Raw genomic sequence first — 112,862 nt, 5'->3', positions numbered from 1 at the left:
ACCAGCAGACCCTCGCAGGAGGAGGTGATGGTAACAGCAGTGGAGAAGTCGGCATCGTAGCCCTGATCGACCATCATGGGGATCATGATGGAGCCGATGGAAGCGGTATCTGCAGATGCAGAACCGGAAATACCGCCGAAGAAGTAGGAAGCAACGATGTTGACCATTGCCATGCCGCCGCGCATCCAGCCCACGCAGGCATCAGCCAGAGCGATCAGCTTTTCAGAAATGCCGCCGGAGCCCATGAGCACACCCATGGTGATGAAGAACGGCACGGCCATCAGGCTGAAGGAAGAGATGCCCTTGACCATCAGACGGCAGACATCGGTCAGTGCCTGACCCTGCACCATCATGCACAGCACGCTGGAAAGACCAACGGCGTATGCAATGGGGAAACGCAGGAAGATCATTACAAAGAAGCTGACAAGAAGGACAATGATTGCCAGTGTCTGAACTGTCATATTACACTTCCTCCTTTACAAAAATGCTCTTGATGTGGTTGTACAGTGCCTCGATCTCGAAGATGATCATGGCAACACCGGCCAGCGGCACCGGGAAGTACATCCAGAAGCGGCTCAGCCAGGGCATGGACACGTAGAAGCCGCGGCCGCCCAGAGTGGTGGCATAGTTCCAGCCGACCACCATCATGATGACACCCAGAATGCACACGGCAAGATCGGCCAGAATATCCAGCACCTTGACGGCGATTTTGGGCAGATACACGTCAAACGCAGTCATGCGGATATGGGCACCGCGGCGGATGGCCAGAGCAGCACTCAGCACGGCCATGTAGCTCATGCAGGTCAGCACAACTTCTTCCGACCATGCCGGGTCCGGGATGAACGAGACGTAACGACCGATGACCGACATGGTAGTGATGAGGATATCTGCGATCAGCAGCAGCTTGCAGATAAACAGAACCACTTTGTAGGTGATGTCGTACGCCGGCTTGATCTTATCCAAAGTGGTAAAGATTTTCGGCATATGAATTCCTCCATATAAAAAACCCGGCAGGTCTGCGGGCGTATCCCGTAGTCCCCCGCCGGGCTATGTACTATCTCAGAACAGGAAAGGCTTTTTCAATTATGCCTTCATGTCCAGCAGCTGCTGATACAGCTCAGCCTGATCGGAGGTGTTCTCGCTGATGACCTTCTGGCAAGCTTCCTGCCAGGGTGCCTTATCGGGAACATCCACGACATTGCAGCCGGAGCTCTTCAGCTCATCCAGAACCTTGTTCTCAGCGGTCTCGGACAGGTCTGCGTTGAAGGCCTGCGTATCAGCACCGGCCTCCATGATGGCAGCCTGCTGGTTCTCGGTCAGCTTGCCCCATGCGTTATCGGTGATAACAGCCTGAATAGCGCCCAGAGTGTGGCCGTCCAGGATCAGGTTGTTGGCAACCTCGGGGAATGCATTGGACTTGTAGTTTGCGATGGGCTGCTCAGCACCATCCACAACGCCGGTCTGCAGTGCGCTGTACAGCTCACCGAAGGAAACGACGGTGGGGTTAGCGCCCAGACCCTCGACCATGCCGTTCATAACGGGGTCGTTGGACACGCGCAGCTTCAGGCCCTTGAAATCATCGATGCCGGAGACCGGGTTGACCGTGAAGAAGTGACGGAAGCCCTCTTCGCCGTAGAAGACACCACGAACGGGCAGGCCCAGCTCCTGAGGCTCGTTCAGGAACTCAGGTGCCAGATCGCTGTTGGCGAAGTTCCAGAAGTGTGCGCGGTTCTCGAAGGTGAAGGGGATGGACAGCAGCTTGGACTTGTTGCAGCCGTAGCTGGTCAGTGCGAAAGCGGAGATACGGCTCATATCGATGGAGGTAGAACCGCCCAGAATTGCATCCAGAACGTCGTTCTCAGAACCCAGAACGCCGGAAGCCTGCACGTCGATGACGACGGAGCCGCCGGTCAGCTCCTCGACCTTCTCCTTGAAGTGGGTAGCGGTCTGACCAACGATGGTATCCAGCGGGTTGACCTCGGCGTAGACCAGAGTCACCTTGGGATCGTTTGCAGCAGCAGTAGCATCACCAGCAGCAGAAGCTGCGGTGGAAGAAGCTGCGGTAGAGGTGGAAGCAGCAGAATTGCTGGAGCCACCACATGCGGTCAGAGCCAGAGCAGCGGCGGAAACACCGGCTGCTGCCAGAAAGCTGCGACGAGTGATCTTTTTCATAAGTAAATCCTCCTTAAATCTCCCGAACGGCCCGGTCTGCACAGGACCCGCATACCGTTCATTTACTGTACACACTTTAGCAAATTTTTTTAAACGAAACAAGGGCTTTCAAAAAATGTCCTGCTTTTTGAAAGAATGTCAGAATTTCTTTTGTGAAAAATGCCAAGTGCTTTACTTTTTGTTTGTGCACCTTCGCCTAACAGATGGATACATTTCTGTATTCCAGATAGAAGCAAAGCGCTGGATGCCCTTCCCTTTGGGGTTCAGAGCACACAGCGCTTTGCCGGTTCTTTATTCTGTTTTCCTGATTTCTTTGCCCATCTTTTCCGGGCTTTGCTGTAGGGCTTATGCCTGCCGGATGCGGGCGATCAATTCGCCCTGCTGGGCGAACCGATCATACATCGGCTGCACAGCAGCACGGAACCTTGCCTTTTCTTCTTCGTCCAGCTCTGTCACCTCAATGCCTGCTGCACGCAGATCACTTTCCGATTCCGCCTCCTGCTGCGCCCAGAGCCTGCGCTCCACCTTGGCGCTCTCCCGGGCACACAGGCGGATGATCTCCGGGTAGCGCTCGTCCAGTGCGGCCAGCTTTTCCATCACAGCAGGGCTTGCCAGCTGCACCTCCGGCACGCGGGTGTGCTCATCCTTTAAAAAGTAAGGTGCCACCTCGTAGTGACCCATGGCTTCGTAGCTGGGCCAGTTGTTCTCTGCGCCATCGATCTCACCGTTGTGCAGGGCGGCATACACCTTGCTGTACACTACCTTTACCGGCTTTGCGCCGAGGTCGGTGATCATTTCGCTCATCATGTCCGATTCCTGCACGCGGATGGTCATGCCCTGCAGATCTGCAAGGCATGTCACCTTCTGCCGGGTGTAGATGCTGCGCACACCGGCATCAAACCAGGAAAGGCCCGTCAGCTCCAGCGACTCCAGCGTGGAGAGGAACTCGTCGCCGATGGTCCCATCCAGCACGCGCCACATCTGGTCGGCGTCGGTGTAAAGGTACGGCAGCTGCAAAACGCTCAGCGCCGGTTCATACTCAGCCAGCTGGCTGAGGGACACGCGGGAGAAGTCAATGCCGCCAAACTGCATCTGCTGGATCACGCTCTGCTCCGCGCCCAGCTCTCCCCCGCTGTACACCAGCACTTTCACGCGGCCATCGGTGCGCTGGGCCACAAGATCCGCAAAGGCCAGCGCTGCCTGCGTAGTAGGATAATCCTCCGGCTGGTTCTCCGCATAGCGTAGGATCAGTTCCGCCCCCTGCTCGTCCTGCACCGGCTGATGGCCGCAGCCCGCCACCGGCAGTGCCAGCACGGCTGCGCCAAACAGGGCGGTCAGCATCTGACGGCGGGTCACAGGCGGGCCTCCCGTGCAGCCTTGGCCGCTTCCCTGCGGTACTGGGTGGGGGTCATGCCGGTGCGTTTTTTAAAGGTGCGGGCAAAATAGCTGGAATCCTCGTAGCCCACCATGGAAGCTACCTCTGCTGCCGAACGGAACGGGTCGGTGAGCAGCTCCTTGGCAGCGTTGATCCGCAGTTCGGTCAGGCAGTCCAGAAAGTTCATCTTCTGATACTTCTTGAACTGTGCCGAGAGATACGCCGGGCTGATATGCAGGATCTCGCTCACACTGTCCAGCGAGAGGTCGAACATATAGTTATCCTCCATATACTTGCGCACATGGGCCATGACCAGTGCATTGCGGTCGTTCTCCCCTGCTTCGGCGGCTTCGCTCTCCGGGTCAGCTTCCGGCTCCGGTTCCACCGGAGCCAGCTCTGCAAGGCGGCGGCCCGCCTCGATCTGACGGATGGCCTTACGGATGGAAGCTTCCACTTCGTCCGGGTTCACCGGCTTGAGCAGATAATCGCAGGCACCCAGATGCATGGCCTCGTGGGCGTACTGGAACAGACTGTAGGCTGTAACAAAGATCACCTTGCACTCCGGGCGCTGTTCCAGCACGGCGCGGGCTGCATCCAGACCGTTCATACCGGGCATCTCAATGTCCATCAGGATCAGGTCTGCGCTCCACAGCACCGCCGTATCCGCTGCCTTGCGGCCGTTCTCGGCAGTCTCGATGGTCACTTCGTGCTCAAAGCGGCGGGCCACGATGTCCGCCAGCGTTTCCCGTTCCAGTGCTTCATCATCCGCGATCAACAGACGAATCATTCCTCAAACTCCTCCTCATTCTCTACCAATGGCAGATACAGCACCACCGCCGTACCGCGTCCCGGATGGGACCGTATCACAAAGCGGCTGTTCCGATCCAGCAGACGCAGGCGGGCCGCAACATTATAAATGCCGATATGCTCCCAGCGCTCACCGGGCTGACTGAGCGCCCCGCGCAGCTGTCGTAATTGATCCAGCTGGATGCCCACGCCGTTATCCACCACGCGGATGCACAGCAGTCCCTTCTCCCGCAGAGGGTTCACGCGGATGCGCACCACACCGCCCTCCTCTTTGGGGCAGATGCCGTGCTTGAAGGCATTTTCCACGATGGGCTGTAAAATAAAGGACGGAACCATGGTCTCGGTAAGATCCAGCGAATCGGAAATGCGCCACTCCATACGCACCCGCTCACCAAAGCGGACGTGGTAGATGGAGTAATATTCATCCACGATGCGCACCTCACGGGAGAGCGGCACCTGTTCATCGTTGCTCATCAGGCTGTAGCGCAGCAGATGCGAAAGCGCCATGATGAGCGCCTGCGTACGGTAGGCCGTCTCGGTGCCGGCGGTCTGCTGGATCACATTCAGGGTGTTGAACAGAAAGTGCGGGTCGATCTGGCTGCGCAGCTGCTGCAGCCGGCTGCGCTCCATGCGGTTCTGCAGCTCCAGTGCTTCGGTCTTCTGGCGGTGCAGCTCCCGCTCGATCTCGTTTTTCTCCTGCAGGGTGGTCACCTGCTGGGCCATGGAGTGCTTCATGATGTTGAAGGACTCGGCCAGCTGAGCGATCTCCGGCTGCTTGGGCAGCGGGATGTCCGGGGTGTCGAACTCACTTTTGCCAATGGCGCGGGAGGCAGCGATCATCTGCTGCACCGGCGTGAGCAGACGCATGACCATCAAACCGGTAACGCAGCCCAGCGCCACGCACAGCGCCACCACCACCGTCTGCAGCATGGTGATGCGCTCGTTCAGGGCCGAGATGGTGGTGTAGGTGGTCTGGGAATCCTGAATGGCGGTTTCCAGCAATTGCAGGGTGTACTGGCTCAGGTAATCGCCGCAGGGCACCACCTTTGCATAATACAGCTGGGAAGCTGCGGCATCGTTGCCGCTGAGCAGGTCGTTTTCCAGCTCATCCAGCAGGCCGGTGTAGGTCTGATAGACCGTATCCACTGCGCTGTAGAGCACCCGCTGCTCATCGCTGACGCTTTCCAGACTGTTCAGGCTGGTACCGATGCGCCAGAGCCATGCGTTGCAGGTGGAAGATGCCGACTGCAGCCGGTCAATGATCTCCTCCGGCTCGCTGTTCTCCCAGCGGTAGTTCTCCAGCACGGAAATAGAGCTTTCCACACCGCCCTGAAAGCGGCTGATGGCGTTGAAGCAGCCCATCTGCGCGTCCTGTACTGCCTGCACTGCTCTGGACTGGTAGCCATTGAGCGTGAGCTGCATGGCAAAGGCCGCAAAAAATGCTGCCAGACACAAGCCCATGCGCTGCTTGAGGGTGATCTGCCGCTTGCGGTGCTGCAAAGCCTGCCGCCTCCTTTCGTTTGGTAACGATTTATTGTACCACGCTTTGGGCCGGATTGGCAAGGTTTGCATGTTTTTCTCTTGCCTAAACCGCGCAATTGTGGTACGATGCCTGTAAATACAAAGGAGGCGACTTTATGTCCCAGACCATCTCCGTTTCCACCACCATGGGTGAGCAGGGCTTCCGCGATTTTGCCGTGTTCGATGCATTCCATCACCGCAAAGCATGGCTGCGTCCCGCTGTTTTTGCCGCCATCATGCTGGCTTTTGCCGCCGTCTGCCTTTCGCAGCTGGGCAAGCGCCCGGGTGCCGGGCTGCTGGCTGCTGTGCTTGCCATTGTGGGCATCGGCCTGCCGGTGAGCTACTTTTACTCGTTCTTCCGCAGCGTTTCCCGGCAGATCAAACAGATGCACCTGCCGCGTGCCTTCTACCGTGTGGAGCTGGCCGACACCGGCATTGCTGTGTGGATGTACGGCCAGCAGGACAAGCCCGAACCCACCAGCCGCCACGCATGGGACAGCTTTTACTGCGCCTACCGCACGGACAATGCGGTGTACCTCTACGTAGAAAAAGAGAAAGCTTACTTACTGAACGACCGCATGGAAGTGGTGTGGAAGTTTTTGACCGGCATCCTGCCCAAAGAAAAGCTGCACGACTGCAGAAAAGGTTAAGCCCAAAAAATATGCACACGCAAAAAAGAACTGCTGACATTTCGTTCAGCAGTTCTTTTCTTTTATAAAGACCCACGCTGCGGCAAAGCAAAGCGCAGCGCGGGTGCGAAGATAGCTTATGTTATTGCGTCAGCCGATCAGCGGGCAAGCGTATACTTGTGCAGGGTCTTGCGCACAGCGCCGGGGCCTGCAAACAGCTCCTTGGCCATTGCCTCGATCTTCTCGCCCAGACCAACGGCATACAGATCCACGCCGAACACGTCAACACGGCTGTACAGCTTCTTCAGGCAGCTGAAGTCCTGCTCGCCTTCCTTGACCTCCAGCGGAGCCACAATGGCCTGCAGCTCAGCCAGCAGCGGATCGGCGGAAGGCTCAAAGGCCTGACCGTTGTCATCGATGCCCTTCAGGTAGCGGGCGTAGCCTGCCAGCACCAGCGGGATCAGGATCAGGTTGCTCTTGTCCAGACCGCGTGCCTCGTAGGCCTTGATGGTCTCACCAAAGCGGATGGCCAGCTTCTGGGAGGTATCGGTAGCGATACGCTGGGGAGCATCCGGCATGAAGGGGTTGGGCAGGCGGCGGTTGATGACAGCGCCGATGAACTCGTAGGGGTTCAGCACGCCGGGATCAACGACCACAGGCATTGCCTCGATATAGCCGATCTTCTGGATGAAGGCACGCAGGTCTTCATCGGCCATCTCGGCGGAGATGAGGGTGTAACCCAGCATGCAGCCATAGATGGACATAGCAGTGTGCAGCGGGTTCAGGCAGGTGCACACCTTCATCTTCTCGATCTTGTCCACGGTCTCGCGGTCGCAGTACAGCACACCGCCCAGCTCCAGCGGAGGACGGCCATTGGTGTAGTGATCCTCGATGCACAGGTACTGGGTCTCTTCGGCGTTGACGAAGGGAGCGGTAAAGGTGTGCTTCTCGGTGACGATGGTGTAGTTGTCCTCAAAGCCGTCGTCGGCCAGCATCTGCTGGACCTTGGCATCCGGGCGCGGGGTGATCTTGTCGATCATGCTCCACGGGAAGGTGATCTTGGTCTCGTCCTGCACATAGGCCAGGAACTCGGCGGGCACCAGACCCTGCTCCACCCACTTGGCAGCATAGGCGTGGACAGCGTTCTTGACCTTATCGCCGTTGTGGGAGCAGTTATCCATGCTCTGGACGGTCAGGGGCAGCTTGCCGGCCTTGAAGCGCTCGTACAGCAGAGCAGTGACCTTGCCCATGGCCAGCACGGGGGTCAGGCCGCGCTCCAGATCAGCAGGAGCAACGCCGTAGCCCTTCTCAGTGATGGTGAAGGAGATCATCTGCAGGCTGGGGTTCTGGAAGATCTCCACCAGACGTGCCCAGTCCTCGCCGAAGGAGTAGTCAGCCTTCAGGCTCTCGGTAACGGAAGCCACCACCTTCTTCTCGATCTCGCCTGTGGACTTCAGGCAGACCAGCAGGCTCATATTGTCGTAGGGACGATAAGCCTTGTCGATGATCTCGTAGTCAAAGCTCTCGGCCACGATGACACCGCGGTCATACTTGCCGGTGTTCAGCGCATCGTTCAGGATGGCAGCCGGGAATGCACGGAAGATATTGCCTGCGCCGAAGTGCACCCAGGTGGGTTCGGCGTGGGTCTTGGCCTTGACAGCCTCGATATCGAATTTGGGCAGCTCATAGCCCTTCTCTGCCCACTCGGCGGACAGATTGCCGTTTTTGATCTCAGACAGCTTCATATTTATCAGCCCTTCTTTTTCTCTTCATCCAGACGATCCAGCAGATCCCAGACACCCAGCATGTACTGAACGCCCAGAGCACGGTCATACTTGCCGTAACCGGGGCGGCAGTTGCCGGGGCCTTCCTCCCACAGCTGACGGCCGTGGTCGGGACGGATGTAGCCCTCAAAGCCGCAGTCATGGTAAGCACGCAGCACCTCGATGATGCCGGTCTCGCCGCAGCAGTCGCGGTGAGCAGCCTCGGAGAAGTCGCCGTTGGGGAAGTGGTGGATGTTGCGGATGTGACCAAAGGCAATGCGGTCGCAGTGCTTGCGCACGATCTCGGCACAGTTGTTGTTGGGGTTTGCGTTCAGGCTGCCGGTGCACAGGGTCAGGCAGTTGTACGGATCATCCACCATGCTCAGGAAGCGGTCGATGCTCTGGGCATCCACCAGCAGACGGGGCAGGCCGAAGATATCCCAAGGGGGATCATCCTGATGGATAGCCATTTTGATGCCGCACTCATGGCAGGTGGGCATCAGTGCTTCCAGGAAGTACTTCAGGTTTTCCCACAGCTTTTCCTTGGTGACAGGGGCGTAAGCCTTGAACAGCTCGTCCAGCTTTGCCATGCGCTCCGGCTCCCAGCCGGGGAAGGTCATGTTATACTTCTCAGTGAAGGACATGATGTACTCAGCCATAGCCTTGTAATCGCCCTTGATCTTGTCCTTCTCATAGAACAGTGCAGTGGAGCCGTCGCCCACGGGGTGGAACAGATCGGTACGGGTCCAGTCGAACACCGGCATGAAGTTGTAGCAGATGACCTTGACACCGAACTTGGACAGATTGCGGATGCACTGCTTGTAGTTCTCGATGTACTTGTCGCGGGTGGGCAGGCCGATCTTGATGTCATCGTGGACGTTGACCGACTCGACCACGTCCATGTCGAAGCCGTAAGCGTGGATCTGATCGGCTACCTTCTGGATCTCGTCGATCTCCCAGATCTCGCCGGGCATCTTGTCGTGCAACGCCCAGACGATGCTGGTCACGCCGGGGATCTGCTTGATGTCGCTCAGGCTGATGGGATCGTTGCCCTCGCCATACCAGCGCCAACCCATTTTCATAGGCATAGGAAAATCCTCCTGTTTTATATTTTCTGCTTTGCATTTTCCGCGCAGCCGTGTGCCGCGCTCTTGTACTTATATTCTAGTATATCAGTTGCGTTTTTTCAATGGTCGCTTTGCCGGTTTTTAATGTTTCTTCTTGTATACTTTAGACAAAAAGAACAAAAATCCGTCGGACATCACCCGCCCGACGGATTTTCACACGATTCAAAATGCCGGTTTCAGCGTTTCAGCTTCTGCCGGATGGACGGAGCCAGCACATCCTTGAAATATTCAAAGGTGTCCAATTCCAGAATGGCAGAGCCTGTCAGATAAATGCCCAGACCAACCACCACCTGAATGATCACCGTCAGCAGATCCGGCAGGTGCAGGAAAATGACCAGATACATGCACAGGCCCGCGCCCGCTGCCAGCAGCAGGGTCGGCAGGATATCGCGCATCTGTTCCAGATAGCCATAGCCGATCAGCTTTTTGTTGAGCTGTGCATCCAGGATCTGGGTCACAATATTCGTGATCAGCATACCATATGCAATGGCCTCGACGCTGACACGGAATGTTGCCAGCAGAAGAAGGATGCACACCCCTTCGTTCAAAAGCTGACATTTCAGGTAAAGATCGCTGCGGCCCACCGCCTTGGCTGCATTCAGGTTTGCCGTGATGATCGGCCAGCACACATACCCCAGACAGAACACCCTGAGGAACAGCACACAGGGCAGCCACTTCTCGGTGAGGATCAGGCGCACCAGCGGTTCGGCACAGAACGCAGTGCTCATCATCACCGGCGCAATAATATAGGTACAGGTCTTGATGGAGCGGCGGGTCATGTTCTTGACCTGCGCACGGTCATCCTGCAGTGAGGACATGACCGGGAACAAAACGCTCTCAATGGAAGTATCCACGCTTGACGCGATATTATAAGTCAGGTTATCGCCCTGATTGTAATACGCCAGATCCGCCGAGGTGTACATCTTGCCGATGATCAGGCTGCGCAGGTTGTTGTAGATGACGCTGCTCAGCGACGAGGCCAGCAACTTCCAGCCATAAGAGAGCAGCCCTTTCAGGTGCTGCCACGAAAACTCCATCTTAGGCCGCCAGGAGGACAGCTTCCACAACACCAGCGTGTCCACCGTGATATTGGATACCTGCTGCACCACCAGCGCCCAGACTCCAAAACCCATATAGGCAAGGCCCAGGCCCAGGACCGTGGATACGATCGCGCCCGCAAAGGCGGAATAGAAAAAATACTGGAACTTCATGTTCCGGGTCACATGCGCCTGCTGGATCGTTTTGATGCCGCAGACCGCCACTGTCAGGCTGATGCCGCGAAAGATCGGGGTCATGCTGGGGTCATTGTAGAAAGCAGCCAGATACGGCGCCGCCACGAACATTCCCCCATACAGCACAAAGCTGATCACAATGCTGAAAAAGAACGCCGACGAGTAATCCAGCTCGTCCACTTTCTTCTTCTGCACCAGCGCGGTGCCAATGCCGCAGTCCAGCAGGACATACATGATATTGTTGAACACCGTCACCAGTGCCACCTTGCCGTAATCATCGGGTGTAAGGATGCGCGCCAGAAGGATGGACACCACCGCTGAGATCAGCTGCACACCGCACCGCTCTGCAAAGCGCCAGAAAAAACCGTTTACAATAACATTTTCTTTTTTCTCGTTCATTCCTGCGTCCACTCAAATTCCTTTCAAAAAACCGGTCGGTCTGCACCCTGCGCAGAAATGCATTTCCGCCGTATCCTTATCATCTTCTTCCCTGCTGCCAAAACAACTGAGCAGAGATAGTTAGTTTTATAATATCACACCCATCCATGCATTTCAACCAACATATTCTTAAGAAATGACGGCCCAAAAATTTCATTTAAAAAGAGAAAAAGCGCTTGACTATCTGCCGGGAACGTGGTAATATATTCAAGCAGTCCGCATCACGGTCTTTCACCTCAGAGATTTCAGGGCTGCGAAAACAATACGGTATGCGAGGGTGGCGGAACTGGCAGACGCGCACGTTTGAGGTGCGTGTGGTTTATCCTTGGGGGTTCGAGTCCCCTCCCTCGCACCAAAAACCAGTACACATTGTGTGCTGGTTTTTCTTTTTGTGCGAGGGAGGGGACCTCGAACAGGGCGGCGGCATTTATGCCGCAAGCAATCAGCCCAGTGCAACAACGACGACCGCAGCCTGCGGCTGAAACAGGGAGGAGTTGTTGGAGCCGCGTTCTGATTTTTCAAAGCCCTGCCAAGGGGCTGCGGGAAAATCAGCTAACGCAACCCGTTGCTGTTGCTTAGCCTGCGGGTCCCAATCAATAGGAATGTCTATCAGGGGTGTACCCATTTTGTACCGGTTTCTTTTTGTGCGAGGGAGCAGACCTCGAACAACACTATTTATTATATAAAAGAAAGCGCGATGAATTCTGAGAACTCATCGCGCTTTTTCTCTTATGCGGGTAGTGGGGGTCGAACCCACACGCCTTGCGGCACAGGAACCTAAATCCTGCGCGTCTGCCAATTCCACCATACCCGCGTATTCTTCTATTCTGCAGCTGCGGCCAAACCGCCTTAATATAGTATCAGTTCCGGCGGCAAAAGTCAATCACTGCATTGATATTTCCGCACTTCACAGCGCATACTATCGCCGGACGATCGTATCATTTTCCATGGCGGAAAGGGGCTTTTTGCCGATGCGCAGATCAAAACTACGCCGCGCTGGCAGCATTGCGGCAACTTATCTTCTGGTGGCCGCGCTGGCGGTGCTGGGCTGGCTGTGGCACAGTCTGCCTGCTGAAATTTTGCTGGAACCCGGCCAGACCCTTACCCTGCCCCGTTTTGCCTATGTGCAGCCGCTGCGCACCGCTGGCTCCCGCAACGCGGCCAGCACGCAGGCTGCGGGCAGCTATCAGGCCACTTTGTCCATTGGCGGGTGGCTGCCCGTCAAGACTGTGCGCGCTCTGGTGGAAACACGTCCGGTGGTAACAGTGTGCGGTACGCCTTTCGGCGTTAAGATGTTCTCCGAGGGCGCGCTCATTGTGGGCTTTTCCGACCTGAACACCCCGGACGGCACCGCGAACCCCGCCAAGAAGGCCGGGCTGCGGCTGGGCGACCGGGTGGTGCGCATGGACGACACCCTGACCGAGACGAACGATGCCGTGCACGATGCTCTGGAAACGGCCGCAGGCGCGCCGGTGCAGGTGGTCTACATCCGCAATGGTGAGCAATTCCAGACCCGGCTGACCCCCGTGTGGGACAGCACCGCCGGGCAGTGGCGCGCCGGGATGTGGGTGCGGGATTCTTCCGCCGGGGTAGGCACCATGACCTTTGTGGACAATGCCGCCGGGGTGTTTGCCGGGCTTGGCCACCCCATCAGCGACAGCGACACCGGTGAGAGCGTGGCCCTGCGCAGCGGCGAGATCGTCCCCTGCCAGATCGTGGGGTGTACCAGCGGCACCGTGGGCAGCCCCGGTGAGCTGAAGGGCCGCTTTCTGAGCACCCATGCGCTTGGCAGCATCTGCATCAACAGCAAGACCGGGGTCTATGGCAGAACACGGGCTGCATTTTCCGGCCCGGAGCTGGAGATGGCTTTTGCGCAGGAGGTGGTGCCGGGCGATGCCGAGATCTGGACGACTGTGGACGGCGAGGTGCCCAAGGCATACCGCATCCGCATTGAAAAGGTAAACGACGCAGACCCCCACCGCAACATGATCCTGCGCGTGACCGACCGGCAGCTGCTTGCCAAAACCGGCGGCATCGTGCAGGGCATGAGCGGCAGTCCCATCCTGCAGAACGGCAGACTGGTGGGTGCAGTGACCCATGTGCTGGTAAACGACCCCACGCGGGGCTACGGCATTTTTGCTCAGACCATGCTCAAGCAGGCCCGCGCTGTTGAAAAAACAGACGATGCTGCGCAGCCATAAAGCTGATCTGCAAAAAAATTTGCGCATTTCGATTTTCTTTGCCAAAATTTACCAATATAAACCGTTGAAAGTTCTGGAAAATTATGGTAAAATCCATGGTGTTAAGGGAACTGCACACATTGGAGGAAACAACCATGGACAAAGTTAGATTTTTGATGTCGGATACTGGTGCCCCGTTCACTGCCGCCTGCCGCGAAGCGCTGGAGCAGAAGGGCGTGGACGTGACCGTTGTGGAAAAGGACGGCAACAAGGTCCTGCAGAAAATGCTCACCGTGCGCCCGCAGGTGGTCCTGCTGGATGCTTTTATGCCCGGTCTGGATGCCCTTGCGGTAAAGCAGCGCTACAATGCCGCCGGTGAGCGGCACACCTCCTTCTTCGTGACCGGTGCCTTCCAGAGCGAAGAGATGGTACAGGAGCTGCTGGACGAAGGCTTTGCCTACTACTTTGTAAAACCCTTTGATGAGACCGTGCTTGCCGCACGGGTGCTCAAGGCGGCACTTGGCCCGGAAAAGCACATCCTGCACACCAGCGTGGACAGCGATGAGCTGACCGTTACCGAGATCCTGCATCAGATCGGCGTTCCTGCCCACATCAAGGGCTACCAGTTCCTGCGGGATGCCATCCTGCTCACCATGAACGAGCCGGAATATATCAACGCCGTGACCAAGCGCCTCTACCCGGAAATCGCCAAGAAAAACGGCACCACCGCCAGCCGTGTGGAGCGCGCCATCCGCCACGCCATCGAGGTGGCATGGGACCGGGGAGACGTGGACACCCTCAACAGCTACTTCGGCTACACCATCCATAACCTGCGGGGAAAACCAACGAACTCGGAGTTCATTGCGATGATAGCCGATAAGATGCGGCTGGATAAACGGCAGAGAGTGGGCTGATTTTTTTCATAGAATCCGCCGTCGTTCATATTCTGATAAGAGCAAACCAAACAGACAAAGGAGGTTTTGCTCTTGAAGCTTGCAGAATATCTCGCACGGCGCAGGCGGGCCAGAGTTGCGGCTGTGATGCTGTTCGCCTTCATTATGGGGTTTGTATCTGCTGCGCCGCCGGTCGTCACCGGATGTCAGGCGCAGGATCTTACCCCGGCACCGGACACTTCGATGCTCTCCCCCGCCGTTTCGGCTCTGGCACAGGAGCAGCAGGAACCTGCTGCCCAGCCGCTGCCGGAAAAGTGGGTCTGCCTGACCTTTGACGACGGCCCCAGCAAGACCACACCGGATGTGCTCAGCGCGCTGAACGCGGCCGGAGTGCACGCCACATTTTTTGTGGTGGCTACCGGTTACAACGAGAAGTATCTGCCCCTGCTCACCGAAGCGGTCAGCGCCGGGCACCAGATCGCGCTGCACTCTGCTTCCCACGAGTACAGCGATATCTACCGCAGCAGCGACGCTTATTGGGAGGACATTGCCCTTTTAAAGGAGCGCATTGCGCCCTATGTGGATGCCGAGAGCATCCGGTATCTACGGTTTCCGGGCGGCAGCACCAACACCGTCAGTCGGCGCTACGGCGGCAAAGGCCTGATGAAGCAGCTGAAAGCCGAAGTAGAGCAGAAAGGCTGGCATTGGGTGGACTGGAACGTGTGCGCCGAGGATGCCGTGGGCGGGCACCCAAGCGCGGGCACCATCTACCGCAATGTGGTGCACGAGACCGGGCAGCAGACGAACTGCATCGTATTGATGCACGATTCTTCCTCCACACACACCACTGCCGAAGCACTGCCGGACATTATCCGGTGGTATGCAGACAACGGCTACACCTTTCTGACGGTGGCCGAAGCTCTGCCGCTAAGCTGAGCAGACTGGCCCAGTTACAGCCGGTGTTCAAAGCCGCGGCCAAGCAGGACCCCTGCCGCTGCCAGTGCTGCCAGCCAGAGCCAGTCCGCTCCGCCGGTCGCCACCCAGCCTGCCGCCAGAATGGCGGCAAAGGTGAACGCTGCGGGCAGAAGGATGCGCAGGACCTGCAGCTGTCGCTCCCGCCGGGACGGCAGCCCGGTGTTCAGCTGTTCCGGAGATGCAGCATCACAGCAGATCTCATCGCGGTACTTGCCCGGGTTGCGGTAGGCTTTGTATAGGATCCCATCCAGCGAAAATTCCGGGTACATTCCCTCTTTGCTCAGGCTGAACTGCATCCCGTGTTCCTCTGCATACGCCTGCAAGGCCGCTGTGAACTCCTGCGGGGTGTTGATGCTGCCCTCCGGAATAAAGGAAAAATGCCTCTGGTGCTGCACCTGTGCCAGCGTGCGGTAATCCTGCAGCCAGCCAGAACAGAACGCACCCTGTACGGCAGGCTTTTCCATCCGGGTCAGGCAGGCATCCACATCCAGCGTTTCTGCCTGCGGCCGCTGCCGGGCAAGGTCGGCACAAAACTGCATGGCTGCCGCCAGATGCGCGGCCTGCTGCTCCAGCACGGTCTGCTGGGCTTGCAGCGCCTGCTGCAGGGGCTGTTCCCCGCGCAGCACCGCCTTGATGGTGGGCAGCGGCACATCCAGCATGCGCAGCATTCGGATGAGCTTGAGGGTGCGGACATCCCCGGCGGTGTAATCGCGGTAGTCATTGCCCTGTCTGCGTGCCGGTGTAAGAAGCCCTTCTTTTTCGTAAAAGCGGATGTTCGGGGCGGACACGCCGCTTTGCTCTGAAGCCTGTTTGATGTTCATCTGCTTCACCTCCGCCCTTACATTACACCTTAAAGACGGTTGAAGGTCAAGCTTTTTGCGCCAAAAATAAAATATCCGCAGTATTTCCGCTGGTCTTTGCAAACCGGGAAGCGCTGCGGATATTTTTTCAGGCACAGAACTTACTGCTCAGCCTGGCAGAACAGCGAGAAGGTGCGGTAAGCCATGTACAGGTCGGTCTTATGGATGACCTCGAAGGGCGAGTGCATGGACAGCACCGGCACGCCGATGTCCAGCACCGGGATGCCGCGGTTGGCCACGTACTTGGCAATGGTGCCGCCGCCGCCCAGATCCAGACGGCCCAGCTCACCGATCTGCCATGCCACGCCGTTGGCATCCAGCAGGCGGGTGATATCCCCTACCAGCTCAGCGGAAGCATCGCTGGCAGAGCTCTTGCCGCGGCTGCCGGTATACTTGAAGAAGGCCACGCCGCGGCCTGCGTAAGTACCGTTCTGCGGCTCGAAGGCATTTGCCCAGGAGGGGTCGTAGGCGGCGGTCACATCGGCGGAGAGACACACGCTGTTCTGGAAGGCAAGGATGTCGTCCTGACCGGCGGCGCGGCACAGCAGCTGCATAAAGTGGAACACATACATGCTCTGCATGCCGGTCACACCGTCGGAGCCGATCTCTTCCTTATCGGTCAGCACGCAGACGGTGGTGTGCACAGGATCTTTCGTCTCGATCTCGGCCATAAGGGCGGGGTATGCGTCCACACGGTCATCGTGACCGTAGCCGCCCACCATGGAGCGGTCAAAGCCCACGTCCCGGGCCTTATGGGCGGGCACCACCTCGATCTCAGCGCGGGTGAAGTCCCGCTCGGTGATGCCGTACTTTTCGTGCAGCAGCATCAGGGTGTTCAGCTTGACGGCCTCCTTGATGTCGGCATCCTCCACAGCGTCGGAGCCGATGAGCACGTTCAGCTCCTCGGCCTTGATGCCCTCGCTGAGCTTGCGGTCGTTCTGCTCGGCACCCAGATGGGGCAGCAGATCGGTGATGCAGAACACAGGGTCATTCTCGTCCTCACCCACTGCAAAGGACACGCTGGAGCCATCGGCACGGGTGAACACGCCGTGGATGGCCAGCGGCATGGTGCCCCACTGGTACTTGCGGATGCCGCCGTAATAGTGGGTCTTGAAGTAGCTGAGGTGGTTTGCTTCGTACAGCGGGTTCGGGCGCAGGTCCAGACGGGGGCTGTCGATGTGGGCGATCACCAGACGGAAGCCCTCCTCAAAAGATTTCCGGCCGATGGTAGCGGCCACCACCGCCTTGTGCTCCTGCACAAAGTAGATCTTCTGGCCGGGGGCATAGGTCTTTTTCGGCTCAAACTTTTCGTAACCGGCCTCCAGCAGCAGCTTTTCGCTGGCGGCGGCAGCTTCGCGCTCGGTCTTGGCAGCGTTCAGGAAGGCTTTGTAGCCTTCGGCAAAGGCTGCAGCCTTCTCCTTCACGTCGGCGCTCTTGTCGGCGGCGTACTCCGGCTTGTAAAGCAGCTGTTCGGCAGCCTGCTTTGCGGTAAGTTTCTCGCTCATGTTCCTTATCTCCTCTCAGCTTTCTGCATAGATACGCTGATACCGCGCATAGCAGGAAGTGATCTTTTTTACGTAGTGGTTCATCTGGTTATAGGGAAAGCCCTGCAGCGTTTCGCCGTCTGCGGAGTGCTCTTCCATCTGTAAAAGAGCATCTACCGTGCCCCACCCGCTGTGATAAGCGGCAGCGGCAGTGGCAACATCGCCGTTGTAGCGCTCCATGCACAGGTGCAGGTAATAGCATCCGAACCGGATGCTGGTCTCCGGGTCGTAGAGATTTGCAAAGAGCAGTCCTTCGTCCGGTGCGATCTTGCTGCGCAGCCAGATAAAGGTCTCCTCGGTCATCTGCATCAGGCCCCGGGCATCCACAGTGGAGGTGGCCTGCGGGTCAAAGCCGCTTTCGGTGCGGATGAAGGCATCCACCAGAAGCGGGTCAAGGCCGTAAGTCTCCGCCCACTGGTCCACCAGCACTTCGTACTTGCGGGGGTATAAAAGCCGTTCTGCCCTGCCCCACAAGTTGGGCACCAGCACAAACAGCAGGATCAGCGCCATGCCCAGCAGGAACAGCCTGCGGCTGCGCATTTTTTTGCGGCGGCGTGCCTTCTGGGCGCGGAGAGCGCGGCGGATGCGGGCCGTCTCCGGGTCGTACTGCGGTGCAGGATCTTGTTCGTTATATCGTTTGTTCAAAGTTCTTTTCCCGCACCTCCTTCTGCCAGAAGCTTTGTGCAGAGCTGCTCTGCCGCAGCCTGCAGATGTGCAAGGCTGGAATCGTTGCGCAGCACATAGTCTGCCTGCGCGGTGAGGGTGCTTTCCGGTGTCTGGGCGTTCAGGCGGCGGGCGGCCATCTCAGCCGAGATGCCGTCCCGGGCCACGATGCGGGCCACACTGGTCTCAAACGGTGCCGTGACCACGCACAGGCGGTCACACTCGGCCTGCGCCGCAGTCCCCACGATGACCGCGCCATCCAGCACGAACAGCGGTGCACCGGCATCCTGCGCTGCCTGCTTTGCCGCACGGATGCGGCGCACGATCTCCGGGTGGGTCAGGCTGTCCAGCGCCGCCTTGCCTTCCGGGGTGGCAAAAGCGCGGTCAGCCAGCAGGCGGCGGTCCAATGTGCCGTCTGCTTTTAAAATGTCTGCGCCGAACCTCTGGGCCAGCCGGGGCAGCAGCGGCGAGCCGGGCAGTAAAATCTCGCGGCTGATCTGGTCGGCATCGGCCAGCGGAACACCGTGGGCCGAAAACACCGCCGTGACCGTGGATTTGCCGCAGCCGCTGCGGCCCGTGATGCCAAGCGCGATCATAGCTTGATCACCCGGAAGGCCGCAGCGCGGATCAGGCGGTTGTACACCGCCATGGAAAGGCCGTCCTTCTGCGGGCAGCGGGCGTAGACCACGGCATCGCCCTGCTCATCCAGCGCGCGCAGGCAGCGGAAGATGTGCTTTGCCTGATCGGCACCGTCGCCCTCGCGTCCATACTCCACGCAGGGCACACCCAGCTTTTCCGCCTCGCCGGTAAAGCACAGGCAGCTGGGATTCTGCTCGGCGTGGGCATCCACATAGGCTTTGAACTGCTCAAAGGTGCCGTCCAGCAAGGTCACATCCGCCTTGGGTGCGTAGTGCTTGTACTTCATGCCGGGGCTGCGCACCACAGCACCCTCCGGCAGCTTTTCGAGGATGGCTTTGGACACTTCCACCTCTTCGCCGAGGGCACGCTCGAGGTCCTCCAGCGTGATGTGGCCCGGGCGGAACAGGGTGGGCTTTTCGCCCACCACCGACACCACAGTGCTTTCTACGCCCACGTCGCACTCGCCGCCGTCCAAAATCAGCGGCAGGCGGCCGTCCATATCGGTGAACACATCCTGCGCGTTGGTGGGGCTGGGCTTGCCGGAAAGATTGGCGCTGGGGGCGGCAAAGGCGCAGCCGCTCTTTTCAATGACGGCGCGGGCCACCGGGTGGCTGGGCATCCGGATGCCCACGGTGTCCAGACCGGCACAGCACTCCGCTGCCACCTCCGGGCCGCGGGGCATGATGATGGTGAGCGGGCCGGGGCAGAACGCAGCCATCAGCAGCTGGGCGCGCTCCGGCACCTCGCTGACAAGGCCGGGCAGCATTTCCGGTCCGGTGACGTGGACGATCAGGGGATTGTCCTGCGGGCGGCCCTTGGCCACAAAGATCTTCTTCACAGCCTCGCCGTTGCGGGCATCGGCAGCAATGCCGTAAACCGTCTCGGTGGGCAGGGCCACCAGCTCACCGTTCTGCAGCAGGGCAGCGGCTTTTTCAATGCTCTTTTCGTCCGATGCGGGCAAAATTTCAGTTTTCATTTCCATACGGATCATCGTTCTTTCTATCTGTAAAGTATTTATGCTTTTCAGCATTTATCGACAGGATATCGTTTCATTTCCAAAACCGCATTTCAGCCCTGCTCGTTGAGCTTTTGCAGCTTTTCGGCCTGTTCGCGGGTGGCCAGTGCGTCGATCACCTCGTCCAGATTGCCGTCCATGATCTTGGAAAGATTGTGCACGGTCAGGCCGATGCGGTGGTCGGTGCAGCGGTCCTGCGGGAAGTTGTAGGTGCGGATCTTTTCGCTGCGGTCGCCGGTGCCCACCTGCCCCTGACGGCTGGCGTTGATGGCATCCTGCTGCTGTTTCTGCTTCTGGGCCAGCAGGCGGCTGCGCAGGATCTCCAGCGCCTTGTCCTTGTTCTGGAACTGGCTGCGCTCGTTCTGGCATTCTACCACCATGCCGGTGGGGAGATGTGTCACACGGATGGCGCTGGAGGTTTTGTTGATGTGCTGACCGCCCGCGCCGGAGGAGCGGAAGGTGTCGATACGCAGATCCTTCATGTCCAGCGCAAAGTCCACCTCTTCGGCCTGCGGCATCACAGCTACCGTGGCCGTGGAGGTGTGGATGCGGCCCTGCGTCTCGGTCTCCGGCACGCGCTGCACACGGTGCACACCGCTCTCGTACTTGAGGCGGTTGTAGGCCCCGGCACCGTCCACCGAAAAGATGGCTTCCTTCACGCCGCCAAGCTCCGTCTCGTTGAGGTTGAGCATTTCCAGCTGCCAGCCCCTGCTTTGCACATACATGGTGTACATGCGCAGCAGGCTGTGGGCAAACAGGGCAGCTTCCTCCCCTCCTGCGCCGCCGCGGATCTCCACAATGACATTTTTGCCATCGTTCACATCCTTGGGCAGCAGCAAAATTTTGAGATTATTTTCCAGCTTTGCCACATCTTGACTTTTTTCGCTGATTTCCTGCTGTATCATCTGCTTGAAGTCCGGGTCAAGTGCGCCCGGTTCTTCCAGCAGAGCTTTGGCCTGTGCCAGATGATCCTGTGCGGTCTGCCACGCGCGGTAGGCCTGCACCACAGGTTCTGCATCGTGGTACTCCCGCATCAGCCTGCGGAAAAGCGCAGGGTCTGCGGCGGTATCCGGCTGGTTCAGGCGGATGGAAAGCTCTTCAAAGCGGTGGCAGACAGCATCCATCTGGGTAAACATGTTCGGCATAATTCCGGCAGTTCTCCTTACAAACTCAGATTCATGTTCGTGCAGCCGAACGGCTCCGGGGCCTTTCCGCCCCGGATGCGTGCTGCGCCGGGCGCTAGGCCTGCCCGGGTTTTACCACCTTTTTGATGTTCTTTTCAATTTTAGCACGCGGCAGCATCACCTCGCGCCCACAGCCGGTACACCGGATCTTAAAATCCATGCCGACGCGCAGTACCTCGAAGCTGGACGCTCCGCAGGGGTGCTTTTTGCGGGTGAGGATGGTATCGCCTACAGCAATGTCCATAGCTCTGCTTCTCCCTTCTGCCTGCCCAAAACAGCAGGCGGTGTGTGCGCAAAGCCCGGCGTGCCGGTTTGCTGCGCATACAGATATAGTATAATGCAAAGCCGCACAAAATGCAAATATCCGCCCATACGGATGCATAAGTTTTAACAGAAAGGCCGCTGCCGTTCCAAGCACGGCCTAAAAAGCAGAGAAAGAGGAATGAAAGATGATGCAAGCTTACCGTACCGAAGGCAACTACCGTTCTGCTGCGCGCCTGTCCCCCGCTGAACTGCGCGCCGCCATGGCAAACCGCGAGATCCTGCAGGCCACTGCTCTGGCCTTTGATACCCAGCGCCAGCTGCGGTTCGAGATCGGCGGGGTGAGAGCCGTGATGCCCTTTGCCCAGTGCGCCGATGGTGCCGCAAACGGCACCGTGCGGGACATTGCGGTGCTGACGAGGGTGGGCCGCCCCACCTGCTTTGTGATCGAAGCGCTGGACACCGACGAGAACGGTCAGCCCTTCTACCGGCTCTCCCGCGCGCTGGCGCAGCAGATGTGCAAGGCCGACTATCTGGACACCCTGCAGCCCGGCGATATCCTGCCCTGTACCGTGACCCATATCGAGCCGTTTGGCGCGTTCTGTGATGTGGGCTGCGGCATCAGTGCCCTGCTGCCCATCGACTGCATGTCGGTGAGCCGCATCTCCTCCCCCGCCGACCGGGTGAGCGTGGGCCAGCAGATCTTGTGCGCCGTCAAGAACCGGGATGTACAGGGCCGCTTTGTGCTGACCATCCGGGAACTGCTGGGCACATGGGAGGAAAATGCGGCCGGGTTCACCGTGGGTGAGACCGTGGTGGGCATCGTGCGCAGCGTGGAGGAATACGGCACCTTTATCGAGATCGCGCCCAACCTCGCGGGCCTTGCCGAGAGCTGCACCGACCTTGTGCCCGGGCAGGCGGTGAGCGTCTACATCAAAAACATCCTGCCGGAAAAAATGAAGATCAAGCTGGTGATCGTAAACCACGCCCTGAGCCAGCGCCACCGGTTCGAGCTGAAGTATTTCATCACCGAGGGCCATCTGGACCACTGGGTGTACTCCACGCCGGAAAGCCCCAAGCGCATTGAGACAGATTTTGCCGCTGCGGCTTGCAATCCGGCGTGAAAGCCTTTATACTATAAAAGAAAAGGAATGCAAGGGGGATGTATGGAACGATGGCCGCCAATGATGCTTTTACTGCCGGTGTACGTCCCGGCGGGTTGACCAGCAGCACCGAGATCCGGCTGCTGCTGTGCTATCTGGTCAAAAATGCCGGACCCATTACCCGGCAGGAGATTGAAAACGCCCTGATGGAAGAAGCGCTGGTGAACTATTTCGAGATCGGCTCGTGTCTGGACGATATCACCAGGCAGCAGCTCGTCACCCTGACAAAGGGCAGCTACACCATTACCGAGAAGGGCCGCAAAGTGGCGCAGGAGCTTGCCTACGACCTGCCCCGCAGTGTGCGGGAGCGCGCTGTGGCCGCTGTGCTGCGCTGCCAGACATGGGCACGCAAGGAAGCCAAGTACAGTGCCAGCATTACCGAAAAAGAGGACGGCCACTGCACCATCCGCTGCACGGTGAAAGGGCTGGACAGTGAGCTGTTCTGTCTGGACCTCGGCACACCGGACCGGCTGACCGCCGAGCTGGTAAAAAAACAGTTCATCCTCAAGGGCAACGAGATCTACCAAATGCTCATCAATAAGCTGACCGAAGAAGAAAAGTGAACAAATAAAGAGGGAGGCACCCGCGCGGCGCTTCCCTCTTCTGTTTTGTAGCGGTCAGATCAGAATGCAGATCAGCCCGGTGCAGCCCTCATTGATGACCCGTTCCAGCGTTTCCTGCAGGCGGGTGCGGGCCTCCTGCGGCATGTGCAGCAGCTTGTTCTGCAACCCTTCGTTCACCAGCTCGTGCAGGCTCTTGCCAAAGATGTTGGACTCCCACAGCTTTTCCGGGTCGTCCTCAAAGCCGGCCAGCAGGCTGCGGGCAAGGTCCTCGCTCTGCTTTTCGGTGCCCACGATGGGGCTGATCTCGGTGTGGATGGTGGCCTTCATCATCTGGATGGAGGGCGCGCAGGCTTCCAGCCGCACGCCGTAGTTCGTGCCCTGCCGCACGATCTGGGGCTGTTCCAGTTTCAGCTCGCTGACCGTGGGCATCACGATGCCGTAGCCGGTGGCTTCCACCTGCTCAAGGGCGCTGCGCACCTTCTCGTACTCCCGTTTGGCCTTTGCCAGCTCCATGATGCAGGGCATCAGGCCCGCTTCGTCGCCAATGGCAAGGCCGGTCTGCTCGCTCAGCACCTGATAGAAAATTTCCGGCTTCAGCTCCACCGTGATGCGCACACTGCCGTTTGCAAGGTCGATGCCGCTGATGGCCGAGCGCTGCACCGCGTCACATTCCAGCGCAGGTGCGTCTGTTCCGGAGGGTACATCCTTCATGCGGGAGACCTTTGCCGCCAGCTGCATGGCCGCATCGTACACCTGCGTTTGCAGCCAGTGGCCGTTTTCCAGCATCGTGACCCAGCGCGGCAGGGCAAAATCCAGCTCCTGCACCGGGAACTCGTACAGCACCTGCCGCAGGATGCTGCCGAGTACCTCCGCGTCCAGATCCACGCAGCTCACCGGCAGCACGGTGTGGTCGTAGTCCCGTGCCATGCCCTCGGCCAGCTGCTTCGTCTCCGGCGCATCCGGGTGGGTGCTGTTGAGCAGGATGATGTAGGGCTTGCCCAGCGCATCCAGTTCTTCCACGATGCGCTTCTCGGTTCTGGCATAGCCCTCCCGCGGGATGTCGCTCACAGAGCCGTCGGTGGTGACCACGATGCCGATGGTGGAATGTTCGCAGATCACCTTGCGGGTGCCGGTCTCGGCGGCAAGGTCGAAGGGCACCTCGTGGTCGAACCACGGGCTTTTGACCATGCGGGGCTTGTCGTTCTCCTCGTGGCCCATAGCCCCCTCCACCATGTAACCCACGCAGTCGATGAGCCGCACCCGGCACTCGCCGCCGCCCTCCAACTGCAGGGGCACGGCTGTTTCCGGGATGAATTTTGGTTCCGTGGTCATGATGGTGCGGCCCGCTGCCGACTGGGGCAGCTCGTCCCGGGCACGCTCCCGCGCAGCCGCCGGGCCGATGGCGGGCAGCACCAGCTGTTCCATGAAACGCTTGATAAAGGTGGATTTGCCGCTGCGCACCGGGCCAACCACCCCAATGTAGATATCTCCGCCGGTGCGTGCGCCGATCTCGCGGCAGATGCTCTTCTGTTCCTGATTTGCCAAATTGCTCTCCCCTTCCCGTTTGCGCTGTGCACCGGACAGGATTCCGGTCCGCTTGTTGTAATCGTATGAAACAGGACGGGGCATTATGCCGGAACGATTTTGAATGCCCTCCGCTCTTCTCTGGGCATATTCAGCGGAAAATTTATTTTATAATTGCAATTCAGGAAAATCTGCGGATTTTCCTGAATTGCTTTTTCACAGATGGGGTCGTAGAGGGAAACAGCATTTACAGCGCCGCTTTCTGCGAAAGCGCGGCGCTGTAGAATAGGCTTTTTCGTTTGCTTTCAGCATGCTGAACCCTCTCAGGCTCACATTCGTTCGCCAGCTCCCCCGAAGGGGGAGCTTTTTGCAGTAACGGCGCAGTTTCCAGATAAAATGCAAGCCTTGCGGATGCGTCAGAAGCTCCCCCTTTCGGGGGAGCTGGCAAATCCGAAGGATTTGACTGAGAGGGTGAGTCCACCATTTTAAATCGTCCAACAAAAAGAGAGCTGCCACGCAAAATGCACAGCAGCTCTCGGTATGATCTCTATAAAATTACGGGGTCAGACGGTTGGGGCCGCGGAACAGGAACTCGGCGTCCTTGATGGTCAGGCCGCACAGCAGCATGGTCAGGCGGTCGATGCCCAGACCGAAACCGCCGTGGGGCGGGCAGCCGTACTGGAAGAACTCCAGATAGAACTTGACATCATCGGCCAGACCCTTTTCCTCGGCCTGCTTCTTCAGCACCTCGTAGCGGTGCTCGCGCTGGGCACCGGTGGTGATCTCAACACCACGCCAGATCAGGTCGTAGCCCTGGGGCACGCCGTTCTCGTCGCGCATGTGGTAGAACGCACGCTTCTCGGCGGAATAATCGGTGATGAAGAGGAACTCGTGGCCGTAGTGCTTCTTCACCCACTCATAGCTCAGGCGCTCGGCCTCCGTGGTCAGGTCGCCCTTCTCGCTCTCATCGACGGTGTAGCCGAACTCTTCTTCCAGACCCTTGTACAGGTCAGCCAGCTTGACCACCGGGAACGGAGTGGTGGGAACGATCACTTCCTGCCCGAACATCTCCTTGATCTGGTCGCCGTAGTTGTCCTTAACAGCCTGCAGACCGGCAGTCAGCAGCTCTTCTTCCATCTTCATCACGTCTTTATAGGAAGTAATGTAGCTGAACTCCAGGTCGAAGCCGGAGAACTCGGTGGAGTGCTTGTTGGTGTAGCTCTTCTCGGCGCGGAACACAGGGCCGGTCTCGAAGATGCGCTCAAAGCCTGCAGCCATGGCCATCTGCTTGTAGAACTGAGGGCTCTGTGCCAGATAGGCGTTGCGGTCAAAGTAGTCCACCTTGAACACCTCAGAGCCGCTCTCGCTGGCAGCAGCGATCAGCTTCGGGGTGTGGATCTCGATGAAGTTACGGTCCAGCAGGAACTTGCGCATGGCGTTCACAAAGCAGCTCTGTGCCTTGAACATGAGCTGGTTCTCGTCGGTGCGCAGGTCGATCCAGCGGTAATCAATGCGCTGGTCGATGCTGGAGCGCTCCACAGCCTTCTTTTTCTTGGTGGCTGCGATCTCCTTGCGGACGATGGGCAGAGCGTTGGCGATGCTCTCGATCTCGATGCTCTCGGGGATCATCTCCACGCCGCCCATCTTGACGTAGTCGTTCTCCACCACCTTGCCGGTGACAGTGATGACGGAATCCGGGGTGAGCTGATCGATGGTATCCACCAGATCGGGGTGATCTTCCTTTTCCACCGTGATCTGCAGCTTGCCGGTAATATCCTTCAGCACGATAAAGGCCATATACTTGCTGTTGCGCAGGTTCTCGATAAAGCCCTGCACCTTGACCGTGCCGCCGATGGCCTTTTGAGCCTCGTTGATATAGGTGCGTTCCATAATACAGGAATCCTCCTTTGACGTCTTGTGTACTGTTTTATTATACGCTTTTCCGGGGATAAATCAAGAGATATGGCGATTTAGAATGGCCTCCGCTTCGCTCTGGCCATCTTCTGCGGAAGAATTATTTTTATTTTGTGTTTGTCGCGGCCTGCGGGCCGCTCCAAGCACCTTTTCACAAATCAGGACAAATCAGCAAAAAATGCAGTTTCTGGTCACAGCCCCTCCGTGAAAAAACAGTTCTGGAAAATCCGCAGATTTTCCAGAACTGCAAACATAAAATCTTTTTCCGCTGAAAATATTCGGGTTGCGGCACGCGGCGGCTATTCTTAATGGTTCTCTTTGCCTGTTTCTTCGTGCAGAGTGCCGGTGCCGCCCTCCACCACGCCGTCGTGCTTAAGCACCGCGGCAATGGTGCCAAAGAAGCATTTCACATCCAGCCCAAAGCTCAGATGCTCCACATACCAGCCGTCCAGCTTGGCCTTCTCGGCAATTTCCAGCTCGTCGCGGCCATGGATCTGTGCCCAGCCGGTCAGGCCCGGGCGCACATCGTTTGCATGGTACTTGTCGCGCTCTGCCAGCAGATCATACTGGTTCCACAAAGCAGGCCGCGGGCCGATGACCGCCATATCACCCACAAAGATATTCCACAGCTGGGGCAGCTCGTCCAGACTGGTCTTGCGCAGGAAATCACCCATGCGGGTGATATACTGGTCCGGGTCGTGCAGCAGATGGGTGGGCATATCGTGGGGCGTGTCGATGCGCATGGTGCGGAACTTTAAAATGTAAAAGTGCTTTTTGCCAATGCCCACACGCTTCTGTTTAAAGAACACCGGGCCGGGCGAGTCCAGCTTGATGGCGACGGCCAGAATGAGAAAAAGCCAGGACAGGCAGATCATGCCGCACAGCGACAGCACCACCGCCAGCAGGCGCTTGATTCCATTGCGATACATGGGTTTCCTCCATTTTCCGATTCAAAGTAGCAGTTCCAGTATAACAGTATGGGCCGGAATTTGCAATTGCATCCGCCGCCTGCCGCCGATATTTTTATGCTTTGGCTGCGTTCTGCCGGTTTTGTGGCAAAAAAGTGCCGGTTTTGTCTCTTGTTTTGCAGCGTGGCCCGGGGTAAGATAAAGAAAATGAGAAGTCCACTCCCCCAGTCTCGCTTTCGCTCGACAGCCCCCTCGGAGATGGGGCCTTTGGCAAAACCTCTCACTTTGGGAGAGGTGGCACGCCGAAAGGCGTGACGGAGAGGGCAAGGATGCTACAAGGAGGTTCCCTATGATCCAGCGTTTCCGTTTTGGCCTGCCCCTGCCCACCGACAGTGTGGTGCAGGAGATCCCAGTTTCCGCCGGGCCGGTGCCCTTCCTCACAGCCGAAGAAGACGGCTGGGCCTACCGGATGGCTCCGGATGCCATCGTGTACGGTCTGGGCGAAATGCCCCGCGGCATCAACAAGCGCGGCTGGCACTACGTGACCAACAACACCGATGAAGCCCGCCACAGCGAGGATAAGCTTTCCTACTATGGTGCGCACAATTTTCTGCTCATTGACGGCGGCGCAGGCCGTGAATGCTTTGGTGTGTTCATCGATTTCCCGGGCAAAGTGCGTTACGATATCGGCTACACCGAATACGATGCCCTGCACTTTGCCACCGAAGAGCCGGACTATGAGCTTTACATCATTACCGGCGACGACCTGAACGCTATCAGCCGCCAGTTCCGACAGCTCATCGGCCGCAGCTATATCCCGCCCAAGTGGGCCTTTGGTCTGGCACAGAGCCGCTTTGGCTACAAGACCGCTGAGGACGTGCGGGAGGTGGCCCGCCAGTACAAAGAGAACGATCTGCCGCTGGACATGATCTGCATGGACATCGATTACATGCAGGACTACGCAGATTTTACCGTAAACAAGCAGCGCTTCCCGGACCTTGCCGCCCTGAGCGCCGAACTGAAGGCACAGGGCATCCGGCTGGTGCCCATCATCGATGCGGGTGTGCGCATCGACCCGAAGAACCCCGTCTGTGCCGAGGGCCTTGCAAACGGTTACTTCTGCACCAAAGCCGACGGCACCCCCTTTGTGGCGGCGGTGTGGCCCGGCAAGGCTTACTTTGCGGACTTCCTGCGCCCGGAGGTGCGGGAGTGGTTCGGCCGGCAGTACAAGGCACTGACCGACTGCGGCATCGAGGGCTTCTGGAACGATATGAACGAGCCTGCGCTGTTTTACTCACCCGAGCGGCTCAAGGCTTTCTTTGAGAGCATGGATGAACTGAGCCGGAAGGACAACATCGTGCAGGATGAATTCTTTGGCAAGGTGGTAGGCGGCGCGCTGGGCCTGATGAACGCCCCGGAGGACTACGCCAGCTTCTACCACGATGTGGACGGCCAGCGGGTGCGCCATGACAGGGTGCACAACCTCTACGGCGGCAATATGACCCGTGCGGCAGGCGAAGCCTTTGCCCGCCTGCGGCCCGGCAGACTCACGCTGCTCTACAGCCGTTCCAGTTTCATCGGCAGCCACCGCTACGGCGGCATCTGGCTGGGTGACAACGCTTCCACATGGGCACAGCTTCTGGCCAATATCCAGATGATACCCAACGTGCAGCTGTGCGGCTTTCTTTATACCGGTGCCGACCTGTGCGGTTTTTCCTACGATACTACGCCTGATCTGGCTCTGCGCTGGCTGGAGTTCGGCCTGTTCACGCCGCTGATGCGCAACCACGCCACCGACGGTTCCCGGATGCAGGAATACTACCGCTTTGCGGATATGCTGCCTGCCCTGCGGAAGATGCTCCGGCTGCGGTATGCCCTGCTGCCCTACCTTTACAGTACCTTCATGAAGGCGGCATTGGAAAATACCAGTTACTTCCGGCCCTTGGGCTTTGATTTTCCTGCTGACCCGGATGCCCGCGAGGTGCAGGACCAGCTGCTGCTGGGCGAGGGTGTGATGGTAGCGCCTGTCTACACCCAGAACGCCAGCGGACGGCATGTCTACCTGCCGGAAGCAATGAAGCTCTACCGCATCCGCAGTGTGGACGACTACGACACCGAGCTTCTGCCCGCCGGGCACCACTACGTCCGCTGCGCATTGGACGAAGTGCTGCTGTTCATCCGCCCGGGCCATGCGGTGCCGGTGGCAAGACCCGCCAGCTGCACCGCCCAGCTGGACAATACCAGCCTGACCCTGTGGGCCTGCCCGGACGAAAATGGCAGCGCCCGCTGCCGGATGTACACCGATGACGGCGAGACGAGCGATTTTGCCGCACCGGAGCACTGGAAGACGTTGGAAGCGTAAGCTTATTTTATCAGAAGACCGCTGCCCGACAGGACGGCGGTTTTTTTGTAGGATCTCACTTTTATCAGCTGCAAATTTTACGTTGAATTTCACAGCAGAATTTGTTATACTACAGATGAAGGGAGTTGATCTTATGCCGAACATCAAACCTATTTCTGACCTGCGGAATTACAACGAAGTCCTTCGCGATGTGGAAGCAGGATCGCCGGTTTTTCTTACCAAAAACGGCCGTGGAAAGTATGCCATTCTGGACATGGAAGATTATGAGAAAACGCAGGCTACCATCCGACTTATGAATGAAATTGCAAAAGGACGGTGCTCTGGTGAGACGGAAAAGCTTTACACTCCGGAAGAAATGAGGGCGCATTTCCGCGCAAGAGCCAATGGAAAATAACCTCATTTATACAACTCGTTCCCGTCAGGACCTGGACGACATCTGGGATTATATCTCGTTCGACTTGCAAAATCTGCCTTCTGCAGAGCGCATTCTGAACCGCATCATGGATGCTGCTGAACAATTAAAGCTGTTCCCGGAAAGCGGTGCATTGCTTTCTTCCGTAGCTCCGCTGGATCATGAACTTTATTTGGATGAGCGCTTTCTCGTCAGCGGAAAGTATCTGATTTTTTATCATGCTTTTCGGAACGATATTTATATTGACCGCGTCCTCTACGGCGGGCGGGATTATCTGCGGGTTTTGTTCCGGGACGCTTTGCAGGAAGAATAAACTCTTCTGCCGTGCTTCAAGAAATGTTTTTGATCGTTTTATAAGCGGCACCGCCGGGAATTTGCATTTTTTCGGCGGTGCCACTTGTATTTTTCTGCGCCGCGCGTTATAATATGCCTTCGGTTCCCTTTATTTACGAAAAATTTGCATTTCAGATGCTGTCCTCCTAAGCAGTATGCAATGCTTCGGAAAACGGCTTCTCCGCGTAAACGATAAAAAGGAGGCACTCTTCTCATGGCTCAGACAAGCCGCACCGCTGACCTTACCAGCGGCCCGATGCTCCAAAAGATCATCCTGTTCTCCATCCCGCTGGCAGCTTCCAGCATTCTGCAGCTGCTGTTCAACGCTGCGGACGTAGTGGTCGTGGGCCGCTTTGCGGGCAGCACCGCACTGGCCGCCGTCGGCTCCAACGGCTCCCTCATCAACCTGCTGGTGAACCTGTTCGTAGGGCTTTCGCTGGGCGCAAACGTGGTGGCGGCCCGCTGCTTTGGTGCAAAGGATGACCACGGCGTACAGGACACGGTGCAGACCTCGGTGACGCTGGGCCTTGTCAGCGGCGTGCTGCTGGCTGTGGTGGGGTTCTTTGCAGCCCGGGGGCTGCTGGAGCTGATGAGCTGCCCGGAGGATGTGATCGACCTTTCTGCGCTGTACCTTAAAATTTATTTCATCGGGATGCCCATGACCATGCTGTACAACTTCAGCAGTGCGCTGCTGCGCGCCGTGGGCGACACCAAGCGCCCGCTGTACTGTCTGGCAGCAGCCGGCATCATCAACGTGGTGCTGAACCTTGTGTTCGTCATTGGCTTTTCCATGAGCGTGGCAGGCGTGGCGCTGGCTACCATCATCAGTCAGACCGTCTCTGCCTGCATGGTGACGCGGATGCTGATGAAGGAAGAGGGCGCTCTGCATCTGGATCTGCATCATCTGGGCTTCCACATAGGTGCCTTGAAGCAGATTTTGCTCATCGGCCTGCCTGCCGGTCTGCAGAGCACCGTGTTCAGCCTGTCCAACGTGGTCATCCAGTCGGCCATCAACTCCTTTGGTTCCACGGTGGTGGCAGGCAGTTCGGCCTCCGCCAATCTGGAGGGCTTCGTCTATACCGCCATGAACGCCTTTTCGCAGGCAGCGGTGACCTTTACCAGCCAGAACATGGGCGCACGCAAGTACCAGAACCTGAACCGTGTTGTCCTCAACTGCCTGCTGTGCGCCATCGTGACCGGCGTGGTGCTGGGCGGCGGTGCGGTGCTGGCAGGCACCCAGCTGCTGCACTTCTACTCCTCGGATGCGGCGGTGATCGCCGCCGGATATGAGCGCCTGCGGGTGATCTGCGGCACCTACCTGCTGTGCGGCATCATGGATACGCTGGCCAGCAGCCTGCGCGGCCTTGGCTACAGCGTGCTGCCCATGGTGGTGAGCCTTGTGGGCAGCTGCCTGCTGCGGCTGGTGTGGATCGCCACCATCTTCCAGCTGAACCGCACACCGTTCATGCTGTACATCAGCTACCCCATCAGCTGGGTGCTGACGGCTGCCGTGCATCTGGCCTGCCTGCTGGTGGTGCGGCACAAGATGAAAAACAGGCTTAAACTTTCTATCGACTGAAGAACAGGGCTGCATCCATTTGGGAACGCAGCCCTGTTTTTTTACAAGTCTTTTGCCAGCAGGTAGCGGTCGTGGCCGCCGTACATTTCCCGCCGGGAGACGATGGCAAAACCGGACGCAAGGGCGTTGTGCAGGCTGTACTGGTTCTGCGGGCTGACGGTAGCACCGATGTGGGTGATTTTTTTCGGGAAAAGCGGCAGCGCTGCTTCCAGCATGAGCCGTTGCAGGCCGTTGCCGCGAAAGTCTGCGTGGACGATGGCGCTGTCCGCATTGGCCCAGTGCTCCCACTCGGTGCGCGGCACATCCATGAAGGCCGCATAGTTGTGTGCGCTGCGCCCGCAGAAGCGCACGATGAGATACCCGCCAAGGCGGCTGCCCTGCCATGCGCCGATGCACAGGTCCTTGCGGACATAGGCCGTGATGTTTTCCAGCGTGTCCGGCACGAACTGCTCCGGGTCCGGCATGGCGGCGCGCACCTCGTTCTGCAAGGCGTACACCGCCGGGGCCTGCTCCGGCGTGCAGCGGCGCAGCTGCATGGGCACCGGCGGCTGCACCGGCTGGCCGCAGATCTTGTGCAGAAAAACTTCCATCTTGCGTTTCCCTCCAAAATAAAATCATACTTTTTCGCTGTTTCCAGTATAAATGCCGCTTTTATAAATGTCAATTTATGTTATAATAAAGTATAAAGGGGTTTGCGGCGTATGGCGTGGTCACAAAGGTGCCGTGCGGCGCAGGCTTCAAGTCCCGGCGGGGAGCATCCCCTGCCCGTGAACGGAGGAACCGAACCATGAAGGAATCTGCACTTACCTCTTCCAACCGATTGGGCGGTGCTGTGATCAGCGACCGCATCGTTGCCAGTCTGCTGGAAGAGCTGCGCACCGGGCGCTATGCCCGGGCCGACCGTCTGCCCGCCGAGGTAGATCTTGCCGCTGAGCTGGGCGTGAGCCGCACCGTCATCCGCGATGCTTTGAGCGAGATGGAGCGCGCAGGCTATGTGGAACGCGTGCGCGGCATTGGCACGGTGGTGAACCGCGCTGTGCTGAGCCTGCGCAGCCGGCTGGACCAGAAGCTGGAATACTACCCGCTGATCCGCAGCTTTGGCAGCTACCCCCACGCCGACGGCATTCAGGTATTTCCCATCCGTGCCGGTGAAGAGCTGGCCCGCGATCTGGAAATTGAGCCGGGCGACGACGTGATCTGCATTAAAAAGCGCATTCTGGCCGATACCACCCCGGTGATCTACTCCATCGACTACCTGCCCAGAGCACTGTTCGGTGCCAGAGACTACACCCGCATCGACCTGACCGGCGGCGTGTTCGATATTCTGGAACGGGAGTGCCACCAGCAGATTTCCTCCAACGTCGCCCACCTGAAGGCAAGCTGCGGCGACGATGCCATCCGCTCCGCCATGCGCCTTGCTCCGGGCGAGGCCATGCTGCTGCTGGACGAAGTGTGTTTCAATCGTTTGTGCCGCCCGGTGATGCGTTCGCTGAGCTACTACACAAACTTCTTTGATTTTTCCATTTTACGCAAGCTGCTCTAAACCAAAAAACTGACGGAGGTATGCACCCATGCGACATCTGATCGACCCGTTGGATTTTACCCAACAGGAAATCTCCACGCTGCTTGATCTGGCCGACCGCATCCATGACGACCCGGCCGCGTATCAGGAGGTGGCCCGGCATAAAAAGCTGGCTACCCTGTTCTACGAGCCTTCCACCCGCACCCGCCTCTCCTTTGAGGCAGCCATGCTGAACCTTGGCGGCCATGTGCTGGGCTTTCCCAGTGAGAACGTGTCCAGCGCAAGCAAGGGCGAAAGCGTTGCCGACACCATCCGCGTGGTGTCCTGCTATGCGGACATCGTGGCCATGCGCCACCCCAAAGAGGGCGCACCGCTGCGCGCTTCCCGCTACTCCCGCATCCCGGTGATCAACGCGGGCGACGGCGGCCACCAGCACCCCACCCAGACCCTGACGGACCTCATGACCATCCGCCGCCGCATGGGACGGCTGGATGACCTGACCATCGGCCTGTGCGGCGACCTGAAATTCGGCCGCACCGTGCACTCCCTCATCAAGACCATGGCCCGCTGCAAGAACATCCGGTTCGTGCTTATCAGCCCGGAAGAGCTGCGCGTGCCGGACTACATCGTGAAGGACGTGCTGGAGGCCAACGGCATCCCCTACCAGGAGACCCGCAGTCTGGAGGAATCCATGTCGGAGCTGGACATCCTGTACATGACCCGCGTGCAGAAGGAGCGCTTCTTCAACGAGGAGGACTACATCCGCCTGAAGAACAGCTACATCCTCACCAAGGAAAAGATGAGCCTTGCAAAGCCGGATATGGCTGTGCTGCATCCCCTGCCCCGCGTCAACGAGATCGCACTGGACGTGGACGACGATCCCCGCGCCGCCTACTTTGAGCAGGTGCAGAACGGCGTGTATGTGCGTATGGCACTGATCATGACCCTGCTGGGCCTGCGCGACCCCAAGGCACCTAAGGAGGAGAACTGATATGCTGAACATCGATGAAATTCAGAACGGAATCGTGATCGACCACATCAAGGCAGGCACTGCCATTGGCCTGATGGACCTGCTGGGCATTGCGGGCAACCGCACCGCCAGCGTGGCGCTGATCCAGAATGCACGCAGCAGCAAGACCGCCAGCGGCCGCAAGGACATCATCAAGGTGGAGGGCGATGCTTCCTGGCTGAACCTGGATGTGCTGGCCTACCTTGACCCGGGCATCAGCGTGACCATCATTGAAAACGGCAAGGCCGTGCGCAAGGAAAAGCCGATGCCCCCCAAGCGCCTTGTGAACATTGTAAAATGCCGCAACCCCCGCTGCATCTCCTCCATTGAGGAAGAGTGCGACCAGATCTTTGAGCTGAGCTCCAACGGCAAGTACCGCTGCATCTACTGCGAGCAGGAGCTGCAGGTAAAGCCGGAATAACGACACAGAAAAAGAGCTGCTGTATCAGGCAATTTTGCCGTACAGCAGCTCTTTTTTTGCAATAAAAAATCTGACGGAACTCTCACCGGCGCAAATGTCCTGTGCGGCAGATGCTCCATTCCCACAAGCAGCACCTGCCGGACAGAAATGCGACGTACCGAGTGACTTTATCAGCAGCAAACCCCAAAGTTCGCCGTTGAAAGCCCCGCCAGATGAGCTGCGCAGCGCATGAGGACTGCACAGCGAAGAGCAAAGGGAAAACAGAGCAGCTTAACACGCACCGCTGCCCGGATCACTGCACAGGGGGCAAAGCTTCACCAGGTTTTCCTTTGGCCGCAAATCCGCCCTGCCCCGGCAGGAGGTCACCTTTACTGGCCTTAGTATAGCATTGTTGCGTGCCTGTTGCACAGAACATGTCATAAATTGTCGGTGCTCATGTCATGAACTGCGCACGGGATGGCGCAGGTAAACCGGAACCACCGGTCGCGGCAGCTCACGGTGTACTCGGCACCGTACTTGCGCAGCACGTCCTGCACATTGGCAAGGCCCATGCCGTGGCCGCTCTCCTTTTTGGTGGTGCCGGGCAGCTTGCCCTCCTCCAGCAGCAGGTCTTCCTGCACGCGGTTGCGCACCGAGATCAGGTATTCTTCCGGCGTTTTGCGGATGCGCACATGCACCTCCGGCGGCAGGGCCTGCGCTGCGGCGCGGGTGGCGTTGTCCAGAAGGTTGGAGAGCACGATGACCATATCCATGCTGTCGAAGGGCATCCGCTTGAGATCGCACAGGTCAAAGTAAATGTTCACGCCAACTTTTGCCGCTTCTTCGTATTTTTTGCTCAGAATGGAATCCAGCAGCGGGTTGTGGGTATCCATGATGGTGGTGCCCGCCGCCACCGTTTTGCTCACGCTGGCAATGTAGGCCTGTGCGCCTTTCAGATCTCCCTGATCCAGCAGGGCGGTAAGGGCTGTCATGTGGTTGGTGAACTCGTGGGTCAGGCGGCGCTGTTCCGTGTAGGAATCCAGCAGGGCTTCGGCACGCTGCTGTTCCAACTGAGCACGGTAGCGGGAGTTCTGCCGCTGCACCACCTGATCGTTGAACATCTGCACGATGGCGATATGCACCAGCACCGCCACGCTCATGCCAAAGGTGAGCAGCATGGTCATCCGGGTAGCGGGCTGCTGGGTCCCTGTGACCATCAGCACGATGTTCAGCACCACAGCCACCCCGGGGAAAAAGGACATCACCAGCGCCTGCAGCGGCTGCAGAGCACACTTCTGGTTCCAGCTGTACAGGGAATGCGCAACTGCTGCACCCACGATAAGGTTCGCGGCGCACAGCGCGATCAGGCAGCCGGGGTGCTGCCATGCTTCGCCGGTGCGCACTCCGGTGAACCAGGAGTAGGTATAGTTGACCGTGTTCTCCACCAGCAGGCACATGGTGCCGTTGATCAGGCAGGCGGTGAGCTTATCGGCAAAGGTTCCGCCAAACAGCTGCGCCGTAACAAAAAGATACAGCACATTGAGCAGGACGCTCTGCACATTGAAAAATGACATTCCTGTTGCGAGTGACAGGCCCAGCTGCCCCATACACAGCAGCTCTGCCCACAGAACCGGCCAGCGCAGTTTTCCCCTGCCCAGATAGGCCCACTCCACCAGAATAAAGGCGTTCCCCTGGACCAGACACACCAGATGCCCCAGCATCATTTCCGCAAATGCATCACTCATCCACATACTGCCCCTTCCATTCCAGATATGCGTTCTGGATGGCCGCATAGCCTGCGCGGCTCACGCTCAGCTCCACCCCGTTTTTCAGCAGGGCGCGGTAACTGCGGATGCTGCGCACATATTTCATGTTCACCACATCGCTGCGGCTCACCTGCAAAAAGCCGTTCTCGTAGAGCATGGGCGGCAGGTCGGCGATCTTGCCGTAGTAGGTGCAGATGGGCCGGCGGGCAATGTCGCCGTAGACGTTGATCTGGCGCAGGTCGCTTTCCAGATAATAGATCTGATCCAGCGGAATTTCCGTTTCGGTGCGGTTGTGGTGCACCGTCAGGGTCTTGCGCTGGTCGGTCAGGGCGGCAAGCAGGTCGTCCAGACACTTGGGCAGGGTGCGCGCAATGTCCCGCTTGAGCAGGTAGCGGTAGGCGTTCACCGTGTAGCCTTCCAGCGCAAATTCCAGATAGGCCGAAACATACACCAGCATCAGGCCGGGGCACTTCTGCTTGAGCTGACGGCCCAGCACCATGCCGTTTGCGCCGGGCATGTCCACGTCCAGAAACGCCAGCTGATACAGCTCCAGCCTCGGCGTTGCAAGCACCTCGGCTGCGCTGGTGCAGACGGCGGTGTGCACCTGCACGCTGCGGGCGGTAAAGTAGACGGTGACATATTCTGCCATGCGCGCGCCGAACGCCGCATCGTCGTCACAGATCAGGATATGCATGGAAGGTTCCTTTCTGCCGCAAAAGGCCCCTCTTGCAGTAAGAGGGGCCAAAGAACTCCTTCCGTCACGGCTTGCGCCGTGCCACCTCCCTCCCAGAGGGAGGCTTTGGCATGGCGGCAAACTTTTCCTCTTCGCCAGAGGCTCCCTCCATGAGACAGACTCCCCCGGTCGGGGGAGGTGGCACGAAGTGCCAGAAGGGGAACAGCTGTCGAGCGAATGCGAGACTGAAGGAGTGTTTTATTTACGCAAAAAATTTATCGTAGATGCCAAAGGCAAAGATGAACAGCACGATCACCGGCAGCACGCAGGTCAGGTAACCGCGCATCCAGTCGTGCATCTTGAGGCCCTTGCCGGTGTTGACTTCCTTTTTATAATTGTCCCAGCCCCAGCCGTACTTGGTAACGCAGAACAGCAGATACACCAAGCTGCCCAGCGGCAGGAACAGGTTGCTCACGAGGAAGTCCTCCAGATCCAGCACAGCGCCGCCGAACACGGCAAAGCCGTCCCATGCCCACACGTTGTAGCCCAGTACGCAGGGCAGCGAAAGCAGAGTGATGAGCACGAAGTTCACCAGACTGGATTTCTTGCGGCTGCAGCCGGTCAGCTCCATGCCGCAGCAGATGATGTTCTCGAACACGGCCAGCACGGTGGAAAGCGCTGCAAAGGCCATGAACAGGAAGAACAGGGAGCCCCACAACCGGCCCATGGCCATGTTGGCAAAGATGTTGGGCAGGGTAATGAAGATCAGGCTGGGGCCGCTGGTCTGGTCCACACCGTAGGTGAAGCAGGCCGGGAAGATGATGAGACCGGCGGTGATGGCCACGAAGGTATCCAGCACCACGATGCGGGCGGACTCGCCCAGCAGGGAGTGCTCCTTGCCGATGTAGCTGCCAAAGATGGACATTGCGCCAATGCCAAGGCTCAGGGTGAAGAAGGCCTGATTCATGGCGGACACCAGCGTGTTGACCACGCCCACCTCTTTCATGCGCCCGAAGTCGGGCACGAGGAAGAAGCTCAGGCCTTCCTTTGCGCCGGGCATGAACAGGCTGTTGACGGCCAGCACCACCATGATCACCAGCAGGGCGATCATCATGACCTTGGTCACGCGCTCAAGGCCGTTCTGCAGACCCTTGGCGCATACAAAGATGCCCAGTGCCACCACGAACACCATCCAGAAGGTCATCACGCCGGGGTCTGCCAGCATTTCGGTAAACTTGCCGGCCACCTGATCGGCGTTCAGGCCTGCCAGCTTACCGGTGGCGGTCATGTAGAAATAGTGCAGCATCCAGCCTGCCACGGTGGTGTAGAACATCATGAGCAGATAGCAGCCAATGAGGGTGAGGTAGCCGTGGATGTGCCACTTCTGGCCCGGCTTTTCCAGTGCCTGATAGGCCCGCACCGGGCTTTTGCGGGAAGCGCGGCCCACTGCAAACTCCATGGTCATGATGGGCAGGCCCAGAATGATGAGGAAGATCAGGTAGAACAGCACGAACGCGCCGCCGCCGCCCTGACCGGCAATATAAGGGAACTTCCACACGTTGCCAATGCCGATGGCACAGCCCGCTGAAAGCAGAATGAAGCCCAGCCTGGACTTCAGTTTTTCTCTTTCCATGATTCCAAACTCCTTGTTTTCCATTCTGCTCTGCCCTGCCCTTTGCGGGGCCGGGCGAAGCGTTGCTTTTGTATTATAGCACAAATTTGGTCGAAGAACAGGGGCGCTTCAGTGAGATGAACTTTTGTTGTCAAAAGTATTCTTTGTCTTTCCCGCGTGCACAGCCCGTCCTGCCGCAGGGTCGTACCGCAATTTTCGTTGCAGGTGCGTCTGTTTTCGGTGTATTTGCGGCGGGCTGAAATTTTTCTCACCTGAAAGGTGAAGAGCTGACAGTTATTCACTTATATAAAAATGCCTTGCATAACAGCCGAGAACCATCTCTTGACAAACCAACAAAAAGAAACTATACTACAAATAGAGAAGGTGCTGTCCGCAATGGTCAGCTCCCTCCGGCTAATTGGTCAATAAGAAGAATGACCGCTCACCGTTTGGAGACTGGGGCGGTCATTTCTTATTGTTATGGATCTCTTTGAAGATTGCCCATGCGATCTGAAATGTAATTCCAACTGTGCCGCCAACAATGACGAACAGCTGCAGAACATCGTTCAACACCATGATGCATCCCCCCTTCCGCATTTGCGAACGGGGGAACAAACAATAAGCTTTTACGTCCCCCGGACGCTTGCCGGAGGAAAGCATGACCACCTGCGCTTGCAGACAGCACCTAATCACCGCCTTTTCGGGCGGCATCTTTATGATATCATAAAAAATAACATTTTACAATAAAGAAAGCACCCGCTGTACAGGTGCTTTCTTTTCGTTTATATAGGTATATAGGCTTACTTCCGCTTTTTGGGGGCAGCACCCTTGCCCACCGGGCCGCGGGGGCGGCGCGCGGCAGCCTTGGACTGCACTGCGGCGCTGCGGGTCTGGGCGCGGCCCTTGGCGGCAGCGGCACGCAGACCGTTGATCTCTGCCTTGGTCAGCTCACGGTAGGTGCCGGGCTTGAGCATTCCCAGCTTCACCACGCCCTCGGCGTTGCGCTTCAGGCGCACCACCTCAAGGCCCACGGTCTCGCACATGCGGCGGATCTCGCGGTTCTTGCCCTCTTTCAGGGTCATTTCCATCACGGTGCGGCCCGGCTCGTCGGTGACAACATTGATGGCGCAGGGCATGGTCTTGGTGCCGTCGTCCAGCACAACGCCGCTGCTCAGCTTCAGGATCTGGCTTTCATCGGCGCGGGGCTGCACGGTGACGCGGTACAGCTTGGAGATGCCGCCCGACGGATGGGTGACGGCCTGCGCAAACGCGCCGTCGTTGGTCATGAGCAGCAGGCCCTCGCTGTCCTTATCCAGACGGCCCACCGGGTACAGGCGGGCGGGGATATCGCTCACCAGCTCCATCACGGTCTTGCGGCCCAGCTCGTCGCTGGCGGTGGTCACATAGCCGCGGGGCTTGTACAGGGCCAGATAGTACATCTGCTGATCCTTACGGATATAGATGCGCTCGTCGTCCACGTGCAGCACGTCGCGGTTGGGGTCCATCTTGTCGCCCACCTTGACGGGGTGGCCGTTGACCTTCACGCGGCCCTCGGCAATGATCTGTTCTGCCGCACGGCGGGAGCACAGACCCTGTTCAGCCATGATCTTTTGAATACGTTCTTCTGCCATAATAAAACTCCTTGTGCGCCTCCCGGCGCTCAAAACGCGCACCTCTCCCCTGTTTTGGGGTGCGGGTGCGCCTGTATCAAAACTGTGAGTTGGAAGCTCACAGTTACGGCGATAGTAGTTAGCAGGCCAGCAGGGAGCTTTCTCCGCGAACAGCGACGGGTTGCGGCACCCAGCAGCCGCTTCGCTATCGCTTGCGTCTTGCTGGCCGCGGCCCCAACGGCAACTCCCTGTTTCCGCCGCTGGCGGCGGTCGTTGCCGTTGCAGGACTCCAGTCCCGCCCCAACGCTTGCGCGCCAGGGCCCCACCCCCAGGACATTCGCTGGAGAAACTCCCTGCCGTCCTGCCGGGATCGGCACCGGATACTCCGACAAGATGCGCGAAGCCATGTCTAAAGTGCAGGCTGCGACTAAAATCGACAGAAAAGCCCGTCGGGAAGTGCGAGGGCTTCTTTCGCTGGTGGTCTGGCGAGCGCAGGCGGGACGGAGTGTCCGGTGCCAAGCCCTCCACTTACTGCTCCGCAGGAGCAGCAGGCTCTTCCTTCTTTTCGTCCTTCTTGATGAGGGCGGCAACCTTGTCCACCAGCTCCGGCAGCATGGTCAGGGCACGGTTGATGGTGTCGGCGTTGTCCGACAGCTGGATGGTGCGCACGCAGCCGTCCTTTACCACGAGGAAGGCCACCGGCTGGATGTTCACACCCGCACCGGAGCCGCCGCCAAACAGGTCCTTGTTGGCGGCGTTCTTGCCGTCAAAGTCGGTGCCGCCGGAGGCAAAGCCAAAGCTCACCTTGGAAACCGGCAGGATGGTGGTGCCGTCCTCGGTGATGATGGGCTTGCCAATGATGGTGTTGGAGTCCACCATCTGGTGGATCTTCTCCATGGTAATGTTCATCAGGCCCTGAATGGGATGCTCAGCCATAAAACAGCTCTCCTTTATCGGTTTGATTCGGGCAAAGGCCCGTTGTCTGCAGATCCGGATACACGTATAGTGTACCACATTATAGGAAGATGTCCAATACTTTTTTGCGCCAGAACTCGTACAGCACCCGCACCGCCGCAAGGACAATGAACAGTGCCTGCGCGCTCACCCGGCAGAACACCCGGTCCTCCACGGTGGGCTGCCCGCTGCCAAAGTCCGGCAGGATGCGCAGCTCATCGAACTGCAGCCAGAGAAAGCGGTCCAGCACGCCCAGCACCGGGTACAGCCACGCCTGCAGCTTGCCGTAGCTGCAGGCAGCGGCGGCGGGGTCCTCCCCGCGCACACCAAGGCGCACCTGTATTTTTGTGATGCGCAGCGCACCGAACACAGCTTTGGTCAAAGTGCCCGCACCTTTGAGCATGGTGCAGAGGATCTCCAGCGTGATCTTTGCTTTTTTGCGCGGCTGGGCGGGCTTGTTCGCCTTGGCGGCAGCGGCGGCGGCCTTTTTGCGGGCCTTCTCCTCTGCCTTTTTCCGCTTGCGCTCGGCCCGCCATGCGGCAAACTTTGCCTTGACCTTGCCAAAGCCCCTGGGCGGCTCCGGGTTTTCCGGTGCAGGCGGCGGCTCCGGCTTCGGGTACTGGAACACCGGGAAGGTGATGCCCAGTGCGCCGGCTCTTACGGTGAGCACGCCGTGCTCCCAGCACAGGTCTGCGCAGAAGGGACACAGCAGCAACAGCACCAGTAAGATCAGCACCACCAGCAGCAGAATGCCGATCACCCGGAGGATGAACAGCAGCACTGCGCCCAGCGCGGCGAGGAATGCTCCCATGCGTTACCCCTCACTTTCCGTCGGTGATGCGTTTGTTTCCGTTTCCTGCCCATGCACCGGCGGCAGGTCGGCCAGAGAAGAAAGGCCGAACACCCGCAAAAAGGTGTCGGTGGTGCGGAAGCTCACCGGCCTGCCCGGCAGGTCAAGGCGTCCGGCTTCCTCAATGAGGCCCTTTTCCAGCAGGCCCGACACGCTGGACGAGGAATCCACGCCGCGCACCTGCTCGATGAAGGCGCGGGACACCGGCTGGTTGTAGGCGATCACGGTCAGGGTCTCCATGGCGGCGGGGCCAAGGGGCACTGCGCGGCGGCTGTCCAGCAGGCGGCGGATGCAGTCGGCCCACTCGGTCTTGGTGGCAAGCTGCCAGCGGGTGTTCAGGTGCAGCAGGCACAGGCCGCTGTCCTCCCGGGCGTAGCGCTCCCGCAGGGCTTCCAGCGCGGCTTCCACGCTGAGCTGCGGCAGCTGCACCGCCTGGGCCAGCTTGTCGGCACCAATGGGGTCGCCGCTGGCAAACAGCATGGCTTCCACGGCTGCACGGATCTGTTTCTGGTTCATTCCTTCTCCTTATCACGTTGGATGCGGCCCCGCTGCATGGTCAGCCGGCCCTCGTCGTCCAGCTTTACACGGCCACCGCGCACCAGCTCCAGCAAGGCCAGAAAGGTGGCCACGTTGGTGCTGCGGGTCTGCTGGCGGCTGAACAGCTGGCTCATTTTTGCCGCTGTGCCGGCAATCAGGTGCCGCAGAATGTACACCACCCGGCTCGTCACCGACACCATGGGCGCTGTGACCAGCGGCTCGAACTGCTGCTGGGTAGGCTCCCGGCGCAACTTGGTGCGGCCGGAAAGAACGGCCCAGTAATCCGCCAGCACCTGCGGCGCATGGTGCAGGTCGTAGGTGTTATCGAACTCCATCTCCATGGGCGGACGCACAAAAACCGGCGCAGCTTCGGCCTTTTGGCGCAAAAGCGCAGCCATGCGGCGGCACTGGTCGTACTCGATCAGCTGGCCGGTGAACTCCTGCTTGAGCCGCTCGCCCTCTTCGCTGCGGGGCAAAAGCAGGTAGCTTTTCATCTCCACCAGCCGCGCGGCCATCTCGATGAAGGCGCTGGCGGCTTCCGGGTCCGGGTCGGCCCGCGCCACCGTGGCGGTGTACTGGTCGATCAGCTCCAGAATGGGGATGTTGTGCAGGTCCATCTTATGTTTGGCCACAAGCGCCAGCAATAATTCCAGCGGGCCGTCAAAATCTTCCAGATGGAAGGTCAGTTCTTCTGCCACGCTCACACCACCGTCCCAAGGCCGGCATAGTAGATGGAATACGCGATCTTATCAATGTAGCCGGTGCCCTTGCCCAGCAGCTCCCACACAATGTTGTTCAGGTAGTACAGGGGGGTATCCAGTGCGCCGAACCACACTGCCGCCAGCAGGGCGATCATGATATAGCGCTCGTACTTCATCAGGCCAAAGTAGATGCGCCGGGGCAGCAGCACCAGCAGGATGCGGCTGCCGTCCAGCGGCGGCACCGGGATCAAGTTGAACACGGCAAGGCTCACGTTCATCAGCACAAGGTACTGCAGGAACATGGCAATGTAGATGGTGGCATCGTTCACCGGTGCCCAGTAGTACATGAGCTTCCACACCACCATGCCCACATAGGCAAGGAGGATGTTTGCCGCAGGGCCAGCCAGCGCGGTGAGGGCCATGCCCCACTTGGGGTTTTTGAAATTGCGGGGGTCGGTGGAGACGGGCTTTGCCCAGCCCACGCCCGCAAACACCATGCACAGCGTGCCCAGCAGGTCAAAGTGGGCAAAGGGATTCATGGAGAGCCGCCCCTGCCGCTTTGCGGTGTCGTCGCCCAGCAGCCATGCTGCCAGCGCGTGGCCGCACTCGTGGAAGGGGATGGCCACCAGCGCCACCAGCGCGCGGATGAGATAATAGATGCCCTGAGAGGTCATTCGATATTCCTGCCTTTTTTCAGTATACCATATATAATACTATTTTTTGAGGTTTTAGACAAGGGGTGTCCAGACGATTTAAAATGATCTCCGCTTCGCTCTGATCATTTCATCGGAATTTTATTTTTAATTCGTGATTTGTCTACGAGTTGCGGCACCCAGCATTCGTTTTGTGCCTTGAACGGCACTCACGTCTTGCTGGCCGCTGCCCCAACAGCTTCTCCCTGTTTCCGCCACTGGCGGCGGTCGTCGCCGTTGCAGCCTGCGGGCTGCTCCAAATCACATTTTCACACAAGGGGTCGTAACAAAAAACAGCATCTGAGTGCATCGGGGCAGTTTTCCAAAAAACCGCAATATTTTTTGAAAAAAGGCTTGCATTTTGCCCGGTAATCTGCTACAATAGTCAAGCTGATTATTTTGATTCCTTACTTCACTGCAGGAGGTGCAAGTACCATGGCTAAATGTGAATGCTGCGGCAAGGGTGTTGCCTTTGGTATCAAGGTTTCTCACTCTCATCGTCGTTCCAACCGTACCTGGAAGCCGAATGTCCGTCGTGTCAAGGCGGTCGTTGAGGGTTCTCCCAAGTACGTCTACGCATGCTCCCGTTGCCTGCGCGCTGGCAAAGTTACCCGCGCTGTCTAATTTGGTGTATGTGGCCGGTCACTTTGTCGAGTGGCCGGCTTTTTTTGTTGCTGTAAGGAGGCAAAACACATGGCTCTGCCCAACGATCCCATCATGCTGCTGAGCGTGGTGAACCTGAAGCTGCGTGATTTTTACAAAAACCTCGATGCTCTGTGCGAAGATCTGGATGCCGACAAGGCAGATCTGTGCGCAAAGCTCAAAGCTGTGGGCTACGAGTACGATGCCCAGCGCAACCAGTTCGTGTGATATTTCCAGAGAAAGCTTTCTTTTGATCGCCAACGACCGGCACCAACGTGCAGCGACTGCGCCCGGGCCGGTGAATATAGAAACAAGGAGTGCTTGATTTATGATCCAGGGTACCTATTACAAAGAGTGGAGCAGCGTGCTGAACCGCGAGATGGAGTTCAAGGTATACGGCAGCGCCGGTGTGCCGGTGCTGGCCCTGCCTGCCCGCGGCGGCCGCTTTTATGATTGGGAGAACAACGGCATGCCCGATGCCATTGCCCCGCTGCTGAACGAGGGCAAGGTGCAGCTGTTCTGCGCCGACAGCATTGACGGCGAGGCCGTACTGAACGGCGACATCCCGGTGCGCCGCCGCGCCGAGATGGAGGAAAAGTACTTCGTCTACCTTACCGCCGAGCTGGCTCCCCGGGTGCTGGCCCTGAACGGTGCCGCAAAGGATGCCAAGCTGTGGTGTGTGGGCATCGACCTTGGCGCTGTGCACGCCGTCAACTGCCGCCTGCGCCGTCCCAAGCTCTTTGCCGGTGCCATCGGCCTTTCCGGCATCTACGATCTGGCCCGCTTCTGGGGCAGTGAAGCCGACGATCTGGTGCTGCGCTGCTCTCCCCTGCAGTATCTGGCCGAGAACGGCATCGCCGACAAGCTGGCTCTGGCCAAGGCCGAGGAGAACAGCCTGATGCTCTGCGCCGGTCAGGGTGCCTACGAGGACGATGCCAAAGCCGACACGCAGGCGCTGGCCGATGTGCTGGCCGCACAGGGCCTGCCCGCCCACCTCGAGGTCTGGGGCGGCGATGTCTCCCACGAGTGGTACTGGTGGGGCAAGATGCTGGGCCTGTTTGTGCCGCGGATTCTGGAGAAGTAAAAGTGATTTGATAGAGGGAAGGCATTTGCAGTGCCTTCCCTCTTTTTGTTTGTATTTTTCAATTCCCTACTTGATTTATCGGGTTTGCTGTGCTATACTCATGCTGTAAGAAGTATACCCCCTATGGGTAAAGGAGATATTTTATGGACAACGAGAAAAAGCCCTGCTGCTGTTGCGGCACGCCCGCTCAGCCCGAAGCTGCCACGGCTCCGGCCGTTGACGCATCCGCTGTGCCCACCGAAAGCGTCACCCCCTCCTGCTGCCGCCACAAGGACCGCACCCCTGAGGAACACAAGGCCCTGCTGAACCGGCTCAGCCGCATCGAGGGGCAGGTGCGCGGCATCCGCGGCATGCTGGAAAAGGATGCCTACTGCGTGGACATCCTTGTGCAGGTGGCGGCGGCGAACTCGGCGCTGAACAGCTTTTCCAAGGAGCTGCTGGCCCAGCACATCTCCACCTGCGTGGCGGACGACCTGCGCGCGGGCAGCGAGGCAAAGCTGGACGAGCTGGTGAATCTGCTGCCCAAGCTCATGAAATAAGAAGCCCTTTCCCGTGCATACTCAACGTAGGAGTGATATTTTATGGAACAATACAACGTTACCGGCATGAGCTGCGCAGCCTGCTCCGCCCGGGTGGAGAAGGCCGTGAGCAAGGTGCCCGGCGTTGCCAGCTGTTCGGTGAGCCTGCTGACCAACTCCATGGGCGTGGAGGGCACCGCCAGCTCTGCCGAGATCATCAAGGCCGTGCAGGATGCCGGTTACGGTGCCAGCCCCAAGCGTGCGGGCGCGGCGGCTGCCAGCTCCACCAGCGCCGACCTTGACGCGCTGGCCGACCACGAGACCCCCAAGCTCAAGCGGCGGCTCATTGCGTCGCTGGGCTTTCTGCTGGTGCTGATGTACTTCTCCATGGGCCACATGATGTGGGGCTGGCCCCTGCCCCGCTGGTTCGACGGCAACCACATCGCCATGGGCCTTGTGCAGCTGCTACTGGCGGGCATCGTCATGGTCATCAACCAGAAGTTCTTCATCAACGGCTTCAAGGGCCTCCTCCACGGCTCACCCAACATGGACACGCTGGTGGCCATGGGTTCCATGGCAAGCTTTGTGTGGAGCACCTACGCCCTGTTCGCCATGACCCGCGCGCAGATGGACGGCAACAGCGAGCTGGTCATGCATTATATGATGGAGTTCTACTTCGAGTCCGCTGCCATGATCTTGACCCTCATCACGGTGGGCAAGATGCTGGAGGCCCGCTCCAAGGGCAAGACCACCGACGCGCTCAAGAGCCTGATGAAGCTTGCCCCCAAGACCGCCACCCTGCTGCGGGACGGTGCCGAAGTGACCGTGCCCATCGAGCAGGTGCAGAAGGGGGATATTTTTGTGGTGCGCCCGGGCGAGAACATCCCCGTGGACGGCATCGTGCTGGAAGGCACCAGCGCCGTGAACGAGAGCGCCCTGACCGGCGAGAGCATCCCCGTGGACAAGGCTGCGGGCGACAAGGTGAGCGCTGCCACCACCAACCAGTCCGGTTTCCTGCAGTGCCGGGCCACCCGCGTGGGCGAGGACACCACCCTTGCCCAGATCATCCGGATGGTCAGCGATGCCGCCGCCACCAAGGCTCCCATTGCAAAAATCGCCGATACGGTGTCCGGTTTCTTCGTGCCTGCGGTCATTACCATTGCGGTGGTCACCACCATCGTGTGGCTGCTGCTGGGCCGGGAGCTGGGCTATGCGCTGGCCCGCGGCATCTCCGTGCTGGTCATCAGCTGCCCCTGTGCGCTGGGTCTGGCAACGCCGGTGGCCATCATGGTGGGCAACGGTCTGGGTGCAAAGAACGGCATCCTGTTCAAGACCGCCGCTTCGCTGGAAGCTGCAGGCCGCACCCAGATCGTGGCGCTGGATAAGACCGGCACCATCACCAGCGGTGAACCAAAAGTGACCGACATTCTGCCCGCCGAGGGCGTTTCCGAGGCGGAGCTGCTCACCCTTGCCGCCGCACTGGAGCGCAAGAGCGAGCACCCGCTGGCAAAGGCCGTGCTGGCCTGCACCGACGCGCAGAAGCTCACCGCCCCCGAGGTATCCGGCTTTGCCGCCCTGCCGGGCAACGGTCTGGCCGCAAAGCTGGACGGCGTGGAGATCTTTGGCGGCAATGCGTCCTTTATCGGCACCAAAGTCACCGTGCCTGCACAGCTGCAGGAGAAGGCCGCAGCCCTTTCCGCACAGGGCAAAACGCCCCTGTTCTTCGGCGGAGCAGGCCGTCTGTTGGGCATCATCGCGGTGGCCGATACTATCAAGGAGGACAGCCCCCGCGCCATCCGGGAGCTGCAGGCCATGGGCATCCGCGTGGTCATGCTCACCGGTGACAACCAGCGCACCGCTGCTGCCATTGGCAGGCAGGCCGGTGTGGACGAGGTGATCGCAGGCGTGCTGCCCGACGGCAAGGAAGCGGTCATTCGCCAGCTGCAGGCATCCGGCAAGGTGGCCATGGTGGGCGACGGCATCAACGATGCCCCGGCCCTGACCCGTGCCGACACCGGCATCGCCATCGGCGCAGGCACCGACGTTGCCATCGACGCGGCGGACGTGGTGCTGATGAACTCCAAGCTGTCGGACGTGCCCGCCGCCGTCCGCCTGAGCCGCGCTGCCCTGCGCAACATCCACGAAAACCTGTTCTGGGCGTTCATCTACAACATCATCGGCATCCCGCTGGCCGCAGGCGTGTTCATCCCCTTCGGCCTGACGCTGAACCCCATGTTCGGTGCTGCTGCCATGAGCCTTTCCAGCTTCTGCGTGGTAAGCAACGCCCTGCGCCTGAACCTGTTCGACGTGCACAGCACAAAGCACGATCGTGCGGCAAAAAATGCTGCTTCCCTGCCCGCTGTCTCCGCACAGCCCGCAGCGGTTGCAAATAAAGAGAGTACCAAGGAGGATACTGCTATGAAAAAGACCCTGAAGGTGGAAGGCATGATGTGCGGCCACTGCGAAGCCCGCGTGAAGAAGGCTCTGGAAGCCCTGCCCGAGGTGGACGAGGCCGTGGTGAGCCACGAGGCCGGCACCGCCATCGTCACCCTGAACGCCGAGGTTGCCGACGACGTGCTGAAGAAGGCCGTTGAGGATCAGGACTATCCTGTGACCGGCATCCAGTAAACCGCCGCTGAATACTCCCCATCAAATGGAAAGGCCGCTGCATGTGAACGCAGCGGCCTTTTGCATTGGGTTATGCTGTTTTCTTCACAGGAACGCTGTTTTCGTACAGCTCATGCGGGGCGATATCCTGCCCCTCTTCCCACTCGATGCCAATACCGCCCGGCAGCAGATGCACGGTAGCAAAGTAACGCTCATCCTGCAGCCTGCCGTACCACGAGCCGGTGGCATAAGGGGCTGCATCGAACAGCTTTACCTCACCCGTCTCATAATAAAGGCAGAGCTTCAGCGGTTTTACGGGTTCCACCTTTGTCAGCTTCGGCTGTAACATCCAGAATCACTCCTTACTTCAGCGGGTCGATGCGGAAGAATTGTTCACCATTGCTCAGCAGCTTCCAGTTGGCTTCCAGATCCTCATGATGGATCACGATCCATGCCTCCAGCAGTTTCAGCTTGTTCTTCGGAAAGCTGCCTTCCAGAACCGTACCGTCCAGCGCAACCACGATCTCTTCACCGGAATATTCTGCGTGGATATGCGGCATATTATGCTTTCCACCCTGTTCGCGGTACATTCTGACAATGATGCCGTAAAAAATGCTCAGTACCGGCAATTGCACCACTTCCCTTCTCAGTGTCATTTTAACATACAGCAATCAGGTTTTCAAGGCGCATCAACGGCCTTTTTATCGTGTTTACAGGCTTTTAAAATTGATTCAGAATATCATGGTGTCCAATGTCCAACAGCAGAATGATCGTATCACCGTCGTACTGCCAGATGACCCGCACATCCATGTTTACGCTGAACTCGAACAAGTCTACCGTGCCTTGAATACGCTTTGTGCGCAGCGACGGATACAGCGGGTCCATTTCCAGAATTTCCAGCTTCTTTTTCAGCTGCGCCCGCTCCGCTGCGTTCAAACGCTTCAGGTTCTTTATGAATCGTTTGGTGTAGGTGATCTTGTAATTCATTCGTCCGCACCGTCCAGCGCTTCAAACAGTGCGTCCACCGTGTCGAACACCGGCTGCTCCCCTGCCGCAATTTTGGCCTTTGCTTCGTTGATCTCGCTGCGCAGCTCGTCCAGATACTTTTTGGGGTAAACGGCTACCGGCATCAGCTCGATCACGCCATCCTTCTCCACGATCTCCAGCTTGTCGCCCTCACGCAGGCCCATCTTCATTACAATATCCTTTGGAATGGTGATCTGGGATTTTGTCCTCAATTCCGTCAGCATCCTTCATCCTCCTTTGTGCGATTTTCTTACTTTCTCACTTTTATTATACTCTGCTTTTTTCAAAAAGCAACCATGCACCATAAAATTTTACAAAGCGTCGTTTCTGTGGGTTCTTATTGTATTTCGTCAGAAAGGCCGTTTTGTCAAGAGAAGGTGCCCGCCTTCTCTTTTTCTTTCCCCATTTTCCTGTGCATTTTCACCCCGGAAGCTGTGGCTTTTTGCGCAAAAACTATTTGTTGACACGTTGTTTTTTCAGAGTTATACTTATAGCAACAACATTTGGTTTTGCTTCCAGTTATAAACCACAGCGAAAGGAGAAATGTATTTTGGGAGTATCCATTCAGGACCGCACAGACTTTCTGAACATGCTGGACGCCTGCAGGACCGAGCAGCAGCTGTTCAGCCGCCTGACCTTTGCGGTAATGTTCCACCAGACCGACCCGGCTGCACGGGAAGACCTGCTGGACGACGTGCGCGGCGCAGCCTGCAGCATGCAGCTGCCCGCCGTCAATTACAAGATCGATCAATGGCTCAACACCTGCAAGCAGGCGTGGCAGGCCGACCCCGCAGCCTTTATGGCAGCCGTGAACGCGGACGCAAAGCAGCGCAAGCTTGCGCTGGAGGGCAGCGCGGCGCAGCCCGGCCTGCTGGCCGATGTGCCCATGCAGAGCGTGGCGTGGCTGGTGCCGCAGCTGCTGCCGCTGGGCGAAGTGTCGCTGCTGGGTGCCGACGGCGGCACCGGCAAGGGCATCTGGCAGGCACAGCTCATTGCCTATGTGACGGCGGGCAAGACCTCCGGCTTTTTTCCGCTGCCGCCGCAGCAGACCGGCAAGGTGCTGCTGCTTGCGGGCGAGGACGACCCCGGCAAGGTGCTCAAGGCCCGTCTGCTGGCGGCCGGGGCCGACATGAACCGGGTGCTGGTGCTGACCGCCGACGACTACTTTGGCAAGACCGGCCAGCCCCTTACCCTCAAGGATCAGGCACTGGCGGATTTTGCCGCCAAGGCCGGGCCGCTGCTGCTCATCGTGGACCCGCTGCAGAGCTTTCTGCCCTCCGATGTGGAGATGGCAAGCCGCAACCAGATGCGCGGTGCCCTGCTGCCGCTGCGCGCCATTGCCGCAAAGCAGGGCTGCGCGGTGCTCATCGTGATGCACTCCAACAAAAAGCAGGGCGTTTCCGGCCGCGCACGTCTGGCCGACAGCTCGGATATCTGGGACATGGCCCGCAGCGTGCTGATGATGGGCCGCGCCAAGAACGACGGCAAAATTTATCTCAGCCACGAGAAAAACAGCTACGCCCGCCCCCAGCAGACGGTGCTGCTGCACATCGACGATGTGGAGGTGGAGGGCGTAAAGACCGCGCGGGCCGTGTTTGACGGCTACACCGACAAGAAGGATGCCGACTTCATTGAGGAGCGGCGGGTGCGCACGGCGGAGACCCGGCAGGACACCCGCAGCGCCATCCTGAACGTTCTGTCCGAGAGCCGCCTTGGGTCGATGCCCAGCAACGAGCTGCGCGCCGCCGTCCTGCGGGAGATCGGGTGCAGTGACAGTACATACAACCGTGTGTACAGTGACCTCACGAAGTCCAGCCAAATCGCAAAGCAAGCGATACGTGGAAAAGATGGCAGGAATCGCTGGTATACCTGCTACTGTGGAGAAACATCTGACAAAGTTCCATTTTAAATACTTATCTACGTTATAAATTTGATGTTTGTCAGCTTGACAAAGTTCGGATATTTGACAAAGTTGGAACTTTCTCAGAACAATGGAACTTTCTCAGAACAATGGAACTTTCTCAGAACAATGGAACTTTCTCACCTTGACAAAGTTACTTTTCAATCGTTGTATCGTTTAAAAGTTCAAACTTACTCAGATAACGCTCCTACAGTAGCACCTGATAAAGTTCCCTGAAACCGCAGGCTGCGTGCTGGCAGCTTTCTCCGCGAACAGCCCGGAACCCACGGTTCCGCCCCTGTGCTTACGCACGGGGCCCCACTTCCCGGACATTCGCTGGAGAAACTCCCAGCCCACAGCCCAGCCCGCACCTTAACTCCTCGCCAGCTCCTCCACCGTGATGCAGCACACGGCAAAGGCCAGCAGGGCGCAGTCCAGCGGGACACGGCGCAGCACCACCACCCGTTCGGTCAGGGTGGTAAAGGTCTGCACGGCCTGCACCGGCACGGTGCTGCCCAGCCAGAACAGCGCCACCGAAAGCGGCAGATGCACCGCCCGCGCTGCCAGCAAAGGCCGCAGCGAGATCTCGGCCGGGCAGATGGTGCGCACCTGCAAAAGCACCGACACCCCCTGCACACTGAGCGCCGCACAGCACAGCGTGCTGGCCCACAGCCCGGTGCGGGCGGCCTGATCGCAGCCGGAACACACTTCCAGCAGCATGGCGGGCAGCGCCGCCCACGGCTGTGGCAGCAATGCCCCGCACCCTGCCGCCAGCAGCCGGAAGTACAGCACAAAGCCGCAGAGCTTCAGGTAGGTCACTGCCGCCTGCGCGATCACCGCGTCCAGTGCGGGCAGCGGAATGGTTTCCCCCTGCGCGGGTGGAGCCTGCCCGGCCCCGCCCTGCATCCGGCACAGCAGTGCCGCCGTGAGGTATCCCGCCAGCAACTGGGCCGCAAACAGCCGCACCCCCACCGCGCGGCTGCCCAGCATCTGCTGCCCTACCGTGAGGATGACAAAGGACGGCCCGCTGCACACACAGGCGGGCAGCAGCGCCGAGGCCTGCCGGGAGGTGAGCTGACCGGTGCGCACGGCTTCGGACGCAGCCACCGCCGCCGGTGCAAAGCCCCCCAAGGCCCCAATGAGCAGCACGCCGCCCGCACCCTTTGCCCGGATGCCCATGAGCCGCGCCGCAGGCCGGAACACAAAGCCCAGCCACTGCCCGGCCCCGCAGCCTGCCGCCAGCGCCGATACGATGAGGAACGGAAACAGCGATACCAGCAGCGGCCCGCCGCACAGCCGCAGCCCCGCCTGCAGGGCATCGGCACAGCGCTGCGGCGCGGCAAACACCAGAAACGCCGTGTACCCTGCCAGCGCCAGCAGCACGCCCCGCCGGAAATTCCAGCTTCGATTCATAACTCAGCCCTCCGCATCCATATATATGTAGCAGCGCGCCGCGGGCAGAACTGCGGGATGGGAGGGAATGGGATGTGTGCCAAGCGCAAAAAGCGGCTTTTGCTGCAAAGCTGGCTGGCCCTGCTGTTCCGTCAGCCGCCGCAGGGCTTTTACCACGCCCCTGCCGTCTACCTGAGCGGGGGCCGCATGGAGGTGGAGCACTTTTGCCGCATCCTGACCTACAGCCCCGACCGGCTGTGCCTGCAGATGCCCCATGGCCGGTTGACCATCTACGGCGACGGGCTGAAGATCGTCACCCTTACCGCCAGCCGCCTGACCCTGCGGGGGCGGTTCGTGCGCACGGACTTTGCGGATGACTAGGAGGTGCCCATGGAACCGGTAAGCCTTTGGGCCGCGGTGGAGTTCACCGCATGCAATGGCAGCACCGAAGCCCTGCTTACCGCTGCCGCCCGGGCCGGGCTGCATCCCTACGGGGTAACGGCCCTGCCGGGAGGGTTTGGCGGGCGGTGCGCCGCGTGGCAGTACCCGCGCCTTGCCGCGCTGGCCCGCAAGCACCGGGTGCGGCTGCGCATCCGCCGGAAGCTGGGGCTGTATTTCTGCCTGCGCCCCTTGCTGCGCCGGGCCGGGCTTTGGGCGGGGCTGACGGTGTTTGTGCCGCTGCTGCTCTTTGCACAGCAGTTCGTCTGGTATGCGGACACCTCTTCCCTCACCACCGGACAGGCTGCGCGGGCCTGCGCCGTCCTGCGGGAAGCGGGCCTGCAGCCCGGTGCGGCTGTGACCGAGGCAAAGCTCACCGCCGGGGAGTACGCCCTTTTGCACAGCGGCGAGTTCTCCTGGGCCAGCCTGAATTTTGCCAAAGGGCGGCTGGTGGTGGAAGCCGCCGCGGCCAGGCCCAAGCCGGACATTGCCGCCGGAACGCTGCATGGCATCCGGGCAAAATGCAGCGGCACTGTTCTGCGCACGAACCTTACCAGCGGCACCATGCTGGTGCAGCCGGGCCAGCAGGTGGAAGCCGGGCAGGGCCTCATTGGCACAGCCCGCGCCGAGCGGGACGGCACCCTGATCTTTGCGCCCGCCGCCGGAACGGTGATTGCGCAGTTTGAGTGGAGCGACACCCGCACCGTGCCCTTGGAAGAGACGGTGCAGCAGTACACCGGCGCGTGCACCCGCGCATACCGGGTGACAGCGTTCGGGCACACCTTTCCCCTGCCCGCCGCGCCTGCGCCGGAACATGCGGCGGTGATCCTCCGGCACTTTCAGCCGGAGGTGCCGCTGCTGGGCCTTGCCCTGCCCTGCTCTGTGGAGGAGACCTGCCGCTATGTGCAGCAGCCGGAAACGCTGCACCGCACCGAAGCGCAGGCCGCCGCGCTGGCCCGGCTGCAGAGCCTGCAGACGCTGTACGCCGCATGGCCGGACGCGGAGCGCATCGCCCGCAAAGAGGACTGCACCGTGAACGGCAATGTACTGGACTATACCGTCACCTACACCGTGGCAGCGGACATCTGCGGGTGAAAGGATTCCCGTTGTAATTCGCCAAAAAGTATGTTAAACTAAAAATACCGCCTGAAAAGGCGGTGATTAGGTGCTGTCTGCAAGCGCAGGTGGTCATGCTTCCCTCCGGCAAGCGTCCGGGGGACGTAAAAGCTTATTGTTTGTTCCCCCGTTCGCAAATGCGGAAGGGGGGATGCATCATGGTGTTGAACGATGTTCTGCAGCTGTTCGTCATTGTTGGCGGCACAGTTGGAATTACATTTCAGATCGCATGGGCAATCTTCAAAGAGATCCATAACAATAAGAAATGACCGCCCCAGACTCCCAAACCTGAGCGGTCATTCTTATTGACTCCTTAGCCGAAGGGAAGCTGACCATTGCGGACAGCGCCTTTTCTATTTGCAGTATAGTTGTTTTTTAGCGGTTTGTCAAGTCCCCTGCTCTGCAGCGGCACGTTCCGCTGCCTGCGCGTCGTACTCGGCAAGCAGGTCGTTGAGGTCGTACTGGTACTTGCTGTGGCAGAAGTGGCACACCACCTCGCAGGCGGGGTCCTCGTCGCGCATCCTCACCAGCTCCTTGCGGCCAAGGCTGAACAGCATTTCCTTGGTGCGCTCGGCGCTGCAGTCGCACTGGTAGTGCACATCGCGCTCGTCCAGCACGTTGGGGCCAAAGCCCGCCAGCGCCAGCTGCATCATGTCCTCGGGGGTCTTGCCTTCGTGCAGCAGGGTGGTGACGGACGGCATGGCCGCGATGTTCTTTTCCAGCTGATCGATCTCCGCATCGGTGGCACCGGGCAGCAACTGCACCATAAAGCCGCCTGCGCACAGGATGGACAGGTCCTTGTCCACCAGCACGCCCAGCGCCATGACGGTGGGCACCTGCTCGCTGTAGGCGTAGTAGGCGGTCAGGTCCTCGGCGATCTCGCCGGAGACCAGCGGCACCTGCCCCACGGTAGGCTCCTTTTGCAGGCTGTTATCCCGGATGACGGTGAGCACACCGTCTTTGCCCACAGCGCCGCCCACATCCAGGTGGCCGTTCGGCTTTGCGGGCAGCTCTACCAAGGGGTGATCGATGCAGCCCTTCACGTTGCCGGTGCCGTCGGTGCAGGCAATGACCACGCCCGCCGGGCCGCCGCCGGACACACGCAGGGTGATCTGGTCACGGTCGTCCTTGAGCATGGAGCCCATCAGGGCCGCGCCGGTGAGCAGACGGCCCAGTGCCGCGCTGCAGGTGGCGCTGGTGGTGTGCAGCTTTTCAGCCTTGCGGACGATCTGGGTGGAATCCACGCCGCAGAACACGACCCCGCCGTTCTCCGACAGGCCGCGGATCAGATTTGCCATAAAGTTATCCCTCCAATTGTGTATACTGCTTGACTGCGCAGAAGAAATAGCGCTGGCTGTCCTCGGTCAGCGGGCCGAAGGTCTCGCCGTCGCAGACGCGTTCCAGCGCAAAGCCGTGCTTTTCCAGCGCGGTGCGGATGGTGTCAAGGTCATAGGTGTACTCGCAGAACTGCTCGTGGAAGTGCTCGCCGGTCTCGTGGTAGTCGATGTCCACGGTGATCTCCACGCGGCGGTTGGCGGCATCGTAGTGGTTGCGCCACACACAGGCGGCATCCTCTTCCTCAAAGGTGAACGCGTTGTCGCCCAGCACGTTCCGGTGCTTGTAGGGCGTGTTCATATCGAACAGGAACACCCCGCCCTTCTCCATGAAAAAGCCCGCGTTGGCAATGGCGGTGTCCAGATCCGGGATGTGGTTGAAGGTGTCAAAGGTGGACACCGCGCCCCGGATGGTGCCGTACAGATCCAGCTTTAACAGGTCCTGCCGGAGCAGCAGCAGCCTGCCGGAAAGGCCCAGCTGTTCGGCCTTATCGCGCACAACGCAGAGCATCTCCTCGGACTGGTCAATGCCGATCATATCATAGCCCGCCTGCGTGAGCATCAACGTCAGCTCACCGGTGCCGCAGCCAAGGTCGGCAAGGATGCCGTCCTGGATGCCGTGCTCCTTGAGCTTTGCATGGATGTGGGCATACAGGGCATCGTAATCGGCCTCGCCGTTGAATTCATCGTAGAAATAGGCAAATTCGTTGTAGGCCATGGTTTACTCCGCTTCCTGTTCCCCGGCCACAGCGGCATTGAGCACCGCCTGCAGCTCCGGGATGCCGTAGCCGTTCTCGCCGCTGGTCAGCACCACCTTCTGGCAGCCATAGGGGCGGCAGAGGTTCTCAAAGTCTTCCAGCGTCTTGGCCAGCTGGCTCTTTTTGAGCTTGTCGGCCTTGGTCAGGGCCACCACGTAGGGGATCTGGTGATAGTGCAGGTAGCGCAGCATCTGCTCATCGTCGGCGCTGGGGGCGTGGCGGCAGTCCAGCAGCTGCACCAGCAGGGTGTGGTGGCGGGGTGCTTCAAAGTAGCTGTTGATGAGGTCGTCCCAGCGCTCACGGTCGGCGTTGCTCACCTTGGCGTAGCCGTAGCCGGGCAGGTCCACAAAGTAGCAGTCGTCCACCGAATAAAAATTGATGGTGGCCGTTTTGCCCGGCGTACTGGACACGCGGGCAAGGTTTTTGCGGCTGCACAGCTTATTGATGAGGCTGGATTTGCCCACGTTGGACCGCCCCGAAAAGCTCAGCTCCGGGCGGTCGCTCTCGGGCAGCTGGCTGGAAATGCCGTAGCTGGCAATGAAATCAGCTTTGTTGTAATTCATGGAGCTTTCCTTTCTTGTGGTACGTCAAACCCTCTCAGTCTCGTCACTTCGTTCCTCGCCAGCTCCCCCGAAGGGGGAGCTCTTTCATCTGGTGGAAAACATCCCTTAAGCTCCCCCCTTCGGGGGAGCTGGCACGGCGCAAGCCGTGACTGAGAGGGTTTCTATTGTTCTCAGCACACCGCGCCGGGCTGGGGCTTTTCTGCGGTGGGCGGCACGATGGCGGCGTCTGCCGCCTTTTTCTTTGCATGGGTGCGGCTGGGAGCCTTGGCCTTCTTTGCGTTCTGGGGCTTGAGCAGGGCCGCGTTCAGCACCTGTGTCAGGCTCTGCATGGGCAGGAAGGTGAGGTTCTTCTTCACCTCGTCGTCCACCTCATACAGGTCGGGTTCGTTGTCCTTGGGGATGAGCACCGTTTTCATGCCCTCGCGGTAGGCCGCCATGCTCTTTTCCCGCAGACCGCCGATGGGCAGCACGTTGCCGTGCAGGGTGATCTCGCCGGTCATGGCCACATCACCGCGCACCGGGATGCCGGACAGGCAGGACACCAGCGCCGTGGTCAGGGTGACACCGGCAGAAGGGCCGTCCTTGGGCACTGCGCCCTCCGGGGCGTGGATGTGCAGGTCACACTTCTTGAGCTTTTCCGGGTCGATGCCGTACTCGGCGGCGTGCACGCGCACCCACGTAACGGCCAGCTGAGCGCTCTCCTTCATCACGTCGCCCAGCGAACCGGTGACGGTGATCTTGCCGCTGCCGTTGTCCATCACCTGCACCTCGATGGGCAGGGTCTCGCCGCCCACGCTGGTCCATGCCAGACCGTTGGCGATGCCCACCGCGTTGGTGCGGTTGAGGAAGTCGGGCTTGACAAAGCGGGGGCCAAGCAGCTGTTCCAGCATGGTGCCGGTAACGGAGACGCTTTCCACCTCGCCTGCGGCGATCTTGCGGGCGCACTTGCGCAGCACGCTGGTGATGGTGCGTTCCAGATTGCGCACACCGGCCTCGCGGGTGTAGCCGTCGATGATGCCGTACAGCGCGCTCTGGCTCAGCGTGACCTTGCCGGTCAGGCCGCAGGCCTTGAGCTGCTTGGGCAGCAGGTGCTTGCGGGCAATGTTGTATTTTTCCACGCGGGTGTAGCTGGGCAGCTCGATCACGTCCATGCGGTCACGCAGCGGGCCGGGGATGCTGCCCAGATCGTTGGCGGTGGTGATAAAGAGCACATGGCTCAAATCGAACGGGATATCGATGAAATGATCGTTGAAGGTGCTGTTCTGCTCCGGGTCCAGCGCTTCCAGCAGGGCTGCGGCCGGGTCGCCGCGGAAGTCGCCTGCCAGCTTGTCGATCTCGTCCAGCAGCATGAGGGGGTTCGCGCTCTTGGCAGAGATCATGGCAGTGATGATCTTGCCGGGCATCGCGCCGATGTAGGTGCGGCGGTGGCCGCGGATCTCGGCTTCATCCCGCACGCCGCCAAGGCTGATGCGCACATACTTGCGGCCCAGACTTTCGGCGATGGAGCGTGCAATACTGGTCTTGCCCACGCCCGGAGGGCCTACAAGGCAGATGATCTGTGCCTTCACGTCCGGTGCCAGCTTGCGCACGGCCAGCGTTTCCAGAATGCGGTCCTTCACCTTTTTCAGGCCGTAGTGGTCGCGGTCCAGAATCTGCTGTGCGCGGCTGATATCAAGGTCGTCCACCGTAAAGGTGTTCCACGGCAGGTCAAGGCAGGTGTCCAGATAGGTGCGGATGACCGTTGCCTCCTGATTGGAGCCCTGCATCTTGGCAAGGCGGTCCACCTCCTTGAGCAGCTTCTTCTCGCTGTCCTCGGCAAGGTGCAGCCCGGTGATCCTGCGGCGGTACTCGTCGGCCTCGGCGTGGGTGTCATCGCCCTCGCCCAGCTCGTCGCTGATGATGTGCAGCTGTTCGTGCAGGTAGTAATCGCGCTGGTTCTTGTCCATGGACTCGTTGACCTTTTCCGCGATCTCCTTTTCAATTTTCATCACCTGACACTCACGGCGCAGCATCTCGATGAGCTTTTTCAGCCGTCCGTTCAGGGTGCCCTCGTCCATCACAGCCTGCTTGTCCTCGTAGCGGAACAGCAGGTTTGCGGGCATGTACTCGCTGAGGAAGGCGGGGTCGTCGCTGGAAACGATGGCAAACACCACGTCCTTGCCAAGGCGCGGGTTCATGCCAAGGTACTCGTCAAACCCGGCCTTGAGGGCGCGCAGCAGCGCTTCGGTCTCCACGGCATCGTCAGCCTTGCCTGCGCGCACCGGGGCCGGGCGCACCTCCGAAAGCAGAAAATCGCCGCTGGCATCCAGTGCACTGAGCTTTGCGCGGTACTTGCCCTCCACCAGGACCTTTACAAGGTCCCCGGAGACGCGCAGCACCTGCTTGACCTCGGCCACCACGCCGTAGCTGAACAGGTCTGCCTGCTGCGGCTCGGTGGTGTCCATGGACTTCTGTGCCACCAGAAACACGTTGGAATTATTTGCCATTGCCCACTCCACGGCGGCAATGCTCTTTTCGCGGCCCACCTCAAAGTGGACGAGATTGTTGGGGAACACCACCAGCCCGCGCAGGGCGATGGTGGGCAGATGCAGCTTTTTGCGCTCCACCTTGATGGTAACTTTTTCACTCATAGTGCAAACACCTCCCGGCTGCCGCGCACTTTCCCACGGCGGCAGCGCTGTATGCAAGAGATTTTATCTTTAAAATAGCAGGTTGTTTCCTTATTATACTGATTTCCGGCCAAAATGCAACTGTGCTGCATGGACGGTTGGTTATTCTCCCCGCTTTTCCTGCGTGGAGAAGCCCATTTTGCCAAGAGCCGGCAGCAGGGCCTTGAGGGTGATGGAGGTCAGTGCGCCCATCACAAGGCCCAGCACCAGCATGACCGGCGCATAGTAGAACGAGAGCGACGACGAGATGATCACGCCTGCACCCAGCAGCTGGCCGATGTTGTGGGCCAGTGCGCCGCATACGGAAAGGATGAACCAGGTGGGCCGCACCGGCAGCAGATAGTACAGCACCCACATCACCAAAAGTGACAGCAAGCCGCCGCACAGCGAGAGAAAGCCCGCCGTGAAGCCGGACACCAGAAACACGAACAGTGCCTTGAGCACGTCCAGCACCAGCGCCTGCTTTGGCCCCATGAAAAACAGCGCGTACATCACCACGATGTTGGCAAGGCCCAGCTTCATGCCCGGCAAAAGGCCCGGGATGGTGAGCGTGCCCTCAATGAACGAAAGCGCCATGGCCAGCGCAAACAGCAGGCCGGAAAGGGCGATGCGGCGCGTTTTTTCGTAACTGCGTCTGTTTTGGGGCATGCTGCACCCTCCTTTACTCTTCGGTCTGCTGGCTCTGCTCGTAGCTTTCCTGCTCTTCCATGGCAGCTTCCCACGCGGCAAACAGCTCTTCCTGATGGAAGCGCAGGTCGCTCAGCTCGTCGCTCTTCTGGCGCAGCAGGTCGGGGTCGTTGTACACCTCCGGGGAGTTGATCTCGTTGTCCAGCTCCACTTCGCGTGCACCGCAGGCTTCCATCTCGTCCTCGCAGGCCTTGATCTTGGCGCGCAGCTCGGCGCGGCGGCGGCGCTGCTCCCTGCCGTAGCCGGTCTTGGCCGGTTCGGCGGCCTTCTGCACGGCAGGGGCCGGGGCGTTGCGGCCCATCAGGGCGTCGTAGCTGGGGTAGAGGGTGGCCTTGCCGTCCTCAAGGTAGAGGATAGGACAGGCCAGACTGTTCATCAGGTGGCGGTCATGGGTGACCAGCAGCAGCGTGCCGGTGTAGGCCATGAGGGCCTCGGTAAGGTTTTCGCGGGTGTAGATGTCCAGATGGTTGGTGGGCTCGTCCAGAAACAGCAGATTGGGCCGTTCCAGCACGATCTCCGCAAAGCGCAGGCGTGCCAGCTCGCCGCCGGAAAGCGCCTCGCAGGGCTTGAACACCGTCTCCCCCCGGAAGCCCAGCTTTGCCAGATGGCTGCGCACCTCCAGCTCGGTCATGCGGGGGTACTTGTTCCAGATCACATCGATGACCCGGCCCTGCCCCAGACGGTTCTGCTGCTGGGCAAAGATGCTGGGCCGTGCGCCGGTGCCCAGCCGCACCATGCCGCCGGAGGGGCGGCGCTTGCCGTCCAGCACCTGCATCAGGGTGGACTTGCCCGCGCCGTTGGGGCCTGCGATCACCAGCCGCTGGCCGCGGCACACCGTGTAGGTAAAGGGTTCCAGCAGGGTGCGCTCCCCTATTTTGATGGTCAGGTTCTTGAGCAGCACCAGCTCGTTCCACGGTTCTACGTCATATTCAAACCGGAACTTGAGCTGGTTGGTCTCGTCCTTGGGCGCTTCGGTGATCTCCAGCTTTTCCAGCTGCTTGCGGCGGCTCTGGGCCATTTTGGTGGTGGAAGCGCGCACAAGGTTGCGGTCCACGTAGTCCTGCAGCTTTTCGGCCAGTGCCACATCTGCATCGTGCTGCTTCTGGCGCAGGGCGTCGGCGGCTTCCTTCTGGGGCAGGTAGGCCGAGAAGTTGCCCTTGTAGGTGGTCATGGTCTGGAAGGAGACCTCCCAGATCTTCGTACACACGTTATCGAGGAAGTAGCGGTCGTGGCTGACCACCAGCACCGCACCGGAATAGCTTTTGAGGTAGTTTTCCAGCCATTCCATGGTGGCAAAGTCCAGATGGTTGGTGGGCTCGTCCAGAATGAGCACGTCCGGCTTTTCCAGCAGCAGCTTTGCCAGCCGCAGCCTCGTCAGCTCGCCGCCGGAGAGCACCGCAATGTTCTTCTGCCATGTATCCTGCGCAAAGCCCATGCCGGACAGCACCTTTTTGATGTTCACATCCATGTTGTAGCCGTCGGCGGCATCCACGATGTTCTGCAGCTGGTCGTGCCGGGCCAGCAGCTCCGTGTCGTCCGGCTGCGCGGCCATTTTGCGTTCCAGCACCTGCATCTGGGCCATGGCATCCAGCACAGGGGCAAAGGTGGAGCGCATCTCGCCGTAGAGATCCAGCGTGGCATCCAGCTTTGCGTTCTGTTCCAGATAGCCCAGCGTCACGCCGTGGGTCACGCTGAACTCACCTTCGTAGTCCTGGTACTCGCCGGTCAAAATCTTGAGCAGGGTGGTCTTGCCCGCGCCGTTCTGGCCCACGATGCCGATGCGGTCCTCCCGCTCGACACTGGCGGTCACATCGTGCAGCACGATCTTTTCGCCAAAGCTCTTGCCTAGTTTTTCCAAATGTATCAGCATAGTTTTATGATCCCGTTCTCCATCCGCTTATTGGCTCAGCACTGGTGGCGGCGGTTCTTCAGGCCCACATTGGCCAGCTCTTCCTGCTCCATCACCAGCGGGTACAGCTCTTTCAGGTCTGCGATCTCGTAGGTGGGCACCACCTTGCCGGGGTTCTCGGCGTGGCTGGGGTTATACCAGCAGGTGTCAAGGCCCGCATTCACGCCGCCCTGAATGTCGCTGCTCAGGCCGTCGCCCACCACCAGCACATGCTCGCGGTTCTCCACGCCAAGGGCGCGCAGGGCCGCATCAAAAATTCTGCGGTTCGGCTTTTCGCTGTCCATCTTCTCGGAGACGAACACGTCCTCCATAAAGTTCAGCACACCGCTCTCGGCCAGACGGCGGATCTGCACCTTCTGGAAGCCGTTGGTCACAACGGCCAGCGTTGCCACCTCGGAAAGCTCCCGCAGCACATCCAGCACTTCCGGCCCCATCAGGTCCGGGTGGGTGGAGAGCTGTTCCAGATAGAAGCGGTTCATCTCGGCTCCGTCACCGGCGGCATCAATGGCCTTGAGAAAGCGGGTGAACCGCTCCGCCATGAGCTTTTCCCGCTTGATCTGGCCTTTTTCCAGCTGCCGCCACAGCTCCGAGTTGATGGTGCGGTAGGTCTGCACCGTTTCTGCGTCCGGCTCAATGCCGTAGTTCACCAGCGTTTCGGCCAGTGCCTTGCTTTCGGCTGCGTCAAAGTTCAGCAGGGTGTTGTCTGCATCGAACAGCACGCAATAATATTTTGCCATAAACCTTCCCTCTTTTCCTTCTGCCATGGCCTCAGCTGCCATGCGCTCAACAACAGGCAGAAGCCAGCCCTGCCGTAAACAGAGCTGGCTTCACATCATTCTGTTACAATTTCGTACGGTGGTACGTCCGTCTGCTCCGGGTCGTTGTCCGGGCAGGTGGTTTTGACATCACAGGGGGTGGCAGCACACTTTGCCATTTCCTCTTCCAGCGCGCCGTTGTCCACGTTCTCCCAGTCGGTGCCGTAATCGTCCACGCTGCCGTCGGTCACGTTCTCTTCCCCGGGCAGCGCCGGGATGCGGGGTTCCTCGTAATACATGCAAACGCCTCCCTTCCTGCCAGCCTATGCGGCACGGCAGGCCGGGGTGACAGCCTCAGGACGCGGAGTCCGTGGATGCGGACTGCTCGTTGGCGGCTTCCTTGCTGGCATTGGATTCCGAAGCCGCATGGGAGCTGCCAGAGCTGCTCTCGCTGCTGGAGCTGCTATGGGAAGCCGAGCTGCTCTCACCAGAGCCCGCGTGGGACGAGCTGGTGCTGTGGGAAGAGCTGGCTGTTCCGTTGGAAGCAGAAGCCGAGCCTGCCGGGGAAGCCGTGCTCTCACTGCTGGAAGAGCTGTGAGACGAGCTGTCGGAAGAGCTGTGAGACGAGCTGCCGGAGGTGGATGTAGCCCCGGAGGATGCCCCGGAGGTGGTGCCGGACGATGCACCGGAAGAACTGGTGCTGCCGGAAGAACTGCTGCCCGACGTGCTGCCGGAGCTGTGAGACGAGCTGCCGGAGCTTACGCCGCTGACCGTCACATTCAGGACGTTGCTGGTAACGGTGCAGCCGTTGTAGCTTGCCACTGCGTACACCTTAAAGGTCGCATTGAGCATGGAGGGGTCGATCTCCACCTTGACGGTGGTCTTGCCCGCCGCCTGCGGCACTTCCGCACCGTTGGCGTACCAGCGGATGCTGTCGGCAGTGAGGTGCTTGCCGCCCAGCTTTGCGGTAAAGGTGTAGGAATCGCCCAGCACGGCCTTGCCGGTGCTGCTGATATGCACGGAAGCCGCTGCAAACACGGCGGTCACGTCCACGTTCTGCTTGAAGTTCGTATCGGTGCGGGTCTTCTGGGTCACGCCGTCGCTCCACTTGACGAACACATAGCCGTCCTGCGGCACAGCCGTCACGCTGATGGACTGGGCGGCGCTGGTCACTTCATAGGAGAGGGATGTCTTGCCGCTGTCGCTGCCGCTGGAAAGGGTGCCGCCGGTCTTGTCCACCCGGTAGCTGGCCTGATACAGCACACCCTGCTCTTCGGAAGAGCCTGCAGCCTCCGAGCTGCTGGGTGCTGTCACCGCAGAGCTGGGGTTCGGGGTATACTCGGCGCGGGTGGGGATGTTAGCGGTGTCGGGCCGACGGTCGTCGGTCTGGTAAGCGTGGGTGCGCAGATAGCTCAGCATGGCCTTCAGGCCCACGGGCTTCAGGTGGATATCGCCGGTCTGGTAGTAATCCTCGCGGCCATAGCCGTTGGCATCCTTCAGCGCTTCGGCGCTGTTGAGGAACTTCAGGCCCATTTGCTCACACATGGACAGCAGGGCCATGTTGAAGTCGTCGATCTTGGTCTGGTCCATGTGGGGGTAGTTTGCGTGGTTCGCGGGCACCGGCGGCACCGTGTTCACGATGATGTCGGTGTAGGGGTAGCTTTCCTGAATGGCCTGCACCAGCGCGGTGTAGTTCTTGATGAACTCGTCCACGCTCATGCCGGTATCATTGGTGCCCAGCATGATGACCACGCGGCGGGGCTTCATTTTGGCCACGGCCTGCGCGATGGTGTAGGTGCTGCTGTCCTTTTTAAAGGTAACGATGCCCTCGTTCAGGGCGGCATGGGTGCCAATGCCCTCCTTGGCGCAGAACTGCTGCAGGCTGATCAGGCCGTTGGCGTACAGGCGCACCGTGTTGGAATCGCCGAGGAACAGCGTTTCCTTCTGGTAGCTCTCGCCCGCGTCGGCGGTCTCCGGCAGCAGGGCGGCAGAGGTCTCGCTGATCTGGTAGTGATCCGAGATATCCTCTTCGCCCGGCACCAGCACCTCGCTGGAGGGCTGTTCCCCCGGGGCCGCAGGGGTCTTGCCGCGCTTGAGCAGCGTCATGGTAATGGCAATGGTCAGAATGGCTGCCAGCGCGCACACACTGCACACCAGCACAGCCTGCTTCTGCATAGGAGTAAGCGATTGCTTTTCCGGTCGTGTATTTCTCATATCTCTCACCATTCACTTAGTTTCCGGCACAGGGCCTTCCGGTCATGCCTGTCCGTTCAGGATCTGGTCTGCAAGGTTGGCGCAGCTTTCGGCCAGCAGCACCGGGTGGAAGGGTTCCAGCTCTTCCCTGCTGCCGTAGCCGTACAGCGCACCGGCGGCATCCAGCCCGCAGTCCGCAGCGCCGCGCATGTCGTCGTTGCGGTCGCCCACCATCAGCACCCGCCTGCCCTGCATCATGGGCTGGGCCAGCACATGGCGCACCACGTCGGTCTTGGTGTCGCGGCTCTCGTCCATGGACGCGCCGCCGATAAAATCAAAATAGCCTGCAAGGCCCTTTTCTTCCAGAATGGGCGTAACGACCTGCGTGGGCTTGGAGGTAGCGGTGCACAGCACAAGGCCCGCGTCCTTCAGGCGCTGCAGCATCTCGGCTGCACCGGGGTAGGCGGCGCACTCGTGGCTGCCCTTGACGGCGTAGCTGTCGCGGTACAGGTCGGTGGCCTTTTCAATGAGGGCCGGGTCGGTAAAGTGCTCACCAAAGCTCTTGCGCAGCGGTGGGCCAAGGTAGCGGCGTAGGTTCACATTCGTGGTGTCCACGCCCATCCTGGCAAAGACTTCTTTTAATGTATTTATGATACCGGGAGCGGAATCGATCAGGGTCCCGTCCACATCAAACAGGATCGCATCGTAGTTCAGCAATTTGTAAATTTCCTCACTTTCATGGTGATACATTGTATAGTATAGCACAGAATCCCGTTATCAGCAATTCCAACAAATGGTTTTTACAAAAATTATGCATTCAAGCAGAGAAAAGGCCCGCCCGGCATCCGGACAGGCCTTTCAGCATCTTCTTACTTCGCTGCGGCATCCACAGGCGGATAGTACAGGTTGTTGGAGACGAACTCCAGCTTATCCTTGAGCACCAGCTCCAGGTTTGCCACGGCGTGCACCATGTTGGTGGCCGAATCGTTCACTTCCAGCAGCTTGCACAGGTCCAGACCGTCCAGTTTCATGGCGGCATCCATCTTCCGGCTCTCGGCGCACAGGATGTGGCTCAGGGCATTTTCCTGCAGAGCAATGCTCTCCACAAGGTCAACGACCGCCTGCTCCAGCGTCACCTTGGGCAGGCAGGGGCAGGGGCAGCGGGTGGTATCGATACAGTTCTCAGCAGACATGATAAAACCTTCCTTTCGTTCGTCCGGTCAGGGGCGGTGTACGCCTCATTCTATGTCTGCCGGGTACGCCGGTGTTACTCCTGCTTTTTAGGGTTCTGGATGCCGCGCACCTTTTCAATGGTCTCGCGGTAGCCGCCGGAGCCGTACTGGATGCAGCGGTTGATGCGGCTGATGGTGGCCGTGCTGATCTCCACCGCCTTCACGATCTGATCGTAGGTTCTGCCGTCCAGCAGCATCTTTGCCGCTTCCAGCCGCTGCGCCATATCCGAGATCTCCTTTACAGTGCACAGGTCTTCAAAGAAGTTGTAGCACTCCTCCCGCGTTTCCAGACTGAGGATGGCATCAAACAGTGCATCGGTGGTCTGGTTTCTTCTGGAATTTTTATCTGCCATGAATGTTCTCCTTGCCGCCGCAGCGGACTGTCCGGTTTTGGGAGCGTTCCCTCTTTTAAATGTTCCGGAAATGTTCAGGTTCTTTCTTGCATCATCACTTTAGCACATCAAAGTGTGAAAGTCAAGCCCTTGGCGTGAACTCTTTTCATTCGTTGACGTGTATAGTTTTCTTCGTTTCACGCATGAACAAAAATCACCTAAAAATTATTGCAGAACGCTTTCCTGAATTAGTGTATCCTCCGAACTTGTTCCAATGATATTGACAATTTGTGAATTCCGCACTAAAATACGGACAATCATTCGGCAAATGCGATGAACAGGACATGATTCTTTGCAGCACCCTCTCCCAGAGAGCCGCCCATCTGATGCAAGGGCAGCAGTCAGGAGCAAAGCGTTCTCCCCTGCGAGCAGCCTGTGTGAACAAAGGCGCTGACCCCGCTTTCCAGTAATGCATGGCCGTTTTGCCCACGTTACGGGGCTGCGTATGTATGTACGCTGGGAGTGGCTGCCCTGTGCAGCAAACGAAGTGGTATCGCGGAGTATTCCATACACGATGTGCAGTGTATGTGAAGGCCTTCGTCTTCGATGGTTCGTCCCAAATGGAACGAACGCAGGAAGACGGGGCCTTTTTTACACCCTGCCGCCCCCATGCCGCTGACATTTGCCGGATGCCAAGAAAGGAAAGAGGTAAAAACAATGAATACGCTGGTCATCGTATTGATCGCAGCCGTGTGTCTGTTTGGCGCTTATATGCTTTACGGCCGCTGGCTGGCAAACAAGTGGGGCATCGACCCCTCTGCCAAGACCCCGGCAGTTGTCCATGAGGACGGCCGGGACTACGTTCCCACCGACGGCTGGACCGTGTTTGCACACCAGTTCAGCTCCATTGCCGGTGCAGGCCCTGTTACCGGTGCGATCCAGGCTGCTGCTTTCGGCTGGCTGCCGGTGCTGCTGTGGGTGCTGCTGGGCGGCATCTTCTTCGGTGCCGTCACCGACTTCGGCGCTCTGTATGCTTCCGTTAAGAACGACGGCAAGAGCATGGGCATGCTGATCGAAAAGTACATCGGCAAGACCGGCCGCAAGCTGTTCCTGCTGTTCTGCTGGCTGTTCTGCGGCATCGTCATTGCTGCCTTTGCCGACATGGTGGCCGGCACCTTTAATGCCTACGGTGCTGACGGTGCTCTGGTGGAGGCTGCCCAGACCAACGGTGCTGCCGGCATGGTCTCCATCATGTTCATGGTGTTCGCCGTGGTCTTTGGCCTGCTGCAGAAGAACCTGCACTTCACCGGCTGGAAAGAGAATGTGATCAGCATCGTATTCATCGTGCTGTCCTTTGTGGTGGGTGCAAACTTCCCCATCATTCTGGGCAAGGCTGCATGGAGCTACATCACCTTTGTGTACATCTTCTTTGCCGCTGTCCTGCCCATGTGGCTGCTGAAGCAGCCCCGTGACCACATGACCACCTTTATGTTCGTGGCCATGATCGTGGGCGCTGTTCTGGGCCTGATCGTCAACCATCCCGTCATGAACCTGCCGGTGTTCACCGGCTTTACCAACGCCAAGCTGGGCACCATGTTCCCCATCCTGTTCGTTACCGTTGCCTGCGGCGCTGTTTCCGGTTTCCACAGTCTGGTGTCTTCCGGCACCTCCTCCAAGACCGTTACCAATGAGAAGGATATGCTGAAGGTCGGCTATGGTGCCATGGTGCTGGAAAGCCTGCTGGCTGTCATCGCCCTGTGTGTTGCCGGTGCTTCTGCTGCCGCAGACGGCACCCCCGCAGACGGCACTCCGTTCCAGGTCTTCAGCCGCGGCGTTGCCAGCTTCTTCGTGGGCTTTGGCCTGGACCAGCACTTTGCCTCTGTGTTTATGACCATGTGCGTTTCCGCACTGGCCCTGACCAGTCTGGATGCTGTGGCCCGTATCGGCCGCATGAGCTTCCAGGAGCTGTTCAGCGTGGACGACATGGAGCATGCTGAGGGCTGGCGCAAGCTGCTGTGCAACGTTTACTTCTCCACCTTCCTGACTCTGGCTTTCGGCTTCCTGCTGACCAAGATCGGCTACGCCAACATCTGGCCCCTGTTCGGTTCTGCAAACCAGCTGCTGAGCGCTCTGGTTCTGGCCACCCTGTGCGTGTTCCTGAAGGTCACCGGCCGCAGCAACAAGATGATCTTCCCTCCGCTGATCATCATGCTGTGCGTCACCTTCACCGCTCTGGTGCAGCGCCTGATCGCCATGGTCAAGGCCATCAGCAATGCCGCTGCTGTCACCATCCCCGCTGGCGAGACCACTTGGGGTGCTGTGTTCATTGCAAACGGCCTGCAGCTGATCCTGGCCGTGCTGCTGATCGTTCTGGGCCTGAACATCGTGTTCCACTCCTTCAAGGCCTATAAGAATGCTGAGCACAACAGCGAAGCAAAGGTCTGATCTCTCAGGTTTGAGCATCGCTTAACAGAATAGGCAAAATGCCGCTGATGGTTTTGATTCCGTCAGCGGCATTTTTATTCTTTATGATTCGTGTTTGTGGCGTCCTGCGGGCCGCTCCAAACACTTTTTCACCAGAAAAGTCCCATCGAAAAAATACATTTTTGACAGTAAATGCCCTGTATCATCACGGCCCCTCTTGTGAAAAGCGAAGCCCGGAAAATCCGCAGATTTTCCGGGCTTCTTTCATAACAAATAATTTTTCCGCTAAAAATAGCCATAGCGCACGCGGCGGCTATTCTAAATCAAAAATTCGTTTCTTCCCACGTTTGAAGGACCGCCATCTGCACTGGGGTGTGGAACCAGTGTTCCCCGCCCTCCATGATCGTCAGATGCGCCCCGCTTTCCTGACGGAAGCGCTCGATCATGGTGCGGCTGGTCAGGGCATCCCTGTCACCATACAGCACCTGCGTGCGGCCATGCCAGTGCAGCGGATGTTCCCGCACCCAGCACAGATACGGCCATGAGAGGGTCTCCCCAAGATCCGTGGGGATCTCCCCTGCCCGCTGCAGCTGTTCCTCGGTCACATGGGCACATTGCATCATATTCGTGATGAGAGCTTCCATATCCACCACCGGAGAGACCAGCAGGGCCTGTTCCGGCGCGTCTCCCTGCAGCGCCTGCATGGCAAGCCACGCGCCGATGCTCACGCCATACAGCCGGATATGCGCCCACACCGGCTTCATACGGGCGTATACGGCTTCTATCTCCGGCACAGCCACCCACGGCAGAAGCCGCTCAGGGCTGTTTTTCCGTGCGCCATGCTCGGGCAGGTCGATAGCCAGCACCTGCCAGCCCGCTTCACAGGCTGTAGCGGCAAAACGTTCTGCCTCTTCCTTGCAGCCGTTCTTGCCGTGGAGATAGAGGTAAACATTCCGGCTCCGGCTGCCGTACAGAATGGCAGGGATGCCCGCAAGAGTCATGGTTTGTTTTTTCATAAGGGATTCTCCTTATCCGATCATGCTCTCCATTCGGAGAGACGTTTTGTTTACACTGCGCATTGCTTTTCGTCCTCCCTTCTTTCCGTTTTCTCTATGATAGCACATCCGCCCGCCAAACACAAACAAAAAGGAGCCGCAGCGCCCTGTTACGGGTACTGCAGCTCCCAATTCAACTTTGGAAGTTAAATTACTTCACCATGCTTGCAACTTCAGCAGCGAAGTCGTCAGCACGCTTCTCCAGGCCTTCGCCCTTCTGGAAGCGGGTGAACTTGACGATCTTGATGTCGCCGCCCAGATCCTTAGCGACCTTAGCGGTGTACTGAGCAACGGTCAGGTCGCTGTCCTTGACGAACTCCTGATCGACCAGGCAGTTCTCCTTGAAGAACTTCTTGATCTTGCCCTCGATCATCTTCTGCTTCACAGCCTCGGGCTTGTTAGCGGTCTTGGGATCGCCAGCCATCTGAGCCAGCATGATCTCCTTCTCCTTGGCCACGACCTCAGCGGGGACAGAAGCCTCATCGACATAGCCGGGGTTAGCAGCTGCAACCTGCATGGCGATGTCCTTGCCGTAGGTAACGAACTCGTCCTTAGCCTCGATGCCGTTGGTGGTCTCGAAGTTGACCAGAATGCCGTGGGTGCCGCCGCCGTGGACGTATGCAGAGCAAACGCCCTCGTAACGAACGAAACGGCGAACCTTGATGTTCTCCTTGATGACCAGGATCAGGTTCTTCAGAGCCTCGTCCACGGTCTCGCCGTTCTCGGTCTTGCAAGCCATCAGAGCCTCAACATCAGCAGGGTTCTGCTTCATGATGACCTGAGTAGCCTCCTTGACGAAAGCAACGAACTTGTCGTTCTTGGCAACGAAGTCGGTCTCAGCGTTGACCTCGATGACAACACCCACCTTGCACTGGGGGCAGTAGTCAGCGTAGACCATACCCTCAGCAGCAGTGCGGCTTGCCTTCTTGGCAGCGGTAGCCAGACCACGCTCACGCAGGATCTCGATTGCCTTCTCGAAGTTGCCGTCAGCCTCAGTCAGAGCCTTCTTGCACTCCATCATGCCGCAGTCGGTCTGCTTGCGCAGTTCCATAACGTCCTTTGCAGAAATAGCCATTTTCGTATTCTCCCTTACACGTTATTTTGTTGTTTGTGGGATGGGAAATCAGGCGTTTGCTGCATCCTCAGCGGGAGCGGCCTCCTGGTTGCCCTGCTTGCCTTCCAGCGCAGCGTCAGCCATAGCGCCAGCGATCAGCTTGACAGCACGGATTGCATCGTCGTTGCCGGGGATCACGTAATCGATCTCGTCGGGGTTGCAGTTGGTATCAACGATAGCCACGATGGGGATGTTCAGCTTGCGGGCCTCAGCAACAGCGATGCGCTCCTTGTGAGGATCAACGATGAACATAGCCTTCGGCAGGGTCTTCATGTTCTTGACACCGCCCAGGTACTTGTCCAGCTTCTCCATCTCCAGCTCCAGCTTGGCAACTTCCTTCTTGGGCAGCAGCTCGAAGGTGCCGTTCTCCTTCATCTTAGCCAGCTGATCCATACGGTCGATGCGCTTGCGGATGGTGCGGAAGTTGGTCAGCATACCGCCCAGCCAGCGAGCATTGACATAGTGCATGCCGCAGCGCAGAGCCTCGTCACGGATGGACTCCTGAGCCTGCTTCTTGGTGCCGACGAACAGGATGTCGCCGCCCTCAGCTGCAACTTCCTTCACGTAGTTGTAAGCCTCGTCCAGCTTCTTCACGGTCTTCTGCAGATCGATGATATAGATGCCGTTGCGCTCGGTGAAGATGTACTTTGCCATCTTGGGGTTCCAGCGGCGGGTCTGGTGACCGAAGTGCACACCTGCTTCGAGAAGCTGCTTCATAGAAACGACTGCCATAGTAAAAATACCTCCAGATATTGTTTTGCCTCCGCACACCGTGATCCCGGGCCGTATCGGACGGTTCGGGACTGCCCTCCACCCATTTGGGCACAAAAGGGCATAGTGATGCGTGTGTAATGCTTTGTTATAATATCACAAACAGACGCCGGTTGCAAGAGTTTTTCTCTGTTTTTTACAAAGAAATCGTCTGTTTTTCGCTCATTTGCCTGTGTCCACACCGCTCAGGCCCGCAAGGCCCATGCGCTGCAGGGCGTATCCCCTGCCGAACATCAGGTCGTACTGCAAAAGCCAGTGCTCTGCGCTCCACCGCTGCTGGAACTCGGTAGGCTCCTGCGTGGTGGTGCCGTCCAGATTCATGGTGGTTCCGCGGGTATTGGTGCGGCTGGCCACGCGCAGCTGACGGTTCAGGAACTGGAAGTAGAGCGGCTCTTCCAGACCGTAAATGTCCATCATCACCGGCGAGATATCGTAAGCGGCAATGGTGCCAAGGTCCACCTGCTGCTGGCTGTAGTTGGACCACATCAGCAGCGTGGTCTGGTGCAGGCGGGGGTCTGCGCTGGAATCGCTGGCATAGCCGGTAGTGGTGTAGACATCGTAATTGGAATCGATGGGGTTATAGTGGTCGCCCCAGAACACCAGAATGACCGGCTCGTCCACCTGCGAGAAGTATTCGGTCAGTTTGCCCATCATGGCATCTGCATCCCGGATGCCGGTAGCAAAATCTTCCAGCGCGCCCACGGTGCTGGGCTTGAGGCCCGCTGGGTGGGACAGCACCTTCACCCGCTCGTCGTCCGGGTAGTTGTCCTTGTTATAATTGGTATGGTTCTGCATGGTGACAGCGTGCAGGAAGATGGGCTTGTCCGAGCTGGACTTCATGCTCTCGTACTGCTGGATGATCTGGTCGGCCATGGAATCATCGGTGACAAGGCCGCTGGTCCAGTAGTGCTTGCGCACCTTGGTCACGTCATGCATATCCTCAAGGCTGATAAAATCGTCAAAGCCGAGGTTGGGGTAAGCCTTGTCGCGGCTCCAGTATTTTGCCCAGAAGCAGTGCACGGCTGCGGTCTGGTAGCCCTTGAGCTTGAGGTAATTGGGCATGGCGAACATGGGCTTGGTCACATGCTGCTGGTAGGGCTTGCTGCCGCTGGGCAGGAAGGATACCGAGTAGCCGGTAAGGGCTTCAAACTCCACATCGCAGGTGCCGCCGCCAAAGCTGGGGCTGTAGGCCCGGCCATAGGCGCTGGTCTGCTGCAAGGCGTGCAGGTTCTTGGAGACATCGGTATCAAAGGTGATGCCGTACTGTTCCAGCTCCGAGACATCCCAGTAGGACTCGTCCATCACATAGATGATGGTGGGCTGCTTCACCTGCTCGTCCTTGGGGGTCACGGCGCTGTAGCTGGTGGAGTACAGCGGGCTGGTGGCAAACTTCTGGCTCTCGTCCGCATTGTCCAGCAGGGCATCCACCGCTTCCTGCGAGTATTCCTCGGGCTTCGAGATCTCCAGATTGGTGAGGTTGGTCATAAAGCCGGTGATCACGCCGTAGTAGCGGTAGTAGCGGTCCTGCATCCATGCATCCGGCGTAATGCCCAGCACCTGCGTGACAGCGGGCTGCAGGTACACGCCGAACACCAGCAGGCAGAGGGCCGCTGCGGTGGCGGCACTGCCCGCCAGCCGGGGCAGCCAGCGCTGTTTGTGACGGCCGCGGTACAGGAAAAAGCTGCCCGCCATCAGCACCAGCACCACGATGATGGTCACGACCATGCTGGGCTGGATCTTGAGGCCCGCAGCGGATGCCACACCGGCAGCCTCCGACACCTGTGTCAGATCCCATGGCAGGAACGGCTCGCCGCGCAGCTGCAGGGTGTAAAAGTTCACCGCGCAGGGCGCACAGCCCAGCACCGCCATGCCCAGCGTGGACAGCGGCGGGCAGCGGAACACCCAGTCCAGCAGCAGCCACACCAGAAACAGCAGCAGCCACGCCAGCAGATAAGCCCCGATGTGCGGGAAGATAAAACTTGCAAAAACGTCTGCGCTCAGGCTCCCGCGGGCGATCCCCTCGCCCAGCAGCAGCACGATCAGCGATGCCGCCAGCGGGAATACCATCCGCAGCGCCAAAAGCGGTTTGGGAGTTTTCATAATTCCTATTCCTTTCCTCATCCTTGAAACCTCAGATCATACGCAAAAGCACATTTCTTTACGCTTTTTGCACAAAGCTTCTGCGATTATTATAGTCACTTCCACAAAAAAGTCCACCCTGTTTTTGCAAAAAATTTACAAACCCAGCTTCACGCGCAGCTTTTGCCACCATTTGAGCTGTTCCGGCTGCGGCGGCGTTTGCGGCAAGGCCGTGTGCACCAGCACCGCATCCGTGCCAATGGTCTCGATCTCCTGCCATGGAATGGTCAGGCTATCGTCCCGGCCAAGCAGTCCGAACAGCCTTGGCCGCCCCAGCAGGATCAGGCTCTGCAGCCGGGCGGTGGCAGGGTCAAAGGTCAGGTCGTCGGCCCGGCCAAGGCAGACCCCCTGCTCCAGCTGCACCACCTCTTTTTCACACAGTTCCCGGATGGTCAATGCCCTTCTCCCCTTTCTGCCACAGCTTATGCAGCCGCCGGGCACATCATGCAAAAAGCAGTGGAAACCGCATGGCAGATTGTGGTATACTGTGGGCAGAGCATTCCATGAGAAACAGAGGAAATTTTAAATGTATAAAAGCATCGTGTTTGATCTGGGCGGTGTCATGGTGGATTTTGCCCCCCGCGCCTATCTGGTAGACCGCATTTGCAATGAAGAGATCGAAGAGCAGGTGTACGACCTGACCTTTGGCAGCGAGGAGTGGAAGCAGCTGGATGCGGGGCTTGTCTCCCGCTTTGACGGCAATCAGGCCATGCTGCGCAACGCCAAGGCCGCCGGGCGCGAGTTTGAGGTGCAGGGCGTGCTGGACGACTGGCTGCACATCCTGCGCCCGCGCCGCCGGATGCAGGAGCTGGTGCGCCGCCTGAAGAACCATGGCTACAGCGTGTACTATCTCAGCAACATCCCGGAGGACGTGCTGGCCCTGCTCAAGGAGCGCGGCGTGCTGGACCGCTTTGACGGCGGCGTAGCCTCCTGCGAGGTGCACATCAACAAGCCCGACCCCCGCATCTATCAGGCCCTGCTGGATCAATACGGCCTGAAGGCCAGCGAGTGCGTGTTCATCGACGACAATCTGGCCAATGTGCAGGCCGCATTCGCGCTGGGCTTCGTGGGCATCCGGATGAAGGAGAGCGTGGGCACCCTGATCCGCAGCCTTGCCACCTGCAATGTGGCCCTGCGCTGACCTCCGTGACCCAAAACAGCTCCTGCCGGAAATGCTCTGGCAGGAGCTGTTTTGCTGCTTTGGGAATTACTTTTTCTCGTAGCTCTGGCAGTAGTGCGGGGTCTCCACCTGCTGCGTATCGCAGGTGCACTGCTCGGTCACTTTGATCTGAGGCAGGTCGCACTTGCAGCCGCTCACATTGTGGCTGCACTCGCAGACATCACAGGTAACGCCGATGTTTTCCATATTTATCACCTCTCTGTCCACAGTATGGCCTGCGGGCAGGGTATTTATTCTGGAAAATTCAGCCAGCCTTTTTCGCTTCGTGCTTCTGATCCAAATTCTTCGGGGGATCCTGCATGGGACGGGGCCTCCTGCTGCCTTATTTTTTTCTACGGTCCGACCGCATTGCAGCGCGGCGCACCGCACGGCGCAAAAATGCAAAGCCTACCGTAACACCAATTGCTGCAGCCACTGCCATATACACCGCCTTCTGAAACCAAAGCGGCAGGAGCGCAGACCTTTCCGTCTGCTGTCCCCTGTTTACCATGCAGCCAGATCTGCACCCAGCTTGCGGCATGCAGCCTGAACATCATCGTCCGGGGCCTCATTGCAGATCAGGCCCTCACCGTTCAGCACCTGTGCACCGTCGCCCTGAGCACGCTCCACCCAGTCACGCATCCACTGGCCGTCACCCCAGCCGTAGGAGCCGAACAGGGCGATCTTCTTGCCGTTCAGAGAACCCTCCAGATCAGAGAACATCGGCTCGAACTCGCTCTCCTCCAGCTGCTCAGCACCCATTGCGGGGCAGCCAAAAGCCACTGCATCAAACTCAGCCAGCTTTGCGGCGTTCATCTCGCTGCAGGGCACGATGGTGCCGTTTGCACCCTCTGCCACACAGTTTGCCATGGTCTCAGTGTTGCCGGTTGCGCTCCAGAATACGACTGCTACTTTGCTCATAAAGATCGTCCTCTCTCAAATCAATATTAGTTAGATATATCTAACTTTATGTTCCATGAAAATGCGTCCAACCACGCAGACGCATCCCCATTCGGTTAGTATCTTCTAACCATCGATAGAATACCACAGCTTCCCGGCTGTGTCAAGCCTTTTATGCAAAAAGAACTGCCGCGGCCGAAAGTACGCCGTAGATCACCGGCTGGTGCAGCAGATACAGCAAAAGCGAGTGCCGCCCCATCCAGCCCAGTGCCGGGCAGACCGAACGGCGCAGCGGTTCCATCCGCGCCCGGCCCACCACGCCGTGCAGAAAGTACCCTGCCCAGAACAAAAACAGCCACGGCAGCAGGGCAAAATAATCGGTGGAATAAAAATCGAAGGGCAGAAAGCCGAAAAACGCTGTAAAGTAATTCGCGTACCATGCATCCGGCAGCGCAAGGCGCAGCCCGCCGAAGCCGAGCCAACGCTCGTCCAGATGATAAGTCAGTGCAAACAGCACCGCCGAAACCGCCAGCCCTGCGGCGGGCGGGATCTTTTTCAGCAGCGGTTCCAGCACACCGGTGAGCAGCATGGCGCTGCCCAGAAAGGTCAGCACACCGAACACCACCCGGTCCTCCGGCATGAAGACCAGCGTCACCACCGTGACCAGTGCCCCGGCAGCAAACACCTGTGCGCCGCGCTTCAGGGTGCGGTGTCCCAGCGGCACGCAGAAGCCGGACAGCAGGATGAACACCCAGCAGATGCTCTGCTGCCACAGCCGCCCCGGCCAGCCGATATACCAGTCCATCCAGATGCCGAACAGGAACATCATGTCCCAGCAGGCATGGTACAGCATCATGCTGACCAGATCCAGCCCGCGCAGCTCGTCCAGCAGGGCGTAGCGGCCCGCCGGGGCCTTTTGCCGGGTGGTGTGTCCGTTTTTCATTTCCCCGTCTCCCCTTTCGCACTTCATTTAACACGAGATAAATTATAACCCGCCGCCGCTGTGCCTGTCAACGGAACCGTTCCGTAGGTTGAACAAAAAAACCGCTGCACAGCGGCAAAGCCATGCAGCGGTCAGAATGGATAACCGGGGAAACCTTATCAGACTTCGGTGTTGAAGTAGCGCTTCAGCAGGCCCTCAAAGCCGCGGCCGTGACGGGCCTCGTCCTTTGCCATCTCGTGAACGGTGTCGTGGATGGCATCCAGATTCAGGGCCTTTGCCTTCTTGGCCAGATCCATCTTGCCTGCACATGCGCCGCACTCGGCCTCGGCACGCATCATCAGGTTCTTCTTGGTGCTGTCGGTAACAACTTCGCCCAGCAGCTCTGCAAAGCGGGATGCGTGGTCTGCTTCCTCGTAGGCATAGCGCTTGTAAGCCTCAGCGATCTCGGGGTAGCCCTCGCGCTCAGCCACACGAGCCATTGCCAGATACATGCCGACCTCGCTGCACTCACCCTCAAAGTTTGCGCGCAGGCCGTCCACGATCTCCTGAGGCACGCCCTCAGCCTTGCCGATGCCCACAACATGCTCGGTCACGTAGGTGTTGCCGGTCTTCTCCACAAAAGCGGAAGCAGGAGCCTTGCAGACGGGGCACTGTGCCGGGATCTCGCCTTCAGCAATATAACCACAAACGGTGCAAACGTACTTCTTCATAAGAATAGACCTCCATCATTCTTTTTATATCAGTTAGAAAACAGGCTGGGCGGTGTTGGTACTCACCGGCCCTTGTCATGGCTCTATTATAGCGAATAATTCCTAGTTAGTCAAGGATAATTTTAAGAATAATTCCTATTTATTTTGCCTTACAGATAAATTCCGGCAGGGTCACTAAAAACCATCCTCAAAAACTGTGTGCTTTGCCCTGTGCACCTTAAAAACAGCAAAGCCGCCCTGCACACACAGGACGGCTTCTGCCTTGTTCTTCCTTCTTCTATGGGAGATCAGACCTGCAGGTTGCTGCTGGTAGCGGCTTCGGAGCCGTCGGCAGCATCAAACTCGTAGTCGTTGCCGGGCAGGACAGCGTTCAGCAGGATGCCTGCGATCGCAGCCACAGCCAGACCGGACAGGTTGATGGTGACACCTGCAACGGCAAAGCTGACACCGCCCACAGAGTTGAAGCCCAGTGCGCACACCAGAATGACAGCGGCCACGATCAGGTTGCGGCTGTTGGTAAAGTCCACGCGGTTCTCCACCACATTGCGCACACCGATGGCGGAGATCATGCCATACAGCACAAAGCTGATGCCGCCGATGATGCCGGTGGGGATAGTGTTGATGACAGCCTCAAACTTGGGGCTGAAGCTCAGGATGATGGCCAGGACAGCCGCAATGCGGATGACCAGCGGATCGTAGATCTTGCTCAGAGCCAGCACGCCGGTGTTCTCGCCGTAGGTGGTATTGGCCGGGCCGCCCAGCAGGCCGGCCATGGTGGTTGCAAGGCCGTCGCCCAGCAGGGTGCGGTTCAGGCCGGGGTCGTTGATATAGTTGTGGCCCACGGTTGCGCTGATGGCGGCGATATCGCCCACATGCTCCATCATGGTTGCCAGTGCAATGGGGATGATGGTGAACAGTGCGCTGATGAACTCCGGGCTGCCGTCGATGGCAAACAGGCCCATGGCCTCCTTGTGCAGAGGGATGCCCACCCATGCAGCCTCAGAAATGCGCTGGAAGTCCACTGCACCGGTCACCAGTGCCACTGCGTAGGACACCAGAACACCGATGAGGATGGGCAGGATCTTGACCATGCCTTTGCCCCAGATGTTGCACACGATCACGACACCCAGTGCCACAAAGGCCAGCAGCCAGTTGGACTGGCAGTTGTTGATAGCAGAGGGGGCCAGGATCAGGCCGATAGAAATGATAATGGGGCCAGTGACCACCGGCGGGAAGAACCGCATGATGCGGCGGATGCCGAAGGTGGAGATCAGCACGCTGGCCACCAGATACACCAGACCGGAAAATGCGACGGCGGCGCAGGCGTAGGGCAGCATCTTGGTGTTGGCAACGGTCAGGTTGCCGTCTGCATCTGCCAGCATGGGGGCCACGATGGAGAAGCCGCCCAGATACGCAAAGGAGGAGCCGAGGAATGCAGGCACCTTCTTTTTGGTAATGAGGTGGAACAGCAGGGTGCCCAGACCTGCGCACAGCAGGGTGGTGGAAACGCTCAGGCCGGTGAGCAGCGGCACCAGCACCGTTGCGCCGAACATGGCAAACATGTGCTGCACGCCCAGAATGAACATGCGGCCTGCGCCCAGCTGGCGCGCGTCGTAAATGCCTTTGGAGTAATCGATCTTTTCGCTCATGAAGTTTTTCTGCCTCCTACAGAACTCGCAGCCCCAAAAAAAGAGGCACCGCCGTCAGCAAAACGGCAATGCCCCTGAAATTTGGGAACAATGATCCCGCCCGGAAATGAGAAGTGCAATACAGCGCAGTCGATGATTCTTGTGCAGCATGGTGCGCTCCCCCTTTCATTCAGGCTCTTTCCAAACCGCCGCCAAAAGCCCCGCAAAAGGCCGCAGCGGGCAGTCCTTCCAGAGATTATAGCAGACTTTTTGCCGCCGCGCAACTATTTTGCTTAATTCTCCTGTATTTCCAGCCCGGAAGTTTGCGCCGCTTCTCTTGCAATCCGGCCCAAAGCGCACTATAATATAACCTACCATTGCAATCTGTATTATAAGAGAATTATCAGGAGAGTTTATGATCTATCTGGATTATTCCGCCAATACCCCGGTAGACGAAGCGGTTTTACAGCGCTTTTGCGAGGTGGAGCGCAATTGCCCGGGCAATGCCAATTCCCGCCACGCAGCAGGCACTGCCGCAAAGGCTGCCATCGATGCCGCCACCCAGAGCATTGCCCGCAGTCTGAATGTGCAGCCCGCCGAGATCATCTATACATCCGGTGCCAGCGAGGCCAACAACTTTGCCATCAAGAGCATCGCCCGGCTGGAGCGCCACCATGGCAGACACATCATTTCCACCCCGCTGGAGCACTCCTCGGTGAGCGGCAGCCTGACCGCCCTGCAGGAGCAGGGATACGAGATCGACCTTGTGGACATCCGGCAGGACGGCACGGTGGACCTTGCCCACCTGAAAGAACTGCTGCGCCCGGACACCATTCTGGTGGCCGTCACTGCCGTGGACAGTGAGCTGGGCGTGGTGCAGCCGGTGGCCGAGATCGCGGAAATGTTGAAGGACTGCCCCCACTGCCACTTCCATGTGGATGCCACACAGGCCGTGGGCAAGCTGCCGGTCAGCTTTGAAGGCATCGACACCATGAGCCTGACCGCCCACAAGTTCTACGGGCTGAACGGCATCGGTGTGCTGGTCAAGCGGCGCGGCCTTGCGCTGGAGCCGCTCATCCATGGCGGCGAGAGCACCACCCTCTACCGCAGCGGCACCCCTACAGTAGCGCTGGCCTGTTCGCTGGCGCTGGCACTGGAAAAGGCAGTGAGCGAGCTGCCCGCCCGGGTGGAGCACATCCGCGCCCTGAACGCCCGCCTGCGCACCGGGCTTGCCCAATACCCCAAGGTGCGCATCAACAGCCCGGACACTGCCGTGCCGCAGATTTTAAACCTGAGCGTACAGAACGTGAAGGGCACCGTGTTCCAGCGGGAGCTGGATGCCCAGGGCGTATGCGTCTCGGTCAAATCGGCCTGCTCTTCGGACGGCCTGCCCTCCCGCGCCGTGTTTGCCGTGAGCCATGACCGGCGCAACGCGCTGTCCTCGTGGCGCATCAGCCTGAGCCACCTGACCACGGAACAGGAGATCACTGATTTTATGCAGGCGTTCGATGCCTGTTACAACGCCCTGACGCAATAAAAAGGAGTATTATGAAGCAAGATCCCCCCGCCGACCAGCAGCGAGGGGATCTTTTTTACTGTTTTTGAATGCCGAACAGTCTGCGCAGAATGCCGCGCAGCGCCTTGGGGCTTCGGATCACAACTACCTGCATATGCTCCCCGCCTTTCCGTTTTCTGGCCCATCCTATGCAGGCAGGGGCCGGAATGTTCCGGCAAGGGCAGCAGCGCTCAGTCTGCGATGGTCTCCACCACCACCAGCGCACCGCTGCGGGTGGAGATGGTGATGCAGTCCGACCCGGCAGCGTACTCGTTGCTGACGCCCAGCGGGTAGCTGGCGGTCAGTTCCGCATCGGTCAGCTCATAGTAGGAGCCGCGCTCGCACACGCCCTGCGCCCTGCCCTCCATCGGGAAGGCCGAGAAGAAGAAGTACTTCTCCTTCGGGTAGCGGCGGGTCTCGCCGGGCATCACGTAGGTGATGCGGCTGCGCTCATCCAGCAGGGTGGTGCGCACACCGCGCTGTTCCAGCCCAAGGCCGGTGCACAGGTTTGCAAGGGTGTGTTCCACCCGTCTGCCGCCAAGGCCGCCCAGCAGCAGCACCTCGTCAAAGCCCTTTTCCGAGACCAGCTTTGCGGCATACTCGGTGTCGGTATCGTCCTTCACATGGGGCAGCACGATGATATCGTCGTCCTGCTGTTCCGGGCAGGGGGCGGTGTCAAAGTCGCCCACGATGATGTTGGGTCTACGCCCCAGAGGTGCGCAGTTGCGGTAGCCTGCATCACAGGCAATGATAAAGTCGTCCGGCCGCAGGGCCTCTGCCAGCTCCGGAGAAACCGGGCAGGCCGAAATGATCACACAGCGTGACATGAATCTCTTCCTTATCCTTTATACTTTCGGGCGCTGCCAATCCTTCACGTCCTTAACTTCCTCGTACATGGCGCAGTAGCTGTCGTACCGGGTCTGGGAGAGTCTGCCCTCGGCCAGTGCGGCGCGCACGGCACAGCCTTTTTCGCTGCGGTGGGAGCAGCCGGTGAACTGGCACTGGCCCAGATAAGGCCCGAACTCCGGGAACGCATGCTCCAGATTTTCCTTGGGGATGAACCCGGCGCGGTTTGCTTCCAGACTGGCAAAGCCCGGCGTATCCGCAATGCGCCCGCCAAAGGCTTCAAAGATCGTCACCTCACGGGTGGTGTGGCGGCCGCGGCCCAGCTTCTGGCTGATGGCACTGGTCTCGCGCTCTGCTTCCGGCAGCAGATGGTTCAAAAGGGTGGATTTTCCCACGCCGGAGTTGCCGCAGAACGCACACAGCCTGCCGCTGATCCACTGCTTCACCTCGTCCAGCCCGCCGCCGGTCTTGTAATCGATGCGGATGAACGGCAGGGTCGATTTTTCGTAGGCCTTACGCAGGAATTCCGCCTCGGCCAAGTCGCCCTTGGTGCACACGATCACCGGCTGCACGCCCTTGTCCACCGCAATGGCGGCAAGCTTATCCAGCACCAGCGTGCTGGGCGTGGGCTGGGTGGTGCTGGCCACAAGGAACAGCACATCCAGATTTGCCATCGGAGGCCGCACGAACACATTTTTGCGCGGTGCGATCTCGGCAATGACGGCTGCACCGTTCTCGGTCTCCAGCGTCACCTCATCGCCCGCCACCGGCGTGATCTTCTGTTTGCGGAAAATGCCGCGGGGCTTGCATTCCACAATGCCCTCCGGCGTTTTTACATAGTAAAAGCCGCCGATGCCCTTTGTGATATATCCCTTCATGCACGCCTCCGTCAGCTCAGCAGCGAGGACCACCAGTCGGTCAGCGGTTTCTGCGAAGGGTCGCCGCTGCCCGCTGTGCCCTGTTCGGTGCCGGTCTCGGTGCTGGAAGAAGAGGAGCTGCTGCCAAACAGGCCGCTCCACCAGTCGCCGCCGGTGGTGCTGTCGCTGGGTGCTTCCGGTTCCGGTGCAGGCTCCGGCCCTGCGCTTACCACAATGTTCACGCGGCCGTTCAGCTTTGTGGTAGAGCCTGCCGCCGGGTTCTGACTGATGACAGTACCCACCGGCTGGTCGCTGTACTGCTCGGTCTGGCTGCCAAGGCCCAGATGGTTCTGCACCAGCAGGGTGCGGGCATCAGCGGTGCTCATGCCGGTCAGCGAGGGCACCTTGGTGGTGGTTGCCACCTGCGGGCGGCTGATATACATCACCACAGTGCTGCCTGCAGCCACCTGACTGCCCGCCGCCGGGTCGGTGCGGATCACCGCGCCGGATGCCACAGAGGTATCCACAGCCTGCGTTACCAGCACCGAGACACCCAGCTCCTTGAGCTGCTGCTCTGCATCGGCCTGCACATAGTTGGTCAGGTCCGGCACGGTAACGTACTGGGTGCCAAGGCTCACAGTCAGGGTCACATTCTGGCCCTCGCGCACCGTGCGGCCGGACACCGGCGACTGCTTATAGATATAGCCCGCCGCATAGTTACTGTTGTACTCCTGCTCCCAGGTAACGCTGATCTGGCCGGAGACCACCTGCTCGGTGGCAGCAGCCTCGTCCTGCGTCATGCCGATATAATCGCCCAGCGTGATATCGGCCTTGTTGTTCATCAGGTTGGAGGAATCGTTCAGGATCATCCAGCACAGCGCAAGGCACGCCAGTGCAAATGCAATGGTAATGCCGAACAGTGCCGGCAGGAAGATGGTGCGCTTTTTCTGGCGCGGTGCGGCCTTTTTGCCGCGGGGCGCAGGCTTTTCGGCCTGACGGTTTGCACGGTTCTGGTTCATGGTACGTTTCACCACCTTTTCGGGAGCATCTTCTGTAATATACTTGTACTCGAACATCACGGAGGGGTTGTGCACGTAGGTGTCCAGCGCATCCAGCATTTCGCGGGCGGATGCGTAGCGGTTCTGCGGCAGCTTTGCCATGGCCTTTTCGGTGATCTCCACCAGTGCATTCGGCACCTCCGGCGCGATCTCGTGCAAAGACTTCGGCTGATCGGAGATCTGCTTGATGGCAACTTCCACCATGTCGTCTGCATCAAAGGGCAGATGACCGCTGAGCATCTCGTACATCATCACGCCCACCGAGTAGATATCGCTGGTGCAGTCGGTCTCATCGCCCTTGGCCTGCTCCGGGCTGATATAGTGCACGCTGCCCATGGCCTTGCCGCTCAGCAGCTGGTTCTCGGCACGGGAGATGCGCGCAATGCCAAAATCCATCATGCGCAGCTGGCCGTTGTCCAAAAGCATGATGTTCTGGGGCTTGATGTCCCGGTGCACCACACCGTTGGCGTGGGCATGTTCCAGCGCCTTTAAGATCTGGGAGATGAAATGCACGGTCTCCCGGTTGGTCAGCCTGCCGCCGCGCTGGTTAAGGTACTCGCGCAATGTCATGCCGTCCACATATTCCATCACGATATACTGCAGATCATCATTCACCGATACATCGTACACTTTTACGATGTTGGGGTGGTTCAGCAGCGAGATGGCCTTGGATTCATTTTTAAAGCGGCGCACAAGGTCCGGGTCGTGCATATACTCCTGCCGCAGCACCTTTACCGCCACCACGGTACCGGCAGGCACCGGGCCGTTGTGCCCCAGCATGACCGCCTTGTAGACGTTTGCCATGCCGCCGGAACCGATCAGCTCCCGCACCTCATACAGGCCGTCCAGCTTTTTGCCGATCAGGTTGTCCATCAGCGCACCTCCTCCACACACAGCAGCAGCGCGGTGATGTTATCCGGGCCGCCGTTCTCGTTGGCCGTGCGGATCAGAAGGTCCGGCAGGTCGTAGAACCTGCCGGTGCGCAGCAGCTGTTCCAGCTGTTCTCTGGGCACGGCATTGGTCAGGCCGTCCGAGCACAGCAGCAGGATATCCCCTTTCTGCAGCGGTGCGGTGGTGAACTCCGAGTCCAGCCGGTAGTCCACGCCCAGCGCCTTGGTGATGATGTTCTTCTGAGGGTGGTGCTCGGCTTCCTCCACAGTAATGGTGCCGCAGTCCACCAGCTCCTGCACATAGGAGTGGTCGTGGGTGAGCTGGGCAAGCCTGCCGTCCCGGTACAGGTACGCCCGCGAGTCGCCTGCATGACACAGGAACACCTTGCCGCCGCGCACCAGTGCGCACACAGCCGTGGTGCCCATGCCCGCCAGCGATTCCTCACGCAGGGCCTTCTGGAACACAAAGCGGTTGGCGCTGAGCAGGCTCTTTTTCAAAAAGGTCTCCTCTTCGCCGGGCAGGCACTTGGAAGCATACTGCTCCTGAAAGCAGCGCTCGATCACATCGCACGCGCTCTGGCTGGCTTCCCTGCCGCCGCGTGCACCGCCCATGCCGTCGCATACCAGCAGCCATGCGGCATCGCCGGGCAGTTCTCCTGCGCGATAATCGTCCTGATTATCCTGCCGGACCCTGCCGACATCCGTTTTTCCTGCAAGTTTCATAGGCTTCTCCCTTTAATATTTACGCTTTCCCGTTCATTTCGTCACGGCGCAGCTGGCCGCATGCGGCGCTGATCTCGCTGCCAAGGCGGCGGCGCACCGTAGCGTTCACGCCAAGGCTCTCCAGCTTCTGCTGGAATCGGTGCACGTTGGCTGCATCGGTGGCCGAGTACGGGCTGCCGTCCACCGGGTTGATGGGGATCAGGTTCACATGGGCACCCATGCCCCGGATCAGGTTTGCCAGCTGTCTGGCGCAGGCATCGGAATCATTGACACCGCGCACCATGGAATATTCAAAGCTCACGCGGCGGCCGGTGGTGTCCTGATAGCGGCGCACGGCCTGCATCAGCACTTCCACGGGATAGGCATCGTTCACCGGCATCATGCCGCTGCGAATTTCATTGTTGGGTGCGTGCAGCGACACCGAGAGGGTCAGCTGCAGCTTTTTCTCGGCCAGCTGGTCGATCTTGGGCACCAGACCGCAGGTAGAAAGGCTGATGTTGCGCATCCCGATGTTCACGCCCTCGGGCGAGGTGATGTTCTCCAGAAACTTCATCACTTCGTCAAAGTTATCCAGCGGTTCGCCAATGCCCATGAGCACGATGTGGGAAATGCGCTCCCCGATATCCTTCTGGGCGGTGTAGATCTCAGAGCAGATCTCGCCTGCTTCCAGATCGCGCACGCGGCCCGCCTGGGTGGACGCGCAGAAGCGGCAGCCCATGCGGCAGCCCACCTGCGTGGACACACACACCGTGTTGCCGTAGTGGTAGCGCATCACGACGGTCTCGATGCAGTTGCCGTCCGCCATGCGCAGCAGATATTTTACCGTGCCGTCCTTTGCTTCCTGCCTGCGCTCGATCTTGGGCGCGGCAATGTAGAAGCTTTCTTCCAGCTTTGCCAGCAGGGTCTTGGGCTGGTCGGTCATGGCAGAAAACTCGGTGACCAGCTTCTGGTGCACCCAGTGGAAGATCTGCTTTGCCCGGAAGCCCGGCTGACCCATCGCTTTCAGTTCGGCGGTCAGCTCTGCCAGCGTAAAGGAAGAGATACAGCGTTTTTGTTCCATTGTGTTCTCCTATTGTTTTTTACGAACAAGCCACCTGTTTCATTGCAGCTTTTCCCCGTTTTTCTGCATGGCACACAGGAAAAAACCGTCCATGCCGGTACGGGTGGGCACCGAAAGCGCGCCGTGCTCCCCTGCCGTCATCCCGGCGGGCAGCGCTGCGGCAGGCTCCACCACCGTAAACTCCGGGTGGCGGGCCAGAAATGACGCGATCTGCTGCTGGTTTTCTGCCGGGTCGATGGTGCAGGTGGAGTACACCAGCCTGCCGCCCGCTTTCAGCAGCTGTGCCGCCGTATCGAGGATGGCCGACTGCGTGGCCAATAATTCAGCTTCGCGGGCCGGTTCCAGCTTTTTGTAGCGCAGATCCGGCTTTTTTGCCAGAATGCCAAGGCCGCTGCAGGGCACATCCGCTAAAATGCGGTCGGCCTGCGGCAGGGCCGGGTTCACCTTTGTGGCATCGTTGCACAGGGCTTCCACATTGGTCAGTCCCATGCGCTGCACTGCCGTGCGGATCAGGCCCACGCGGTTCTCGGCGGCATCGCAGCTGTAAAGCCTGCCGGTGCTGTGCATCTGCTCGGCCAGCAGGATGGTCTTGCCGCCGGGCGCGGCGCACAGGTCGATGACTGTTTCTCCGGGCTGTGCGTCCACGCAGAGCGCCGCCAGCTGGCTGGCCTGCCCTTCCACATGGAAGTACCCCTGCCGGAACAGCTCATTTTCCGCCGGGCTGCCCTCGAACCGGGCCAGCACACTGCCGGGCACAATGCCCCGCTTTGCTTCCTTTGCGCCGGAAGCCAGCAGCTTTGCACAAAGCTCATCGGCACTGCCTTTCAGCGGGTTCGCCCGCAGGCTGGTCATGCCGCCGTCGGCCTTGTAGGTAAGGATACCCAGTGCTTCGTCCGGGTAGTTTTTGTGCAGAAATTCCGCCACATCCCGCCCGGCAGATCCAAGCACCATGAGCCGCTCCACTTCGTTTTTGAAGCTTGCGGTGCTCAGGTCGTAGCTGCACGCCTTGCGCAGCACGGCGTTGACCAGACCGGATGCGCTGGATTTTTTGAAGGCACGGGTCAGCTTGACGGCTTCGTTCACCGCAGCGGACACCGGCACCTGCATATAGCGGGCCTGCGCCAGCGCCGCGCGCAATATTTCGCGCACCGGTGCATCCAGCTTGGCAAGGCCCTTGGGCAGGAACTGGCACAGGATGTAGTCCAGCGTGCCCCGGTGTTCCAGCACCGTGTAAAAGATGGCGCTGGCAAAAGCTTTATCGCGGCCTTCCAGCTGCTGGCGCTTGAGTTCGGCATCCAGAACAAGGTTGGAAAACCCATCCTGCTCCTGCCGCACCAGCGCTGCCACTGCCGCCGCGCGGGGATTCGCCGCCATCAGAGGATATCCCCCGTTTTCAGGCGCTGACCGGCCGCAAAGGCGGTGCCGTCCATGGGCTTTTTGCCTTCCGGCACCACATTCAGCAGCTGGACGGCCCCCTCACCGCAAGCCACCGTGAGCGGCTTTGTGGCCAGCACGGTGCCGGGCGCTTCGCCGTGAGCTTCCACGGCACGGCACTCCATCACCTTGAGCTTTTTGCCGCCGGAGGTGACGAACCATGCACCGGGCCACGGGTTCATGCCGCGCACCCAGTTGTGGATGTGGGCAGCCGATTCGGTCAGGCGGAACTCTGCCATCTCCTTGTTCAGCATAGGCGCAAGGCAGGCGTTCTCATGATCCTGCGGCTGGGGTTTCAGCGTTCCGGCGGCGATGGCGGGCACCACCTCGCACAGCACCCGTGCACCCACGGCAGTCACGCGGTCAAACAGCTGGCCGCTGGTCTCCTCCGGGTCAATGGCGATCTTCTCGCAGCAGAGCACATCGCCGGTGTCAAGGCCCTCGTCCATCTGCATGATGGAAACGCCGGTCTCGGCATCGCCGTTCAGCACGGCCCACTGCACCGGGGCGCTGCCGCGGTACTTGGGCAGCAGGGAGACATGCAGGTTGATGCAGCCGTACTTCGGCGCTTCCAGCACAGACTTCGGCAGGATGCAGCCGTAAGCCACCACCACGATCAGTTCCGGGGCCAGTGCGCGGATGTTCTCGTCCTCGCTGCCGTCCCGCAGGGTGCGTGGCTGGAACACCGGCGTGCCGTGGGCAAGGGCCACTTCCTTGACCGGGGGTGCGGTAAGCACCTGCTTGCGGCCAACCGGCTTGTCCCGCCGGGTGTACACCGCGCAGATATCATGCCCGGCGGCATACAGGGCTTTGAGGCACTCTGCGGCAATATCCGGCGTGCCCATGAACAAAATGCGCATTACTTGTTTCCTTTCGCTTCGCGGGCAGCTTTTTTGCCCTCTTCGGTATCCTCATAGAAATACTCGCTGGACTGCATGATGGTAATGCCGTCCAGATGGTCGTTCTCGTGCTGGATGCAGCGGCCCAGCAGATCCTCAGCTTCCAGCTCGAACCACTCACCGTGGCGGTCCTGTGCGCGCACCTTGACCGCGGCGGGGCGGGTCACAGCGCCGTTGTGGCCCGGGAAGGACAGACAGCCCTCGTAGGCGGTCTCCTCTTCCTCGGATACGGCCAGGATCTCCGGGTTCACAAAGTCGATGAACTTATATTCGTAATCTTCGGGGATCTCCTCGGGCGCGTCGGTGGTGTCCCACACCACGAACAGACGGCGCAGCATGCCCACCTGCGGGCCGGCCAGACCCACGCCGTCGGCGGCGATCATGGTCTCGTGCATGTCGTCCAGCAGGGTAGCCAGACGGTCATCAAAGGTGGTGACGGGGCGGCAGACCTTGTTCAGGATGGGATCGCCCTCTTTTACAATGTTACGGATTGCCATTTATGGTACCTCCAAATCAGATGTCACCGTCCGAGTGCAGGTCCACCGCAACGGTGGCCTTGGACGGAAGTTTTTCCTGTTCGTATCTTTCCAGTGTGCTGCGCACGAGGTCGCGGAAGCGGCGGTCATTGCGGCACTTGATGGTAAGTTTGTAGCGGTAGGTGTCGTTGATTTTTTCAATACTGCCGGGCGTGGGGCCAAGCACCCGCAGCGGCAGGTCCGGCTGTTTTGCCGCCTGCTGGCCCAGCAGGGTCGCAAAGCGCGCCGCCGCCCGTGCCACCTCGATCTCCTTTGCGCCTGCAAAGCCAATGACGCACAGCCCGCAGAAGGGCGGGTACAGGCCCAGCTTGCGGTAGGCGATCTCCTGCTCAAAAAAGGCATCGTAGTCCTGCGCGGCGGCAAGGTTCAGCACCGGGTTATCGGGGTCGGTGGTCTGGATGATGGCAAAGCCGGGGTCTCTGGCCCGTCCGCTGCGGCCCACCACCTGTGTGATGAGGCTGAACACGTTCTCATACGCGCGGAAGCCCTGCGCAAACAGCAGCGAGTCGATGCCCAGCACGCCCACAAGGGTCACATTCTCAAAATCCAGTCCCTTGGCCACCATCTGGGTACCCACCATGATGTCATATTCGTGGTTCGCAAACCTTGCCAGCAGCTTTTCGTGGGCATCCTTTGCGGCAGTGGAATCCTGATCCATGCGCAGCACCCGCGCATCCGGGAACAGCTTTGCCAGCTCTTCCTCGGCTTTCTGGGTGCCGAAGCCCCGGTACTGCAGCTTGCCGCCGCAGGCGGGGCAGACAGTGGGCGGTTCCATCTGGCTGCCGCAGTAGTGGCACAATACCTTGTGCGCCGCTTTGTGGTACACCATCGGCACGCTGCACTTTGTGCACTTGAGCACCTCGCGGCAGTCCTCGCACTGGGCCATGGTCTGGTAGCCCCGGCGGTTCAGCAGCAAAATGGTCTGCTTGCCTGCATCCAGATTGCGGCGGATGGCATCTTCCAGCGACAGACTGATCTCCCGCGGGTTGCCTGCCGCCAGCTCTGCGCGCATATCCACGATCTGCACCGTGGGCAGCGGGTTGCCGCCGTAGCGCTGGGTCAGCCGCACCAGCTGGGTGCGGCCATGCTGGGCCGCGTAAAAGCTCTCGGTGCTGGGGGTGGCGCTTGCCAGCAGAAGCAATGCACCGTTTTCCGCCGCGCGCTGCCGGGCCACCTCGTGGGCAGAATAGCGGGGCGCGGATTCCGAGCGGTAGGTGTGCTCCTGCTCCTCATCGATGATGATGAGCCCGATGTTTTCCAGCGGCGAAAAGATCGCACTGCGGGTACCCACCACGATGTCTGCGCCGCCGTCCTGAATCATCTGCCACTGCAAAAGGCGTTCGGTGTGGTTGAGGGCAGAGTGCTGCACCGCCACCCGGCGGCCAAACTGACTCTTGAGCCGCAGGATCATCTGCGGGGTCAGGCTGATCTCCGGCACCAGCACCAGCGCACGCCTGCCCTGCTCCAGACAGCGGGCAATGAGCTTTAAAAACACCAGCGTTTTGCCGCTGCCGGTCACGCCGTAGAGCAGCGCCGAGTGGGGTGCATCGTCTTCCAGCTTTGGCAGCAGAGCATCGTAAGCCGCCTGCTGCTCCTGCGTGAGGGTGATCGGCTCGTTTTTCAGCGGAATGGACGAATACAGGTCGATGGATTTATTCACCTTGCTGCATTCCAGCACGCCTTTGGCGCACAGGTTATCCAGCACGGCACGGCTGATGCCCTTGTCTTCCAGTTCGTTCAGGGTGCGCGGCCCACCGCCCAGCAGCGCCACTGCCGCCAATTGCTTGGCTGTCGGCTTCGGCTTTGGCGGCAGCCCGCCCACAAGGCGGTAGGAGTTCTCGGTGTGGCGGGTGAGCTGCTTTTGCAGCACCGGCGTTACGCCGTCCGCCGCCACGGCAGGCTTGTACTGTGCACCATAGGGAATGACCGCCTTGACCGCTTCGTAATAGGTGCAGAAGGTGCGCTCCTTCAAAAAGTGCACCAGCCGCAGCAGTTCCGGGGTCAGGCAGGCGGATGCCGGGGCCACGTCGAAAAGATATTTCAGCTTCGCGCTTTCCGGTTCGGCATCGCAGGCCAGCACCACGCCCATGCGGGCGCGGCTGCCGCGGCCAAAGGGCACCAGCACCATGCTGCCAAGTTTTACCGCATTCTGCTGATCCGGCATGACGGCATAGGTATAAAGCTTATCAAAGTGGAAGGTCGCATTGCTGACGGCAACGCCTACCGTTTTGGGCATTCGTCCAGCTCCTTCAAAATGTTATTCTGCGGCACCAATGCGCTGGCAGATGGCCTGATACAGTGCATCGGCGCAGGTATCGACCTGGTCGTTGACCAGCTTCAGGGTGAATTTATCCTGCTGGGCCAGCTCCTGCCGGGCGGTGGCAAGACGTTCCTGAATGCTGTCCTCGGTCTCGGTGCCGCGGCCCCGCAGACGGCGCTCCAGCTCCTCCACCGACGGCGGCAGCAGGAACACGGTGGTCGCGCCCGGGAACATGCGGCGGATGTTCGCTGCGCCGTGCACATCGATGACCAGAACGACCACCTTCCGGGCTGCAAGGCGCTTGTCCACCTCTTCGCGCAGGGTACCGTAGTAGTTGCCGTTGTAGAAGTTGTGCTCCACCACCTGATCGTTCTCGATCAGCTGCTGGAACTGCTCCCGGGTGCGGTAATAATAATCCACGCCCTCCTGCTCACCGGGACGCGGTGCGCGGGTGGTGGCGGAAACAGTCTTTTCGATCTCCGGGTGTGCTTCGCGCAGTGCCTTCACCACGCTGTCCTTGCCGGTACCGGCCGCGCCGGAGACCACAAACAAATATTTATCGTTCGCCATGGGTCTGTTCCTCCTCTGCTGGTGTTTTGCCCTCCTGTCCTGCCGCACGGTTGGCCACCGTTTCCGGCTGAAGCGCCGAGAGCACCACATGATCGGAGTCCATGATAAGCACTGCACGGGTGCTGCGGCCATAGGATGCATCGATCAGCATTCCGCGCTCCCGCGCTTCCTTTACAAGGCGCTTGACCGGGGCGGAGTCCGGGCTGACCACTGCCACCACACGGCCTGCACTGACCATATTGCCAAACCCGATGTTGATGAGCTTCATAAACCCCTCCGAATTTTCTGTATCACTCCAGATTCTGGATCTGTTCGCGGATCTTTTCGATCTCCGCCTTCATATCCACCACGATGCGGGTGATATCCAGATCCTGACACTTGGAGCCGATGGTATTGGTCTCGCGGTTCAGCTCCTGCGTCAAAAAGTCCAGCTTGCGGCCCACCGGCTCGTCCAGCTTGAGGATATCGCGGTACTGCGCAATGTGGCTGCGCAGGCGCACCGTCTCTTCATCCACAGCGGTCTTATCGCCAAAAATAGCGGCCTCGGTCAGCACGCGGGCATCGTCGATATCGCGGTCCTCCAGAATGACCTTGAGCTTCTCGTACAGGCGGTTGGTGTAGGCTTCCACGCGGCCTGCGCTCAAAGTCTCCACCCTGCCCACGCACTCCTCGAGGAAGTTCAGACGGTTTTCCACGTCTGCCTTCATCTTGGCACCCTCGGCGGCGCGCATCTCCACAAAGCGGTCCAGCGCCTGTGCGGTAACGGCAGAAACATCTTCCCACAGCTGTTCCTCGTCCACATCCGCGTGGCGGGTGGTGAGCACATCCGGGAAGCGGGTCAGCACGCCCGCAGAGATATCGTTCTTGACACCCAGCTGTTCCGAAATATCCCGCATGGCCTGCTGGTAGCTGCGTGCCAGCTCCATGTTGACGGCCACCACCGTATCGGCAGCGTCCACATTCTGCACGGTCATGCTCAGCTCCACCTTGCCGCGGGAAATGCGCTCGTTGAGCTGCTTTTTCAGGCGGCTGTCCAGATAGCTGCAGGTGCGCGGGATGCGCGAAGAATACTCAAAGTAGCGGGAATTCACGCTGCGCAGCTCCACCGTGATCTCACGGCCATTGCGCACAGCAGTCCCCCGGCCAAAGCCGGTCATGCTTAAGATCATAACGCTCTCCTGTTCTTACATTTTCAGTGTTTCAGCTTACAAGTTTCGGTATACGTATCCGCCTTTGGGTACACAAACCCATGTTACGATACATATAGTTTCATTTTACTATTCTTCGGCCCAAAATTCAAGGTGCACTGTTGCGTGCCGCCGCCAAAACCGGCCGCAATACACGGTGCAAAGCAAAAAAGCTCTGATACAAAATCTTCCGATCCTGTATCAGAGCCTGTTTCAGTTGGTTTTATATACGCAGGTCACGCTGTTCTGCAGCAGATTTGCGTTCAGCAGTGCGCGCTCCACCCAGTGGATATTGTCCGCAATGGTATCGCGGGAGACACCGTATTCTGCCGCAATGTTCTCCATGCTGCGGTACTCGCGGCGGTAGAGCAAAGTCAGCACCAGCTTATCCTGCATTGTGATCTTGGTAAAATGCGGCCTGCGCCGGTGCTCCTTGCAATAAGCCGCATTCAGTGCTTCCAGCATCTGGGCAAATTCCTTCCGGGTGATGCCGAAGGTAAATTCATAATCCTGCTCTGTAAATTCCGCAAGGCGCTGTGCCGTGATGCTTCTCATGCAGATCACCTCTTCTTTTTCCGGGGATGCCCGGGTGTCGGCTGCATCCATTTTGATTCATTATAAAATGGATGGATTTTCATGTCAATGAGCCGCCGCCCATTTTTGGGGCCAGATCCGGTGCAAAACACAAAAAGGAGCCTCCCGCCGCAAAAGCGAGAAGCTCCTGAATCCGTTATGAAAGATCAGACGGGATGAGACTGATTGGTGTAGTCCACATGGTCGCCGTCCACGCCCTGCTTCTTGGCATTGCGCTTTTCAAAGAACTTGGGTGCCACCTGCGGGAACATTGCGTAGGTCAGCACATCCTCTTCCTGCGTTGCCCACTTGGCAGCCTCTGCCTTCAGCTTGTCCATCTCAGGAGCCAGAGTATCAGCAAAGCGGCAGGTAATGGGCTGCTCGTCGCCCAGGATCTTCTTGGTGAACTCGGGCTTGATGGGAGCGGGAGTCTTGCCGTAATCACCGTGGACCAGACCCTTGAACTCCTTGGTGACCATCTTGTAGCGCTCGCCCAGGATCACGTTGAACACAGCCTGCGTACCAACGATCTGGCTGGTGGGGGTGACCAGCGGCGGATAGCCTGCATCCTCGCGGACGCGGGGGATCTCTGCCAGCACTTCGTCCAGCTTATCTTCCTTGCCGGCATCCTTCAGCTGTTTGAGCATGTTGGAGAACATGCCGCCCGGCACCTGATACAGCAGGGTGTTTGCATCCACGCCGAGGCTCTTCGGGCTGATCTGGCCGTTGGCAATGTACTTCTCGCGCAGCTTTGCAAAGTATGCGCGCACAACGTTCAGCTGCTTCAGATCCAGACCGGTGTCGTAATCGGTGCCCTGCAGGGCAGCGACCAGACTCTCGGTGGGCATGTGGCTGGTGCCCAGGCTCAGGGGGCTCATGGCGGTATCGATGATGTCGGCACCTGCCTCGATGCCCTTCAGGATGGACATGGAAGCCAGACCTGCGGTGTAGTGGCTGTGGATGTCAACAGGGATGCTGACGGTCTCCTTCAGCTTTTTCACCAGATCGTAGCAGGTATAGGGGGTCAGCAGACCGGCCATATCCTTGATGCAGATGGAGTTTGCGCCCATCTCCTCCAGGGTCTTGGCGTAGGCTGCAAAGTACTCGTTGTTGTGCACGGGGCTGAGGGTGTAGCTGATGCAGCCCTGCACATGAGCGCCTTCCTTGTTGGCTGCCTTGATGGCGGTCTGCAGGTTGCGCGGATCGTTCAGTGCATCGAAAATACGGATCACGTCGATGCCGTTTGCAACAGACTTCTGCACAAAGTACTCAACGGCATCGTCTGCGTAGGGGCGGTAGCCCAGCATGTTCTGGCCGCGGAACAGCATCTGCAGCTTCTGGTGGGGCAGTTCCTTGCGCAGGATGCGCAGGCGCTCCCACGGGTCTTCGTCCAGAAAGCGGATGCAGCTGTCGAACGTAGCGCCGCCCCAGCACTCCACGGAGAAGTAGTTGATCTTATCCATTTCCGGCAGGATGGGACGCATCTCATCCATGGTCATGCGGGTGGCCAGCAGAGACTGGTGGGCATCGCGCAGGACGACCTCAGTAACCTTGATCGGCTTTTTGGCCATGATTGTCACCTCTCCCTTAGTTCATGGAAACCAGAACGTCACCGGAGTTGACGGTGTCGCCCTTGTTGACGTTGATGGAAGCCACAGTGCCATCCTGCGGAGCAACGATCTCGTTCTCCATCTTCATGGCCTCCAGGATCACCAGCACGTCGCCAGCCTTCACGGATGCACCGGCCTTGACCTTGACATCCAGAATGTTGCCGGGCATGGGAGCCTTGACGGCAACGGCACCAGCAGCGCCTGCAGCAGCCTTGGGAGCAGCAGCGGGAGCCGGAGCAGCCTTAGGAGCAGCGGGTGCGGCAGGAGCTGCAGCAGCAACCGGAGCAGCACCAGCGGCAGTCTCCTCCACGGAGACGCTGTAAGCAACGCCATTGACGGTAATATTGTAGTACTTCATGGAAGGATCCTCCAAATCAAAATCGTATCAAAAAGATTTATACAGACGATTACAGAGCCATGTTGCCGTGCTTCTTGGGCAGGCGGGCAGCACGCTTGGTGCTCAGCAGTTCCAGTGCGGCAACAACGCTTGCACGCACATTGGCTGCATCGCAGGTCAGGTCAGCAGCGCCGCAGGCAACTGCATTTGCTGCGCTGCACACCTCGGCGGTGTAAGCAGCAGCCTTTGCGTTGGTGGCTGCAATGATGTTGTCGGAAGCATCGATCTCTTCCTTGTACAGGACGCTGACCGCTGCGCTGGGTTCCAGTGCGCTGACGGTGCAGCCAGCCACGGCAATGCGCAGATCGGCAGCAGCCAGAGCGGTGTAAACAGGGCCGACGGCCTTGCCAGCCAGCACAGCCACCTTTGCGGTGGTAGCGTCGGCATAGGTAGCAGCCAGACGGGCAGCCTCACGGATGCCGCCTGCAATGTCGTCGGTCGCGCTGGGCACAAAGCCCTCGGTATCCACAATGGTGATCACCGGCACGCTGAAGGCATCGCACAGACGCACAAAGCGGGAAGCCTTGGCCACGCAGTTGTGGCACAGGGTCTTGCCGGTGGCCACAACGCCCACGGCGTTGCCGCCCACGGTGGCAAATGCGGTGTAAACAGACTTGCCAAAGCCTGCATACAGCTCCACAGCGCTGTCCTTATCGACCACGGCAGCAGCAGCCTTTGCAGGCTCTGCACCGGCAGCCAGAGCAGCAGTGGGCTGCTCGAACTCAAAGATCGCAGGGCCGGTCAGGTTGTTGGCCGGCAGCAGGCCCACGATGTGAGCAGCCTTCTCGGCAGCTTCCTCAGCAGTGGGTGCCACAATGGCGGCCACGCCAGCCTTTGCAGCGGCGGCTGCGGTGCCGGCATCGGCCACCTTGTCGCCCTTGGCAGCAGAGGTGAACGGAGCGGTGAAGAACAGCTCTGCGCCCTCAGCCATGATGCAGACATCTGCATTGGCAGCGCTCAGTGCGCTGGTGCCGCCGCAGACACCCAGAACAACAGCCACCTGCGGGATCACGCCGGAAACCTTTGCGATCTGCGCATTCAGCTTTGCGCTGGCGGTCAGCACGTCCAGACCCTCAGCCAGCTTTGCGCCGACGGAGTTATAGAAGGTGACGACCGGGCAGCCAGTCTGAGCTGCCATCTCCAGAACTTTGATGTTCTTTTCAACATCCTTTACGGTAACAGCTTCGCCGTTCTGGTAAACAGCGTAAGCCTGCTGACCTGCCGCATAGCCGCAGGCAGCGCTCACTGCACCGTCAGCAAACAGTGCAGTGTATTCCCCGTCATCAAAAAACTTGGCGAGGATTTCTCCCTTATTGATCTTTGAAGCCATGGTAAGACCTCCTGGTTGTCTGTGTGAGCTTTCAAAATTAGTTTTATTATACTGAATTTTCCATAAAAATGCAAGAGATTCTATAAAAGTCCATGCGAATCAACATCTGTCGCGCAGAGTTCTACAATTTTTTAACGAGTCATCGTTCCTCCGCTTTCTCGCCTTTTTTCGGGCATTTTGCACCGCACACTCAGCTGCCAAAAAATCTCTTTTAATTTTGTGGATTCTGTCTGCCCCTGCTGCATTTTATTTTATAAGAAGTTATGTTACACTATATTTAATATGTAAATTTTTTTCGCAGAACAGCCCGCCGGGAAGCTTCGGGGCGGGTCATTTTGCAGAATATAAAAGGAAGGCCATGTCAAATTGAAAGATCTGTTCACTTCACTCCGCGCCTCCAACGAAACCTACAACTCCATGAAGCACTCCGCCCGGGCTATCATCCGCCGCGCCGAGATCCCCCTGCTCGCGGTCATCGTCCTGTATAAGGCTGCAACGAACCTGCTGTTCGTCCCCCTGATGCAGCAGCTCTGGTCGCTCACGCTGCGGTTCGCACCCATGCACTACCTGAGCAACAACAATGCTTCCGATATCTTTTCCTCCCCTGCGATCATCCTGTGCATCACGCTCATTGCCATCCTGACCGCGTTCTGGGCGCTGTATGAGTTTTCCGTCCTGCTGCATGGGCTGGATCTTGCCCGCAAGGGCGAAACGATCCGCCTGCCTGCCCTGCTGCGCACCTCTCTTGCAGATATCCGCCACGCATTCCTGCCGCAGAACTGGCTCGTTCTGGTCTACAGTGCCGTGCTGATCCCGTTCACCAATTTTTTCCTCGCCTGTAACTATATCACGCAGCTTGCCGTGCCGGAATACATCATAGGTGTCATCCGGGCAAACAGCCGGTATTACCTGCTCTATCTGGCTGCCGGTGCTGCCCTGCTGTTCCTCTGTGTCAGCTGGGTGCTGGTGCTGCCGCTGTTCGTGCTGGAGCGCAAAAGCCTGTGGCAGTCGGTAAAGGAAAGCTTTTGCTGCATCCGCAGGCGCGTCTTCCGTGCTTTTCTTTTGCTGCTGCGCTGGAACCTCTCGGTCGTCCTGCGTTCCCTGCTGCTGACGGCAGCGGTTGCCGTGCCGCTGTACGGCATCATCATTGCGGTCGGGCTGCAGAGCACACAAGCCATGTTTGCACTGTCCCGCGCGGCGCTGGCCATTGAGATGCCGTTCTTCCAGTTCCTGATCGACTGCGCCATCACCATGGCGCAGTGCACGATCCTCGCCATGCTGCACTGCCGCCTGCGGGAGTCTCTCCCCTCTGAGCCGGAGCCGGTCCAGAGCGGAAAGCATCACCGTTCCACCGGCAGGCTGCTTTTGGGTGCATCGGTTGCGGGTGCTACTCTGCTCACCTTTGCGCTGGCATTCTGTTACCTTGCCCTGCCCAGAGACGACGAGCTGCTCTCCATGCTGGGCGGCGTTGCGCCGGTAGTCACCGCGCACCGCGGCTACTCCGCTGCCGCACCGGAAAACACCCTGCCCGCTTTCCAGCTGGCCATCGATCAGGGCTGCGAGTGGGCCGAGCTGGATGTGCAGATGACCAGGGACGGCGTGGTCATGGTGACCCACGATACCAGCCTGCGCCGCTGCACCGGCCGCAACGAGAACATCTACGACCTGACCTATAACGAGGTTCGTAAGCTGGATGCCGGGCGCTGGTTCGGCCAGAAGTACACTGGTGCCAAAGTTCCCACACTGGAAGAAGTGCTGGACCTGTGCAAAGGTAAGATCCAGCTGAACATTGAGATCAAGCCCAATGCCGCCACCCCGGAGCTGGAAGCGGAAACCATCCGCATCATCCGCGAAAAAGGCTTTGCGCAGGACTGCACCATCACCTCGCAGAGTTATGAGACCCTCTGCAAGGTCAAGGAGCTGGCACCGGAGATCCGGACCGGCTATATCCTTGCACTGGGCGTGGGCAGTTATTACGATCTGCCTGCCGCAGATTTCTTCAGCGTACAGTCCACCTTTATCACCTCCGGTATGGTGCAGCAGATCCATAAGCGCAGCAAGACGATCTCCGCATGGACCGTCAACCGCGAAGAGGATGCCAGCGAACTGCTGAGCATCGGCGTGGACGACCTGATCACCGATAAGCCGGATATGATCCAGCAGCTGCTGAGCGAGGATGCCGACCTTGACAACAGCCTCGTCCTCCTGCGCGACTTCATCCGTGACCTGTTCGCTCCGTCCGATGTCGATGAACCCACTCCTGAGGAAGAGACCATCGAAGAAGCCATCGAGGACCCGGACGAATTGCTGGATGCATCGTAATCGCGGCAAACATCAAGTATTCTGTTAAACTACCCGTACACACATAAAAAGCCCCCTGCCAGTTCATCACCGGCAGGGGGCTTGCAAGTTTACCTGATCCAGTTTTATCAAGTAAGATCATTCCAATTCGGTAAGCTTGGATCTTTACAAAGCAATTTATTTCATAAATCGGTACTGTGAACAAATCACTTACATTCCTTCTTCATAGCAGAATAACCGATGAGAACGGTCCACACATAGGCACAGGTCTTGGGGATCATCAGCATACCGATCATGGGGACGGTATTGGCCCAAAGAACAACGGGAATGTAGAACCCGAAGCTCAGCACGATGGTCATCCACATCCAGCGAAAAGCCGCGTCGTTATGCTCCTTGGCGCTGCGGTAGAACAGCACGATGATCAGCAGGCCCATCAGTGCAAAAGGAATGTTACGGTAAATGCCCCAGGACAGCGGGGATTCGGCGCTCAGCCACTGGTTCTGCGGCATCATGCACAGGATAACACGCACGGCAGCCAGACCGTAGATGGCGGCAGTCAGGCCATTGTTGCCCTTGACCCGGTAGCGCTCACGCCATACATAGTACAGCAGCACATAAAAGACAGTCATTGTCACAGAGGTGATCCACTTACCCAGACCCAGGGGGACGGTAAAGTTTTCAAAGCCCGTGGTGCATAGAGCCAGAGCACGGGGAATCAGATGGAACGAGTCGCCGGCACCCAGAACGACAGCCATCAGGCCGAACAGCTTGAACTGGTGGCTGCCCTTGCAGCCACGAATCATCAGGATACCGATGGTGATGACGGATACCAGATACACAGCATCAAAAACAGTTTCTACGATTGCTTGCATAGTTGATTGCTCCTTGTTGATAGATTAAATTGATTGTAACACTGCATTTTTTTGCAGGGCCGACTTCGTTTTTACGGTCATCAAGGGCTTGCTCGGCAAAGTTGCATCCAAAACGCAGGATGTTGAAGCTTGCATTCCTCCACACAAGACAGGCGAGCAGCAACAGGATATTGCGATGAACTTTCCTAGGAGTGTCTCCCTTGAGTGAACAGTGTTCATTTTGGACATTATAAAATTCCCACAGCAGTGTGGGAAGAAAATGCAGTCAATATAAGGTTCTGCGCACGATTTCCAGCACAGCGGCGGGGTCGTAGTCCTGCCGCAGCAAGGCAGACAGCATCAGCGAAAATAGAACATCGGCAAATTTTTCAACGGTGAATTGCGCGTTAAAAGCGTCCGGACGGATTTTGGTATCCTGTTGCAGCACCGTACACAGACCATTTAAGATATGGTGCCAGATTTGCTGCATGTGCCGTTTGCCATCGGCCTTGTCCTCCTGCATAAAGCCGAGAGAGTGCAGTGTGAAGAATCCAGGATACTGCTCACAGCCGTAGGCCATGCGCTCGTACATCCATTTGACACAGGTCTGCACATCCTGAAATACAGCCTCGTCCTGCGGGCGGTGGAAAATTTCGCACCAGACGCTCTCGACCGTGGCGCTGATAAGCTCAGCCTTGGAGTCATAATAGTTGTAGATCGAGCCGACCGAGACCCCGCATGCCGAGGCGACAGAACGGATACTGACCGCCGCCCAGCCCTTTTCCCGGATAAGCTCACGGCTGTTTTTTAAGATATCTTCCTTGGAGGTTACGATTGTATTCATGTGGTCACCCTCAATATGAACAATGTTCATTTTTATTATACTGCCCGTTCCCACTTTGTCAAGAGGATTTCATAAAAGGTTTATATTTTTGTGGTTCTCCCTTTGAGCCATGTTCACGAATGGAAAATATGAATCAGCTGAAAGTTTACAAACCCAACACAGGTTTCTGCATTGGCTACGGGGGACAGATGGCCGACCACCCATGCGCTGACCTCGTCTCCTTCCATCGACTTCAAAGCCTCGCTCAAAAATTCCAAATTAAAGCCGATTCGCAGGTGCTCTTCCAGCTTTCCGTTGAAGGAAAATTCCTCATTCATCTGTGCAATCGTGCTACACATTGATGCTCTGCCCGTGCCGCCGGATTCAAGATCCATTATCACCCCACTGTCAGGCAACAGCGCCTTATTTTCGATAATGTCACGGTCATTTCTTAATGTCAATAATGTCAAAAAGACCCCTGAAAGTTTCGATTTCTCGTCACTTTCAGGGGTCTTTCAAATTATTCTCAAATGTTAAACCGCGAAGGCTCGTTGAATTATAATTCTGTGTGCTTTTTCGCAGCTTAATGTCAAACTAATGCCACAGCGCGATTTTTCTTTCGATTTTTGCTCATAGCAACGTTGAAAGTTCGCGTAATTCCATTATTCGAGCTCAATGGTTGCCGGCGGCTTACCGGTGCAATCATAGAACACGCGGTTCACATGCTTGACCTCATTGACGATGCGGCTGGTGACAGTGCCCAGAACATCCCAAGGCATATTATAGCTCTCCGCGGTCATAAAGTCGGTGGTGGTCACAGCACGCAGCGCCACAGCGTAATCATAGGTGCGCTCGTCGCCCATGACGCCCACACTGTGCATGTTGGTCAAGGCTGCATAGTACTGGCTGATCTCCTTATCCAGACCTGCCTTTGCGATCTCCTCACGCCAGATCGCGTCGGCATCCTGCACGATTGCCACCTTCTCAGGTGTCACTTCGCCGATGATGCGGATGCCAAGACCCGGGCCGGGGAACGGCTGACGGCTGACCAAATATTCGGGCAGGCCCAGCTCACGGCCGGCCTGACGCACCTCGTCTTTGAACAGGTTGCGCAGCGGCTCCACCAACTCCTTGAAGTCCACGGTGTCGGGCAGACCGCCGACGTTGTGGTGGCTCTTGATAACAGTGGACTCACCGCCCAGACCGCTCTCAACGACATCCGGGTAAATGGTACCCTGTGCCAGGAAATCCACCTTGCCGATCTTCTTGGCCTGCTCTTCAAACACACGGATGAACTCTTCGCCGATGATCTTGCGCTTGCGCTCCGGCTCGGTAACACCAGCCAGCTTTGCAAAGTAGCGTTCGCGGGCATCCACACAGATAAAGTTGATATCAAAGCCGTTGGCATTGCCCGGGCCGAATACAGAGCAGACCTCTTCCTTCTCGTTCTTACGCAGCAGACCGTGATCCACGAACACGCAGGTCAGCTGCTTGCCGATGGCCTTAGCCAGCATAGCTGCCAGAACGGAGGAATCCACGCCGCCGGACAAGGCGCACAGCACCTTGCCATCGCCGATGCGCTCACGCAGGGCCTTGACGTTGTTCTCCACAAAGGAGTCCATCTTCCAGTCGCCGGTGCAGCCGCAGACGTTGTACACGAAGTTGCGCAGCATCTTCTTGCCTTCCGCAGTGTGCAGCACTTCCGGGTGGAACTGAACTGCGTACAGTCCCTTCTCGGCGTTCTCTGCCGCAGCTACCGGGCAGTTGACCGTGTGAGCAGTGATTTTAAAGCCGGGCGCTGCCTGCTCAATATAGTCGTTGTGGCTCATCCAGCAAATGGTGGAGGGCTGCACATCGGTGAACATCTTGCTGTTCGTGTCCACGAACACCTCAGTCTTGCCGTACTCGCGCTCCGGTGCGCGGCAGACATGGCCGCCCAGCAGATGCATCATCAGCTGGCTGCCGTAGCAGATGCCCAGCACAGGCACACCCCAGTTGAAGATCTCAGGGTCGATCGTGGGGGAATCCTCCAGATAAACGCTGTTGGGGCCACCGGTAAAGATGATACCCTTGGGGTTCTTTGCCTTGATAACCGACAGATCGGTTTTATAGGAATAGATTTCACAGTAGACATTGTTCTCGCGGACGCGGCGCGCGATCAGCTGATTGTACTGGCCGCCAAAGTCCAGCACGATGACAGTTTCATGCTGCATGAAGTTCTCTCCTCCCTTATCCATTCAATGTGTTTCTACAGATAAAATCAGTATAGCACATCTGCCAAATAAAAGCGACATCATTTGTGAATTTTCCTGTTTTTATTTTTCACGTATGGGATGCCGCAGAACTGTTTTCAGTGTTCCCGGTGCAGCGCGGCGAGGATCACTCAGATAAATTTCGTGGTGGAAGCGTGTCTCTGAAAAATCAAGCCTATACCCCTGCTCTACGGCAAAGGCATCCATCTGCGCCAGCGTTTTCGGTTCTTCATCATAAGGGCCGATATGCAGGCACTGAACGCAAAGTCCCTCATCATAGGTCAGGAATTCCGCCTTGGAAAAATCCTTTTTCTTTTTGGCCGTTGCTTCCTGTACGGCCCAATCAAACGCTTCCGGCGTCACGAATTCTGGCAGTCGGATCATGGATGTCCACTCAAATGTTTCTTTATGTGCATAGTCAACGCCATCCACGCCCTTCTGATGCCACAAGCCCTCCAACGGTGGAACCACATATTCAAAATAGCCGTCCATCTTGTGGCTGCCCTTATAGCTCATTTTGATGGTGAAAGCAATGCCGTACAGCACTCCCATAGCCTCCTGATAGGCTCCACCCGGAGCATTCGGGTCGCCCTTGCCGTGCACTGCCACAAAATTCATACGCGGTATCGTAATCAGATGCGGTTTTTTCGGCGGGAGATAAAATTCCCTGTACTCTTTCTTATAATCAAACGGCATTACTCTTCACACCTTCCAGAAGTTCTCGCTGCTTCTTTTTGCTGAATTCCCTCAGCACCAGCCGATAGGACTTTTCCAGCATTTCCTTTTTCAGTATACCAGAACAACCTTGTTTTGTAAACAAAGAGTTGTGACATGCCGCAAAAAAAAATCCCCTGCCCTTACGGACAGAGGATCTAAAGCAAAAAGAGACCTTCCCACTCTCCGGAATGGGAAGGTCTCTCGTAAGTTTAACCTTTAGCCTTAGGAAAGGCGCGAAGGGTCAAAATCACTCAATGATCTTGCCAACAACGCCAGAACCAACGGTACGGCCACCCTCACGGATAGCGAAACGCAGGCCCTCTTCCATAGCGACAGGGGTCAGCAGCTCAACGTGCATCATGACGTTATCGCCGGGCATGCACATCTCAGTGCCTTCGGGCAGAGTGATGATACCGGTCACGTCGGTGGTGCGGAAGTAGAACTGAGGACGATAGTTGGAGAAGAACGGGGTGTGACGGCCGCCTTCGTCCTTGGTCAGAACGTACACCTGAGACTCGAAGGTCTTATGGGGGTGCACGGAACCGGGCTTAGCCAGAACCTGACCACGCTCGATCTGGGTACGATCAACACCACGCAGCAGAGCGCCGATGTTATCGCCAGCCTCAGCGAAGTCCAGAGACTTACGGAACATCTCCAGACCGGTGATGGTGGTGCTCAGACGATCGGGCTTGATGCCGACGATCTCCATAGCATCGCCAACCTTAGCAATACCACGCTCAACACGACCGGTTGCAACGGTACCACGGCCAGAAATGGTCATGACATCCTCGATGGGCATCAGGAAGGGCTTGTCTTCCTCACGATCGGGGTTGGGGATATAGGTGTCAACAGCGTCCATCAGCTCCTTGATGCAAGCATACTCGGGAGCATTGGGATCGGTGGAGGTAGACTCCAGAGCCTTCAGAGCGGAACCACGAATGATCGGGGTATCGTCGCCCGGGAAGTCGTACTCGCTCAGCAGCTCACGGATCTCCATCTCGACCAGATCCAGCAGCTCTTCGTCGTCGACCATATCGCACTTGTTCATGAACACAACGATATAGGGCACACCGACCTGACGAGCCAGCAGGATGTGCTCACGGGTCTGGGGCATGGGACCATCGGTAGCAGCAACGACCAGAATAGCGCCGTCCATCTGAGCAGCACCAGTGATCATGTTCTTAACGTAGTCAGCATGGCCCGGGCAGTCAACGTGAGCGTAGTGACGAGCGTCGGTCTGATACTCAACGTGAGCGGAGTTGATCGTGATACCACGAGCACGCTCCTCAGGAGCCTTATCGATGTTGGCATAATCCATGAAGTCTGCGTCGCCCTTCAGAGCCAGGTACTTGGTGATAGCGGCGGTCAGAGTGGTCTTGCCGTGGTCAACGTGACCGATGGTGCCGATGTTCACATGCGGCTTAGAACGGTCGAACTTTGCCTTTTCAGCCATTGGAATATCCTCCCTTAATTTAGGTTTTGATATTTGGTTACAACAACCCTGCAAGATGCAGACATTGCATTGCAAGGCTATTCTACTAAATTTGCCCTGTAAAATCAAGTGCTTTTACAGGAAATTTTGCCGAGGCTACACTACCCCGGCAAAATTCACTTTAAATTTAAGGCGATCAGCCCTTGGTGCGGCCAGCAATGATCTGGTCAGCAATGTTCTTGGGCACCGGCTCGTAGTGAGACGGCTCCATGACATACTGGCCACGGCCCTGAGTCTTGGAGCGCAGGTCGGTAGCGTAGCCGAACATCTGAGCCAGAGGCACAAATGCATTGACGCGCTGAGTACCAGCCATAGCTTCCATGCCCTGGATCTGACCACGGCGTGCATTCAGGTCGCCGATAACATCGCCCAGATACTCATCGGGAACGATAACTGCAACCTTCATGATAGGCTCAGTGATGATAGGATCAGCCTTGCGCATAGCATCCTTGAACGCCATAGAACCAGCAATGGAGAAGGCCATTTCAGAGGAGTCGACCTCATGATAAGAACCATCCCACAGGGTAACCTTGACATCAACGACAGGATAGCCAGCCAGAACACCGGACTTCATAGCACCCTGGATACCGTTGTCGATAGCCGGGATGTATTCCTTCGGGATGGCACCGCCAACGATGGCGTTGACGAACTCGTAACCCTTGCCGGGCTCGTTGGGCTCGATCTTGATCTTAACATGACCGTACTGGCCCTTACCACCGGACTGACGTGCGTACTTGGTCTCCTGGTTGGCCTCTTTGCGGATGGTCTCACGGTAAGCAACCTGAGGTGCACCCACGTTTGCTTCAACCTTGAACTCACGCAGCAGACGGTCAACGATGATCTCCAGGTGCAGCTCGCCCATACCGGCGATGATGGTCTGACCGGTCTCTTCGTCAGTGTAGGTCTTGAAGGTCGGATCCTCTTCGGCCAGCTTTGCCAGCGCGATGCCCATCTTCTCGTTGCCGGCCTTGGTCTTGGGCTCGATGGCAACGCGGATAACAGGCTCGGGGAACTTCATGGACTCCAGAATGATGGGATGATTCTCATCACACAGAGTGTCACCGGTAGTGGTGTTCTTCAGACCGACAACAGCAGCGATATCACCTGCGTAGCAGCAGTCGATATCCTTGCGGTGGTTAGAATGCATCTGCAGGATGCGGCCCATACGCTCCTTGCTGTCCTTCACGGAGTTGTAGACAGTGGTACCTGCCTCAACCTTACCGGAGTAAACACGGAAGTATGCCAGCTTACCAACGAACGGGTCGGTAGCGATCTTGAAGGCCAGAGCTGCGAAGGGAGCGTCGTCAGAAGACGGACGGGTCTCCTCTTCCTCAGTCTCGGGATTCACGCCCTTGATGTCAGGGACATCGGTAGGAGCGGGCATATAGTCAACGATAGCGTCCAGCAGCTTCTGGACACCACGGTTCTTGTAGGAAGAACCGCAGACAACGGGAACCAGCGTGTTAGCGATGGTCTCCTTGCGGATCGCAGCCTTCAGCTCGGCACGGGTGATCTCCTCGCCCTCAAGGTACTTTTCCATGAGCTCTTCGTCGTTCTCAGCAACAGCCTCGATCAGGATGTTGTGATACTCCTCAGCCTGCTCACGCATATCCTCAGGAATGGGCTCGGTACGCATGTCGTTGCCCATGTCGTCGTAGTAGACCTCAGCGTTCATATCGACCAGGTCAACGATACCGCGGAAGGTATCCTCCTGACCGATAGGCAGCTGGATTGCCACGCCGTTTGCGTGCAGACGATCGTGCAGCATCTTGATGCAGCGGAAGAAGTCGGCACCCATGGTGTCCATCTTGTTAACGTACACCATACGGGGAACCTTATACTCGTCAGCCTGACGCCAAACGGTCTCAGACTGCGGCTCAACACCGCCCTTTGCAGCCAGAACGGTCACAGAACCGTCCAGCACGCGCAGGGAACGCTGGACCTCAACAGTGAAGTCCACGTGGCCCGGGGTGTCGATGATGTTGATGCGGTGACGGTTCTTCTTGAATGCAACCGGATCCTTCTGGGTCTCAGAGTGGCTCCAGTAGCAGGTGGTAGCAGCGGAAGTGATGGTGATACCACGCTCCTGCTCCTGAACCATCCAGTCCATGGTAGCGCCGCCATCATGAACTTCGCCGATCTTGTGGTTGATACCGGTGTAGTACAGAATACGCTCGGTAGTAGTAGTTTTACCAGCATCAATGTGGGCCATAATGCCGATATTTCTCGTCATCTGAAGAGAAACTTCTCTGGGTGTAGCCATGAAATTAACCTCCTACAGAACAGATCAATAACGGAAATGAGCGAAAGCCTTGTTAGCCTCTGCCATCTTGTGAGTATCCTCACGCTTCTTCACGGCGTTACCAGTGTTGTTGGCAGCATCCATGATTTCAGCAGCCAGACGCTGAGCCATGGTCTTCTCACCACGGCTGCGGCTGTAGGCAGTCAGCCAGCGCAGACCCAGGGTCTCGCGGCGAGCCGGGCTGACTTCCAGAGGAACCTGGTAGTTAGCACCGCCAACGCGGCGGGTCTTGCACTCGAGGCTGGGCATGATGTTCTCCATCGCCTTCTCGAAAGTCTCCAGAGGATCGTTGCCGGTCTTCTCCTGAATCATGGAGAAAGCTTCGTAAACGATCTTCTGAGCGACGCCCTTCTTGCCATCCAGCATAACGCTGTTGACCAGACGAGTGACCATCTTGGAATTGTAAATAGGATCAGCTAAGACATCGCGCTTAGCAATGTTACCTCTTCTAGGCATCTTTCTTCCCTCCTTCACAGAATGATATCATCGGTACTCGAAAGTAATAAAACTCCCGTTGTGTCACAAAGAGCTGACCTTTACATAAACTGTTGCCCTCCGCTTTGCAAGCGGACTTGTTATTTATATAATGGAAAGCCGTTTATGGCGGTTGTCCTCAATTACTTCTTTGCAGCACCGGCCTTAGGACGCTTTGCGCCGTACTTGGAGCGGGCCTGATTACGGCCTGCCACACCCTGAGTATCCAGGGTACCACGGATGATGTGGTAACGCACACCGGGCAGGTCCTTAACACGACCGCCACGGATCAGCACGACGGAGTGCTCCTGCAGGTTATGGCCGATACCGGGAATGTAAGAGGTGACCTCGATACCATTCGTGAGGCGGACACGAGCAACCTTACGCAGAGCAGAGTTGGGCTTCTTGGGGGTCATGGTACGAACAGCAGTGCAGACACCACGCTTCTGGGGGCTGTTCAGATCAGAATACTGTTTCTTCTGAGAATTGTAGCTCTTCAGCAGTGCGGGAGCGGTGCTCTTGGTAGCCAGAACCTGACGACCCTTGCGTACAAGCTGGTTAAAAGTAGGCATTTTGTTTCTCCTTTCTTAATAATGCACATCGGACTTTTTCCGACTTTTTTGCCGCACTATCCCCATGAGGGATGCGCAACAGTTATATAATACTCGCTTTACAGGCGGATGTCAACAGTTTTTGCAAAGTTTTTTGCATTTATTCCAGATTTTTTCTTTCAGCATTTTTTCGACGCAAAACGCACGGTTTTCTCCCCTGTTTCCGCTTTTCCGGGCATATAAAAACCGCCCTGCAGGCGGATGCCCACAGAGCGGTCCATTGTTTTATTTTAGAAGAAGGAGCTTTGCTTACTGTGCAGCAGCTGCCAGTTCAGCAGCGACCTCAGCATCGCGCTCAGCCTCACGGTTCTTCAGATCCTCACGGACTTCCGGCAGACCAGTACCTGCGGGGATCAGCTTACCAATGATGACGTTCTCCTTCAGGCCGGCCAGCGGGTCGACCTTGCCCTTGATGGCAGCTTCGGTCAGCACGCGGGTGGTCTCCTGGAAGGATGCAGCGGACAGGAAGGAGTCGTTTGCCAGAGCAGCCTTGGTGATGCCCAGCAGCACCTGCTGGTACTCAACCAGCTTCAGGCCCTCTTCACCAGCGTCGATGCGCTGCTGCAGATCGGCGTTGATGCTCTCCACTTCCAGACGGCTTGCCAGTGCACCGCCGATCAGGTTGGAAGAACCGGAATCAGTCACGCGCACCTTGCGGCACATCTGACGGACGATGACTTCGATATGCTTATCGTTGATCTCAACGCCCTGCAGACGGTAGACCTTCTGAACTTCGTTGATCAGGTAGTTCTGGACATCCTCCAGACCCTTGATTGCCAGAATATCCTGCGGATACAGAACACCTTCACGGGTGATGATGTCGCCCTTCTCCACACGGTCACCCGGCATCACGCGGGAATGCTGGGTGAACGGGATGGAGTAGCTCTTTACGACCTCGGCACCGTTCTCGTCCTTGCCGGTCACCTTGATAACGACATTCTTCTTGGTATCGTCCTGAGAAACGACACCAGAGATCTCGCTCATGATGGCCATGCTCTTGGGACGGCGGCTCTCGAACAGCTCTTCAACACGGGGAAGACCCTGCGTGATATCTTCAGCAGATGCGATACCGCCGGTATGGAAGGTACGCATGGTCAGCTGAGTACCAGGCTCGCCGATGGACTCTGCGGCGATAACGCCGACAGACTCGCCCAGACGGACCGGCTCGCCGTTTGCCATATCGGAACCGTAGCAGCGTGCGCAGACACCGGTCTTTGCACGGCAGGTCAGCAGGCTGCGGATCTTCAGCTTGGTAATGCCAGCAGCCTCGATCTCGTTTGCATCGTACAGGTCGATCATCTTGCCTTCCGGCACGATCACCTTGCCGGTGACGGGGTTGACCACATCGCCCACAGCAAAACGGCCGATCAAGCGCTCGCGGAAGCTCTCGATCTTCTCCTTGCCCTCGTGGATCTCAGACACCCACAGGCCGTCGGTGGTGCCGCAGTCGATCTCGCGCACAATGACATCCTGAGAGACATCGACCATGCGGCGGGTCAGGTAACCGGAGTCAGCGGTACGCAGAGCGGTATCGGCCAGACCCTTACGGGCACCACGGGCAGAAACGAAATATTCCAGAATATTCAGACCTTCACGGTAGTTGGCACGAATGGGCATCTCGATGGTGTGGCCGGCGGTGTTTGCCAGCAGGCCGCGCATGCCGGCCAGCTGCTTGATCTGGTTCATAGAACCACGAGCACCGGAGTCAGCCATCATATAGATCTCATTATCCTTGGGCAGGTTGTCTGCCAGAGCCTTGGAGACCTTATCAGTGGTAGCCTGCCAGATGGCGATGGTCTGGTTGTAACGCTCGTTGTCGGAGATCAGGCCGCGGTTGAACAGCCTGCCGACCTTTGCGATCTGCTGGTCAGCCTCAGCGATCAGTTCCTGCTTCTGCGGCGGGATCACAGCGTCGCACACAGCGACGGAGATTGCAGACAGAGTGGAGTACTTGTAGCCCTGCGCCTTGATGGCATCCAGCATCTTTGCACACTTGCGGGTGCCGTTGCGGGTCATGCAGCGGGAAATGATGTCGGGCAGAGTCTTCTTGGTCACGCGGAAGCTGACCTCGTACTCCAGCCAGTGCTCGGGATCAGTACGGTCGATATAACCCAGATTCTGAGGAACAGGGTTATTGAAGATGATGCGGCCGACGGTGGCTTCCACCAGACCGGTGCGCTCCACGCCGTCAATGGTCATGGTGCGGCGCACCTTGATGGGTGCGTGCAGGGTAACGATGTGCTCTGCATAAGCCATCAGGGCTTCGTTCTCATCGCGGAACACCTTGCCTGCGCCCTCGTCATTTTCACGAACGGTGGTCAGGTAGTAGCTGCCCAGGATCATATCCTGCGTAGGCACGGTAACAGGTGCGCCGTCAGAGGGTTTCAGCAGGTTGCCAGAAGCCAGCATCAGCATCTTGGCCTCACGGCAGGCATCCTCGCCCAGAGGCAGATGCACTGCCATCTGGTCACCGTCGAAGTCGGCGTTGAATGCAGTACATGCCAGCGGGTGTAGCTTGATTGCACGGCCCTCCACCAGCACCGGGTTGAAAGCCTGAATGCCCAGACGGTGCAGGGTAGGTGCACGGTTCAGCAGAACGGGGTGGCCCTTGATCACAGTCTCCAGGCTGTCCCACACTTCGGGCTTAGCGCGCTCCACCATCTTGCGGGCGGACTTGATGTTGTTGGCAATGCCCTTCTCCACCAGATCCTTCATGACAAAGGGCTTGAACAGCTCCAGAGCCATTTCCTTGGGCAGACCGCACTGATCCATCTTCAGCTCAGGGCCGACGACGATAACAGAACGACCGGAGTAGTCAACACGCTTGCCCAGCAGGTTCTGACGGAAGCGGCCCTGCTTGCCCTTCAGCATATCGGAAAGGCTCTTCAGTGCGC

At 58.6% G+C, this 112,862-nt stretch carries 108 protein-coding genes and 2 tRNA genes (2 of these 110 cut by a window edge); 26 read left to right on the top strand and 84 right to left on the bottom strand.

Annotation, left to right across the window (positions count from 1 at the left end; translation table 11 throughout):
* From DWY76_RS02385 to DWY76_RS02360, 6 genes are all read right to left on the bottom strand, one after another.
* Nucleotides 1–461, bottom strand: the beginning of a protein-coding gene (locus tag DWY76_RS02385) for a TRAP transporter large permease (RefSeq protein ID WP_120079612.1). The gene continues 880 nt to the left of window position 1, outside the view; the window shows 461 of its 1,341 coding nt (coding positions 1–461); it begins with the start codon at nt 459–461; the stop codon falls past the left edge of the window.
* Between the two features lies 1 nt (nt 462).
* Nucleotides 463–984 carry a TRAP transporter small permease gene (locus tag DWY76_RS02380; protein WP_097774911.1) on the bottom strand — a complete coding sequence of 174 codons (522 nt, stop codon included), beginning with the start codon at nt 982–984 and terminating at the stop codon, nt 463–465.
* A gap of 99 nt (nt 985–1,083) precedes the next feature.
* Nucleotides 1,084–2,172, bottom strand: coding sequence for a TRAP transporter substrate-binding protein (locus DWY76_RS02375; protein WP_120079610.1), 1,089 nt, complete (start codon nt 2,170–2,172; stop codon nt 1,084–1,086).
* Between the two features lie 345 nt (nt 2,173–2,517).
* Nucleotides 2,518–3,528 carry a TRAP transporter substrate-binding protein gene (locus DWY76_RS02370; protein WP_243111894.1) on the bottom strand — a complete coding sequence of 337 codons (1,011 nt, stop codon included), beginning with the start codon at nt 3,526–3,528 and terminating at the stop codon, nt 2,518–2,520.
* The gene (locus DWY76_RS02365) at nt 3,525–4,334 is read right to left on the bottom strand and encodes a response regulator (RefSeq protein ID WP_120079608.1); all 810 of its coding nucleotides are present in this window, start codon (nt 4,332–4,334) and stop codon (nt 3,525–3,527) included. The genes DWY76_RS02370 and DWY76_RS02365 overlap by 4 nt, the downstream gene beginning before the upstream one ends.
* Nucleotides 4,331–5,854: a histidine kinase gene (locus tag DWY76_RS02360; protein WP_242959329.1), complete on the bottom strand. Its 1,524-nt coding sequence runs from the start codon at nt 5,852–5,854 to the stop codon at nt 4,331–4,333. Before DWY76_RS02360 ends, DWY76_RS02365 begins: the two co-directional genes overlap by 4 nt.
* Before the next feature lie 137 nt (nt 5,855–5,991).
* On the opposite strand from DWY76_RS02360, the gene DWY76_RS02355 reads away from it, so the two are divergent.
* Nucleotides 5,992–6,525, top strand: coding sequence for a YcxB family protein (locus DWY76_RS02355; RefSeq protein WP_120079606.1), 534 nt, complete (start codon nt 5,992–5,994; stop codon nt 6,523–6,525).
* 137 nt (nt 6,526–6,662) lie between these two features.
* Here DWY76_RS02355 and DWY76_RS02350 read toward each other — a convergent pair whose 3' ends face one another.
* The 3 genes from DWY76_RS02350 to DWY76_RS02340 all read right to left on the bottom strand — a co-directional run bounded on the left by DWY76_RS02350 (nt 6,663) and on the right by DWY76_RS02340 (nt 11,025).
* The gene (locus DWY76_RS02350) at nt 6,663–8,249 is read right to left on the bottom strand and encodes a mannitol dehydrogenase family protein (RefSeq protein ID WP_120079604.1); all 1,587 of its coding nucleotides are present in this window, start codon (nt 8,247–8,249) and stop codon (nt 6,663–6,665) included.
* A 5-nt stretch (nt 8,250–8,254) separates the two neighbouring features.
* Nucleotides 8,255–9,355, bottom strand: a complete 1,101-nt coding sequence (gene uxuA, locus DWY76_RS02345) for a mannonate dehydratase (protein ID WP_005937183.1) — start codon at nt 9,353–9,355, stop codon at nt 8,255–8,257.
* Between the two features lie 215 nt (nt 9,356–9,570).
* On the bottom strand, nt 9,571–11,025 hold the full coding sequence (locus DWY76_RS02340; protein WP_120079602.1) for a lipopolysaccharide biosynthesis protein: 1,455 nt from the start codon (nt 11,023–11,025) through the stop codon (nt 9,571–9,573).
* Nucleotides 11,026–11,335: 310 nt separating this feature from the next.
* Between DWY76_RS02340 and DWY76_RS02335 the strand changes: the two genes are divergently transcribed.
* Nucleotides 11,336–11,419 (top strand) — tRNA-Leu (locus DWY76_RS02335).
* An 87-nt stretch (nt 11,420–11,506) separates the two neighbouring features.
* On the opposite strand, the gene DWY76_RS02330 is transcribed toward DWY76_RS02335, so the two are convergent.
* Both DWY76_RS02330 and DWY76_RS02325 read right to left on the bottom strand, forming a co-directional pair.
* Complete coding sequence (locus DWY76_RS02330; RefSeq protein ID WP_120079600.1) at nt 11,507–11,689, bottom strand: hypothetical protein; 183 nt, start codon at nt 11,687–11,689, stop codon at nt 11,507–11,509.
* 107 nt (nt 11,690–11,796) lie between these two features.
* Nucleotides 11,797–11,878, bottom strand: a tRNA-Leu gene (locus tag DWY76_RS02325).
* 157 nt (nt 11,879–12,035) lie between these two features.
* On the opposite strand from DWY76_RS02325, the gene spoIVB reads away from it, so the two are divergent.
* From spoIVB to DWY76_RS02310, 3 genes are all read left to right on the top strand, one after another.
* Nucleotides 12,036–13,265, top strand: a complete 1,230-nt coding sequence (gene spoIVB / locus DWY76_RS02320; protein ID WP_243111892.1) for a SpoIVB peptidase — start codon at nt 12,036–12,038, stop codon at nt 13,263–13,265.
* Nucleotides 13,266–13,399: 134 nt separating this feature from the next.
* On the top strand, nt 13,400–14,158 hold the full coding sequence (gene spo0A, locus DWY76_RS02315; RefSeq protein WP_044953592.1) for a sporulation transcription factor Spo0A: 759 nt from the start codon (nt 13,400–13,402) through the stop codon (nt 14,156–14,158).
* Between the two features lie 72 nt (nt 14,159–14,230).
* Nucleotides 14,231–15,073 carry a polysaccharide deacetylase family protein gene (locus tag DWY76_RS02310; RefSeq protein WP_243111890.1) on the top strand — a complete coding sequence of 281 codons (843 nt, stop codon included), beginning with the start codon at nt 14,231–14,233 and terminating at the stop codon, nt 15,071–15,073.
* Between the two features lie 14 nt (nt 15,074–15,087).
* Here the strand turns inward: DWY76_RS02310 and DWY76_RS02305 are convergent, their stop codons facing one another.
* The 7 genes from DWY76_RS02305 to DWY76_RS02275 all read right to left on the bottom strand — a co-directional run bounded on the left by DWY76_RS02305 (nt 15,088) and on the right by DWY76_RS02275 (nt 21,261).
* On the bottom strand, nt 15,088–15,933 hold the full coding sequence (locus DWY76_RS02305) for a MerR family transcriptional regulator (RefSeq protein WP_120079597.1): 846 nt from the start codon (nt 15,931–15,933) through the stop codon (nt 15,088–15,090).
* A gap of 140 nt (nt 15,934–16,073) precedes the next feature.
* The gene (locus tag DWY76_RS02300; protein ID WP_120079595.1) at nt 16,074–17,477 is read right to left on the bottom strand and encodes an aminopeptidase; all 1,404 of its coding nucleotides are present in this window, start codon (nt 17,475–17,477) and stop codon (nt 16,074–16,076) included.
* Nucleotides 17,478–17,492: 15 nt separating this feature from the next.
* Nucleotides 17,493–18,161, bottom strand: coding sequence for a lytic transglycosylase domain-containing protein (locus DWY76_RS02295; RefSeq protein ID WP_097774904.1), 669 nt, complete (start codon nt 18,159–18,161; stop codon nt 17,493–17,495).
* Nucleotides 18,158–18,775, bottom strand: coding sequence for a dephospho-CoA kinase (gene coaE, locus DWY76_RS02290; protein ID WP_097777900.1), 618 nt, complete (start codon nt 18,773–18,775; stop codon nt 18,158–18,160). Before coaE ends, DWY76_RS02295 begins: the two co-directional genes overlap by 4 nt.
* Complete coding sequence (locus tag DWY76_RS02285) at nt 18,772–19,800, bottom strand: L-threonylcarbamoyladenylate synthase (RefSeq protein ID WP_044953601.1); 1,029 nt, start codon at nt 19,798–19,800, stop codon at nt 18,772–18,774. The genes coaE and DWY76_RS02285 overlap by 4 nt, the downstream gene beginning before the upstream one ends.
* A gap of 86 nt (nt 19,801–19,886) precedes the next feature.
* Nucleotides 19,887–20,978, bottom strand: coding sequence for a peptide chain release factor 1 (gene prfA / locus DWY76_RS02280; RefSeq protein WP_118527804.1), 1,092 nt, complete (start codon nt 20,976–20,978; stop codon nt 19,887–19,889).
* Nucleotides 20,979–21,072: 94 nt separating this feature from the next.
* A complete protein-coding gene (locus DWY76_RS02275) occupies nt 21,073–21,261 on the bottom strand; it encodes a DUF951 domain-containing protein (RefSeq protein ID WP_005941184.1) in 189 nt (62 codons plus the stop codon).
* Between the two features lie 205 nt (nt 21,262–21,466).
* Here DWY76_RS02275 and DWY76_RS02270 point away from each other — a divergent pair, with 205 nt between their 5' ends.
* Both DWY76_RS02270 and DWY76_RS02265 read left to right on the top strand, forming a co-directional pair.
* On the top strand, nt 21,467–22,402 hold the full coding sequence (locus tag DWY76_RS02270; protein ID WP_005941187.1) for a S1 RNA-binding domain-containing protein: 936 nt from the start codon (nt 21,467–21,469) through the stop codon (nt 22,400–22,402).
* Nucleotides 22,403–22,452: 50 nt separating this feature from the next.
* Entirely contained in the window at nt 22,453–23,004 is a 552-nt protein-coding gene (locus DWY76_RS02265; protein ID WP_118527808.1) for a DUF4364 family protein, read from the top strand.
* Between the two features lie 54 nt (nt 23,005–23,058).
* Here the strand turns inward: DWY76_RS02265 and spoIVA are convergent, their stop codons facing one another.
* The 3 genes from spoIVA to DWY76_RS02245 form a co-directional block, all read right to left on the bottom strand.
* Complete coding sequence (gene spoIVA, locus DWY76_RS02260) at nt 23,059–24,549, bottom strand: stage IV sporulation protein A (protein ID WP_120079593.1); 1,491 nt, start codon at nt 24,547–24,549, stop codon at nt 23,059–23,061.
* Nucleotides 24,550–25,083: 534 nt separating this feature from the next.
* Nucleotides 25,084–26,418, bottom strand: coding sequence for an aspartate--tRNA(Asn) ligase (aspS, locus tag DWY76_RS02250; protein WP_005941202.1), 1,335 nt, complete (start codon nt 26,416–26,418; stop codon nt 25,084–25,086).
* Nucleotides 26,419–26,747: 329 nt separating this feature from the next.
* Entirely contained in the window at nt 26,748–27,371 is a 624-nt protein-coding gene (locus tag DWY76_RS02245) for a sugar transferase (protein WP_120079589.1), read from the bottom strand.
* Between the two features lie 328 nt (nt 27,372–27,699).
* Here DWY76_RS02245 and DWY76_RS02240 point away from each other — a divergent pair, with 328 nt between their 5' ends.
* The 4 genes from DWY76_RS02240 to DWY76_RS02225 all read left to right on the top strand — a co-directional run bounded on the left by DWY76_RS02240 (nt 27,700) and on the right by DWY76_RS02225 (nt 32,036).
* Nucleotides 27,700–29,712, top strand: a complete 2,013-nt coding sequence (locus DWY76_RS02240) for a TIM-barrel domain-containing protein (RefSeq protein WP_120079587.1) — start codon at nt 27,700–27,702, stop codon at nt 29,710–29,712.
* A 133-nt stretch (nt 29,713–29,845) separates the two neighbouring features.
* Entirely contained in the window at nt 29,846–30,106 is a 261-nt protein-coding gene (locus DWY76_RS02235; RefSeq protein WP_097774897.1) for a type II toxin-antitoxin system prevent-host-death family antitoxin, read from the top strand.
* Nucleotides 30,096–30,437 carry a type II toxin-antitoxin system RelE/ParE family toxin gene (locus DWY76_RS02230; protein ID WP_097774896.1) on the top strand — a complete coding sequence of 114 codons (342 nt, stop codon included), beginning with the start codon at nt 30,096–30,098 and terminating at the stop codon, nt 30,435–30,437. The genes DWY76_RS02235 and DWY76_RS02230 overlap by 11 nt, the downstream gene beginning before the upstream one ends.
* A gap of 234 nt (nt 30,438–30,671) precedes the next feature.
* Nucleotides 30,672–32,036 (top strand): MATE family efflux transporter, encoded by a 1,365-nt coding sequence (locus DWY76_RS02225; RefSeq protein ID WP_120079585.1) that lies wholly within the window; start codon nt 30,672–30,674, stop codon nt 32,034–32,036.
* A gap of 41 nt (nt 32,037–32,077) precedes the next feature.
* Here the strand turns inward: DWY76_RS02225 and DWY76_RS02220 are convergent, their stop codons facing one another.
* Nucleotides 32,078–32,626, bottom strand: a complete 549-nt coding sequence (locus tag DWY76_RS02220) for a GNAT family N-acetyltransferase (protein WP_120079583.1) — start codon at nt 32,624–32,626, stop codon at nt 32,078–32,080.
* Between the two features lie 197 nt (nt 32,627–32,823).
* Between DWY76_RS02220 and DWY76_RS02215 the strand changes: the two genes are divergently transcribed.
* The 3 genes from DWY76_RS02215 to DWY76_RS02205 are packed head-to-tail and all read left to right on the top strand — an operon-like array spanning nt 32,824 to nt 34,988.
* The gene (locus tag DWY76_RS02215) at nt 32,824–33,579 is read left to right on the top strand and encodes a GntR family transcriptional regulator (protein ID WP_097777907.1); all 756 of its coding nucleotides are present in this window, start codon (nt 32,824–32,826) and stop codon (nt 33,577–33,579) included.
* Nucleotides 33,580–33,607: 28 nt separating this feature from the next.
* The gene (pyrB, locus tag DWY76_RS02210; RefSeq protein ID WP_005941232.1) at nt 33,608–34,549 is read left to right on the top strand and encodes an aspartate carbamoyltransferase; all 942 of its coding nucleotides are present in this window, start codon (nt 33,608–33,610) and stop codon (nt 34,547–34,549) included.
* Nucleotide 34,550: 1 nt separating this feature from the next.
* Nucleotides 34,551–34,988 carry an aspartate carbamoyltransferase regulatory subunit gene (locus DWY76_RS02205; RefSeq protein ID WP_005941235.1) on the top strand — a complete coding sequence of 146 codons (438 nt, stop codon included), beginning with the start codon at nt 34,551–34,553 and terminating at the stop codon, nt 34,986–34,988.
* Nucleotides 34,989–35,404: 416 nt separating this feature from the next.
* Here the strand turns inward: DWY76_RS02205 and DWY76_RS02200 are convergent, their stop codons facing one another.
* The 9 genes from DWY76_RS02200 to DWY76_RS02155 form a co-directional block, all read right to left on the bottom strand.
* On the bottom strand, nt 35,405–36,712 hold the full coding sequence (locus DWY76_RS02200; protein ID WP_044953604.1) for a sensor histidine kinase: 1,308 nt from the start codon (nt 36,710–36,712) through the stop codon (nt 35,405–35,407).
* Nucleotides 36,705–37,427, bottom strand: a complete 723-nt coding sequence (locus tag DWY76_RS02195; protein ID WP_120079581.1) for a LytTR family DNA-binding domain-containing protein — start codon at nt 37,425–37,427, stop codon at nt 36,705–36,707. The genes DWY76_RS02200 and DWY76_RS02195 overlap by 8 nt, the downstream gene beginning before the upstream one ends.
* A 241-nt stretch (nt 37,428–37,668) precedes the next feature.
* On the bottom strand, nt 37,669–39,039 hold the full coding sequence (locus DWY76_RS02190) for a sodium-dependent transporter (RefSeq protein WP_005941251.1): 1,371 nt from the start codon (nt 39,037–39,039) through the stop codon (nt 37,669–37,671).
* Nucleotides 39,040–39,818: 779 nt separating this feature from the next.
* Nucleotides 39,819–40,649, bottom strand: a complete 831-nt coding sequence (locus DWY76_RS02180; protein ID WP_120079577.1) for a pseudouridine synthase — start codon at nt 40,647–40,649, stop codon at nt 39,819–39,821.
* A 507-nt stretch (nt 40,650–41,156) separates the two neighbouring features.
* Complete coding sequence (gene ytfJ, locus DWY76_RS02175; protein ID WP_120079575.1) at nt 41,157–41,564, bottom strand: GerW family sporulation protein; 408 nt, start codon at nt 41,562–41,564, stop codon at nt 41,157–41,159.
* Between the two features lie 79 nt (nt 41,565–41,643).
* Nucleotides 41,644–42,393: a DUF2953 domain-containing protein gene (locus DWY76_RS02170; RefSeq protein ID WP_120079573.1), complete on the bottom strand. Its 750-nt coding sequence runs from the start codon at nt 42,391–42,393 to the stop codon at nt 41,644–41,646.
* 3 nt (nt 42,394–42,396) lie between these two features.
* Nucleotides 42,397–42,948, bottom strand: coding sequence for an SMC-Scp complex subunit ScpB (scpB, locus tag DWY76_RS02165; RefSeq protein WP_005941268.1), 552 nt, complete (start codon nt 42,946–42,948; stop codon nt 42,397–42,399).
* Nucleotides 42,945–43,667 carry a segregation/condensation protein A gene (locus DWY76_RS02160; RefSeq protein WP_044953606.1) on the bottom strand — a complete coding sequence of 241 codons (723 nt, stop codon included), beginning with the start codon at nt 43,665–43,667 and terminating at the stop codon, nt 42,945–42,947. The genes scpB and DWY76_RS02160 overlap by 4 nt, the downstream gene beginning before the upstream one ends.
* A gap of 2 nt (nt 43,668–43,669) precedes the next feature.
* Nucleotides 43,670–44,344: a site-2 protease family protein gene (locus DWY76_RS02155; RefSeq protein ID WP_120079571.1), complete on the bottom strand. Its 675-nt coding sequence runs from the start codon at nt 44,342–44,344 to the stop codon at nt 43,670–43,672.
* Nucleotides 44,345–44,797: 453 nt separating this feature from the next.
* Here DWY76_RS02155 and rpmB point away from each other — a divergent pair, with 453 nt between their 5' ends.
* From rpmB to DWY76_RS02130, 5 genes are all read left to right on the top strand, one after another.
* Nucleotides 44,798–44,986, top strand: coding sequence for a 50S ribosomal protein L28 (gene rpmB, locus DWY76_RS02150; protein ID WP_082210844.1), 189 nt, complete (start codon nt 44,798–44,800; stop codon nt 44,984–44,986).
* A gap of 69 nt (nt 44,987–45,055) precedes the next feature.
* Nucleotides 45,056–45,232, top strand: a complete 177-nt coding sequence (locus DWY76_RS02145) for a DUF4250 domain-containing protein (RefSeq protein ID WP_097777911.1) — start codon at nt 45,056–45,058, stop codon at nt 45,230–45,232.
* A gap of 100 nt (nt 45,233–45,332) precedes the next feature.
* On the top strand, nt 45,333–46,088 hold the full coding sequence (locus tag DWY76_RS02140; protein WP_005941285.1) for an alpha/beta hydrolase-fold protein: 756 nt from the start codon (nt 45,333–45,335) through the stop codon (nt 46,086–46,088).
* Nucleotides 46,089–46,231: 143 nt separating this feature from the next.
* Complete coding sequence (locus DWY76_RS02135; protein WP_005941288.1) at nt 46,232–46,627, top strand: metal-sensing transcriptional repressor; 396 nt, start codon at nt 46,232–46,234, stop codon at nt 46,625–46,627.
* Nucleotides 46,628–46,669: 42 nt separating this feature from the next.
* Complete coding sequence (locus DWY76_RS02130) at nt 46,670–49,234, top strand: heavy metal translocating P-type ATPase (protein ID WP_120079569.1); 2,565 nt, start codon at nt 46,670–46,672, stop codon at nt 49,232–49,234.
* A 70-nt stretch (nt 49,235–49,304) separates the two neighbouring features.
* Here DWY76_RS02130 and DWY76_RS02125 read toward each other — a convergent pair whose 3' ends face one another.
* The 4 genes from DWY76_RS02125 to DWY76_RS02110 all read right to left on the bottom strand — a co-directional run bounded on the left by DWY76_RS02125 (nt 49,305) and on the right by DWY76_RS02110 (nt 50,463).
* Nucleotides 49,305–49,562 (bottom strand): DUF2442 domain-containing protein, encoded by a 258-nt coding sequence (locus tag DWY76_RS02125; RefSeq protein WP_097777914.1) that lies wholly within the window; start codon nt 49,560–49,562, stop codon nt 49,305–49,307.
* Nucleotides 49,563–49,575: 13 nt separating this feature from the next.
* The gene (locus tag DWY76_RS02120; RefSeq protein ID WP_242959333.1) at nt 49,576–49,869 is read right to left on the bottom strand and encodes a DUF4160 domain-containing protein; all 294 of its coding nucleotides are present in this window, start codon (nt 49,867–49,869) and stop codon (nt 49,576–49,578) included.
* A 64-nt stretch (nt 49,870–49,933) separates the two neighbouring features.
* Nucleotides 49,934–50,200 (bottom strand): type II toxin-antitoxin system mRNA interferase toxin, RelE/StbE family, encoded by a 267-nt coding sequence (locus DWY76_RS02115; RefSeq protein ID WP_097774883.1) that lies wholly within the window; start codon nt 50,198–50,200, stop codon nt 49,934–49,936.
* A complete protein-coding gene (locus DWY76_RS02110; RefSeq protein ID WP_097774882.1) occupies nt 50,197–50,463 on the bottom strand; it encodes an AbrB/MazE/SpoVT family DNA-binding domain-containing protein in 267 nt (88 codons plus the stop codon). Before DWY76_RS02110 ends, DWY76_RS02115 begins: the two co-directional genes overlap by 4 nt.
* 326 nt (nt 50,464–50,789) lie before the next feature.
* Between DWY76_RS02110 and DWY76_RS02105 the strand changes: the two genes are divergently transcribed.
* Entirely contained in the window at nt 50,790–52,148 is a 1,359-nt protein-coding gene (locus DWY76_RS02105) for an AAA family ATPase (RefSeq protein WP_120079567.1), read from the top strand.
* Nucleotides 52,149–52,511: 363 nt separating this feature from the next.
* Here DWY76_RS02105 and DWY76_RS02100 read toward each other — a convergent pair whose 3' ends face one another.
* On the bottom strand, nt 52,512–53,552 hold the full coding sequence (locus DWY76_RS02100; protein ID WP_097774879.1) for a hypothetical protein: 1,041 nt from the start codon (nt 53,550–53,552) through the stop codon (nt 52,512–52,514).
* Between the two features lie 72 nt (nt 53,553–53,624).
* On the opposite strand from DWY76_RS02100, the gene DWY76_RS02095 reads away from it, so the two are divergent.
* Together DWY76_RS02095 and DWY76_RS02090 are read left to right on the top strand one after the other, a co-directional pair.
* Nucleotides 53,625–53,912 carry a YabP/YqfC family sporulation protein gene (locus DWY76_RS02095; protein WP_242702835.1) on the top strand — a complete coding sequence of 96 codons (288 nt, stop codon included), beginning with the start codon at nt 53,625–53,627 and terminating at the stop codon, nt 53,910–53,912.
* A gap of 9 nt (nt 53,913–53,921) precedes the next feature.
* Nucleotides 53,922–55,064 (top strand): sporulation protein YqfD, encoded by a 1,143-nt coding sequence (locus DWY76_RS02090; protein ID WP_120079565.1) that lies wholly within the window; start codon nt 53,922–53,924, stop codon nt 55,062–55,064.
* Between the two features lie 407 nt (nt 55,065–55,471).
* Here the strand turns inward: DWY76_RS02090 and hslO are convergent, their stop codons facing one another.
* From hslO to DWY76_RS02025, 12 genes are all read right to left on the bottom strand, one after another.
* Nucleotides 55,472–56,383, bottom strand: coding sequence for an Hsp33 family molecular chaperone HslO (hslO, locus tag DWY76_RS02080; RefSeq protein WP_120079561.1), 912 nt, complete (start codon nt 56,381–56,383; stop codon nt 55,472–55,474).
* Nucleotides 56,384–56,387: 4 nt separating this feature from the next.
* Nucleotides 56,388–57,137 (bottom strand): class I SAM-dependent methyltransferase, encoded by a 750-nt coding sequence (locus DWY76_RS02075; protein WP_120079559.1) that lies wholly within the window; start codon nt 57,135–57,137, stop codon nt 56,388–56,390.
* A 3-nt stretch (nt 57,138–57,140) separates the two neighbouring features.
* Entirely contained in the window at nt 57,141–57,740 is a 600-nt protein-coding gene (yihA, locus tag DWY76_RS02070) for a ribosome biogenesis GTP-binding protein YihA/YsxC (RefSeq protein ID WP_005940358.1), read from the bottom strand.
* Between the two features lie 170 nt (nt 57,741–57,910).
* The gene (lon, locus tag DWY76_RS02065; RefSeq protein ID WP_005940355.1) at nt 57,911–60,370 is read right to left on the bottom strand and encodes an endopeptidase La; all 2,460 of its coding nucleotides are present in this window, start codon (nt 60,368–60,370) and stop codon (nt 57,911–57,913) included.
* Between the two features lie 141 nt (nt 60,371–60,511).
* On the bottom strand, nt 60,512–61,057 hold the full coding sequence (locus DWY76_RS02060; protein WP_097774873.1) for a Gx transporter family protein: 546 nt from the start codon (nt 61,055–61,057) through the stop codon (nt 60,512–60,514).
* A gap of 13 nt (nt 61,058–61,070) precedes the next feature.
* The gene (locus DWY76_RS02055) at nt 61,071–62,966 is read right to left on the bottom strand and encodes an ABC-F family ATP-binding cassette domain-containing protein (protein WP_005940348.1); all 1,896 of its coding nucleotides are present in this window, start codon (nt 62,964–62,966) and stop codon (nt 61,071–61,073) included.
* A 35-nt stretch (nt 62,967–63,001) separates the two neighbouring features.
* Nucleotides 63,002–63,742 carry a YjjG family noncanonical pyrimidine nucleotidase gene (locus tag DWY76_RS02050; RefSeq protein WP_044953456.1) on the bottom strand — a complete coding sequence of 247 codons (741 nt, stop codon included), beginning with the start codon at nt 63,740–63,742 and terminating at the stop codon, nt 63,002–63,004.
* A 95-nt stretch (nt 63,743–63,837) separates the two neighbouring features.
* Nucleotides 63,838–64,059, bottom strand: a complete 222-nt coding sequence (locus DWY76_RS02045; protein WP_118527866.1) for a hypothetical protein — start codon at nt 64,057–64,059, stop codon at nt 63,838–63,840.
* 55 nt (nt 64,060–64,114) lie between these two features.
* Complete coding sequence (locus tag DWY76_RS02040) at nt 64,115–65,935, bottom strand: SGNH/GDSL hydrolase family protein (protein ID WP_207665812.1); 1,821 nt, start codon at nt 65,933–65,935, stop codon at nt 64,115–64,117.
* An 81-nt stretch (nt 65,936–66,016) separates the two neighbouring features.
* Nucleotides 66,017–66,670, bottom strand: a complete 654-nt coding sequence (locus DWY76_RS02035) for an HAD-IA family hydrolase (protein ID WP_243111888.1) — start codon at nt 66,668–66,670, stop codon at nt 66,017–66,019.
* 152 nt (nt 66,671–66,822) lie between these two features.
* Complete coding sequence (locus tag DWY76_RS02030) at nt 66,823–67,146, bottom strand: hypothetical protein (protein ID WP_097774870.1); 324 nt, start codon at nt 67,144–67,146, stop codon at nt 66,823–66,825.
* A gap of 74 nt (nt 67,147–67,220) precedes the next feature.
* On the bottom strand, nt 67,221–67,538 hold the full coding sequence (locus DWY76_RS02025) for a YerC/YecD family TrpR-related protein (RefSeq protein WP_120079555.1): 318 nt from the start codon (nt 67,536–67,538) through the stop codon (nt 67,221–67,223).
* Nucleotides 67,539–68,234: 696 nt separating this feature from the next.
* On the opposite strand from DWY76_RS02025, the gene DWY76_RS02020 reads away from it, so the two are divergent.
* Nucleotides 68,235–69,962, top strand: coding sequence for a carbon starvation CstA family protein (locus tag DWY76_RS02020; RefSeq protein ID WP_097774869.1), 1,728 nt, complete (start codon nt 68,235–68,237; stop codon nt 69,960–69,962).
* A 302-nt stretch (nt 69,963–70,264) separates the two neighbouring features.
* Here the strand turns inward: DWY76_RS02020 and DWY76_RS02015 are convergent, their stop codons facing one another.
* The 5 genes from DWY76_RS02015 to DWY76_RS01995 all read right to left on the bottom strand — a co-directional run bounded on the left by DWY76_RS02015 (nt 70,265) and on the right by DWY76_RS01995 (nt 75,416).
* A complete protein-coding gene (locus tag DWY76_RS02015) occupies nt 70,265–70,957 on the bottom strand; it encodes an alpha/beta hydrolase (protein WP_120079553.1) in 693 nt (230 codons plus the stop codon).
* Between the two features lie 190 nt (nt 70,958–71,147).
* Nucleotides 71,148–72,071: a translation elongation factor Ts gene (gene tsf / locus DWY76_RS02010; RefSeq protein ID WP_005940319.1), complete on the bottom strand. Its 924-nt coding sequence runs from the start codon at nt 72,069–72,071 to the stop codon at nt 71,148–71,150.
* Nucleotides 72,072–72,119: 48 nt separating this feature from the next.
* Complete coding sequence (gene rpsB, locus DWY76_RS02005) at nt 72,120–72,842, bottom strand: 30S ribosomal protein S2 (RefSeq protein ID WP_022257112.1); 723 nt, start codon at nt 72,840–72,842, stop codon at nt 72,120–72,122.
* 201 nt (nt 72,843–73,043) lie between these two features.
* Complete coding sequence (locus DWY76_RS02000) at nt 73,044–74,981, bottom strand: LTA synthase family protein (protein ID WP_120079551.1); 1,938 nt, start codon at nt 74,979–74,981, stop codon at nt 73,044–73,046.
* A 135-nt stretch (nt 74,982–75,116) separates the two neighbouring features.
* Entirely contained in the window at nt 75,117–75,416 is a 300-nt protein-coding gene (locus DWY76_RS01995; RefSeq protein ID WP_120079549.1) for a YlmC/YmxH family sporulation protein, read from the bottom strand.
* Between the two features lie 130 nt (nt 75,417–75,546).
* Here DWY76_RS01995 and DWY76_RS01990 point away from each other — a divergent pair, with 130 nt between their 5' ends.
* Entirely contained in the window at nt 75,547–76,161 is a 615-nt protein-coding gene (locus DWY76_RS01990) for an HAD family phosphatase (RefSeq protein WP_120079547.1), read from the top strand.
* Between the two features lie 66 nt (nt 76,162–76,227).
* On the opposite strand, the gene DWY76_RS01985 is transcribed toward DWY76_RS01990, so the two are convergent.
* From DWY76_RS01985 to DWY76_RS01965, 5 genes are all read right to left on the bottom strand, one after another.
* Complete coding sequence (locus DWY76_RS01985) at nt 76,228–76,386, bottom strand: DUF1540 domain-containing protein (protein ID WP_005940302.1); 159 nt, start codon at nt 76,384–76,386, stop codon at nt 76,228–76,230.
* Nucleotides 76,387–76,683: 297 nt separating this feature from the next.
* Nucleotides 76,684–77,100, bottom strand: coding sequence for a flavodoxin (locus DWY76_RS01980; protein ID WP_005940293.1), 417 nt, complete (start codon nt 77,098–77,100; stop codon nt 76,684–76,686).
* A gap of 151 nt (nt 77,101–77,251) precedes the next feature.
* Complete coding sequence (locus tag DWY76_RS01975; RefSeq protein WP_120079545.1) at nt 77,252–78,022, bottom strand: heparan-alpha-glucosaminide N-acetyltransferase; 771 nt, start codon at nt 78,020–78,022, stop codon at nt 77,252–77,254.
* 158 nt (nt 78,023–78,180) lie between these two features.
* A complete protein-coding gene (locus DWY76_RS01970; RefSeq protein WP_005926148.1) occupies nt 78,181–78,732 on the bottom strand; it encodes an NADH peroxidase in 552 nt (183 codons plus the stop codon).
* A 287-nt stretch (nt 78,733–79,019) separates the two neighbouring features.
* Nucleotides 79,020–80,381, bottom strand: a complete 1,362-nt coding sequence (locus DWY76_RS01965) for a uracil-xanthine permease family protein (protein WP_120079543.1) — start codon at nt 80,379–80,381, stop codon at nt 79,020–79,022.
* Nucleotides 80,382–80,775: 394 nt separating this feature from the next.
* On the opposite strand from DWY76_RS01965, the gene DWY76_RS01960 reads away from it, so the two are divergent.
* The gene (locus DWY76_RS01960; RefSeq protein WP_120079541.1) at nt 80,776–81,897 is read left to right on the top strand and encodes a cysteine desulfurase family protein; all 1,122 of its coding nucleotides are present in this window, start codon (nt 80,776–80,778) and stop codon (nt 81,895–81,897) included.
* 209 nt (nt 81,898–82,106) lie between these two features.
* Here the strand turns inward: DWY76_RS01960 and DWY76_RS01955 are convergent, their stop codons facing one another.
* The 16 genes from DWY76_RS01955 to DWY76_RS01880 all read right to left on the bottom strand — a co-directional run bounded on the left by DWY76_RS01955 (nt 82,107) and on the right by DWY76_RS01880 (nt 98,145).
* Nucleotides 82,107–82,742: a thiamine diphosphokinase gene (locus DWY76_RS01955; protein WP_044953453.1), complete on the bottom strand. Its 636-nt coding sequence runs from the start codon at nt 82,740–82,742 to the stop codon at nt 82,107–82,109.
* Between the two features lie 18 nt (nt 82,743–82,760).
* Nucleotides 82,761–83,639 carry a ribosome small subunit-dependent GTPase A gene (rsgA, locus tag DWY76_RS01950; protein ID WP_120079539.1) on the bottom strand — a complete coding sequence of 293 codons (879 nt, stop codon included), beginning with the start codon at nt 83,637–83,639 and terminating at the stop codon, nt 82,761–82,763.
* Between the two features lie 11 nt (nt 83,640–83,650).
* A complete protein-coding gene (gene pknB, locus DWY76_RS01945) occupies nt 83,651–85,549 on the bottom strand; it encodes a Stk1 family PASTA domain-containing Ser/Thr kinase (protein ID WP_097774858.1) in 1,899 nt (632 codons plus the stop codon).
* The gene (locus DWY76_RS01940; RefSeq protein ID WP_120079537.1) at nt 85,549–86,289 is read right to left on the bottom strand and encodes a Stp1/IreP family PP2C-type Ser/Thr phosphatase; all 741 of its coding nucleotides are present in this window, start codon (nt 86,287–86,289) and stop codon (nt 85,549–85,551) included. The genes pknB and DWY76_RS01940 overlap by 1 nt, the downstream gene beginning before the upstream one ends.
* A 19-nt stretch (nt 86,290–86,308) precedes the next feature.
* Entirely contained in the window at nt 86,309–87,349 is a 1,041-nt protein-coding gene (gene rlmN, locus DWY76_RS01935) for a 23S rRNA (adenine(2503)-C(2))-methyltransferase RlmN (RefSeq protein ID WP_005940261.1), read from the bottom strand.
* Between the two features lie 39 nt (nt 87,350–87,388).
* Nucleotides 87,389–88,723 carry a 16S rRNA (cytosine(967)-C(5))-methyltransferase RsmB gene (gene rsmB, locus DWY76_RS01930; protein ID WP_120079535.1) on the bottom strand — a complete coding sequence of 445 codons (1,335 nt, stop codon included), beginning with the start codon at nt 88,721–88,723 and terminating at the stop codon, nt 87,389–87,391.
* Nucleotides 88,723–89,643, bottom strand: coding sequence for a methionyl-tRNA formyltransferase (fmt, locus tag DWY76_RS01925; protein ID WP_005940255.1), 921 nt, complete (start codon nt 89,641–89,643; stop codon nt 88,723–88,725). Before fmt ends, rsmB begins: the two co-directional genes overlap by 1 nt.
* Nucleotides 89,643–90,179: a peptide deformylase gene (gene def, locus DWY76_RS01920; protein WP_097777944.1), complete on the bottom strand. Its 537-nt coding sequence runs from the start codon at nt 90,177–90,179 to the stop codon at nt 89,643–89,645. The genes fmt and def overlap by 1 nt, the downstream gene beginning before the upstream one ends.
* Nucleotides 90,180–90,195: 16 nt before the next feature.
* Nucleotides 90,196–92,454 (bottom strand): primosomal protein N', encoded by a 2,259-nt coding sequence (priA, locus tag DWY76_RS01915; protein WP_120079533.1) that lies wholly within the window; start codon nt 92,452–92,454, stop codon nt 90,196–90,198.
* 21 nt (nt 92,455–92,475) lie between these two features.
* Nucleotides 92,476–93,048: a guanylate kinase gene (gmk, locus tag DWY76_RS01910; RefSeq protein WP_005940248.1), complete on the bottom strand. Its 573-nt coding sequence runs from the start codon at nt 93,046–93,048 to the stop codon at nt 92,476–92,478.
* On the bottom strand, nt 93,035–93,316 hold the full coding sequence (locus DWY76_RS01905) for a DUF370 domain-containing protein (protein ID WP_005940246.1): 282 nt from the start codon (nt 93,314–93,316) through the stop codon (nt 93,035–93,037). Before DWY76_RS01905 ends, gmk begins: the two co-directional genes overlap by 14 nt.
* A gap of 22 nt (nt 93,317–93,338) precedes the next feature.
* Nucleotides 93,339–94,217 (bottom strand): YicC/YloC family endoribonuclease, encoded by an 879-nt coding sequence (locus DWY76_RS01900; protein WP_097774851.1) that lies wholly within the window; start codon nt 94,215–94,217, stop codon nt 93,339–93,341.
* A 231-nt stretch (nt 94,218–94,448) separates the two neighbouring features.
* The gene (locus DWY76_RS01895) at nt 94,449–94,841 is read right to left on the bottom strand and encodes a transposase family protein (protein ID WP_005940239.1); all 393 of its coding nucleotides are present in this window, start codon (nt 94,839–94,841) and stop codon (nt 94,449–94,451) included.
* Nucleotides 94,842–94,975: 134 nt separating this feature from the next.
* Nucleotides 94,976–96,379: an oxaloacetate decarboxylase subunit alpha gene (locus DWY76_RS01890; RefSeq protein WP_005940236.1), complete on the bottom strand. Its 1,404-nt coding sequence runs from the start codon at nt 96,377–96,379 to the stop codon at nt 94,976–94,978.
* Nucleotides 96,380–96,395: 16 nt separating this feature from the next.
* A complete protein-coding gene (locus DWY76_RS01885; protein WP_005940233.1) occupies nt 96,396–96,776 on the bottom strand; it encodes a biotin/lipoyl-containing protein in 381 nt (126 codons plus the stop codon).
* Nucleotides 96,777–96,825: 49 nt separating this feature from the next.
* Nucleotides 96,826–98,145, bottom strand: a complete 1,320-nt coding sequence (locus DWY76_RS01880) for a carboxyl transferase domain-containing protein (protein WP_005940230.1) — start codon at nt 98,143–98,145, stop codon at nt 96,826–96,828.
* A gap of 366 nt (nt 98,146–98,511) precedes the next feature.
* Here DWY76_RS01880 and DWY76_RS01875 point away from each other — a divergent pair, with 366 nt between their 5' ends.
* Entirely contained in the window at nt 98,512–100,467 is a 1,956-nt protein-coding gene (locus tag DWY76_RS01875; RefSeq protein ID WP_243111887.1) for a glycerophosphodiester phosphodiesterase family protein, read from the top strand.
* Between the two features lie 185 nt (nt 100,468–100,652).
* On the opposite strand, the gene DWY76_RS01870 is transcribed toward DWY76_RS01875, so the two are convergent.
* From DWY76_RS01870 to rpoC, 10 genes are all read right to left on the bottom strand, one after another.
* Complete coding sequence (locus tag DWY76_RS01870; RefSeq protein ID WP_120079531.1) at nt 100,653–101,318, bottom strand: hypothetical protein; 666 nt, start codon at nt 101,316–101,318, stop codon at nt 100,653–100,655.
* Between the two features lie 265 nt (nt 101,319–101,583).
* Nucleotides 101,584–102,141, bottom strand: coding sequence for a TetR/AcrR family transcriptional regulator (locus DWY76_RS01860; protein WP_097781913.1), 558 nt, complete (start codon nt 102,139–102,141; stop codon nt 101,584–101,586).
* A 113-nt stretch (nt 102,142–102,254) separates the two neighbouring features.
* Nucleotides 102,255–102,590, bottom strand: a complete 336-nt coding sequence (locus DWY76_RS01855; protein ID WP_133300776.1) for a hypothetical protein — start codon at nt 102,588–102,590, stop codon at nt 102,255–102,257.
* Between the two features lie 192 nt (nt 102,591–102,782).
* Nucleotides 102,783–104,333 carry a glutamine-hydrolyzing GMP synthase gene (gene guaA / locus DWY76_RS01850; protein ID WP_044953447.1) on the bottom strand — a complete coding sequence of 517 codons (1,551 nt, stop codon included), beginning with the start codon at nt 104,331–104,333 and terminating at the stop codon, nt 102,783–102,785.
* A gap of 102 nt (nt 104,334–104,435) precedes the next feature.
* On the bottom strand, nt 104,436–105,068 hold the full coding sequence (locus tag DWY76_RS01845) for a GyrI-like domain-containing protein (protein WP_120079525.1): 633 nt from the start codon (nt 105,066–105,068) through the stop codon (nt 104,436–104,438).
* A 268-nt stretch (nt 105,069–105,336) separates the two neighbouring features.
* Nucleotides 105,337–106,542 (bottom strand): elongation factor Tu, encoded by a 1,206-nt coding sequence (gene tuf, locus DWY76_RS01835; RefSeq protein WP_097778122.1) that lies wholly within the window; start codon nt 106,540–106,542, stop codon nt 105,337–105,339.
* Between the two features lie 175 nt (nt 106,543–106,717).
* A complete protein-coding gene (gene fusA / locus DWY76_RS01830) occupies nt 106,718–108,844 on the bottom strand; it encodes an elongation factor G (RefSeq protein ID WP_097774838.1) in 2,127 nt (708 codons plus the stop codon).
* A 24-nt stretch (nt 108,845–108,868) separates the two neighbouring features.
* Nucleotides 108,869–109,339: a 30S ribosomal protein S7 gene (rpsG, locus tag DWY76_RS01825; RefSeq protein ID WP_005930552.1), complete on the bottom strand. Its 471-nt coding sequence runs from the start codon at nt 109,337–109,339 to the stop codon at nt 108,869–108,871.
* Nucleotides 109,340–109,500: 161 nt separating this feature from the next.
* The gene (rpsL, locus tag DWY76_RS01820; RefSeq protein WP_005940205.1) at nt 109,501–109,929 is read right to left on the bottom strand and encodes a 30S ribosomal protein S12; all 429 of its coding nucleotides are present in this window, start codon (nt 109,927–109,929) and stop codon (nt 109,501–109,503) included.
* 288 nt (nt 109,930–110,217) lie between these two features.
* A protein-coding gene (gene rpoC, locus DWY76_RS01815) for a DNA-directed RNA polymerase subunit beta' (protein ID WP_120079523.1) crosses the window boundary here: on the bottom strand, nt 110,218–112,862 show its 3' portion. Its footprint extends 928 nt past the window's final position; 2,645 of the gene's 3,573 nt are visible here — the last part of the coding sequence; its start codon lies beyond the right edge, outside the window; the stop codon is at nt 110,218–110,220.

Origin of the sequence: Faecalibacterium sp. AF27-11BH (assembly GCF_003603005.1) — a bacterium.
GTDB lineage: Bacteria > Bacillota > Clostridia > Oscillospirales > Ruminococcaceae > Faecalibacterium > Faecalibacterium taiwanense.
Note: the sequence above shows the minus strand (reverse complement) of the source record. Positions and strands in the feature narration are given on the sequence as shown.

What these genes read in the sequence shown, in the direction of transcription:
- DWY76_RS02380 (WP_097774911.1), bottom strand. Translation starts at nt 984, where the DNA reads ATGCCGAAAATCTTTACCACTTTGGATAAGATCAAGCCGGCGTACGAC.
- DWY76_RS02375 (WP_120079610.1), bottom strand. Translation starts at nt 2,172, where the DNA reads ATGAAAAAGATCACTCGTCGCAGCTTTCTGGCAGCAGCCGGTGTTTCC.
- DWY76_RS02365 (WP_120079608.1), bottom strand. Translation starts at nt 4,334, where the DNA reads ATGATTCGTCTGTTGATCGCGGATGATGAAGCACTGGAACGGGAAACG.
- DWY76_RS02355 (WP_120079606.1), top strand. Translation starts at nt 5,992, where the DNA reads ATGTCCCAGACCATCTCCGTTTCCACCACCATGGGTGAGCAGGGCTTC.
- DWY76_RS02350 (WP_120079604.1), bottom strand. Translation starts at nt 8,249, where the DNA reads ATGAAGCTGTCTGAGATCAAAAACGGCAATCTGTCCGCCGAGTGGGCA.
- uxuA (WP_005937183.1), bottom strand. Translation starts at nt 9,355, where the DNA reads ATGCCTATGAAAATGGGTTGGCGCTGGTATGGCGAGGGCAACGATCCC.
- DWY76_RS02340 (WP_120079602.1), bottom strand. Translation starts at nt 11,025, where the DNA reads ATGAACGAGAAAAAAGAAAATGTTATTGTAAACGGTTTTTTCTGGCGC.
- DWY76_RS02330 (WP_120079600.1), bottom strand. Translation starts at nt 11,689, where the DNA reads ATGGGTACACCCCTGATAGACATTCCTATTGATTGGGACCCGCAGGCT.
- spoIVB (WP_243111892.1), top strand. Translation starts at nt 12,036, where the DNA reads ATGCGCAGATCAAAACTACGCCGCGCTGGCAGCATTGCGGCAACTTAT.
- spo0A (WP_044953592.1), top strand. Translation starts at nt 13,400, where the DNA reads ATGGACAAAGTTAGATTTTTGATGTCGGATACTGGTGCCCCGTTCACT.
- DWY76_RS02305 (WP_120079597.1), bottom strand. Translation starts at nt 15,933, where the DNA reads ATGAACATCAAACAGGCTTCAGAGCAAAGCGGCGTGTCCGCCCCGAAC.
- DWY76_RS02300 (WP_120079595.1), bottom strand. Translation starts at nt 17,477, where the DNA reads ATGAGCGAGAAACTTACCGCAAAGCAGGCTGCCGAACAGCTGCTTTAC.
- coaE (WP_097777900.1), bottom strand. Translation starts at nt 18,775, where the DNA reads ATGATCGCGCTTGGCATCACGGGCCGCAGCGGCTGCGGCAAATCCACG.
- DWY76_RS02285 (WP_044953601.1), bottom strand. Translation starts at nt 19,800, where the DNA reads ATGGAAATGAAAACTGAAATTTTGCCCGCATCGGACGAAAAGAGCATT.
- prfA (WP_118527804.1), bottom strand. Translation starts at nt 20,978, where the DNA reads ATGCCGAACATGTTTACCCAGATGGATGCTGTCTGCCACCGCTTTGAA.
- DWY76_RS02275 (WP_005941184.1), bottom strand. Translation starts at nt 21,261, where the DNA reads ATGGACATTGCTGTAGGCGATACCATCCTCACCCGCAAAAAGCACCCC.
- DWY76_RS02270 (WP_005941187.1), top strand. Translation starts at nt 21,467, where the DNA reads ATGATGCAAGCTTACCGTACCGAAGGCAACTACCGTTCTGCTGCGCGC.
- DWY76_RS02265 (WP_118527808.1), top strand. Translation starts at nt 22,453, where the DNA reads ATGGCCGCCAATGATGCTTTTACTGCCGGTGTACGTCCCGGCGGGTTG.
- aspS (WP_005941202.1), bottom strand. Translation starts at nt 26,418, where the DNA reads ATGGAACGCACCTATATCAACGAGGCTCAAAAGGCCATCGGCGGCACG.
- DWY76_RS02245 (WP_120079589.1), bottom strand. Translation starts at nt 27,371, where the DNA reads ATGTATCGCAATGGAATCAAGCGCCTGCTGGCGGTGGTGCTGTCGCTG.
- DWY76_RS02240 (WP_120079587.1), top strand. Translation starts at nt 27,700, where the DNA reads ATGATCCAGCGTTTCCGTTTTGGCCTGCCCCTGCCCACCGACAGTGTG.
- DWY76_RS02235 (WP_097774897.1), top strand. Translation starts at nt 29,846, where the DNA reads ATGCCGAACATCAAACCTATTTCTGACCTGCGGAATTACAACGAAGTC.
- DWY76_RS02230 (WP_097774896.1), top strand. Translation starts at nt 30,096, where the DNA reads ATGGAAAATAACCTCATTTATACAACTCGTTCCCGTCAGGACCTGGAC.
- DWY76_RS02225 (WP_120079585.1), top strand. Translation starts at nt 30,672, where the DNA reads ATGGCTCAGACAAGCCGCACCGCTGACCTTACCAGCGGCCCGATGCTC.
- DWY76_RS02220 (WP_120079583.1), bottom strand. Translation starts at nt 32,626, where the DNA reads ATGGAAGTTTTTCTGCACAAGATCTGCGGCCAGCCGGTGCAGCCGCCG.
- DWY76_RS02215 (WP_097777907.1), top strand. Translation starts at nt 32,824, where the DNA reads ATGAAGGAATCTGCACTTACCTCTTCCAACCGATTGGGCGGTGCTGTG.
- pyrB (WP_005941232.1), top strand. Translation starts at nt 33,608, where the DNA reads ATGCGACATCTGATCGACCCGTTGGATTTTACCCAACAGGAAATCTCC.
- DWY76_RS02205 (WP_005941235.1), top strand. Translation starts at nt 34,551, where the DNA reads ATGCTGAACATCGATGAAATTCAGAACGGAATCGTGATCGACCACATC.
- DWY76_RS02200 (WP_044953604.1), bottom strand. Translation starts at nt 36,712, where the DNA reads ATGAGTGATGCATTTGCGGAAATGATGCTGGGGCATCTGGTGTGTCTG.
- DWY76_RS02195 (WP_120079581.1), bottom strand. Translation starts at nt 37,427, where the DNA reads ATGCATATCCTGATCTGTGACGACGATGCGGCGTTCGGCGCGCGCATG.
- DWY76_RS02190 (WP_005941251.1), bottom strand. Translation starts at nt 39,039, where the DNA reads ATGGAAAGAGAAAAACTGAAGTCCAGGCTGGGCTTCATTCTGCTTTCA.
- DWY76_RS02180 (WP_120079577.1), bottom strand. Translation starts at nt 40,649, where the DNA reads ATGGCAGAAGAACGTATTCAAAAGATCATGGCTGAACAGGGTCTGTGC.
- ytfJ (WP_120079575.1), bottom strand. Translation starts at nt 41,564, where the DNA reads ATGGCTGAGCATCCCATTCAGGGCCTGATGAACATTACCATGGAGAAG.
- DWY76_RS02170 (WP_120079573.1), bottom strand. Translation starts at nt 42,393, where the DNA reads ATGGGAGCATTCCTCGCCGCGCTGGGCGCAGTGCTGCTGTTCATCCTC.
- scpB (WP_005941268.1), bottom strand. Translation starts at nt 42,948, where the DNA reads ATGAACCAGAAACAGATCCGTGCAGCCGTGGAAGCCATGCTGTTTGCC.
- DWY76_RS02155 (WP_120079571.1), bottom strand. Translation starts at nt 44,344, where the DNA reads ATGACCTCTCAGGGCATCTATTATCTCATCCGCGCGCTGGTGGCGCTG.
- rpmB (WP_082210844.1), top strand. Translation starts at nt 44,798, where the DNA reads ATGGCTAAATGTGAATGCTGCGGCAAGGGTGTTGCCTTTGGTATCAAG.
- DWY76_RS02145 (WP_097777911.1), top strand. Translation starts at nt 45,056, where the DNA reads ATGGCTCTGCCCAACGATCCCATCATGCTGCTGAGCGTGGTGAACCTG.
- DWY76_RS02140 (WP_005941285.1), top strand. Translation starts at nt 45,333, where the DNA reads ATGATCCAGGGTACCTATTACAAAGAGTGGAGCAGCGTGCTGAACCGC.
- DWY76_RS02135 (WP_005941288.1), top strand. Translation starts at nt 46,232, where the DNA reads ATGGACAACGAGAAAAAGCCCTGCTGCTGTTGCGGCACGCCCGCTCAG.
- DWY76_RS02130 (WP_120079569.1), top strand. Translation starts at nt 46,670, where the DNA reads ATGGAACAATACAACGTTACCGGCATGAGCTGCGCAGCCTGCTCCGCC.
- DWY76_RS02125 (WP_097777914.1), bottom strand. Translation starts at nt 49,562, where the DNA reads ATGTTACAGCCGAAGCTGACAAAGGTGGAACCCGTAAAACCGCTGAAG.
- DWY76_RS02120 (WP_242959333.1), bottom strand. Translation starts at nt 49,869, where the DNA reads ATGACACTGAGAAGGGAAGTGGTGCAATTGCCGGTACTGAGCATTTTT.
- DWY76_RS02115 (WP_097774883.1), bottom strand. Translation starts at nt 50,200, where the DNA reads ATGAATTACAAGATCACCTACACCAAACGATTCATAAAGAACCTGAAG.
- DWY76_RS02110 (WP_097774882.1), bottom strand. Translation starts at nt 50,463, where the DNA reads ATGCTGACGGAATTGAGGACAAAATCCCAGATCACCATTCCAAAGGAT.
- DWY76_RS02100 (WP_097774879.1), bottom strand. Translation starts at nt 53,552, where the DNA reads ATGAATCGAAGCTGGAATTTCCGGCGGGGCGTGCTGCTGGCGCTGGCA.
- DWY76_RS02095 (WP_242702835.1), top strand. Translation starts at nt 53,625, where the DNA reads ATGTGTGCCAAGCGCAAAAAGCGGCTTTTGCTGCAAAGCTGGCTGGCC.
- DWY76_RS02090 (WP_120079565.1), top strand. Translation starts at nt 53,922, where the DNA reads ATGGAACCGGTAAGCCTTTGGGCCGCGGTGGAGTTCACCGCATGCAAT.
- hslO (WP_120079561.1), bottom strand. Translation starts at nt 56,383, where the DNA reads ATGGCAAATCTGATCCGCGGCCTGTCGGAGAACGGCGGGGTCGTGTTC.
- DWY76_RS02075 (WP_120079559.1), bottom strand. Translation starts at nt 57,137, where the DNA reads ATGGCCTACAACGAATTTGCCTATTTCTACGATGAATTCAACGGCGAG.
- yihA (WP_005940358.1), bottom strand. Translation starts at nt 57,740, where the DNA reads ATGAATTACAACAAAGCTGATTTCATTGCCAGCTACGGCATTTCCAGC.
- lon (WP_005940355.1), bottom strand. Translation starts at nt 60,370, where the DNA reads ATGAGTGAAAAAGTTACCATCAAGGTGGAGCGCAAAAAGCTGCATCTG.
- DWY76_RS02060 (WP_097774873.1), bottom strand. Translation starts at nt 61,057, where the DNA reads ATGCCCCAAAACAGACGCAGTTACGAAAAAACGCGCCGCATCGCCCTT.
- DWY76_RS02055 (WP_005940348.1), bottom strand. Translation starts at nt 62,966, where the DNA reads ATGCTGATACATTTGGAAAAACTAGGCAAGAGCTTTGGCGAAAAGATC.
- DWY76_RS02050 (WP_044953456.1), bottom strand. Translation starts at nt 63,742, where the DNA reads ATGGCAAAATATTATTGCGTGCTGTTCGATGCAGACAACACCCTGCTG.
- DWY76_RS02045 (WP_118527866.1), bottom strand. Translation starts at nt 64,059, where the DNA reads ATGTATTACGAGGAACCCCGCATCCCGGCGCTGCCCGGGGAAGAGAAC.
- DWY76_RS02040 (WP_207665812.1), bottom strand. Translation starts at nt 65,935, where the DNA reads ATGCAGAAGCAGGCTGTGCTGGTGTGCAGTGTGTGCGCGCTGGCAGCC.
- DWY76_RS02030 (WP_097774870.1), bottom strand. Translation starts at nt 67,146, where the DNA reads ATGTCTGCTGAGAACTGTATCGATACCACCCGCTGCCCCTGCCCCTGC.
- DWY76_RS02025 (WP_120079555.1), bottom strand. Translation starts at nt 67,538, where the DNA reads ATGGCAGATAAAAATTCCAGAAGAAACCAGACCACCGATGCACTGTTT.
- DWY76_RS02020 (WP_097774869.1), top strand. Translation starts at nt 68,235, where the DNA reads ATGAATACGCTGGTCATCGTATTGATCGCAGCCGTGTGTCTGTTTGGC.
- DWY76_RS02015 (WP_120079553.1), bottom strand. Translation starts at nt 70,957, where the DNA reads ATGAAAAAACAAACCATGACTCTTGCGGGCATCCCTGCCATTCTGTAC.
- tsf (WP_005940319.1), bottom strand. Translation starts at nt 72,071, where the DNA reads ATGGCTATTTCTGCAAAGGACGTTATGGAACTGCGCAAGCAGACCGAC.
- rpsB (WP_022257112.1), bottom strand. Translation starts at nt 72,842, where the DNA reads ATGGCAGTCGTTTCTATGAAGCAGCTTCTCGAAGCAGGTGTGCACTTC.
- DWY76_RS02000 (WP_120079551.1), bottom strand. Translation starts at nt 74,981, where the DNA reads ATGAAAACTCCCAAACCGCTTTTGGCGCTGCGGATGGTATTCCCGCTG.
- DWY76_RS01990 (WP_120079547.1), top strand. Translation starts at nt 75,547, where the DNA reads ATGTATAAAAGCATCGTGTTTGATCTGGGCGGTGTCATGGTGGATTTT.
- DWY76_RS01985 (WP_005940302.1), bottom strand. Translation starts at nt 76,386, where the DNA reads ATGGAAAACATCGGCGTTACCTGTGATGTCTGCGAGTGCAGCCACAAT.
- DWY76_RS01980 (WP_005940293.1), bottom strand. Translation starts at nt 77,100, where the DNA reads ATGAGCAAAGTAGCAGTCGTATTCTGGAGCGCAACCGGCAACACTGAG.
- DWY76_RS01975 (WP_120079545.1), bottom strand. Translation starts at nt 78,022, where the DNA reads ATGAAAAACGGACACACCACCCGGCAAAAGGCCCCGGCGGGCCGCTAC.
- DWY76_RS01970 (WP_005926148.1), bottom strand. Translation starts at nt 78,732, where the DNA reads ATGAAGAAGTACGTTTGCACCGTTTGTGGTTATATTGCTGAAGGCGAG.
- DWY76_RS01965 (WP_120079543.1), bottom strand. Translation starts at nt 80,381, where the DNA reads ATGAGCGAAAAGATCGATTACTCCAAAGGCATTTACGACGCGCGCCAG.
- DWY76_RS01960 (WP_120079541.1), top strand. Translation starts at nt 80,776, where the DNA reads ATGATCTATCTGGATTATTCCGCCAATACCCCGGTAGACGAAGCGGTT.
- DWY76_RS01955 (WP_044953453.1), bottom strand. Translation starts at nt 82,742, where the DNA reads ATGTCACGCTGTGTGATCATTTCGGCCTGCCCGGTTTCTCCGGAGCTG.
- rsgA (WP_120079539.1), bottom strand. Translation starts at nt 83,639, where the DNA reads ATGAAGGGATATATCACAAAGGGCATCGGCGGCTTTTACTATGTAAAA.
- pknB (WP_097774858.1), bottom strand. Translation starts at nt 85,549, where the DNA reads ATGGACAACCTGATCGGCAAAAAGCTGGACGGCCTGTATGAGGTGCGG.
- DWY76_RS01940 (WP_120079537.1), bottom strand. Translation starts at nt 86,289, where the DNA reads ATGAAACTTGCAGGAAAAACGGATGTCGGCAGGGTCCGGCAGGATAAT.
- rlmN (WP_005940261.1), bottom strand. Translation starts at nt 87,349, where the DNA reads ATGGAACAAAAACGCTGTATCTCTTCCTTTACGCTGGCAGAGCTGACC.
- rsmB (WP_120079535.1), bottom strand. Translation starts at nt 88,723, where the DNA reads ATGGCGGCGAATCCCCGCGCGGCGGCAGTGGCAGCGCTGGTGCGGCAG.
- fmt (WP_005940255.1), bottom strand. Translation starts at nt 89,643, where the DNA reads ATGCGCATTTTGTTCATGGGCACGCCGGATATTGCCGCAGAGTGCCTC.
- def (WP_097777944.1), bottom strand. Translation starts at nt 90,179, where the DNA reads ATGGCAATCCGTAACATTGTAAAAGAGGGCGATCCCATCCTGAACAAG.
- priA (WP_120079533.1), bottom strand. Translation starts at nt 92,454, where the DNA reads ATGCCCAAAACGGTAGGCGTTGCCGTCAGCAATGCGACCTTCCACTTT.
- gmk (WP_005940248.1), bottom strand. Translation starts at nt 93,048, where the DNA reads ATGGCGAACGATAAATATTTGTTTGTGGTCTCCGGCGCGGCCGGTACC.
- DWY76_RS01905 (WP_005940246.1), bottom strand. Translation starts at nt 93,316, where the DNA reads ATGAAGCTCATCAACATCGGGTTTGGCAATATGGTCAGTGCAGGCCGT.
- DWY76_RS01900 (WP_097774851.1), bottom strand. Translation starts at nt 94,217, where the DNA reads ATGATCTTAAGCATGACCGGCTTTGGCCGGGGGACTGCTGTGCGCAAT.
- DWY76_RS01895 (WP_005940239.1), bottom strand. Translation starts at nt 94,841, where the DNA reads ATGGATGCAGCCGACACCCGGGCATCCCCGGAAAAAGAAGAGGTGATC.
- DWY76_RS01890 (WP_005940236.1), bottom strand. Translation starts at nt 96,379, where the DNA reads ATGGCCAAAAAGCCGATCAAGGTTACTGAGGTCGTCCTGCGCGATGCC.
- DWY76_RS01885 (WP_005940233.1), bottom strand. Translation starts at nt 96,776, where the DNA reads ATGAAGTACTACAATATTACCGTCAATGGCGTTGCTTACAGCGTCTCC.
- DWY76_RS01880 (WP_005940230.1), bottom strand. Translation starts at nt 98,145, where the DNA reads ATGGCTTCAAAGATCAATAAGGGAGAAATCCTCGCCAAGTTTTTTGAT.
- DWY76_RS01870 (WP_120079531.1), bottom strand. Translation starts at nt 101,318, where the DNA reads ATGCAAGCAATCGTAGAAACTGTTTTTGATGCTGTGTATCTGGTATCC.
- DWY76_RS01860 (WP_097781913.1), bottom strand. Translation starts at nt 102,141, where the DNA reads ATGAATACAATCGTAACCTCCAAGGAAGATATCTTAAAAAACAGCCGT.
- guaA (WP_044953447.1), bottom strand. Translation starts at nt 104,333, where the DNA reads ATGCAGCATGAAACTGTCATCGTGCTGGACTTTGGCGGCCAGTACAAT.
- DWY76_RS01845 (WP_120079525.1), bottom strand. Translation starts at nt 105,068, where the DNA reads ATGCCGTTTGATTATAAGAAAGAGTACAGGGAATTTTATCTCCCGCCG.
- tuf (WP_097778122.1), bottom strand. Translation starts at nt 106,542, where the DNA reads ATGGCTGAAAAGGCAAAGTTCGACCGTTCTAAGCCGCATGTGAACATC.
- fusA (WP_097774838.1), bottom strand. Translation starts at nt 108,844, where the DNA reads ATGGCTACACCCAGAGAAGTTTCTCTTCAGATGACGAGAAATATCGGC.
- rpsG (WP_005930552.1), bottom strand. Translation starts at nt 109,339, where the DNA reads ATGCCTAGAAGAGGTAACATTGCTAAGCGCGATGTCTTAGCTGATCCT.
- rpsL (WP_005940205.1), bottom strand. Translation starts at nt 109,929, where the DNA reads ATGCCTACTTTTAACCAGCTTGTACGCAAGGGTCGTCAGGTTCTGGCT.